Here is a 110,764-nt window from a genome sequence, read left to right as displayed (position 1 = left end):
TTTACCGAATCCTACAAGTTTCAAAATATGATCGCTAATAGATGCTACTTCCCCTGCATCAAAAATTACATCTACTACATCAATTGGACTAAACACACCAAATCCCTCTTGTAATTCCTTAGACTTGAGATTCGGTTCAACTACACATTCGTAAACAGCATAAGCGTCCGCTTTATTATCTCCTGCCTGTGCTTTTGCGACAATTTCAAACGCTAATTGTCGATCTGGAGCTTTAATAATAATTTCTGATTGAAGAGAATCGATATATAATCTAGCTGTCTTATTGCCCTTGTTTTTCAATTCATCTTTACGTTTTAAGATTTCAGCAATCGTTAGTACCTTACTATTATTAGACATATAATCACATATCTCCCTTTATTTATTGATATCTAGGTTCGCCAGCAAATCCAAAAGAAATGTCCTCTTTCACGATACCACCAGTTTCAAATTTTAGTACTGGGATGTCACCAGTAAACCATACATTGTCGATAGCTACGCGAATTGCTCCATTTGCAGCATCCTTATCATCCAATTTGGCAATGATTTGCGAACGTACATCAACACCTCTGCTAAAAGCGTTGACCAACTTCTGCCCGATACGATTATTAATCTTTTTGAGAGTCATTTTACCTGTACCAGCTAAACCTTCAAATTTACTCTCGTCATACACTTGACCAACAAAAGTCACATCTGAACGTTTGATGGAGACAACTGCCTCGAAACTCTCAATTTCTGCTAGTTCTTCACCATCCCACCACACACTACCATTTTTACCGTGGATTACTCTATTACCTGTGAGTGCCATCTATTTATATTCCCCTTCCATTAAACACTAATTTTAAATTGCAAATCTTCAACACTGTCGAGGAACTTGAGTGTGCCACCAAGAAACACATTAGACTCAAATGACTTTTCTTTAATCTGTGCATCCGTCAGCTCACTTGTATTTGTTCCTATAGACTCCCACGCTTGTCGCTGTTCTTCTACGTCAACTAATACGAAATTGTCTGCATTTGGATCAAGAACTGCACCCAACAAACCTTTCAAATAGGCATTTACTCCAGTAATGAATAGAACTTGATTATCGTAGGAGTTATTCATCATTCCTACATAGTTATCATTAAATGTTGTAACGATATCATTTTTGATTAAATCCATGCCTTCAACAATCTTGATTTTGCTGAATTGTTTTGACTTTGAAACAGTGAACGTTGTCAGGCTGTTCACGCCTCTTGCGATCTTAACTTTGCCGTTATCGTCTTGTAATAAAATTAACTTTCCTGCATCAATGGCTGCATCTGCTGCGGCTTTGTTCAAAGCAGGGACACTAATAACTTCAGGTAATACAAAGAATGTTGCGCTGCGTTCTAGAGAAAGTCCAGCAAGGATACCTGCAATACGTGCGGAATATTGACTAGCTGTGTATGTGCTGCTGCCTACGACAATATTATCTGTCGCAAAATTAATAATTCCTTCGTGGTCTGAAATGCTATTTGGCAATACTGCTTTAAATGTTTTACTGAAATCATCGCGTTCGGATTTTACCCATGTCGAAATACTTGCAACAGATCCTGTTGCAATACCTGGCACTGCAAGGTAGTCAAATTTCATTGTTGCCAATGTCGCTAATTCGACATTGTAGTCCGTAGCGGCGACAAGGCCACGAACAACAATCACCTTGTTAGGCGAGCCAAGAAAAGCATCAGTAATGTAACGAAGATTTGTTGCTGTGTAATCAGTACTATCAACATCTGTGATTGCACTATATTGTTTAACTGTGAAAGTTTTATCAGTGTCATCACGCAAAATAAGCGCAACAATACCCCTTGCTGATCTCTTTACCGCGGAGGTTGCAAGACTACTAAATGTAATATTAATTTCGGGAAGTCCCATGTTTTTAATTCATCCTCTCATTTATAACCTATCGAATGTTTTGTTTAATTGTTCAGTTACAATTTCAACAAAATTATCACTAATTTCCCGCTCTGATTTCTCGAAAACCTTTGCACCTTGAACAAATCCATGTTCAACACCATTTTTATCAACGATACGATGCCCATTTTCTATAAGAAACTTCTTCTTGTCGGTTGAATAAACCCTTACATTCCAACCGTTATCATCCCAAACTTTACCTCGTTTAATCGATTTATAATATTTCCCTGTATGTTTTTTAACCAATTGACGTGCTTTCTTACTGACAATATTCTTCGCTTTATTACCTACACGTTGCATCATTTGTTTGGACTGTTTAGGAAAATCTGTCTCTAATTGACTAAGCGTTCTATTCCACTCGTCTAATTGGCTAAAATCCAAATCAAAATCAGACATTCAAGTTCAACTCCTGCATCTTAGGTAAATCTTGTTCTCCATCAGGTAGAGGTTCCTCGTAGTACTCTATACTAATATCGAATTCAAGAACCTTATCAACTATTTGATGCTCAGTGTTTAGAATTGGAATGACACGATCACCAATTGCTAGGTCTTGGTCGAATAATTCCTCTAATTTCTGCTGGAATTCTAAAACTTCAAGGGAGTATTTGTGCCTGTCAGTTGGGAAAAAGTAAATGCGAATAGTCATAGAACGAATGCTATTGTACCGATATGATTCACGATGAACGTTGTCGAGAGTCACAAAGAAACTAGGACGCTGAAACCCTTCTTCAACATCGGCTTCTTGAACATCGACAGTCGGAAATTTGGAAATTAGCATGTCAGTGATTCTTTTTACAATTTGCTTGTAAGTTAACATTATCCAATTACCTCCTGTACGAAAATTTCAAGCTTCTCATTGTTAAAATAAGGATCGAGAATATAACTAATGTCGAAACGATGACCTTTAAACATAATGTGCATATCACTTTTTTTCTGCTGTTGTTGATATGCTTCCATAATTGTCTTAGAGTATCGACAAATTATTTTATGAGTTACATTGGTTAGCATTGTCTCCACTTGTTGTCTCTGCATATTACCTGTCTGGGGAATAATCTCAGCCCAAATAGTTGCTATCAATGAATCTGTATAAGATGTCTGATTCAGCTCATTTTTGCCCTTTACTTTGCCATAAATGTGTATTTTATTTCTCAATTTACCTGCTTCTATCATTTGCTCACCTACAATAAATTGACTGCGTACATATCTAGAATTGTTTTAACTACAACATTGACTTTATCGCGCTCAACTGTATATTGTCTCTGGCTATACATTTCATTACAAAGCACCAAATAAACGATAGCTAAATCTTCCTTTAACTCAACACTCTCTTGTGATAGCCCTGTGTATCCTTTAATGAATACTTTCGCACCAATCATAATTGCGAGTATTAGCGCATCATCATCGTCGTAATCAACACGAAGATAGTCCTTTACTTCTTGTAACGTTAGTTCGCTAACTCGTGCCATATTCACACTTCCTCATAGAAAATAGGATGAGGTATGCAATTCATACCCCACCCTAAATATGCCAAATTACTTGCCTTTATAAGCAACGATTTTTTGTGGTTCAACAATTACAGAATCAACCTCTGCAAATGCTGCTACACCGATTGCGTATTGTGCAGCAAACAACTCTTGTAGTACTTGTACTTGAACGTCATTAGTAACCTTCATGTAAAGGCCAGAGAAGTCACCGTAGAAGATTTCAAGTGCATTCACACCGATTTGTGGCATTGCATCTGAAAGCATTACTTCTTTACCAAGCAACACATAGCTACCGTTCTGAGAAAGGTTAGTGCCCATTAGGAATTGACCAGTAGTTGATTTCAAACCTTGGATGTAACCCAAAGTGTTCGGATGCATAAGCCATTTAGCATTACCCATCAATGCTTGTGGAATTTGCATTTGCAACTTAACAAGTTCAGCAGAATCGATTACCAAAGTAGTTGCTCCAGTTGTTACTTGACCAGCAGCGATTTGAGCAAGACCTTTCAGTTTACCAGCGCCACCCACGCCTTTGATCAACTCATTCTCAAGGAACAAAGCAATGGATTTTGCAATCGCGTTGATGATGTAAGAGGTAGCATCGATTTCCGAGCGATTGATTAAAGATTTACCGATTTTCGCAAGTGTACCGATGATATTGTTCGTAAGCGTTACTTGAGTGAACACTCCTCCAGAAACTGTAAGATCCGTGAACTCAGATGCATATGCAGTTGTGTGTTGGGTGTAATCGTAGATAGGGAATACTAGATCACCTTTCACACGGAAGATCTCAACTTCAGACAAGAGTGGAGAGATATTGATAACTTTATCAATTACACGACTAGCAATAGACTTCGGAATAACCGCACCGTTACTTGCAGCATCGAGAGCACGTTGATCACCTTTAATAAAGTCTAAGAAACGTTTTTCTTCGTTTGCAACTTCTAGTGCACGAACTTCTTCCTCTGTTTGTGTTGGTTTAACTACTTCTTTTTTGTCCAAAGCTCTAATCTCCTCATCCATTTTGATTGTGTTGTCAATTGCTGTAACCTCAGTCTTAATTGCTTCAAGACGTACTGTTTCATCCTGATTAAATGCGCGTGTTTCGGCTTTTGCTGTGTTAAGCAATGTTTCCATTTCTGTTACAAGTGTGTTGCGTTTCTCAATTAGTGCTTTCATCTTTATTTATCTCCTCTGAGCGTCTCTGCGCTAAATTATTTTGGGTAAACAAAAAAGGATACTGATTAGCATCCTCTTTGTTTTAGTTTCAAATATGCGATTTCTTGTTCATGAATCGAGTAGTCGATAGGTTCAAGTTCGCGTTGCTCTTCTTCTGACTTAGTAAAGTCTTCAATTGTAGCAACAAATTGTTCATTTCTACGTTCGTAAATCAACGTCTCTTCGTCTCTTTCCTCAATTGATGTGCCGATATAAGCTGGCATTTTGTCAAGAATTGAGACTTCTAACAAGTCCATTGCTTCGATATATCTGCGTTGAACACCATTAGTTTCTTCCCATCGGTCTGATTTAGCAATGAATCCAAAAGACCACCCTCGTAACTCACCATTTCTGGCCTTCGTAATAACTTCTGGATCAGAAATACTAACTTTTGCTCTCAATCCAATGTTATCTTCGTGTAATTGAAGGCTTCCTTCGCTTGTAGAGCCTAACTTCCTATCTTCCCTATGGTTAAATAACAAATCAACGTTTCTACCGTTAGAAAGTGCCTTCTCGAATGTTTTAGGAACTATTTGTTCGACGAATTTGCCGCGTGGACTAGGGAGCATTCTAGAATCCCGTTGAACAGCATTTACATAGCCTTCAAGTGTCACACCATTATCTCTGACTTCAATTTTCAATTTCCACACCTCCTCCCTTTGATGTTAAATCATCCATGTTGGAAGTTTTGTTTGTATTCGGTGTGTAAATTTCCTTCGTTTTCGGATTAAATAACACATCCTGCAATCCGAGCTTGATAAAATCAAGTCCATATGGAGCATAATTTAATTCATATCGGATCTCATCCCACTGCATGAATCCATTCTTGATGGCAATTTCATATGCCTTAAATAACTTCTCGATGTCACCTTTAAGCATTTCCCGCTTATCAAACTCGAAATAGTACTCATTTTTCTCTAAATCCAACAGTAAGTCTCTATTTAGTGCTGTCTCAAACGCTTTTAAAATAGGAAGAATACATATCTTGATAAAGTTTTTAAACTCATCGTCACCAATTTTCCCCTCTAATAGGCTTACTGGACAACTAAAGAGCTTACAGACTTCAGCAGAGTTTGTGCGCTTATTCTCATTCATTTGCATTTCAACTGATGTTGAAGTAGCCTCTTGGAAGTCTACACCATCATTCAAAACAACGATATTTTCTGTATTGTCGGCGTACAAATTTTTCCAAGCTGTTTTCAATGCTAATAATGCATCGTCACCTAATTTACTCTTTGCCTTAAGGAACCCCTTCTTATTACCACCTGTTTTCAGGAGTATCTTTTCGTACTTCAAGGTTAAGTACGCAACTGTTAACATGTCATTATTCTCTTCGACAATACCTACTCCTGTTGCGCCATCCTTCACTATTCCAAAAACACTTGTAGGTAAGCTCACTTGTAAACTTAGAGAGAGTTTTTATCAGCCACGTACATCAGAATCTGGTAAAAATAACTCCATTCGTCCAACAGTTTTCATTGCAGATGAAGTTGGAAATTTTGCCACTAAAGACAACATCAATGCTATGAGATCAGGTCAAAAGAACGTTACAAATGCAATTCAAATTAATACAACCACTGCATATGCACAAGATAAGTCTGTCATGTTTGAGGAACTGGACTATATTCGTAAAGTTTATAACGGTACATATAAGAATGATCGCATGTTTGCACTACTGTACTACGCTCCAAAGGAACATTTGTTTGATGAGATAGGCTTATATATGTCTAATCCACTTAGAATTGAGGACAACTACAACACGATTCGAGAGGAAAGACAGGAATCTATTGATAAGCCTAGCACCAAAGAAGAGTATCTGACCAAATCAATGAACCATTTTGTCCCTGCAAATAGCGGCGAAGCCTATATTAACATTGATGATTTGGTTAAATGTAAGGTTGATAAAATTAATTGGTCAGGCAGAAATGTGTATGTCGGTTTGGACTTAGCTCTTACTACAGATAACTGCTCATATAGTATGGTTGCTCTCGATGAGAAGACGGGTCATATCTTAGCTGATAGCTATGCATTTATACCTGAAGATCGAATTGAGGACAAAATCAGGACAGAGAAGGAGCCTTATTACGAACATATTAAGTCTGGTAAGTGCTTCAAATGTGGAGATTTAACTGTTTCATACTTGTTTATTGAGCAGATGATATTAAAAATCGAACAGGAACATGATGTTCGTGTTGCTGCTATTGGTTACGATAGATCAAATTGTTTATCGACAGCGCAGAAATTAGAAGCTGCTGGATATTCATTAGTTGAAGTTAAGCAACATTCAAGCCATCTACATCCTCCCACTAAACTATTAGAGGAATATATTCTTGCTAAAAGTTTTGAGTATGAAGAGAACAAATTACTCGAAGTCAACTTTCAGAATGCGAGAGTTACCGAAGATACAACACTTAGGAAATACGTCAACAAGAAAAAATCCAATGGAAAAGTGGACATGGTTGTTAGTCTAATCATAGCCATTTATTTATTACAACAAGAAGAGTTGCTTAATGCGAATTCCTTCTTTGTTCAAACAGTATAGAGAAGGGAGGTTAGGAATTGGGACTAGTCCAAAAATATAAAGATTGGCGAAATTATGAGAAAAGAGCGCAGACTCTAGAGGAATTACTACTTCAAGCTAATGTAGGTGTAGATTCAGTTACCACAGAAATGGCACTTAATATTCCAAGTGTAGCAGGCTGTGTAGAGATTATAAGCAATATTGTAGCTTTAATGCCTATCAATTTGTATAAAACAACTGCTGGTAAAGTCTCATTAGTGGATGATGATCCTAGGGTTGCATTACTTAATGATGATACCAAAGATACTCTTGATGCATTCCAATACAAGAAGGCTTTAGTGGTAGATTATTTACTAAATGGAGCAGGTTATTCGTACATATATAAGGATCGAAATGCAGTAAAGAGTCTACATTACGTAGATAATTCAAATGTTTCGATTACCAAGAACGCTGATCCTATTTTTAAGGATTACGATGTACTTGTAAATGGTACAAGGTATAGAGGATTCGAATTTCTTAAACTAATCCGAAAGACTGAAATGTTTATACATTGCTGGACTAGCTTCAAGTATCTGAGTCATTGCCTTCTTGATCTCACCTGCTAAATCTCGTGTCAGACAGATGGAATAGAACTCACTATACTTATCTTCAGTCAGCATAAATATGATCAGAGTAACAGCCGCTAACCACGATTTAGCATTCTTGCGTGGAATAAACAATGTTATATCACGATATCTGTACTTTGATGGATTAGCCTTGAATTTCCAACCAAATACACTCACAAAAAAGTAGGCTTGGAATCCATGTAACCCACTAATAACAGGTGTACCTATGACATTGTTAATACCCGTTGCAAAGTTAAGCAACGACAATATCCCTTCAACCTTCTCAATCATTTCTTCATCGAAAAAGTAAGGGTAATCACTATCATGCTGCTTATTCAATTCATCTAAAGTTAACCGGCACTGAACAATTACTTCAGGTGTGGTTAATTCCTTACCATTAACTACATCCTCACAGTACTGTAAAGCTTGTTCAAACAACGTCAACGCTTACCACCACCAAGTAGCTTCAACAAAGGATCAGCACTCTTCTGTTCATCATCTAACTTCAGATTTCCTAGTTTAGCGCGTGACTGTGGAGACAGTGACAACTCATTCGTACATCTAAATAAGTCCTTTGTGTATTTATCCTTCGTGGACATTACAGCCTTATCATACATTTTGTCAGGGTCTTTATTAATTGATTTTTCAATCTGCTGTAACCTGTCAATAGCGATGGCGCAACTAGTTAGAATGTAAATATCGAGATTGCCCAATATCCCACTAGCCTTTAATTCATTAACAATGTATTTAAATATTTTCTTTTGTGGGGCAGACAAATAAGAAGGTGGAATGATTTTGTCATCATTTCCACGTAACTTCTCTTCTTCTTCAATTCTTGCTTCAATTTCTTCTTTAGTCTGACTGCAATCAGTCAAAGCTTTAGCAGATTTACATGGACGTGCCATCATCTCCACCTCCTTACTTAATAGTAAAACTTCCATTTTACAGAATTATTTTAAATCGATGTGGCGTGTGCGGTGATAAAAAAACTCAAAAATCCCTCCCTCAAGATAGGGGGGGTTATTTCTGGATATTACTTACAATTTCTATCAATACTTCCATAGGTATATAACCACTATCAGCATATGAATGATGCAAGCTGCACAATGTAATCAGGTTGTCATTATCAAGTCGCTTACTCCATGCCTTAGACAGTGGATGGATATGATGTACACTTGTGTTATCATACGTGTATTGGTTAATTGTATTGTAGAGTTTAAGCATACACACCTGACATAGATGCATATCCCTATCCTTTATCTCACTACGCTTATTCCTCCACGCTGGACTGTCCCTGAACTTACGTATAGCCACACTGTTCTCATTACTCTTATCTACAGTGCGCTCTCTCCTCTTAGGCTTACTGGCACATACATGCTTTACATCGTGGATCTTCCCACAGTAACTACAACTCTTGAACATTACTCAAACTGTGCAACCAATGGAATACTTGAGTGCCTGATACTCCAAAGCCACTTATCAATTTGTTTTATATCTGGATGAGACTTCTTTAGTTCTAACTGTATCTGCTCAGCAACCAAGCCTACACGCTCAGCAATTTCTTTTGGAGTTGCACATCTTGGTCGATCAACACTAATATTTAGTTTGACCAACCTCTCATTTAATGGTGGTAGCATAAATATCTCTCCTTTAATTAAAAAAGACCACCCCAATGAGTGGCCTTAATATCAATATTACTTTATAGTACAATCGTACCACTTTCAGTGTTCGTGCTTAGTGCTAATACTTGATTATTAATAATATTTGCAAACTTAGTTCCTGCAAACATATTTAACGGAAGGATTTTAAATGAGATAACCATAACTTCATTTTCTTTATTCCGATAATTTACGATATAGTAGTACTCAGTCTTCCCTTTTTTCTTCTTAGTCCCAACTCCGCTCATACCACCAATAATGGCTCCAAGTCCCCCAGTCAATAAACCACCGATAACTGCTCGACCAACTACACTTTTGTTGCTTTCAATTACTTCTTGCTCCGTAACTGCCTTAGTCATTACAATTCGCTCTATTGGAAACTCAAATCGTTTGTCTCCAGCTTCAGCTAATATTTTATCATTGCAAGCAAACAAACTAATTGGCAAATGCTGTGAAAGTGGTAGACCTTCCATGTGATTTACATACATCTGCATCTCTGCACCCAACTCTTTACCTCGTAACTTAAGTTTCTTCCTAGCCTTCGCTTGAATAACAAGGATAGCGATACATCCAACAAATATTATTAAGCAAATCAAAAACATAGTCATCCTGAGTTCCCCGTTTCACAATAGTATAATAGTCCCAATTATACCATACATTACGTGACTCGAATATAATGAGTTTCAAGCAGCTTTTAAAAATTAAGGTTTCCAATTCGAAGCCGCACACGACCCCAAATTCCACCACATACCCTTACGATACTCAAATCGCTCCAACAGCTTAATCGTAATAATGTTAACTATCACATACCCTCTTCATAAGGCTGTGGAGCATCATCCCACGACTCATAGTATCCTTTTACCTTATAGAACGCATAAGCAAAAAACTTCTCCCATACTATCTCATGCCATGGATATTTCGCCAATACTTCATCTCCACTAATCTTCAATCCGTAACGATCAAAATAATACTTTGCCACGTACTCAGATGTATCTTTCTGAGTTATACTCATCAATTCACCACCTATAAGAACATTTGTTCTTAGTATATGATAATGGCATAATTTTTATCAATAAATATAAATTGACCTTCTCCAGTAAGTTCCGCCATTATTTTGAACTTTTTGTTACTATTTAGTCAAAATTCGATAAAATAGATTTCCAATTATTTCAATAAAGTTACATTTAAGATTTTTAATTGTATTATTTTGGAATTCGTTATACTATAACTCTCGTAAGCAAATATACCAAATTCTAGGAGGATAATAACGAATGAAGAAGTTTAAGAAAATCACACTAGTTCTAGCAGCGGTATCAGCACTTGCATTTTCAGCACAGAGCGCGTTTGCGCAAGAGAACATTAGAGAGACTGAGCCTAACAATTCCATTGCCAACCCGGATAAAAAAGAGCTTGCCTATCAGTTCACCATGTTAGGAAGACTTGATACAAATCAAGATACAGACTGGTTCAAATTCACTCCGCCTGCTAATACAATTAGTCCTTATTCTATTGCTACAATTACTCTAGCTTCTCCTCCCGGCTATGACTACACACTCTCTATAACAACAAAAACTGGTACATACATCCCAAAAACCTGGTTAATTCAGGATGGAAATGTTCAACAGTTCCAATTTCATACAGAAGCAAATACTGACTACTATTTGAATGTAAACAATTATGGCTATCCTGTTAACCCTAATATTGATTATCAGTTGTCTGTAAATTAATTCCCTCCGACACCGAGTAGAATCGGTGTCTTTTCCTTTTCTCATGACAGTGAACAATACATGAATAAAAATGGAAGCGAAGAAATGGAACCTACTAAAGAGAAGAAGGATTGCGAACTTGCTAAAACGATACTTACGCTCGCGACGGCAGTCATCGGTTTAGTCAACGTACTCATCTCTCTTTACATCACACATTCCACTTCTTGCTTCCACTAAATATTATACAATATTTTTTACAGTAAATTCCACGTCCATTTATTCTTTAGGAGCTAAGCTGAAAATCTTAACTAATATTTCCTTCACTTGTGGTGCTCTATATCCATGTTCGAGCACCGCTTTTTTATAATCTTCCCATAGCTCTGTAATAATTGGATCTAGTATATCTTCTCTTCCCAAAGAAATTGCCTCCTTAATGGTCGTTTACTTCATCTTTTGTAGACAATATCTTCGGAAAGTATACCTGTTATGTATGTATTAGTCCCTACATGTTAAAAGAGCCATCTTCAATAATAGCTCCAGTTACCTCAAGGGAGTCTCCTACATTCATATAAATATTCCAACCAATTTCTTTATTTCCGCCTGAATAAATCTTATCTTCAAAAATCTTACCATTGCGAAACACTGTAAGTGTCACTTGATACCCATTGTCCTGATCTAACACGATAAGCAGCGGAATGTTGAAATCGGCATTTGAAATGCACTCTAATTCATCATACGTAAGGTTGGGATTCTCCAAGTGAGCTTTTAAGCAACTGATTTTCATTGAAATGACATCTAGCGCATCTACATTCATCTTGCTTTGTTCCTCCATAATTTCAATTGTCCCATCCGCATGCACTTTATACAACATAAGTCCAAGTTTTATTACTCAATAAAACACGAATCGTATTTGTAGTCACACCATATTCAATTGCGGAAAATTTTATGTACTCCGATCGATTATCAGCACTCAAAGCTCCAAGTCTAATGTCTTTCACATTTTCCTCGGTTAGTTTATTTCGAATCTTTGCTCTATGTACTTTGGAGTCTAAAGGTTCAAGGTTATCTGGATGATTCTCTAGTCTATTCTTACTCTCATGGTGACAATCTTCGAAATCCCAGCTCTGAATTTTACAAGCCAAAACAATACGATGTTGTGATCTGTAAAAAGGCTTATTTGCATCATCCATCATAGCTGTTTGGTAATATCCAGTTTCTAAATTTTTTGTAGGTTTTAAATTACGTTTTGCGATACAAGACCAGATGTCTCCAGTCTCTTTGTGTACATAGTAGTTACTAAATGTTCTTACTACACCATTCTCACTCTTAAAATCAGGTACAGTCCAATACTCATTCAAATTTTCTGGTAACTCAACACTGTTCCAACGCATTCTTATTCAACCCCCATATACCCTTTTACATATTCGTTTCTTGGATATAAGAGGTCATGAATAATGTGCTCATCAATATTATCCTCACCAGAAAATCTATCAACCACTTCCTGCATAACATCAATGTCTTGCACATTCAGAATTTCTAGTAGAATAATAATAGTCTGATTCATAATTTCTAACGCAGAAGATCTTTCAATTTTAGAATCATCTTCAATATTGCCGTAGTTATTTAGAAATGCAATTTCAATTTCCCGTTCAATATCTTCAATCGTTACTTGTTTATTCATATATCTTACCTCATCTATTTTTGACAAGCGTCACACCTCGTCTTCTCTCCTCACTGTCAAACAACAGATGGTCATCTCACACCACCTAGATTCCCTGTCAAACTTATATTAGACTTGCTTTCAACCCGCTTTTTGTATATAGTGTAAATTGAGGATATCTATATCCAAATTGTTTAAAAAAATATTTGACCAAACCAGATATCTATGATAATATATCAATATAGGATATCAATGTTCGGATTTTACAAAAAGAGAAGCAACATTCCTACTTTTGAGACTACTAAATATTACTCCCTTAAAAGACTCTTAACGCAAACAAGCCAAGTCTAATAAACCTTGATATTAAAGGGTTTATTGAGCTTGGCTTTTTATAACTCAGCGTCATTTTGCTATAGATAATCTTGTCTTACTGTTCATATATTTCATCTGTCTTTTCGCATGGTTTTCCCTCTTTACCTTGTCTAGACACTCTAAACATTTGTCCTGTCTCTGCTTCGTTTTAACAAATTCAGTGGTACACGTCACACAGAAATGAAGATTTTTCTTCTCGATTGCTTGATTCCTTTTAATATTTTCCACGATGATATCCCCGAATGAACTCCACAATGTACATTTATAGTCCGAGTCTTTTTCCTTATACAAATAGTAAATCAGCATATCTACAACCTCATGAATTTCAAATGACTCACCATGAATCGGTTTCAGCAACTCCTCGCGGATCTCCATGTATTCAAATAAATAATCACCTGAAGAATCCTTGTCATTTGCTTGCATACTCATAGTCCACTTCTTCAAATCCAACTTTTTGTACTTTACAAGAACAGTAGGACTAATACTTTCAATTTCATTATTCCGCATCAACATACGATAATCAAATTCTCCAACTACATTAAAAAAGTGAATGCGTTTATTTGGAATATGCTTTGCCAGTCTATTCATAGTACTGGGATTCTCATTCGATTTTACTTCTTTTTTTAATTTATCCTTCGCATATCTAAATAGATGAGGTAACTTCCCTGTTGTAGCTGCTTTAATTTCGTCTTTAACATGCTGTGGAGGTGTGACTCTAAAAAGGGTCTTGGCGTAATCTATTTCAAAGTTGTTGATCATAGTAAGATACTTCAAAACATTTAAGTTTATATTCTCGTTATCCCAGACGCGAGCTACATCATTTGAAATTATCCCGATATTTGCTTTAAACGCATCTTGCAGGCCTTGAAATATGCTCTCATTAGTTATCTTCACAACTTCAGCCTTTTTCATTTTGTAGTGCAGTGGTACGACACCCTTCATATGTGTCTCAGCGCAACTGACGAGAGCCGGTTCATTAACACAAGCTAGTTGGTCGCCATCCCAATCCAGCATTAAAAGTTTAGGAAGCATTGACTTATGGCTCAGGTAGACGTTTCCACCCAATAACCATTTCTCCAACAATTCCGTTTTCCTATTTCTGACCAAACCATGTTCGCGGTAGAGTGATGGTGACCGGAGAATATCTAGTTTCTCATTCTCAGTAAAGTACTTGCAATACACTTCGTTCTCATCTAATAAGCCCTTAACCTTACTTTTCTTTACCCCACCAATAAGCCAGGAACAATATGCCCACCAATCAGGACACACAAACACATATCGACCTGATACCTCAATTTTACCTTCACGAGCATTATTCACCATCGATTTCTTTGTTTCTTTGACGATCTCTTGAGAGTAAGCGTCAGCTAATAATGAGGGCATCAACTCTAAAGCTTGTTGATAGTAATTTTTTCGTTCATTGGCACTAACCCCAAGCACCTTAAACATAGTATCTTTATCTCTGCCTAATAATTTGATGTCTTTAACTGTTCGTTCACATAGAATTTCAATTTGTTTCTTTTCAATTTTATCAAGGGACTGAAGCATCTGGTACCCAAGCTCAACTGTATCTTTAGCTTCACATTCAACTTGAACAATAGCAGCATGACATTTATTATCTTTAAATGCCTTCTTAAATTCATCCCAAGAATCATAATATCCACCCATTTTAAACATTGACTTACAAAGTATCATCTGTATATTTTCAGCGATAATATCGCGTTCTACACCATCTATATCTACGACTTTCGTTTTGTTATGATCAATTGCCCACTGTCTGAAATTGAAGGGAGAAACGTATCCCTTCGTGTAGGGCATCCTGAACTGGAACCCCTTCTCACTGACTTCGGGCAAACACATTCCTGCCCCATCAGTTGGAGTCATACTTATTGGTATAACCTTACGAGTAATATCAAATGTTTTATAATCGATATACTCAACGTCAGACATAATATCAAATTCAAAATCTGGACATACAATCACGCGGTCAATATCAAAGTTCCACCAACGAGTACTTGCGGTCATTTGTAATGATTTATAGGCCAGTAACTTATTAACATTGGCTGTAATATCATCTTCGTTTAATCCACACATCAATGTTTTTCCATATTTATTCCACAGTTTAGTTTGAACGAAAACCATCTTTTTGTCCCTGATTTGCCCAGCAGATGAGGAATAGTATTGATAAAACTTTCCTCTGAAAACAAATCCGTCTTTGATGATTTGTCTTGAAACTTCCGCGTAATATTGCTCAACAATAATAACTGTATCGGTAAATGTATTCTCTTTTATTTTAAATGTGCGAGTCAACTCAGAGTCAAAAACACTGATTACGACTTTCTTCTTAAATTTTCGTTCAGATGTTTCTTGTCCATTGGAATCTTTAACTGGATAAGTCACTGCATCTTCCCGTAATTGACGTACGTATGTATTCTTATTGAACTCTGGAAACAGGTGCTCCTTTTTATACTTTTTGATTCTACGATTGATTTCTTTCTTCTGCTTCTTCAGTTCAGCAGTAACCTTCTCTCTGACTCCATTTTCAATTTGCTTCTCTTCCTTCTCGATTTCGGCAGAGATAAATTTACGCTGAAGGTAAAGTTCCGATAATTTTTTACCAATTTCGTGTTCAGAATCAGTGTAAAAGGCCGAACTATCTACAGACAAAATTCTAATTTGCTTATTGAGACTTCCTTTAACGTTCATTTTCATGTATTAAATAGCCTCCGCATCATCTTCACGAGTGTCTTCTAAATACTGTTGTTCCCACTGCTCAAAGTCATAAGGAAGTTCGATATTATCCTTCATTGCTTCAACTGCTCTGTCCAATTTATAAATAAAAGTAGTCGCTACATTCTCGTCCTTCGCCAATCGATAATAGAAATAATCATCGTATTCCAACTCTTCAAAAGCACCACTATATGGATTACGTTTACCCCAATTTGAATCACGGAGATGTTCCTTCAGTTCTTTAACCGTCAAGTCATCACCCCAATGTGTGTTAGACTTGACGAGCTCTGTGTCCTTCCTAAACTTTTCTTTCTTAACTGCTTTACTCTCAACATGCTTAATGTAATTTCTCTTTAAATCCTCGGTTATGTATTTAGAACTAATGTATGTATTCTCATCCTGTCTCGGACTGCCTTCGTGTCTGTCTCCACTAAATCGATAAATGAGTTTACCGTCCATCTCGTTAACGATTTCCTGTATCACTGACACTGAATGATTCTTACTACTATTGAAGTAATTACACTTATCTGAAATGATGGAATAGCTTAATCTGTTACCACGTTGATATCTATTTGCATCGGCATAAATATAAAACTTTAACTTTGCTTTAGTTAAGTCTTCCTTTAATAACTCATCTAAGATAGAGCTATCTACGCCGCTATAGTCTTCTTTTAAATTGACGATTGCTCCAGTAATCAAATCGTCGTACTCTGTAAGTTCAGTAACATTTGATTGGATATATTGCTTCTGTTCCAGCGAAACAAGTATCTCCCTAATGTGAACTTTATTCCTCCGGTCTCGGCCACTCTGAAATTTGAACACTGAACTAATTAAATCAATGCTAGTAACAAATATTGAATCTGCGTTATGATACTTATGTAACCAAGCAAATACAATCGTCTCATCTGGTGACAACTTCCTCTCACCCTCAATAAATAAAGCAACGTTTGGAATCCTAATAATCATGTATAATGAATAACCTCTTTCTGAATTTTAAATTTAAATATTAGACAATAAATAATCCTGTTCAAGGCTGGTTTTGACCTTCGAGCGATAGCGACCAATTCTGTCACTTTACCCTTTGGCTATTAAAGTATTAATTTATTTAAATCTTTCTATAAAGATACTGTCTTGGTGCCACAGGCTAGAAAGCGTCCAAGATGTTGCTATAATGTTGGACGGAAACGTCCATGATTTTAAATAATGTAGCCCGAAAACGTCCATGATTATTTTCAGATAAATAATGTTGGACGAAAGCGTCCAAGATGTTACTTTTTGCTGATAGCTTCCATTAGTTGTTGCAATCTAGATGTGTTAACGAATTTAAATACAATCTTGTTTGGATCATCCAGCTTCCGAGTTGTTTGGATGTACATGACTCCATTAAACATGAGCCATCCTGCCATACGAGCAGAATGAACAGTTACAATATCCATTTGATGTTCCTTTCCTAATGAAATTTAACTTTTATAAGATTTTTCTTTACAGATGTTAAGTACGATGGTATTCTAATAAAAGAAAAGTTTTATAAACATTCAATTCCTCAGTCGCAATGAGGAACTAAGAATATAAAGTTGTCAAAGAACAGGAAACAAAGCCTCCTTTCAATTAAATAAATTGAGTATTCTAAAACAGACACAGCGAAATATGCTGAGTCATTTTGTGTTTCAAGGACTCCTCCCACTAACATCTTCACACGAGATTGAAAATCCGTCAACAACTATTTTTTCTTCCCCCAATATCATTGAATTCTTCTCTGTTTCTTTTAATAATAGATTTAACGGTATCTATAGAATTTCATAGTAAATAGATTGCATTAGAATCCCCAATCTAAATTTGGTCGTAATATAATGTTTGATTTAGGGCACGATATAGGCTATATTTACCTCTTACGATTAACTGAAAAGGTGGAGCGACAATGACTTTCAAAGCTGGTCAAGTAATAGTTACAGATAATGATTTTGAACAAGCAATCAAAGAAAAAGTAGAAGTCGTTGTTTATCAAGGAAAGATTCGAATGAGACCTGTTACAACTTTGGCCGAATACAATGAAGAAAGTTGTAAGCTTTCTGATGGTACTAGACTTTTTAGAAGTACAAATGTAGTTCGTACTCTGAATGAGGAAGAACTGAGTCAAAAAGCTTAGAAACTGGGAGAGTTTATTCTCTCCTTTTGAAATGCGGATTTATTTGTTATTTTGAAACTTCATGAATCTTCGTCGTTAATAAATGGTGTTCCATCGTAGGCTTCGTACAATTGGGCATCCCTCCTATCTCACTAACATAAAACGCCACTTACCAATTTGTAATCTCCCCAAGCGCTCAACTTGGTCAATGATTGACTTACATTGATCAATAAGGCCAATCTCCTCCAGAAACTTCTTAAATGCCTCTTTAGTGAAAACACCCTTGCTAATCACTGCAAACATTTACGCCCATCTCCTTTGCTGTGTTCTCTTGCCTTTGATACTAATGTCAATCGCATTATCAACTTGTTCTAGAATTTCGTCATCGACTTCCGTTAACTTCTGGAAGCAGCGCCATTTGTCTACGGTCTTGATAGACTCTAATCCAATGAAAGAGTCTTTCATAAGGCCATACTTCTTAGAATCAAGTTTGACGTGCGTAGGCATACGCTTCTTCGTCTGACTAGATGAAATAGTTGCAACAATTACCGTTTGGCTAAAACGATTACCTGTGTCATTTTGTAGGATCAGGCATGGATAATTTTTCCCACCTTGCTCCGATCCATATACTCCAGAATGAAGGTCCACCATCCAGATATCCCCGCGATAGAATAATTGTTGTTCCATTTTCATCACCTTTTAAATTAGAATTTATTTACCCCTACGCTTTCCTTTAAAGGAAAACGTTTCGCTGGAATTTCATCAGCTCATCAGGAGGCTTAAACTAGTTCGAGTCTTAGGTTGTCGTAGTGCCAAACATGGCTATGTATAAGTTCAATTTTACCGCTAAAAGTTTCCCAGAATCCTTTTACGTCTTCTTCGCCATATTCGTCTCTGACACATTCATAAGCTGCTATATGCTCATGTTCAATCTCACCAGTGTAGATATCAATTTGTGCAGTGTCTTGAAGCAACTTGAGTAAACCTACTTTAGTTTTCTCGAACATTTTTTATCGCTCCTTTATTATGCTCTTTCTGTAATTTCAATATACAATACTCAATATTCAATGTCAATAAAATATTTGATTCTGTATACTGAATTCTGTATAGTTATTATTAGGGAGAGGGGGTAGATGAGTGTTGTTAGAAGTAAAACCTCGTTTACTTGAATTACTAAAGGAACGTGATATAACTCAAAAATATTTAGCTGAAAAGGCAAGAGTTCCGCAACCTGCAATTTCTAGATTTGACAATCAAAAACAGCATTCAGATTTACACCTGTTCTCGATAGCAAAAGCATTAAATATAAATGTTGAAGAGTTATTTAAGGTTAGTGAAATACCAGACGACGAAGAAAAGACACCCGAGTGATCAGGTGTCTTCTTCGCGTATTAATCACTAAAACCTGTTTACATAATTGCATTTACACGCACCACAATCACATTCAATCCACTTACATACATTACATATAAGATGAGATTCTGTAGATAGTCTATTCGAACATCTGAAGCATTTTGCTGTTCTAGAATTATGTATGAGTGATTTTTGAACTACCAGTAATTGCTCTTTTCTTAGTCGAGCAGACTCCTTGATAATCCTATCTCTTTCTCTGAGCTCATCTTCTTTTAGTTCAAGTGCTTGCATTTTTTCATTATAATGATTCGCAATCGTTAATAGTTTTTCATAAGAAAGAGTATCACTGTAAATAAAGTGTAATGTAAAACCTCTTCGCCAACTTACAATACCCTGAGAATTATCTAGCCTGTATTTTTCAGACTTATCTAAATCGCCTATAAAGTTACCTAATCGATTATTTTGAACCACAGTCTGGGAGAAAGATAGTTCGTCACCAACTTTATTCAGAGATGTATTTAGAACAGCCTCCATTTTCCCCAAGCTGATACTATATTTGTTTTGACACTCTAAACAAATACCTTTCGAATGTTTGCAAACCTCACACGTATATGAAAAACTTTCATCAACTGGAGGCGAATTGTCATTTCCAATTCCGTATTTACTATAAATTTCTTTCAAAGCATCAGCTACTGATCGATCAATGATTTTCTTTATTCTTTCATTTACATCGTCCAAAGATATTTCCCACTCTCATGTAGCAATAAATAAGATAGTCCATTTCAAGTTTATCTTACATGTAGAGATCGTTAAAGAGCAAATAAAATTTTAACTAAGTTCAATGAAAAAGCACCCGAGTAATTTCGTAATTTCAGGTGCTTTTCTTATTATTTTGATATGGACTCTAATTTCTTTTCGTATACAGCTTTTGTCGCATGTATTGCGAATTTAAATACTTTTTCAATGCTTCTCATTCCATACTTATTTAATTCATCATAGAATATTCTTCGTAGAATATCTTGGTATTCATCTATAGCTCGATCTAATAACACTAAATCGTACTTACCAAGGATAAAGAAAAAATGAGTGTTCATTCTCACTATGAGAATTGAATCCAAGTATCTTAAGTCAATTTTGAGTGCATCGCACAATTTGTTAAACACCGTATCTATACTGGTCATTAACTTGATCATCCCTTGCTCTTATTTCTATTTAAGTATGGGAAAGAAGCCGTGAGTATAAACCTCTACGGCTCTTTTTATCTAATCTCTATATAGGATATACTCTGATTTTTTACTAAAATCTCATTTGTGCCCTCTTCAGGTTTTACAATATAATCATTCTTGTTCGTTATATTCAGTAAATCTCCTGTAAGCATTTCACCACTTAAAAGTTTGATTGAAATCTTATAATCATTTCGGAAAATATAACGGACGGTGGCTTCAGCAATATCTCTAGATGCGTAGTAGAATGAATATAGAAACAAGAGAGTTGGAAGCAACATTATTATTGCCAAAAAAATGGAGGAAACTTTAATTCCATCAGTACTTACTATGTCAGAGCCAGCCAAAAACGTTAATAAACCAAATCCCATAACTGCTGAAATTGCAATGATATAAATACTAACAAAATATAAATATTTAGTGTATTTTGTGTTATTGGATTTACTAATTGAGTAACTAATCAATATTGCAATTAAAAAGGGAACTAGTAAAATACATACTGTAAACAAATAACCATGATTCTTTATTATATAAAAGTAACCAATGATCAGTAATGCTCCGAAAATTAAAAATAAATTCTGCCCGATATATCGTCTAAGTCGTATTGCATTATGAACTTTTTCAATTAAACTGATATTCTGTTCAGTTAATGATGATACTGCCTTAGTAGAAGCAGTGATAAGTGATTTATCCAAAACACACTTTCCCTTCTGTTTATTAATTCTTTTCTCATCATACTAGTAATTGGAAGTTTGAACAATCATTTATTGTAAAAAAAGGCTCACACTGGAGCCTTCATATGAACCATTAATGGAGTCAATCTATTGTCTCCTATCTATATCGCTTTGTTTTCATTCCGTTGCAAACCTTTGTATGTGCTCTCAGATCTTGAATAAAGTTCCGCGGCTATGACAATGATATAATTCCACATAAAAAAGAACCACCAGCAGGTGATTCGCTTTAGTTGAGTCATTATTTCGTCATTTTTCTACCCCTTTTATAACTATACGCGCTGCAGGGCTGGTTGGAGGTGGAACGATACCGAAACCAGGCGAAGTCAGTTTAGCTCACCGTGGAATCCTGTTCCTGGACGAACTGCCGGAGTTTACACGAAATGCACTCGAAGTTCTTAGACAGCCACTTGAGGAGCGCTCTGTTACAATCGCTAGAGCACGAGCCGTTTATACATTTCCTTCGCAGTTTATTTTAGCTGCTGCCATGAATCCTTGCCCCTGCGGCTATTACGGAGCAGATAATGAAGCAAATGCCTGTATTTGCTCCCATGCAAAAATCGTTCAGTACCGTTCCAAAATATCCGGGCCTCTCCTTGATCGCATCGATCTCCATGTGGAGGTGCCTAAACCGAGTTATGCTCAGTTAAAGGAGCACACAATCAGTAATCCTTTATCATCCTCGGAAATGTTAGAGAAAGTTTTAATTGCCCATCAGCGACAGCAAAAGCGCTATGCTGGCACCAGCATTCAGCATAATAATGAATTAAGCGGTACTCGAATGAGACAAATTTGCCAGCTGACGGCTGAGGGAGAGCAGCTGCTGAGCGCATCCTTTGAGGCTCTTGGACTAAGCGCTAGAGCCCATGACCGCATTCTGCGATTAGCTTTAACGATTGCAGACTTAGAGGAAAGCGATCGTATTCTATCTCATCACTTGGCTGAGGCCATTCAATACCGGAATCTCGATAAGCAGCAAAAAGAGCAAGAAGGATGACACAAATAAGAGCCTTTTGAGCCCGTTCGTCTTCTCTACGAATCAGTCTCAAAAGGCTCCTTGAATATGTTCAATTTGAGTCGTTGCCTCATCCAAGGATATTTCAACGGCAATGACATCAAAGCGAACGGAGTTCTCATATTTTTGAAAACGATGCAAGTAAAATTGCGCCGTTTCTTTCACTTTCATTTGCTTACGGACATCAACGGATTCTTTGGCGGTTCCAAAGCGGCCGGTAGAACGTCTTGTTCTGACCTCAATAAATACGAGCGTACCTGCTTGTTCAGCAACGATATCCAGTTCTCCCGTACGACAGCGCCAGTTCCGCTCCAGAATCCGATAATCCTTGCTGATCAACAATGCCTCCGCCGCATCTTCGCCAAGCTTGCCAAGCTGCTTCCTGTTATCTTTCCCTGGTTCTTTCATTATCTGTCCCTCTGGGTTCGCATCCGGTTATCCGATCGATAGATAAAGCTTAGCACTTCCGCCACCAACTGATAGAGCTCAGGAGGAATTTCCTGATCCAGGTCCAGCTTGGATAATACTTCGACTAAGGAAGAATCTTCTTGAACAGGAATGCCGTTATCCTTTGCCTTTTGTAAAATAGCTTCAGCCACATGGCCTTTACCTTTGGCAATCAGGGTTGGAGCCTTCTGCGCTTCAGGGGAGTAGCGAAGCGCTACGGCCTTCTTGATCGGCGTAGGTTCAGGTGTTCCCGCTGGATTCTTTTGCTTGGTCATGCCCGAAAATCTACCCCCTTATACGTTTTGGGGAGGTAGAGCGAGCGAAGATCTGCCCGACCATCTGTAACACCCTTCACTTTCCCCTCATCCTCGTTGCTTACAGGCTGTGGATAGGGTGAACATTTCAACGAAATAAATTGGTATCCCGCTTTGTTCATCGCTGATGTTATTTCTTCCTTGGACTCCTCCATCATAGGAGCTAAGGCCGGATGATCATTATGAATCGTCAATGAGACGATCTTATTAACAACATGTACGTCCACTAACGTATTCCCCATGACTTTCATTTGTAGATCGAACAACAAGCGACAGTTGCTTGCGTCTACTTCACCGCGTTTCCCTTTGTGGGATTGAATATGAACGGCTGCTGATTGCCGACCAGTTCCATCCATAAAAGGAATAAACAAGGTCATATGGGCAAACATGGCGGTTTTGTCAGCAGTCAACATCAACTGTTGACCCGTGATTTGCCCGACTGCTTGCTGCGCTGCCTCTCTGAGCGGCGCCGGCGTATCGCTGGAAGCCGTGAGCTGCAATAGCAAGCTCTTCAGGGTCTCAGCAGCTGCAGGCTTGGCCGTATCGTCCTGCTGAGAAGCCATGGCGATCAGGTTAGGCAGCTGATCTTCCTTAGGGAGCCGGCCGCGCTGCATGACCTCTCCGCGCTCATCCAGCTTCGCTGCCAGATGAGCCTCATGCTCCACGCCGACGGCTTTGAGCATCCTGCTGATCCAGTTAAGCTCTGGATCAGCCTCGGCCTCCTGAGGCGCACTGCTGCGCGCCTCTAATGGCTCCGCCGCCTTCTGCTTCGCAGGCGGCTCCTGCACAGGCGAACCCGCCACCGGCGGTTCGCCTTCAGGCGCAGGCACAGCGCTTCGCGCCTGTGCCTCCGGCATGGCCGCCCTCGCGGTGCGGGCGGCCTGCGGTTCCGCCGTCGGCTGCGCCGGGGCGGCGGCCTGCGGTTCCGCCGTCGGCTGCGCCGGGGCGGCGGCCAGCTCCCCGCCCGCTGCATCGGGCGGGGCGGTTACGGCAGCGGCCACTGGCGCGCTGCCGACACGCGGCGGCGGCTCTGCGGAAGCCGCCGTGCCGCTGGCGCCAGCCTGCGCAGCAGCTGGCGGAGCGGGCGCCGCGGCCGGCGCCTCCGGCGGCCGCGCGGGCCACACAGCTGCGGCGGAAGCCCGCAGCTCTCTAAGCAGCGCGACGACCTGCTTCGCGGTGTCGGCTGCGGGATGCTCAGGCTGCTGCTCCAGCAATTTCGCAGCCTGCTGCTCAAGCTGCTCCAGCACCTTCCCTACTGGAGGGCCGGAAGTAACCTGTCTTAAGGCCCCTACTGTTTCTTGTGTAAGGGGCAAACCCTTTTTGTGGGCTAGTACAGCAGCTTGCGCCCATTCTTCCTTATTCACACCCTCAGGTATGTTACTCATCAAAATTTCAAAAGCTTTTACCGTTTCCTTGGATACAGGAACGCCTTCCTGCTGCATGAGTTGAACCATTTGCCGATTGCCGGCCGTATCCTTAACCGAAAAGGCTTTAAGGAGATCACCGAGGGAATCTTCTGTAATTTGTACATCCGACGCCGTCAACGGCTTCAACATAATTTGTCCGCCGCTTGATTCCGGTTGAACCTGCAGGTAAGTCACATCTCCTTGCTTAAGAGGAGTTTCCAGTTTGGCTCTGACTTGTACGCCGCTTATATTAAGTAATGCTTCTTGATCGCTAAGCAGTTGAAGAACGACACCTTTGACAACTTGTCCTACTTTTAGTTCAAGCACCTTGCTATCCGAAGCCGTTAAATCACCCACCAAGCTGCGAATCAATCCACTTATGTTCATCCCGTTCACCTCAAATCTTTCTATCTCTTATGTATATTATCGGCTGCTTCTCGCCATTTCTGAATAAGATGAAGTCAGATGAAGTCCAGTTCCAATTGTTCAGACTGCGGCTGCGTTTCTTTCTCTTCCAGCTGCGCCATCACTTTGCGTATAAATAATTTACGGTGGAGCGCCGTCGGACCATAGCGCAATAACATCTCTCTATGGTGCTTTGTGGCATAACCCTTATGTACCGCGAGTCCGTACTCGGGATATTGCTCATCCCAATCAGCGCACATCCGATCCCGCGTCACCTTGGCGATAATCGATGCTGCTGCAATAGATTGACTTAATGCATCTCCATGTATAATAGCTGTTTGTGGAATTTCCAAATCTACTTTCTCTGCATCCACAAGTAAATAATCCGGTACTTGGCTTAACTGCTCGACAGCCTGCTTCATGGCTAATCTAGCGGCTTGTTTAATATTTATCGCTTCAATTTGATCAACATCAACAATGCCAATCCCTACAGCTAGAGCTTCACTCATAATTTGTTCATAGAGGGTTTCCCGTTTCTTCTCAGACAGTTTCTTGGAATCATTCACCTCATCCAATACATACCCTTGCGGAAGAATGACAGCTGCCGCAACGACATCTCCGAATAAACATCCTCTTCCTACCTCATCAATCCCGGCAACAAGGCTGAATCCTTGCTCCCATACTTCCTTTTCGTGCTCCAGCAATGGCTTTCGCCCCTTTCCATCTCATCATTATAAGGGATTGCCGCTTCGCCAAGCTATACCCATTTTTTTCAACAAAAAAACCACCTCCGCCCGCCTTAACAACTCGGTCCGAAAGTGGCTTTCTACATTTCTCGTATTACTGAGGCTTTTCCAAGGAAATACGCCCCATTTTACCTGCTCGAAGATCACGGATGATAATTAAGGATGCTTTATCCAGATCCACTTTACCACCACTCACAATGGCTCCGCGCTTCCGACCGATTGCTTCCATTACCTTAACCACTTCGTGCACATTCTCCATATCCTCCGGAAGGTCGGTTACTCCGAATCGCTCTTGAAGAGCTGCACCATAATGTTCAACCATATAGCGAACAACAAAAAGTGCAATTTCATCCAAATGCAGCAATTCTTCTTTAATCGCACCGGTCGCTGCAAGACGCTGACCAACCAATTGATCCTCGAATTTCGGCCACAAAATACCTGGCGTATCCAACAAGTCCATTTCCGTTCCGACTTTGATCCACTGTTGACCTTTGGTAACACCCGGTTTATCACCGGTTGCTGCGATTTTTTTACCCGCCAACTGATTGATAAGCGTTGACTTCCCAACGTTCGGAATGCCGACGATGAGCGCCCTTACAGCACGAGGATTAATCCCTTTGCTAAGTTGACGTTCAATCTTATCTGCCCACAGCTGTTTCACGCGGGGTAATATTTCTTTGGTCGCTGTTCCAGTAGCTGCATCAATTGGCAAAGCAGGCAGTCCTTGTTCAGCAAAAAATTTCACCCATTGCGCTGTCACTTGGGGATCCGCCAAATCGGTTTTATTCAAAAGGACCAAACGGGGTTTGCCCTTCAAAATTTCATCAACCATCGGGTTCCGGCTGGAGAGCGGTACGCGGGCATCCAAGAGCTCAATGACGACATCAATCAGCTTTAGCTTATCTTCAATCTGCCTTCGAGCTTTGGTCATGTGACCGGGAAACCATTGAATGGTCATTCTATTTCACCTCAAAAATGTATAAAACTAATTTTGTTCAGCGGCCAGAAAATAACTTCCGCACGGCCAACGATCTTTTCGAATGGAACGAAGCCTACACTTTTAGCACGGCTATCTTTCGAGTTCGGACGATTATCTCCCATTGCAAACAGCTCCCCATCCGGCACTTTCGTTTCCGGGAAATCTGACAATGTGTTATAAGCATGTCCTTCTTTATTCGCTTGTTCGATGGCTTCCTTGATAAATGGCTGATCAATCTCTTGGCCGTTAATAAACACTTTATCGCCTGTTACTTTAACGGTTTCACCTGGGAGTGCAATTACACGCTTAATGTAATCTTTCCCTTCAGGCGCATGGAAAACGATCACTTCTCCCCGTTTCGGTGCGCGAATATCATAGACAATTTTATTGACAATGAGTCGCTCGCCGGTAGAAAAATTCGGACGCATGGAATCACCATCGACGATGAAAGGCGAGAACAGGAACCAGCGAATAATAATAACGAGCACGCCCGCGATTACTAATGCTTTAATCCATTCCCAAGTTTCGCTTTTTGCTGTTTTTACAGGTTTTGCTGATACAGCTTCCGCGGTCGTAACTGAGCTTACTCTAGGCTGATCTTGCTCATTCTGTTCCATCACTGATTGCCTCTTTTCCAGTTTTGGTTTTATGTATATAGTTTGCCCTGTAAAAATGAAAAGGAGACTTGCCTAAACAAGCCCCCCGTTTTCTTATCGAATTTCTTTGATTCTTGCTGCTTTACCACGAAGACCACGCAGATAATAAAGTTTCGCACGACGAACTTTACCACGGCGAGCCACTTCAATCTTCTCAATCTTCGGAGAATGGAATGGGAAAGTTCTTTCCACACCCACACCGTAAGAAATTTTACGAACTGTAAACGTTTCGCTGATTCCACCGCCGTGGCGTTTGATAACAACACCTTCGAACAGCTGAATACGCTCACGTGTACCCTCGATAACTTTTACGTGTACTTTAAGTGTGTCTCCTGGACGGAAATTAGGAATATCCGTACGGAGTTGCTCTTTCGTAATCTCTTGAATAAGATTCATAGTTGACTCCCTCCTTCCACACAGGTGTTCATTCCGCTTATCTACATAGTATGTCTTAGCTGTTATGCGTAGAGGACCACCAGACTCGAACTGTTGAAAAATTCACAACAGAATATATAATATCATAGACAGAAAAGAAATTCAATAGAGAAGTTTTTGGGGGCTACTTCATTTGTTTTTCTCTTGCCATTCCATGATCCAAACCTTTTCTTCTTTGGTCAGCTCTCTACCTTCCAGCAAATCAGGACGGCGCTCAAGAGTACGATGGATGGATTCCTTACGGCGCCAACGCTTCACGTTCTCATGATGTCCTGATAAAAGCATTTCAGGCACTTCCCACTCTCTAAATTTAGCCGGCCTTGTATAGTGCGGGTATTCCAGCAGGCCTGTCGAGAACGAATCGGTCACCGCTGACATCTCATTGCCAAGCACACCTGGCAAAAGCCTCACTACGCTGTCTATAACGACCATAGCAGGCAATTCTCCGCCAGTTAATACATAATCACCTATGGACAGCTCATCGGTCACCAGATACTGCCTAATGCGTTCATCGTAGCCCTCATAGTGACCGCAAATAAACACAAGATGCTCTTCGCTTGAGAGTTCTTCGGCAATTTTCTGCGAAAATGGCTTACCCTGCGGACACATGAGAATGACGCGCGGTTTAGCAGGCATTTCTCCCGCCTCTTGATGTTTAGGCAAAGCTTCAACTGCGGCAAAGATCGGTTCTGGCTTTAGGACCATTCCACCGCCGCCACCGTAGGGATAATCATCTACCGTATTGTGTTTGTTATTGGAATACTCACGAAAATTCACGGTATTTAGACTAACAATTCCCTTGTCACGCGCTTTCCCCAAAATGCTCGACGAAAATACCCCGTCAAACATTTCCGGAAACAAGGTCAATACATCGATTCTCATTCCATTAGTCCTTCCATCAAATGAATCCGGATTGTTTTGGCAGCAACATCCACATCCAGGATCACATCATCGATCACAGGAAGCAGCAGCTGTTTGCCTTTTGGCAAGTCCACAACCCAAACGTCATTTGCACCAGGCGTCAACACCTCGGAAATTAACCCTAACTCTTGGCCTTCTTCCGTTATGACCTTGCAGCCAATAATTTCGTGGTAATAGTATTCTCCCTCTTCCAAGGGCTGTTGATTCTTAGCTTCGATTTTTAGCAATGAACCTTTGAATTTCTCAACCTCATTAATATTGCTGAACTGCGTAAATTGGACGATAAACACATTTTTATGTAAGCGGGAGGTTTGAACCGTCACCGGCGTTTGCTTATTTTGAGGGTCAACAATAATTAAGGCATTTCCTTTGTCAAAGCGTTCTGGAAAATCCGTTTCCGGCACTATTTTCAATTCCCCACGAATCCCGTGGGTATTTGCGATTTTACCAACAGTTATGAGTTTCTCGGTCATTTGCGCTTGCCCAACCTCCACTATAATTTACCTTTCAAGACCATATAAGAAAAAGGTTAGGAACTGAATCCTAACCTGGTTTCTTATGAAACGATTTCAACGGCTACCCGCTTCGTTTCTTTCACTGCTGCTGACGTGACGACTGTGCGGAGCGATTTCGCAATCTTGCCCTGCTTCCCGATCACTTTACCGACATCGTCGGGGTGAACAGACAGCCTGTACTCAATTTTGTCATCCTTCTCCACGACAGCGACACGTACTTCTTCCGGATGATCTACAAGAGCCTTAGCAATAACGGTGATAAGATCCTTCATGAACCCACCCTCCGAAAGTTAACAGATTACTTCTGTAATTTCAGCTCGTGAAACTTAGTCATCAAACCTGCTTTGGAGAACAGGCTGCGAACTGTATCGGACGGTTGAGCGCCAGTTTGAAGCCATTTCAGCGCTTTTTCCTCATCAAGGTTTACAGCTGCTGGTTCTGCAATCGGGTTATAAGTTCCGATTTCTTCGATAAAACGACCATCACGCGGGGAACGGGAATCCGAAACCACCACACGGTAGAAAGGAGCTTTATGAGCGCCTACACGTTTAAGACGAATACGTACTGCCATGAAAAATCACCTCCTACTTAGAATAAAAAGCATTATTTAAAAGGGAAATTTAAATCCCTTGCCTAACTTCTTCATACCCTTGGCGCCCTTCGGCCCCATCATGCCTGAAAATTGCTTCATCATTTTGCGCATATCATCGAACTGCTTAATGAAACGGTTGACCTCTTGTACCGAGTTCCCGCTTCCTAGTGCAATCCGCTTGCGGCGGTTTGCATTTAGCAGCTCAGGCTTGCGTTTCTCTTCCTTGGTCATCGACTTCACAATCGCTTCAACACGCGCCATCTGCTTGTCGTCGACTTTCATATCTTTCATGCCTTTGATCTTGTTCGCGCCTGGCAGCATCTCCAGGATCTGATCAAGCGGCCCCATCTTCTTCACTTGCTCCATTTGATCAAGGAAATCCTCGAAGGTGAATTCGGCGTTGCGCATTTTGCGCTCCATTTCTTTCGCCTTGTCCATATCGATGCCAGCTTGCGCTTTCTCAATCAAAGTAAGCATATCGCCCATGCCAAGAATTCTTGACGCCATACGATCCGGGAAAAATGGTTCTAATGCATCCATCTTTTCGCCGCTTGCTACGAATTTAATCGGGCAACCTGTTACCGCCTTGACAGATAACGCGGCACCACCGCGGGTATCGCCATCCAACTTGGTAAGTACGACACCTGTAAGCTCCAGCTGCTGATGGAAACTCTCCGCGACATTGACAGCATCCTGCCCCGTCATCGCATCTACAACTAGCAAGATTTCATCAGGATCAACGACGGAACGAACATTTTTCAGCTCATCCATCAAGTTCTCATCAATATGCAGACGACCTGCAGTATCAATGATCACATAATCATTGCCATTATCTTTGGCGTGTTGCAGACCTGCTTTTGCAATTTCAACAGGATTTACTTGATCTCCTAATGAAAAAACAGGAACTTTTAACTGATCGCCGAGTACTTCCAACTGCTTGATTGCCGCAGGACGGTAAATGTCACACGCAACCAACAGTGGTCTATGGTTCTGCTTAAGGAGCATCTTAGCCAGTTTACCTGACGTCGTTGTTTTACCTGCCCCTTGCAAGCCTGCCATCATAATGACAGTTGGCGGTCGATTGGATCGAGCCAGCTTACTTTGTGTCCCACCCATCAATGCCGTGAGCTCTTTGTTAACAATATCGATAACGACCATGCCCGGTGTAAAGGACTTCAGCACTTCTTGTCCGATAGCTTGTTCCTTCACCTTAGCAATAAAGTCTTTCACCACTTTAAAGTTAACGTCCGCTTCAAGCAGAGCGAGTCTGACCTCGCGAAGCGCTTCGCCTACATCTTCTTCCGTCAGCTTACCTTTGCTTCTCAGCTTGCCGAATACGTTCTGTAATCGGTTGGCTAATCCTTCAAATGCCATGCGCTTCACCTCCTGCTTACACTTTTTAATCGATCCCTATTATTGTATCAAAAAGCTCCGCTGTTTTCCTCTTTAGCTCAGGTTCACAGCCATCCAGCATATGATCCAGCTCTGTGCGCAGCTTCATGCGTTGTTCATGCTTATGTAACAGATGCAGCTTAGCTTCATATTCCTGTAAAGTTAACTCTGCCCGTTTTATATGTTCATACACCGCTTGGCGGCTTATTTCGAAATTCTCGGCAATCTCTCCGAGCGAATAATCATCATGAAAATACAACTGAAGGAAAGTTCTCTGCTTGTCGGTTAATAGTGGTTCATAGAAATCAAATAACAGATTAATGCGATTGGTTTTCGCAAGCATTTGATCGACAGTCATGAACCCACCTCCGTAAAGGTTGCACCCTTGACACCAGCACAACAGAACCTATCATACTGAATTCCGAGATGAATGTCAAGCGTTTTACCTTGTCAGTTCGCAAACAAAAAAATCCCCCTCTAACCGACTGCCGGCAGAGGAGAATTTATTCCGACTATTCTTCTTTTTGCTCGCCGATCCATTTGCCAAATAAGGCATGTACGAACTGCTCGGAATCAAATGGCTGAAGATCATCCATTTTTTCACCGAGTCCGACAAACTTCACAGGCAGGGATAGTTCCTGACGGATCGCCACCACGATACCACCCTTGGCTGTTCCGTCAAGCTTGGAGAGTACTAGTCCGGTCAGACCGGTTTTGTCACCAAACAGCTTAGCCTGGCTCAGCGCATTTTGACCTGTTGTCGCATCAAGCACAAGAATGACCTCATGAGGAGCATCCGGTACTTCACGCTGGATGACGCGGTAAATTTTGTTCAGCTCTTCCATCAAGTTGACTTTATTTTGTAGGCGTCCTGCCGTGTCACAAAGCAAAATATCCACGCCGCGGGTTTTGGCTGCTTGCACAGCATCATACATAACCGCAGCAGGGTCAGCCCCGGATTGCTGCTTAATCACGTCAACGCCGACACGCTGCCCCCAAGTCTCCAGCTGCTCAATCGCCCCGGCACGGAATGTATCACCGGCAGCCATGAGCACTTTTTTACCTTGGGATTTAAACATGTGCGCCATTTTACCAATCGTTGTCGTCTTCCCAACGCCATTGACGCCTACGAACAAAATAACCGACAAACCATTAGGGTTTAGATTCAGGCCTGCATCCGCGTCACCTTTCAGCAGTTCGATCAGTTTTTCCGAAAGAATAGGCTGCAGCTCTGCGGGATCTTCAATTTTGCGCTTTTTCACTTCTGCACGGAGCTGATCAATGAGCTTAAGAACCGTGTTTACGCCTACGTCAGCTCCAATCAGAATTTCTTCCAGCTCTTCATAGAAATCTTCATCAATCTTTTTGCGGCGGCTAAATAAGTCATCGACACGCTCAACGAATACATCTCTCGTTTTGCTTAGTCCCTCTTTGAACTTATTCGTGACCGCTTCGGCCTTGCTCGAAATGCTCTCTTTTAACCGTTTAAAAAAACTCATAGTTCCTCCCAAGAATAAACAACTTCGCCGACCCAACGGGGCGAGCGCGTTTGTCAAAATTAAAAACTCATTAAGATGCTGACATTTCCGCTTCCTCATCTTCCAATCGAACAGAAACGAGCTTGGAAACGCCGCCCTCTTGCATGGTTACACCGTATAGCACGTCGGCCTCTTCCATCGTTCCTTTGCGGTGAGTGACGACGATAAATTGCGTCATTTCCGAGAACTCGCGCAAATATTCCGCAAAACGGGATACGTTCGCCTCATCCAAGGCAGCTTCTACTTCGTCCAGTACGCAGAAAGGAACCGGCTTGACCCGAATGATTGAGAACAACAGCGCAATTGCCGTAAGCGCACGTTCTCCCCCTGATAAGAGTTGTAGATTTTGCAGCTTTTTGCCTGGCGGCTGGGCGACGATCTCAATCCCCGTATCCAACATATTTTCTGGCTCTGACAAGATCAAATCTGCGCGTCCTCCACCGAACAATTTGGAGAAAACAACGCCAAAATGCGAACGAATAGCATCAAAAGTTGTCTTGAAGCGCTTGGACATCTCCTGATCCATCTCGCGAATAACCTGATAAAGCGTGGTTTTGGCTTCGATCAAATCATTTTTCTGCGCACTCAAAAACTCATAACGCTCGGAGATCCTCGCAAATTCCTCGATCGCACCGAGGTTGACTTCGCCTAAGGAGGCAATTTCGCGTTTAATCTCACGCACTTTGCTCTGCGTACCCTGGATATCTTCCGGAACCGGATAACGTTCTTTGGCCAGCTCGTAGCTAAGCTCGTATTCTTCGCCAAGCTTTTTCAACAAATTTTCCAGCTCAACATCCAGACGAGTTACTCTCACTTCGGTTTGATGCAAGCTTTCTTCAACCTGCTTTAACTGTACGCGCTGTGCACGTGTTTCATTCTCTTCCTGCTCAAGCTTTTGCAACCATTCGGTTCGCTCCGCGCGCTTAAAATCAATGCTCTCTGTGCACTGCTGCTTTTTCAGTTTGAGATCGTTAAGCAATTCTACTTGAAGGACCGTTTCCTGTTCAAGAGCGCTCATATCCTGCTCCAGCTGCTGCAGTAGCCCGCGGTTCATCTCCATCTCTCGATCGGACTCGCTGAGATCCTGCTGCAACCGCCGCTGCTGATCTTGAAGAGACTGCTTCTCTTGGGAAATGGAAGCCACCTTCACCTTGAGATCCGTCAACTGCCCCTGCAGCTCTTCTTTCTCGGATTCGCTGGCTTTCCGCGAACTTTCGGCATCACGAATTGCTTGCTGCAAGGAAGCTTCTTCTTCCTGCAGCTCGGCAAGCGCTGCTTCGGACTCTGTTTTTCTCCGTCCAAGATCAGCTTGCTCTTCCAGCAACGCCCCCCTGTCTTGGCTATCGAGGGAAAGCTGCTCCTCCACCGTGCGGTTCTCCGCTTCCAGCGGATTTAATTCCGCGCGGATTTGCTGCTCTTCAATACGCTTTTGCTCGCCTAGTTGGCGAAGCTGCTCCACAGCCATCATCTCATCCGTAATTTCACGCTTCATGACGCTGGTCTGACCACGCAAACCACTGAGCTGCTGCTCCGAATGTTTGATTTCATTATCCAACTCTTCGATTTGGCGCTGACGACCTAGCAGGTTTGTTGACTTTTTCTGCAAACTCCCTCCCGTCATCGATCCTCCGGGATTGACCACATCGCCTTCTAACGTCACAACCCGATAACGATATTGTGCTTTTGCGGCAATATGATTCGCATCTTCTAACGTTTGGGCAACAACCACATTGCCTAGAAGACTAGAGAAAATGTTTTGATAAGTAGAATCAAACGATACTAGATCTACTGCGATACCTACAAAACCTTTTGCCGATCTAAGAGAGTTGATCTCGTTGTCCGAAATCGAACGCCCGCGGATAACATTCATCGGCAAGAACGTCGCCCGTCCCATTTGACGGCGTTTCAAGAACGCAATCGCTTCACGCCCATCGGCTTCGGTTTCGACGACGATATTTTGTAAAGCCCCGCCTAAAGCGGTTTCAATCGCGATCTCCACATCTGCCGGCACTTTCACGAGTTCGGCGACAGCACCGCGAATCCCCCGCAAATCCTTGCGGCTTTTCGCTTTAAGCACCTCTTTGACACCTTGCATAAAGCCGTCGTAATCGTTGGCCATTTCTTTCATGGTGTCGCGGCGTGATGTCAGTGCATCCAACTTCTGTTCCCATTTGCGGACCATGCCCAACGCATCATCAAGCAAGCCCTGCTTATTTTTCAAACTTTGCGTCAGCTGGATATACTGCTGTCTGGCGTCTTCGATTTCCTTAACCGTTGTTTCCAGTTTTAACGTTAATTCTTGCTTGCGGACGGTGATTTTCTCGCGCTGCTCGGCCCACTTCTGCCGCTCATCGTCAAGCCTTTCCAGCCTGCGCCCGATACTTTCCGTCTGCTGCTCCGCATAACGAATTTCGTTCCGGGCTTGTGCCATCCGGTTCAAGGTCTCTAAGAGCTCACCCTTTAGTTGATCTTCCGGCGAAGAGCTAATTCCACCGTTAACCCCTAGCAGCCGTTGTTCTTCAGCCGTCAGCTTGGCTTGAAATTCAAAAAGCTGCGCGCCAATTTGAATGATTTTCTCACGTTGTTCGCTAATCTCAGCTTCCTTGTCTATTTTGCGCTGTTCCTGCAAGGCAATTGTGCTGCTAAGCTGCTGGTAATTGGCAACGTAATTTTTTTTACGCTCTTTGAGTACCTCGCCGTGCCCTTCGCATTTCTCGAATTCCTCACTCAGAACAAGCAAACTTTCTTGAAGCTTCTCCAGCTCCTCTTCCAGCCTGCGCGTTTCCCACCGATGCTTCTCCAAATGAGCATCATGCTGATTCACAATGGTTGAAAGCTCTGTCTGCTCCTTCACGAGCTTCTCGAGCTTTTGCGAAGCTTCATTCCATGAGATATAGATCTGATCAATCTGATGAACATACATGGCAATCTCACTGCTTTTGAGCGTTTCACGCAGCTCTTTGTAGCGAATCGCTTTCTCCGACTGCTCACGCAGCGGTTCAATTTGATCCTCTAACTCTGAAACCAAGTCATGGATCCTGAGCAGATTTTGCTCGGTGTCACTTAACTTCTTTTCCGCTTCCTTTTTACGCGATTTATATTTAACAATCCCCGAGGCTTCTTCAAAAATACCACGGCGATCCTCTGATTTCGTACTAAGAATTTCTTCAATACGTCCTTGTCCGATAATCGAATACGCTTCTTTCCCGATTCCCGTATCCATGAACAATTCCGTTATATCTTTCAGGCGGCAGGGCTGCTTATTGATTAAATATTCGCTTTCCCCACTCCTATGTACTCGGCGAGTAACCGTTACTTCATTGAAATCCAGCGGAAGCGATTGGGAAGTGTTATCCAGTGTCAGCGATACTTCGCCATAATTGACCGCCCGGCGCGCATCACTACCCGCAAAAATAACATCCTCCATTTTACCGCCACGCAAAGACTTCGCGCTTTGTTCCCCCAGTACCCACCGGATACCGTCGGAAATATTACTTTTTCCGCTCCCATTCGGACCTACAACCGCGGTGATACCGCGTACAAATTCCAGCTCCGTCCGGTCTGCGAAAGACTTAAACCCGGATAATTCAATCCGTTTTAAAAACATGGTCTCACCTCAGAAATTATTGTAACATATCCCTTCTAAAAATAAGAGAAAAAAACAAAAAAGGCAGCCGCAGCTGCCTCTTTATGCTATATGACTTACCGCTGAACGGTCACATTCAATTTCAACAAAGCTTGCGCAGCAGCTTGCTGCTCAGCTTCTTTCTTGGAACGTCCCGCTCCGGTTCCTAGAAGGTCGGCATCCATGTGTACTTCAGCTACAAACTCACGCTCATGCGCAGGTCCCCGTTCATTCACGATCCGGTATTCCAGAGAACCCATTCCATGATGCTGAGTATGCTCTTGCAGCTGAGTCTTGTAATCAATAACGAGCAACTTACCTTCACTGGAGATATTTGCAAATACATATTTCTTCAAAAAACCTTTGACAACATCTATGCCTTGATCCAAATATAAAGCACCAATGAAGGATTCAAAAACGTCGGCAAGAAGAGCCGGGCGGTTACGTCCGCCAGTCAACTCTTCGCCTTTACCGAGTAATACAAATGCGCCAAAATCCAAATCTTCAGCAAACGTAACGAGTGACGGCTCACAAACAATCGATGCTCGCAACTTCGTCAACTCGCCCTCCGAACGACCGGGATAAGAATCATATAAAAATTCCGAAACGGTTAATTCCAATACGGCATCTCCTAAAAATTCCAGACGCTCGTTATCTTTATGTCCGGCAATACGATGCTCATTCACATAAGAAGAATGGGTAAAAGCTTGCTTCAGCAGCTCTGACTTTCGAAATGTGATGCCAATCCGCTGCTGCAATTCCTTAACATTGCGGTTCATTGCTTCATTCACCACCCAGAGAGAATGCTATTTCGTTATCTTTCTTCACAGGCAGGCAAATTATGCTTGGAACCTTTTCATAATAATCGTTGCATTGTGACCGCCAAAACCAAATGAATTGGACATCGCAATATCAACTTTTGCTTGTCGTGCTTGGTTCGGTACATAATCTAAATCGCATTCCGGATCTTGGTTCACCAGATTAATCGTTGGTGCAATCAAGCTGTTAGCGATTGTCAGACCACAGATTACGGCTTCAACGCCTCCGGCAGCTCCAAGCAAGTGCCCTGTCATGGACTTCGTAGAACTAACCGCCACTTTGTACGCATGATCGCCAAGCGCTTTCTTGATCGCTGTTGTTTCCGACTTATCACCAACTGGTGTTGATGTTCCGTGAGCATTAATGTAAGAAATCTCATCTGGCGAAATGCCAGCATCCTTGATTGCTTTCACCATACAACGTGCTGCTCCGTCCGGATCCGGATCTGTCATGTGATAGGCGTCGCCGCTCATCCCATACCCGATGACTTCCGCATAGATGCGTGCCCCACGCTGTTCCGCATGTTCAAGTGACTCCAGAATCAGAACGCCTGATCCTTCGCCCATAACGAAACCGTCACGGTCCGTATCAAATGGACGGCTTGCCAAATGAGGCTCATCATTGCGAGTGGACATCGCGCGCAGCGCACAGAAACCAGCCACACCAATCGGCGTAATCGTCGCCTCTGCTCCGCCGCAGATCATTACGTCCGCGTCGCCGCGTTGAATCATTTTGAAGGAATCACCGATGGAATGCGTTCCTGTGGCACAAGCTGTCACCGCTGTGGAGTTCGGTCCTTTAGCTCCTGTAACCATCGAGATGTGGCCCGAAGCCATATTCGCGATCATCATTGGAATAAAGAACGGAGAAACACGTTTTGGACCTTTTTCCAAAAGGATTCTATGCTGCTCTTCCCACGTATTCAAACCGCCGATTCCAGAGCCAACGGAAACCCCGACGCGTTCTGGATCCGTATCCTCTTTCAGGTTCAAATTCGCGTCCTTCAGAGCGTTAAGAGCGCCTGCTACCGCGAACTGCACGAAACGGTCCATCCGGCGGGATTCTTTGCGATCCACATAATCCTCAATATTAAAATCTTTCACTTCTGCTGCAATGCGTGTTGGGTATTCGCTTACATCAAAATTCTCGATCAAGCTGACACCGGACTTACCGGCCGTCAAATTGCCCCAAAACGTATCCAACTCTTGACCAAGGGCAGTAACTACGCCCATACCTGTAATTACAACTCTTTTCATCTGTACCACCTTCTATGTAGTGAATCTTGATTTTTTAATTGACTAAGAATGGAGAGAAGTCCCGTCTTGATTAGAAACGGGACTCTGTAGACTATTACGTATGAGATTTTATGTAATTCGTAACTTCTCCTACTGTCGTAATCTTCTCAGCATCTTCATCTGAAATTTCTAAATCGAACTCATCTTCTAATTCCATCACTAATTCAACTACATCGAGAGAATCAGCACCAAGATCTTCTTTGAAAGATGCTTCGAGGGTGACTTCAGCTTCATCAACCCCTAGACGATCGACTACAATTCGTTTAACACGATCCAATACGTCGGACATCCGGTTCACCTCCTCTTTGGTATTATACGAGAATCTTTGACAGATTGCCAGTAGGCAATTTGGAGATTCTCTTTTTGGCGAATCTTACATGTACATGCCGCCATCCACGTGAAGTGTTTGGCCTGTCATGTAGGATGCATCGTCGGATGCCAGGAAACGAACAACCTTTGCGATTTCCTCGGGTTGACCAAGGCGCTCCAACGGAATTTGCTTCAACATTTGCTCGCGCATCTCGGCCGACAGCTTGTCGGTCATATCGGTTTCGATAAAACCTGGCGCCACCGCATTCACGGTAATGCCCCGAGTGGAAAGCTCCTTCGCCGTAGCCTTGGTTAAACCAATCACGCCGGCTTTGGCTGCTACATAGTTAGCCTGTCCCGGATTTCCGAGCACGCCGACTACAGAAGATATATTAATTATTCGACCGAATCTTTGCTTCATCATAGGACGAGTAACAGCTTTCACACAGTTAAATACACCCTTCAGATTCGTAGCAATGACTTGATCAAACTCTTCTTCCTTCATTCGCATGATTAGATTGTCTCTTGTGATACCTGCATTATTCACAAGAATATCAATCTTACCAAATTTTTCAATGGTTTGCTTAACTAATTCCTCGGACTCCTGATAGCTGCTCACGTCAGCACGGAGTTTGATGGCTTTGCGCCCCATTGCTTCGATTGCTGCTACTACTTCTTCAGCAGCGGCTTCACTTCCTGCATAATTTACAGCAACATCTGCGCCATGCTCGGCCAAATGCAAAGCAATCGCTCGGCCGATGCCTCGGGATGCCCCGGTTACCAGTGCTACTTTACCCGTTAGCATGTTATTGCACCTCCTGTAAATACTTCTCCAAAGCTTCGAGGCTGCCAATCGAAACGGTTTTGACCGTTTTATCGACCTTTTTGATCAGACCGGCAAGCACGGTTCCTGATCCCAGTTCAATAAACGTATCTACACCTTCACTGATCAAGTACGCGATTGTGTCCTCCCATAATACAGGGGAATATACCTGTTCGACAAGCAAACCGCGAATTTCTGCTGGAGCTGTAACAGGGCGTGCTGTAACGTTCGCCACAACAGGCACGGCTGCTTCGGTCATCTCGACGGATGCGAGCACGTCAGCGAGACGCTCCGAAGCCGGTTTCATCAGCGATGAGTGGAATGGTCCGCTCACTTCAAGCGGGATCGCCCGCTTCGCGCCTGCTTCTTTGCAGCGTTCGACAACCGCTTGTACACCTTCTTTGCTGCCCGATACGACGATCTGTCCCGGGCAGTTCACATTGGCGAGCTCCACGACGGAGCCGCCGCTTGTAATGGCCTTGCACAGCTCCGCAAGCGCTTCGCGCTCGGCTCCGAGCACGGCCGCCATCGCGCCCAGGCCGCCAGGGACGGCCTGCTCCATGAACTCGCCGCGGGCCCGCACCGTGCGAACCGCGTCTTCAAAAGCGAGCACGCCGGCTGCAACGAGCGCGCTGTATTCACCCAGACTATGTCCAGCGACATAGTCTGGGGTGATGCCCGCAGCCTTGAATGCTTCCAAACAAGCGATGCTTGTTGTCAATAAGGCAGGCTGCGTGTGGTACGTGATCTTCAGCTGGTCCTCCGGACCTTGGAAGATCAGATCAGACAAGGAAAAGCCCAGCGCTTCATTGGCGCGGTCATAATAAGCCTTGGCAGCCGGATGATTCGTGTATAAATCATGGCCCATCCCTACTGACTGCGAGCCTTGGCCAGGAAAAACAAACGCAATTTTACCCATACGAGAATAGGATCCCCTTTGGCAATAGATTTTAAATAAAATAGATGAATTTCATGTATAAAATGAACTAAAAAACTACCAAACCAACGCGGTTGCGCCCCAAGTCAGACCCCCGCCGAAACCAACCAGCACAAGGCGATCGCCTTCTGTTAGTCTGCCTTGCTCAGCAGCTTCTGCGAGTGCTACGGGAATGGAGGCTGCCGACATATTACCGTATTTATCGAGATTAATCATACATTTATCTGCGGTCATTTCCAGTCGGTTTAAGGAAGCTTGAATGATCCTCATGTTTGCTTGATGCGGAACTAGCAAATCAATATCCGATTTGTCCCAGCCTGCTTTGTTCAGAACTTCATCTGCTGCGTTCCCCATAATCCGCACCGCGAATTTGAACACTTCAGCGCCAGCCATGTAGATGTAATGCATACGTTGATCGATCGATGTTTGTGAAGCAGGATTGCGTGATCCCCCACCCTCAATTTTGAGCAGCGGCCCGCCTGTGCCATCGGCACCAAGCTCAAAGGACTTGAAGCCTCTTTCTTCTGGTACTTCGCCAATCACAACGGCCCCAGCACCATCACCGAACAGAATGCACGTGTTCCGGTCTGTATAATCTGTAATCTTGGATAAACAATCCGCACCAATGACAAGGGCATATTTATAAGTTCCTGTTGCAATGAAGTTAGATGCATTAGCCAGTCCATATACGAAACCTGAGCATGCCGCGGATAAATCAAATGCCGCCGCCTTTTTGGCTCCCAGCTTCTCTTGCAGGATGCAAGCCGTTGATGGGAATGCCATATCCGGCGTAATAGTGGAAACGACAATCAGATCAAGCTGGTCTGCCGTAATGCCTGCATTGGCCAGTGCGATCAATGACGCTTCGTAGCATAGATCGGACGTTGCTTGTCCTTCAGCGGCGATCCTTCTTTCACGGATGCCTGTTCTTGTGACGATCCACTCATCGTTCGTCTCAACCATCGTTTCCAATTCTTGATTCGTTAATATGCGTTCAGGTACATATTTCCCTGTACCAAGCACCCCAACTGGTATTAGGTTCATGTTGTAATATCTCTCTTCCCATGGCTTATTTCGGCAGATATCGTGCCAACCAAATCATTTTGCAAAGCTATTCTAGCTTGGCGAACCGCATTTTTAATGGCATTTGCATCGGAGGAACCATGGCTCTTCAGGACCAATCCATCTATCCCCAAGAATGGTGCCGCTCCATGCTCGTTATAGTCCAACTTCTTGCGGAAATTGGTAAGACCCGGTTTCAAAACCGCTGCTGCCAGCTTGGTAAATAGCGATTTCGTAAATTCCTGTTTCAGTGCCGAAAAAATGGCGGATGCCGCACCCTCCAGCGATTTCAGCATAATATTCCCGGCAAACCCGTCGCATACGATAACATCGCATTTGGCGCGGAGAACCTGAGAAGATTCGACATTTCCTACAAAATGAATAGGTCCTTGTTCCATTAAAGGATATGCCGTTTTGGTTAATTCATTCCCTTTGGCAGCCTCTGTTCCTACGTTCAAAAGGCCTACGCGCGGCTTAGATATGCCATGCACTTTGGAACGGTAAATGCTGCCCATAATTGCATACTGGAGTAATTGCTCCGGCGTAGCATCCATATTCGCACCCAAATCGAGGGCCAGCACGCCATGGCCATCCATTGTCGGGATCATCGGCGCCAGAGCCGGACGCTCAATACCCGGAATTCTTCCAACCACGAGCAAGCCCGTCGTCATCAATGCGCCTGTATTTCCAGCGGAAATCATCGCTTCCGCTTCTTTCTCCCGTACTAGTTTACCCGCTACAACCATGGAGGCGTCTTTTTTGCGTCGCACTGCTTTCACAGGCTCATCTTCCGCTTCAATGACTTCCTCCGTGTGACGGATAGTTATATTTGCCGGTCTCTCTGTGAGATAGGCTTCAATTACAGCGCTGTTGCCGACCAAAATGATATGTACGTCCTTCCACTCTTTGGCCGCTGCTAAAGCACCCTCCACTACAATTTTCGGGGCATTATCGCCGCCCATGGCATCAATCGCGATCCGCATGCAGCTTGTCCTCCCTCTCTAGATGTTGCTCCTTCTTCGAATGAAAGATCACGAAATTACCTCGGAACACAGCCTCATCGCCAACGTAGGAAGACACTTCAACTCTTGCTTTCCCTTTGGAAACGGAACGCACATAGGCTTTGGCGATACATTTCTCTCCTAGCTTTACAGAACGTATAAACCGGATGTCTGCTGAGGCTGTCAAGGCGATTGGATCGTCGATAACGGCAACGGCCAGGGAGTTTGCTTGTGAGAATATATGATGTCCTCTTGCAATTTTGGTTCTTGAGAAAACATGATCTTCTTTAATTTCAAAAATCGAAATACCGCTTTGGTCCAGCTGCAAATCGATCACTTCACCAATGACTTCATCAATAGACAGTGAACGCACTTGATCGTACGTTTTGACAGCCATGTGTTTCATGCGTTCCCGCAGCTCAGGAATACCTAGTTCCAATCGGTCTAACCGGACGGTTTGGATGCTAACCTGAAACGTTCGCATCAGTTCCTCGTCAGTCATAAAAGGATTCGCTTCAATTGCTTGAAGCAATTGCTGCTGCCTTTGTCGTTTAGGAAGGCGTTCGATGGCTAGCACCACCTTATCTCGTGAGATCTCATCTTATTACCAGATACTAAACTGTAGTATATTAAATTTAGAACCAAAAAGAAAGCAAAAAAAATAGCACCTCACACTAGGATGAAGTACTATGCTTATTCTTATGCTTTTACGATCTCTCTACCTTTGTAAGTTCCGCAAGACTTGCACACGCGGTGTGCCAGCTTCAGTTCTCCACATTGTTCACATTTCACCATGCCTGGAACTTCCAATTTAAAGTGAGTACGGCGCTTGTCGCGACGAGTTTTGGACGTTCTCCTTTGAGGTACTGCCATATTCAAAACACCTCCTTCATCGAATTTCGGGCGTTGCCTTATTCTTTGTTAAAAAAGTCCGCGAGACCTGCAAGCCTAGGATCGATTTTCTCCTGCTTACAGCCGCAATCCTGGAGATTGCGATTTTCTCCACACACAGGACAGAGACCTTTGCACGCTTCGTCACAAAGTGGTATGTACGGTAAACCAACCACTACATTTTCTACAACGTACGGCTCTAAATCGACTTTATCTCCAACGACCAAATGAATGTCCTCGTCAAGTTCCGGGTCTTCTTCCTCTGGCTTTTGCATGAAGACTTCCTCAAAAGGAAGTTCGATTGTTTGATTCGTGTGCGTTAAGCATCGTGAACAGCTTAACTCCAAGTCTAGCGTTAACGTTCCGTTAACTTTGGCTACTCCATCTTCATGCGATGCAAGAAGATCGACACGCACAGGACCATGGCGAAGGATATCTTGACGCCCTTCAAAAGGAGCCGTCAAATTCATCTCTTCCGTCATATGGACCGGGTGCCCTTTCAGAGAAAGCTCTCTAAAACGAATCTGCATGTTATATCACCCCAAACAAACAAAGATTATTATATCCAGTTTGATTGCCTTTTGTCAATTATAAATCTATTTACTTTCATCCCAAAGAGCTTACTTCGGAGGCAGCGCCGCTAGATATTTCAGGGCGTCATCCATCGTGCCGATCTCGACAATTTTCATCTTCGTCTTAATTTGATTCGCTCTTTGGACAGCATCGGAGTAATTCGTAATTTTGGTTCCGTCTTTGTACGTCACATCTTTGGGGGCAAAGAAGAAATCCGCCTTTTCCCGATCCGCGGCAATAATCTTATGTTGAATGCCTCCAATCGGACCCACGGTGCCATCAGTTTCAATGGTCCCTGTCCCTGCAATGCGATAGCCCTTTGTGATATCCTCAGGAACCAGTTGATTAAAAATCTCTAATGAGAACATCAAACCAGCCGAGGGCCCTCCGATCTCTCCAGCCTTAATCGACACCTGTTGATCTTCTTGGTCTGCTTTAACTGATTGCATATCAGCCGGAACGACGCCAATACCCGCACGAGGTTCACCCGTTTCCCCTTGTTGCAGAGGAAGTGCTCCTAGTGCCAATGTTGCCTGTTGTTCTACCTTATTCCTAGCGTAGGTAACGGTGATGGATTCCCCGGCTTTCTTCCCTTTTAATGAATCAAGTAAATCTTGAGCCACTTTCACATCTTTCTCTCCAGCCTTCAGCAGCACATCACCAGGTTTGAGCACCTTCTCTCCCGACAAGCCTGGCAACGTCTGCAGCACCATAACACCCTCATGATTGATGTGAAAAGGAACCTTCGCATGTGTGTAAGCGGCTTGAATAGCGCTCGCTTGCGAGGTCAACATGACATATTCTTGCCGCTGTGTGTACTCTTGCTCGGACTCCCCTTTGCGCAAAACACTCGTTTTGGGCTGAATTTCTTCATAAGGGTGAACAAGACCAATTAGATAATTAATCATATTGGCATCGGCTACACGCACTGTCGTGAGCATCAACGTTCCCTTTTCCAAATCAGAGCCTCTGGGTATTGTCACCATCGGTTTAATTTCTTCCGCTGTTCCCGGCATGAAAATAAAGAATGGCAGCCGTACAAAAAACAACAAATAAATAATGACAATTCCGACAAGCGCCGAAACTAAATAACGCCTCGTCGACGATCTTCTCGGATATTCATAGGAATCATTAGACCACGTGTGAATTCGATTCTCTTCTTCGTTTTCCATGCAGGTTCCCCTTCCTGATGCCTATTACATGTAATGATTATCTTCCAATGGACAAGAATGAAAGCTTGGTCTAAACCTCTGTCTTTTTGCGTACAAATGAAGCATGTTAAAGGATGAGGTGAAACCATGCAGCCTTCAAAAGTAAGCTACACTCCCAAGCTCACGACGCTCGTACTGGGCTCTTTGACTGCCCTCGTAGTTGTGTCTATCATACTTTTCCCTGACAAAGCGTTTCAATCTTCGCTCGAGGGGCTTACGATTTGGTGGAAACTCGTCTTTCCTGCCCTGCTGCCTTTTCTCATTATGATCGAGCTGTTGATTGGTTTTGGCGTCATTCAAGGGACAGGAGTTCTGCTAGACCCACTCATGAGAGTGATATTCCGTTTGCCCGGAGTGGGCGGTTGGGCGTTAGCTTCTGGCCTCATTGTAGGATTTCCTAGCGGAGCCAAAATTACTGCCACCCTCAGCGAAAAAAAACTCATCTCGCGAGATGAGACCGAACGTCTAACCGCTTTATCCCACCTGTGCAGCCCTTTATTCTTAATCATGGTTGTGGGTATCGGCTTTCTGCACAGTGCGAAACTTGGTCTTATCCTTGCCATCGTTCATTATACGACTGCTATTGTCACCGGCTTCTTGATGCGATTACCTAAAATATCTAAAGTGCCTGAGCAGCTTTCGAATGATCAAATGATTTCTGCGCCTAAATCAGCAGGCTCTATCTGGAAGATGGCCTTGTCAACGATGCGGCAAGCCTATCTGCACGACGGCCGAGCATTCGGCAAACTCCTTGGCGATGCAGTGATTTCCTCTGTTCAAACGTTAATGCTCATCGGCGGATATATGATGATCTTTTCCGTATTGATTAATGTCATTACCATTACTCGTCTTACAGAAGTCCTTGAGCCCTTGATTTCTTTCTTCTTGCGCTTTTTGAATGTCCACACCGATACATCATTACAATGGATTATGGGTTTGATGGAGATTCATCTCGGAGCCTATTCCTGGAGCCAAGCCCAAGGTGTCTCCTTACTTCCACAAATGGCGCTCATCAGCGCTTTTCTTGGCTGGGGCGGGTTGTCCGCACATGCGCAAGTTGCTGGCTTTCACCAAAAAACAGAAGCACGCTACCGCTTTTTCTTCCAGTCCCGTATCTTGCACGCCGTGCTTGCCTTTGTTGGTACCATCTTACTTTGGAAACCTGTACAGTTCCTTCTCATAGATACAGAACCAAGTTTTCTTTGGTTGGATCAAACATCAAACACGAACACACAATTCGCAACTCAGCTGAACGGCGGCTCGATATGGGCTTTATGGGGAGTTAACCTCTTTCAGTTCCTTCTTTTGATCATCACAATGCTTATCATTTCTTCTTTTATAAGCACTTTTCGAAAAAAAGCCCAATAGTTCGCTGCTGCTTTAAGCTTTTGGGAATTTATTTTGCAGCGCTATTTCTACTTCGGGAGGTACTAAATCAACAACCGGGCCATGAAAACGCGCTATTTCTTTGACGATGCTGGAGCTCAGGTAGGAGTACTTGGGCTTCGAGGTCATAAAGAAAGTTTCCACATCCGAGTTGAGCTTGTGATTCGTTGACGCCATTTGAAGCTCATATTCAAAATCAGAAACAGCTCGAAGACCGCGCACAATCAATCGCACATTGCGATGCTTCATATAATTCACCATTAAGTCTCTGAACCCATCCACCTCTACATTCGGAAGATCCTTCGTCACTGTTCGGATGAGCTCCATTCTTTCTTCCAATGTGAAAGTAGGGTTCTTGGACGTGTTATTCAGCACTGCAACAATGAGCTTATCAAAAACCTTCGCTGCTCTATGTATAATATCAAGGTGGCCGTATGTCACCGGGTCAAAACTTCCCGGATATACAGCTACAGTAATGCCGTGTTCTTGTTTCATCATGCTGTCATCTCCTCTCAAAAGCCTATTCATCCCCTACAGATTGCTTGTAAATCGTAACAGCGGTATCTCCATAGTCCGCTCTTCTTTGTTGCTTGAATCCGCCTATGATGTCGTCTAGAACATCCTTCGCGTCATGCTCCACCACAATTGTGGTACTCGCCTCAACGATCGCTTGTGTCTCCATTGCGTTGATCAGATCCACAATCACTTTCATTTTATATGGCGGGTCTAGAAAAACCAATTGAAACTGCTGCTCCCTTTTCGCTAACGCCTTCAGTGCCCTAGCGGCATCTGTCCGGTAAATCTCGGCTTGATCCTTCAGCCCGGCCACTTGCAGATTATGCTGGATCGTATCGATACTCTTCTTCTCAATATCAATGAAGACCGCTTTATCCATCCCGCGGCTCAGAGCCTCAATGCCTAACCCGCCCGTGCCTGCGAACAAATCGAGAACCTGCCCGCCATCAAAATAAGGACCGATCATACTGAAGATCGCTTCTTTCACTTTATCCGTTGTTGGTCGCGTGCTGATACCGGGTACCGCCTTTAGCGACCTGCCTTTGGCACTGCCTGAAATCACTCTCATCTTGCGCTTTTCCCCTTCTGACTGGCTCATTCTTTTGCTATCGTACCACAAGCCCTATTCTGACACAAAAATTTTATGCCTGCCATGTATAAATTTCCTGTAAAACGGTCATCCTTGAACTATCGACATCAGAGAATGTCGTAGACAACCGCGGAGAAGACTTACGTTTCCCCATAAGCTCTTCGTCCGGTTTCTCCTCTCCCATGAGACGGCCCGTAAAAGGGCCGTCGTATTAATTTATAAAACAGTTTTCTAAAACCCTTATATAATAAGGGTTTCTTTATGTATAACAGGGGTTTAAAATTATATAGTACAGTTATATATTTTTCTTCTTGGGGACGGTTTGGGGACGAAAATTTCCTAAACAAAATGAAACAAGACAGCTTTACACTTAATAGATCATAATAGATAAGACAATTTGACTGTACTAAAAAGATCCTGTGTTTAAACAGGATCTTTAATTTGTTTCTTCATTATAATATCGCTGCCCTTGGAGCAATCTTTTATTTACTATTTAGTTGATTATGGATCTATCATTCCATCTTCTGTCCATTCATTGCTTAATTCTGCTTTAAGAACATCTCTGTAAGCAATCCATTCCCAATCCTCTACTCTGCTAACAGTCTCGACTATGTCTAGTCGAAATTCACCATGCCTACTGCGTGCCACGATGCCGGTAACTGATCGAGTTTTAAACTCTTCATATAAAGTTAGTACAACTGGTTTTTTATACATCTGCGATAAGCTCAGCACGGCTGATATGTTTTGAATTTCTTGCTCGTCTCGTATAGGTCGTGATATGCGTTGAGCCTCTTTTCGATTTCTAATCGCTGACTCTTTATGTTGAGGAAGCATCATACGGCTAGACTCCCAAAGTCCGTTAAGCTCTAATTTCTTACTCATTTATAATGACCTCCAATTTTACCAGCTCGATCCGCGGCTAGACCAGCTTTCATTAAACTCGAAGCACGAATAATTGCCGTATTGCCAAAACGATCTTTAATTCCATCTAAAACGCTATCAAGCTTCCTTAGCTTCGTTAAGTCTTCAAATAGATCAAGTTGTGTAACTTCCTCGTCATCAAGTGATCCTAGCGTAACGCCAACTTTACGCACCGGGTGCCCATTCCAATTACGATGAAAGATCTCTCGAACTGACTTGAAAACTTTCAGAGTATTGTTTGTAGCAAAGGGCATCTTGCGCTGTTGACTAAAGCCTGTAGGTGCATCGTATGGTGAGCACATGCAGAATACATGAACAGTCCCGCTCGTATACCCCTTCGCTCGCGCATCACGGCAAACTTCTTCCGTTAATTCCAAGAGAACAATATCTACCTCTTCTGCTGTCGTATAATCTCGTGGCAAGGTCATTCCGTGACCAATAGATTTTGGAGCTACATTAAATGTGCCAGGTGTGACTGGACTATCATCAAGACCATTAGCTGTACGCCACATGACCTCCGCTTGAATATCCGATTGTTTACCAAAGCGTGCACGAAATTTCTGCTTAAGTAAATGCAATGGTGTTTGAGCAACATGACCTATCGTTGTCATGCCAAGAGCTACGAAATGCCGAGTCATACGCGACCCAACTCCATACATCTTATCCACACTTAAAGGCCATAGGACACGTTCTACATCCTCTTTACCAAGCGTAAAAATACCACTCGGGTTTTTCTTTGCAAAATTGTCCGTTGCTTGCTTAGCAAGTATTTTAGTTGGACCGATACCAACACGAATACGTACATTCATTGACGCCGCGACCTTTTTTTGAATCATGCTTGCCAGTTCTTCTGAGGTACAGCGAAAATGATTGAGCGATCCCGTCACATCTAGAAACTGCTCATCAATAGAAAACACTTCAACTAAATCGGTATACTCTTTGTAAATGTCAGTAATTGCAAGTGATACATCGATATAACGCTGCATATGCGGACGCATTACAATAACATCTGGGCATAGCTGCAGCGCCTCTCCAAGTCGCTGAGCCGTACTAATTCCAAAGCTTTTGGCTATTGGACATGCCGCCAAAATAATTCCCGATCTTCTGGCAGGATCACCGGCCACAACAACAGGAAGATTATCTAATCCAGGATGTGTAGCCTTTTCGACGCTTGCGTAAAAAGATTGGCAATCCGAGAGGTAAATTGTGCGTTCGCTTTTTTCCCTCATTACCATTACAATGACCTCCGCATTCTCATTAAAGTTGTCATGAGTTCAGCTTTAATCAAACTTCTGAGCATTGTGAAATGATGGACGTAACCACGAACTTTATATTCAACGTTAATGCCTAAAGCAGTCATTGATGTATTCAATACCTTAATATCACGCTTTTTCATTTTACTCTTAATGCTTTGTATTTCTGGATAAATAGCGTTCTCGACTTCTTTTAGGTAAAACAGAATATGACCATAAATAATTTTGTCTTTGTGAACCCTGAGCTCTTCAGAATCCCTCGACAACATATCGAGTAATATAGGAAGCAGTGTAAACTCTTTAATTAATTGAACATCCTCGTCAGTCTCAACATTTGTCATGACACTCATTTAATCACCTCAAAATAGGAACATGCGTTTGTGTTTTATATTATATACCGAACACGTATTCGCAATGCAAGTGATTTTTGGCAGTAAAAAAATCCCCGCTAGCCATTGAGCCAGTGGGAACTACTCATCAAAATTTGGTTGTAATCATGTCGTCTTAAAGAAGCCCAAGTAAAATATTGCAATTCTCGGGTTTTCAATAATTAATAATCTCTAAACCGGCTTTTATATTTTTCTGCAACTTTGGGACACGTTATTTCCTGACTGTCTAGTCACTATGGTTTAATTATAATTCTAGCTAACTTTTACTATTATATAGTAGTTATTTTGGAATGTAATAACATTAAATTGAATATTAATCAATATTATGTTAATGTTTACCATATAAAGAACATAAAAAGAATTCTCCAACAATTATTTTTAGCAAAATTTTAGTCAAGGAGATGATTAAATTGAAAAAGGTAACGAAGAAAGCCTTGGTAATTGCTATCATTGGGATTGCAGTTTGGATATTAAGTATGATTATTGGTGTATCAATTCAGTTTTCAAATATGTCTAAACATGACTTTTACTCCAGTCCCAGTCCTGTACCCTTTTTGATTTTTTTATTAATCGGTGGACTAGGATTTTTAACTGCAGTAATTTCCGGAATCATTTGGCTGTTGTCCTACTTACAAGATCGAAAGGAAATGTAAAAACGATTTAGCACGCTTATAAAGGATATAGCCAACACAATAAGAGGTCAATAAACGCATTTTACATTTGTGAAGTGCGTTTACTGACCTTTTTTATTTTCAGGTTCAAATGATTAATTCGATATTAGTTACAATTATAAATTTGGGAAATATAATCAAATGTAAGAAAAATTGGTTGTAAATTGGAATAATTTGGGTTATAGTTTAATAGATTTATAAAACACTATGAAAAGAGGAGAACTAATGAAATTGAAAAAAACGATTATTTCTGCAATTATTGGAGCATCTCTAGTAACAGCCATTCCATTCTCAGCTATGGCAACAGAAAGTAATGTCGTTGATCAAGGAATAAAAACACAGCAAAACAACGGGAAATTTCTAATGAATGAAATAACAGTTAATATTCCAAATGCTGATAAAGTAAGAGTCGAACGGATTGTTGGACAAGATGAAATTACTTTGAAGGTATACGATACACAAACTGGAAAATTATTGGAGACCTATGGAGAGAAGTTAGAACAGACTCATCCTAAGAACTCATTAAATAAGGGAGAGTTTGGAACGCAAGCGGTTACTATTATAACAGTTAATAAAGACCAAGATTTTGGGAATCAGTCATTACCTATTATTGTTAGAGAAACTATGCAATTAGAAGTATATTCTAGTGGAAGTTTTAAACAAATTAATAGTGTTGCATCAAAATCTATTGGACTTATTAGTTCGAATGGATTTACTTTAGAAGATAAAAATATTTCATCTGCTTCCACAAATGATACGGGTACGTTCCCAACAATCTCTGTAATGTCATCAGGAACTGGCACATTAACTAAAAGAGAAACTAACTCAAATCAATGGGGTGTGCTTATTGGTATTGGCTTTGTAATACAATTCAATAATACCAACCAAACTGATTGGTATGCTAGAAAACCGATTTCTATGTCTTTTAATTACTCAGTTTACTAGTAGATTTAATATTATTATTTATAATAGATTGATAAAATACTAAAACATTTAATCTAAACCATTGCCAAAAACGGCAATGGTTTAATTAAATGCAGATTGTTCACCGACTTGGAATAAAAACGCCCTGCGTCAATGGATGGCTTAGAAACCCGAAAAAGCGGAGTATATTAAGGTGTACTACCGAACAACTTTTTGATATCCTTTGTTTGATCAAAAAATTATTCTTGATAAGGTTTAAATGAGTCCTTTTCGGTGGAAAACCGTTAGTAGACTATAAAAGTCATGGCTACGCCCATCTGGTGTATCAATCAACCCTGTACAGACAGCTGCAGAAACAGCATCTTGTGCCCACTCAGGTACTGGCATACTTGCTTTCTTTTCTAGCACATTAATCTTCTCAATATGCGCCTCTGCAGTATTTAGTAATGTTTGAATTTGTCCTTTTAATTCGTTAAATTCTCTCAGCATATTATCCGCCTCCTTATCAAATTGTTGTAATTGATTATTCTCAATGATACCGATTAATTTTACAGCATACTGCAGATCCGTCGCATATCCTGCAGCTTGTAAGGCTTTCGCTGCCCCAACATAGTCCCGTACAGAACATCGATCAAAGAATCCTGCTTTTCGGTATCTCGGATTCTCAAGTAAAAACTTCGAATGATCCGTAATGCTGCCAATCCAGTCCTGATATAATCTAAAGTCTGCATCGATACTCATCCACTGACCATTGATAAATTCTTTTGTTTCCTGAGTCGTTCCACTGCCTTTAATTCCAAATAAGTTGTTACCAGGAGCCGACTGCCCCCATGCGCTTTCTAGAGCTGCCTGAGCAATTGTAATACTTGCAAGCACACCCGTACTAATCATGTCCTCTACCGCTGCGGGTGCAATCTTATTAATAAATTCTTGATTTTTCATTTGCTCATACCGTCCTTCTGACGATTCGCTCGTTCGATCTTCGCCTTAATTTCACTCCCCACAAAAGTTGTAACGCTCTTAGGAATCCACTGTTCCCAGCCAGCTCGATACGCATTGGCTGTCATGCTCTCCCAGGTATGATAGATAAGCATGATAGTGATTGAAAAGAATGCATACCCTGGCTGATTGATTCCAAAAACACTCAGTGATACCTTATCAAGTAATCCACCGATAATAGGAAACCAGAGCATCAAAATGGTCCGCGGTACCGCTCTAATTCCATACTCAGAGGTGTAGCTTTCATCTTTCTTAGCTGCAGCAGTTCCAGTTATCCAGTCAGCAATGATGACCGCGATTAATAATATAAAAGCCCATGCTTTTCCGTTTCCAAATGACTGCAAAATAAACGGTCCAATAATAGCTCCTACGGTAGCAGCTCCTGCATTTGCAGGCTTAAATAGTGATTCCAGGGTGAGTAGCGATTGTAAGAACTTGTTCATTACTAACCTCTCTTTTCTTCCCCGAAGGGCTTTTTATTTGGGCATAAATTAAAAGACGACTGGCACCTTTTTGGCCTGTCGTCTTTATGCTAATGCTAGTGCGTTTCTTAAATCGATCCAGTGTTGGCCCTTACGATTAATCGTCGTATCGATGATTGGATCTACGCCCCAAGTCGGAGCACTTCCCCCTAGTACGACATAGATGTCGTTGATCGCCTGTCTAAGCTCGATTAGATGGATTGCCCTAATACTTGTACCTGCTGCGCCGTTTGTCCAATCTTTGATAGTTGAATCAGTCCACACTATGACAGCCAGACCGCGAGCCTGCCGCACCGCGTTTACTTTGCTCCGGATGTCGTCAATCGTTCTTTTGCTGATAGTGGTGTCACCTGCTGCGATCGTCGTCGGATATGTCGGAGTCTCAATTGTAAAGTTTGTTGGCGTGCTCCATGGACCCCAATCCTTGCCATCATAAGCGCGAGCTCGCAGATATGATATACCTGTCGGCAGTGCGCTTGCCGGCGTAAACGTGACTAAGGTACTACTCGCAAACGGTGACGTAACGTTAAAAGATTGTGGCGTACCGGACATAGTGACATCTGTCGGCAATGCGAATGTCGGAATTGAAGATCGTTGGAATTCAAGATCTTTAAGAGTCGCATCATTCGCATCGATTACCTTCAATCGAATCTTAGGTCGAGCGTTGTACACCTTGCCGCCTGACACCACGTTCTCTATCGTCGTCACAGCATAACTATTCGTGGTGAAATTCGTATACGCAAGCGGGCTGACGTTGCCCACGTTATCCGTATATGTGACACCCCAACGATACTGAGTTGCAGGCGTGAGTCCTGTGATTGCATTCGATAAGCCTACAACAGACTTCGGATATCCTGGTTCTGTGACATATGAACTGCCGTTCCATTTCTGAAGGTAAAGTGTCGTTAAGAGTAAACCGGATGAGACAGGACCATCAGAAAATGCCGACCACGAAACACTATTAGAGGCGGCGTATGGTATGCCATTTGTTTGTGCTGGCGTGTCTGGAGCTCGCGTATCTGTGACGACATAATATTTTGTACTTGCAGGAGCCCAGTTACCCGCAGTATCAAGGTATGTAACCCAAATGTAATACGCTGTATTAGGTGTTAGATTCGGTATTACAAAAGATGTAGAACCCACGGCCGGCTGATGAGTTGCGACTCGATTACCTGCCGTATCATCAACCACCACGAAAAGCCCACTTGATGCAATCCCCGAACTTGGAGCAGAATCGCTAAAGAGTGAGAACGTTGTAGCTATTGTTGTACCCGTTATTGCTCCAATGCTAAGTGTAGGAGCATTAGGGGGAACTGTATCCACACCAAAATAAACATTATAGTAATTGGTGTCTCCCGGTGTACCAGTTCCCGGTCCACTGATTGCACCTTGTGAATCCTTGACCTGCATCCTGACATAATATGTCCCGTCAGCAGTAATCCATCCGGCAGGCATTTGCCAACTACGCACATTGCCAGATAACCAACCAGTGTCAGCTATAACGGCTGAGTACGCGCTGTTAACTAGCTGAACCAAGTACTGACTTTGGGTATCGCCGGCATCTGGGTCACTGAAGTTCCATTGAATTATTGGTGTCCGTGTGTTGATCCAAGAGTTAGCTACTGGATACGTAATTACAGGTGCGTTAGGTGGCGTATTGTTAGAGATGACCTCTGCGTAGACGTTATTTGCGGCATCCATTGTGATGATAGCTACCCGTCTAATGCCTGTTGCATCTTTTCGTGGGTAAGCGACCCATGTGGTTGCATTAGCTGGCTTTGTTGCTATTTTTATGGCAGGTCCAAGCGATACCGACGAAGTTGTATAGGTGATTTGCTTTTTATAAAAGGTTGTCCCTTGGGTTCCATCACCGTCCCAATAACCCAGCGCAGGTGTCAGTGTCTCGTCTAAGAATAGCCATTGCTGTGTATAGGCTATCCCTGTTGTCTTCGGTAGCGTCATGTTTGCTAACCAACTTGTGTTACCCGCCCTTAAAACGTTAAGTCCTTGTGATCCAGAGGATAGACCAACCCCCATTGCTACAACGTCACCGTTAGGTAACTCAACACCTATGTGTGATGCTGAATAACCGGAGTCATTATTGGCTGTAAGTGCATTGTTTTGCCCTTGATTGTTAGAATTGATGGTCATATACATTTGATAGGACGTATTGTCACTCGACATATATCCTGCAACCATATAATTTGCTGTGCGGAATAGTGTAGGCGTTTGTCTACTAGACGAACCGTTATTCCCATACCACGAACCAACAACCGCATTAGTTGATACATTGATTCTGTACATTGCATTGTAATAAGAGTTCGTCCAGTTATCGACGGTCGAGTATAGGAAACCGTCTGTCCCCATACGTAGGTTCGTACATTGGTGGCGGCTACCATATGTCCACGGATTGCTTATCACGGTGTACGTACTAAGTTGTGTAGACGATGTAACTGTAGTCTTATCAGGAATCTTTAGTAAAGCCGTCGCGTATGTGTAAGGCGACTCCGCACCCATCGAGCCACATGCAATATAGAGCGCGTTCCCTACATTCTCAAATTGTACGTAGCCGCTAGCGGATATACCGTTAAACAGCGGCATTATTCCAAATTGCGTCCATGTGCTACCACCGTCTTTTGATACATGGATTTTTACGCGGTCGCTTGCTGCACCTTGGTCATACGTTGCTACATACACCCAACCGTCTGTGTCTACGAATTTACCTGTATATTGAATATATCCAGTACCAGAAAATGCTCTGACTAGCGTTCTTGCCATTTAATTCACTCCCTTCTCAAAAAACGCCCCAATTAAGGAGTGTATCTTGTAGCTTGATCAAATTTCGCAATTAATAGCTGCAATGTTACTGCGTGCATTGCTTGCGTTGGATCTGCCGGGAGAGTTACACCCTCGCCGGTGAATACCGGGTTATTTTTTGGAGCTCTCGCATTCACTGCAGCATCGAGAAGATCCATATTATCATCAATGTACGATTTTGTATTGAAGAACGTTGTCGATGGAGAACTCCGATCGATCTTAATCAAACCTAGATTCGGTGTTGTAGGATTTGCCATCTACTCACTCACCCCCATGAGAAATTATCGAGCGTTGTCGTGTCGATTTCATCTATCGTCATTGCCTCGACTTCAGTGATACTGAGATAACGGAATTTATAAAATACTGAAAGATGTGCCGGGATGATCGCCTCGACTGCTGCTTGAACATCTGCGATATTCGGAGGCGCACCGATCGCACCGGAGAAGCTGATCGTTATTTGATAGAGTGCCGGCTGTGCCGTGACTTCGATCACACCGTTTTCGTAGCTGCTGACGACCTTCTGCAGGAGAGCCATCGTCGTTGTCCCATTACCTCGGATCTTTGACTTGATCACTGCTCGTCGAATGGGATAGCTTTTCGAGATGTCGGTTTTGATTCCAAGCGCTTCTTCCCATAAGGACAAACCCCAAGTGGAATTGTCAATCTTTGCTTGATCGAAGACTGCGATAGAACAATCTTTCACCTCATCGAATTCGACACCTTCACTTTGCATCAGCGCACGAGCCTCGTGAATGCCTGCATACATTTCAGGCAATACACCCATCATTTGAACCCCTGAAGGGCTCCTGATTTGAATCTCACTCATCACAGATTCACCGTCCCGAGGACTGCCACCTGACCACTTAAGATCGTAATGTTACCTGTCGACCCATTTAGTTGTAACGCCGTATAGTCATCGACTCCTGCCACATCTAGCAACATTGCGCCAAGCTTTGCATATAGCACATTCGAATTGTCTATAAAGGCAATGCTTGCAAGATATGACGAGATGACTGAAGCGAAATCCTCCTCGATCTGATCGATCGTTCGAGATCCATCACGTACAATTGTGCCTGTGATGTTCACCGATACACTCGTCGCAGCAACAACGTTCACGTCAGCACCTACTGGCGCCACACCTTCACCGGTACCATCTGCCGGGGAAATATAGTCTTGCACAATAGAAACTAGTGTAGGGCTCGCAGGAAGCTTTTCAGCATCGATAATGATCACCTTGACCGTTCCTGGCCCATTCCATAGCGGGATAACCTGCGCCCCGCCTACTCCGTCCACCTCAAGCGCCCATTTCCGATAATCAGCTTTGTTTCCGCTCGTTGCAGGCAGTCGCACACCGAGAAAGAATCTAGTACGATAATCGTCGTCGCTTTCTCTGTCAGCTCCCGGAATCAGAACGTCTGCGAGGGTAGCCACAACTAAACCGTCCACGTAATCGATAGGAATCATAGTCCCAAAGTATTGATTGCCGATACTTCCAGGCTGCTCACATTCTAGTTCGAACTGCCCTGAAGTAATCCTCAATATAGCTCTGTACGTAACGCCTGATATCGAGAAGCGACTACCGATAGGCACATTAATTGATACGCCAGACTGACCTGTGAAAACAGCCTTACGGACTGCATACGTAGCCTGATTACGTTCCTGACCGAAAGGCTCTGTCAATAAGTCGAGGTTATTGTCCGATGCTGTTTGTGGGAAAACTTCTTTCAGCTGTCTATCGAGATTCACATAGATCTCAGATAACTCTAAAGCAGCAGGAGCTAAAGCATCATAGATAATGCTCCCCGGCCGTTTGTCGATGTCATCTGGCACAGCCGAAAGCATTCGCTGCAAGATAGCGCCGTATGTTTGTGCTTCATACAACTCCGCTCACCCCTTTTTCTGTTTGATAACTTCCGTATTGTGAGGCAACTGTGAATTCCGCAAGAGCTGAATCTCCTGTGATCGTTACTTTCATATCCTGAACATCTGTGATGCGGTCGTCTTGCATAAGAGCCTCAGTGATCCTACGCCCTAACTCAGAACGAATTAACGCGCTATTCCCGCCTATTAATGAACCATACTCGCTGCCGTAATCCGGTCCATAAATTAAGTATTCGAATCGTTCGGTGCCAAGGATCTTGTATACGGCCTGCTTGACTGCTTCTAGTCCGTCAGTCGTCCCAACGATCCGACCATTTTCTAAATCGATCCTGTACGTTCTGCTTGGCTGCTGTGACTGCTGCAATGCAGCATTAGTCATGCCCCCTGTTGGGATCATCTCATCACACCACCCTATCGAAGATTAGATATTGATTGCCGCCCTGCAGTCGGAATAAGATCACAACGTCGTCAACTTCGAGCCCCTTTCTGATGACGAGCTCTTCAGTTAATGCCGGTCCGGTTGTCCCTCCGCTGAAGCTGTGCGTATGGTTTACCGGGATTTTATACTCCGTTAGACTCTCAGGGATAATTAAAAAGTCCTCATCGAGTGAGAACCGCTGATCAATGGTTACCTCGAGAGGACTTGTATTTGACACGACTCCGAATATGATCTCGACCGGAGAACCGGCTCGCACAGCTCCGACGCCTGCTGATTTTATGACATTTGCTAATAAGCCGATGTTTTTCATCCGTACACCTTCAAATTTAGTGACATCGTATGTTCTTCGCCTTCGAATTTGTGTTCGCACTCATCGACGAGATAGGACTCGTTGATATCTGCTTCTTGGATGTTTACCGAAAGTTTACAACCAGCACGCACGCGGATATCTCCAAGAGCTGAGATAGAGAAGTTTCTCGTCTCGCGGTTCTTTAGCAGTGACAGTGTCGTCAGGACTTCATTAATCTGCGCCTTATTCAGCCCATCATCGAGTTTTTGATAGTACTGCAGCCGGCCCCACTTTTCAATGTTGTTACTGTCCTGAGCGATATACACATCACGACCCGTGACCTTGCCTTTTTTGTTCTTAATATCCTGTACAAGCTTGATCCTGTTATAGGTATCCGAGTCGATGGATCTCGATGTTGAGTAATCATATACGAGACTTTGATCACCGAGTGACAGATCAATCGCTAGATCCTCAATCTTCTTAATTGTGAGCTCACCGAAGTCATCGAAAAACACATATGATTTACCAGTTGAACGTGTCGTGTCCGCAAGTGCATTCACGATGATGTCGAATAGCTTCTCACCGTCAGCAACGATCTTTGGAATCGCATATGATGTATCCGCGATATCATCCGAAATTTTCAGACCCGAATCATTCGCAATCTTCTTCAGGACGTTTGTAGCTGAAGTATTCTTGAATACATACGTATCGGATCCCATCAGGTACCGCGTCTGATCATATGCCGTAATTCTAACCGCCTCATCTCGGCCACCATCAATCTTGAATACATAACCGTAAAACACAGGAATGTCGTCCAGTGTAACCCTCACAATATCCCCGTTATTGATTTGGAAATTCGTGCTTTCGTATATTCCGCCGCTAAGGAATGTGAAATCTATACTCGACGCCTTTCCAATCCTAACGGTTCTATAATTGATGGATGACACCGGCAAATCCCACACATTACCGTTTCTATTGTCGACTAGTGCCTGCAGCATAAAATCACCTCACAAGGCCGGCAATTTTAAGACGCTGCCTACTGTAAGCTTCGCCGCTGCTGCATCGCTAAGGCCGTTTAGTTTTTGAATATCTTTATACCGGGAACTATCCGGGAGCCCTGAACCATCCGTGTAAAATATCATTGCAATTCTGGACGGTGTATCACCCTGCCGAACCGTATATGTCGACGGTCTGATCCGCTCGTCCGGTCTGCGCGCTGACATCGGAATGATAAGTTGAGCACCGGTTTTATCCGTCTTTACCTCTGCCTTTCGAGCTGCATAAAAATTGTACTCCCTGAAGCTGATGTCGAACTCGAGATCACCCGAATCTCCTGCTGATTCCTTCCATTTGAATTTTTCAATGGATACAGGAATGTTGAGCTCCTGCCCTATGAATCCCTGAGCAGCGAGAGCCGATTCATAATGACCGGCGTAGATGAACCTTACAGGTCGTTTAGTTGCCATCCAATTTTCAATGGCTCGAACATAGTACATCGGTTCATAGAGGACGTTGGTTGCAAGGAACGGATAGAACTGAGCCGGGAAGATCCCGCTGAATGAGATCTCCCGCAGTTTCGGACCTTTGATGACGTTAACCTCGCCGCCTCGGGATTCTGAACGACCGTCATTAGCTCCTACGATGTCATAGGTTTTGCCATTGCTGCCGCCGCTCATCTCGAGACTCTCAGGATTTACAGGGAACTGAAAGCCCTCTTGACTGTTGTTAAAACTTAGATTAATACTATAGGCCATCGTCGATCACCCCATCCATCGAAGAGTTCATATGCGTCTCAAGAGCTACAGCTAACATACCCGCCATGTCCTCGACGCTGCCCTGTTGGTGATAATGGTTATCCCCTGTGACCTGAACTGTTGGCGTCAGCGTGACAAAGTTTTGAATTGACTTCATCTCAGCTAATTCACGCATTGCTTTCAGATCCTCATTTGAGATATCGACCGTATCGCCGATCTTGCCGACTTCACCGACTTTCTTAATCTCGCCTGTTCCGTCAAATCCGAAAGCCCCCTTGAGATCCGGAAGCTTAAGCCCGTTGAATAATGATTCCCCTGCATTAAACGCGCCCATCGTAGCATTCGCAAGGTCCATCGGCTTCATTTTCATCCCAGATAGATCTTTAACCGCCTTATTCGTCGTCGGCGCATTCATGGATTTAAAGACAGAATCTAGCGCATCACTCACGCTGTGTACATTCTCCTCGTCGAATAGCTTAGCTGGTTTGATATCCGTATTAAAAATCTTATTTGATAGTTCAGCAAGTGCATTGAGGCCCTTAATCCCTGCATTAATCGCCATCGTGAAGAACTTCATAAAGCCGCCACTAAAACTTTCGATGCCTCTTAGCATATTTACCATTACACCGCCGAACGTCTGGGCTAGATCATAAAATAACTTTTGTCCGGCATATACCGGATCAACCCAAACATTAACAAAGAATTCAACGAAGTCCACGATGATATTCCACATTAAAGCTATAGTGTTCCACACCACGCCGCCGAGAAACGTGAATAGACCGGCAACGAACCCTATGATCTGGCCGAACGTCACGCCCCAAGACATAATAAGAGCAATTAGCCCACCGATAGCCGCTGCGATGAGCAAGATCGGCCAGGTAGCCTCAATCCATGCAATCAATGCCTGTACACCCATGATCGAGAATGCCACACCTAAAGCTACTAGCGCGCCTATGACGATGTTAGAGTTATCCATCATGAACTTCATAACCGCACTGATGACCGTCAACATCACATTAGCAATATTCGCAGCAACGCTGATTGAATTCGCCAGACCATCAAATAACTGTTTCCCTCTGTCGCTGTTTAACATCTGATTCATTCGCTCAATTACAGGACCAAAGTTCTCGAAGATGTTATTTTTAATCAGCGTCATTGAATCACCGAACGTCATCGGCATTGTTGCAAATTTCTTGTTGATGTCGTCCGCTGCCGCAAATAGTGAGTTTTTGATGATGTCCGCTGTTATGACGCCATCTGCTGACATGGTTTTCAGATCGCCTTTAGACTTCCCACTAAACTTAGCGATCGCATCTGCCAACATTGGAGCATTCTCCATGATCGACCTGAACTCATCGCCTTGTAGCTTGCCTGATGCCATAGCCTGTGTAAGTTGATACATCCCGGCTTGTGATTCTTGCGTCGAAGCTCCAGATACCTTGAAAGACTTTTGCATCAGCTCTGAGAACTTCAGGACATCGGCATTCCCAGTGAATGCATCGCCGGCTAACAATCCCAACTTAGCAACCGCATTTGCCATCGTAACATAGTCACCACGCGATCGATTAGCTGCATCAAATACCGCCGCCTGAAGCGCTGTAGGATCTTGTCCATCGTTGATGATCCTAAGCCTTGCCTGTGCATTGACATAGTTGTCCGAAGCCTCTACAGCCTTCTGGGCCGCTGCAAATGCGAGGTAGGCAATTAACATCTTATCGATGTCGCTGTTCATCCCCTGTGTATGCCTGCGAGACTGCGCCAATCGTTCATTATTTCTATTCGTGGCGTTTACTAGATTTCGTTGACTTTCTAGTGCGCGTTGTGAATTCACCGCCACTTGTTCTGTAGCAGCCACAGCAGATGTAAGCGATTCAGAGCCGTATGTTGCGTTTAGAACTGATTGTAATCGCCTCGCAGCCCTTGCAGTCGAATTCATTGCTCTTGTTGCGTTCATCATCGTTGAACTGAAGTTATCAAATAACCTGAGTGTCGCCTCAACTGTTGCCATAATTTAATCCCCATCCAGAGTTACTTCAATTTTTTCTGTTCTTTCGACTCATGCTTCGCAGCAAGACCGATAGATGCAAAAATAAAGGCCCTTTCAGTCGACGGCCTTGAGAGAATTTCATGCGGCAACTTCTTGAGCCTGTGTAAAGCGTAGTGAAGAAGGTTGGCGGTTGGATCAGGATGAACGTACTCACCCTCTTCGTTCCAACCGCCATCTATTAGTTTTTTGCTTCTTCCACCAGTTCATTCATATCTCGGTCGAAGCCATTAATTTCCTGCACTTTGATAATCAACTGAGCATATTCACCTGACAGTAGCATCTTCTTCACAAGTGCTTCAGCACCAAGAACCCCGTAGGATTGTTGCAGCTCCGCTGCTTTTAAGTTAGGGAATACCACGCTCGCAACAACGAGTTTTGCAATGTACTCGGTCTGGTTAATTTCGGACTGAGTCTGACCTTTCACCCTAGTCACCTTCGTTGCCGACTTCCGGATTACATCGTTCTCTTCCTCCGTAATGGATTGAATCACCCACGGCACTGGCTTTCCTTCTGTGTCTTTGAAGCGTGGGGAAACAATGAAATCCTCTTGAGTCTTTACGTCGACGTTACTTGCAAAAAATACGCTGATATCTGACATGTGAATGTCCTCCGTTTATATGTTTATTATTGACCTAGTGTAGGTGAAACAAATTGATTCGGCATATCCCAATCGTCGAATGTGAATGAAACTTCCTCTTCGAGCGTCTCAGCGTCGACATCAAGTAAAGCGATCGTCAGCTCGTCGATGTTAACACCTTTGACGGTTGTCGTCTGAGATCCAATAGAAGATGTAAGATCTTCATTCGTGATTTGAATATCGAAATATGTATCGACACCGTTTTTCGTATACTCCAACATGAGCTCGCGAAATTTCGAGGTGACGTAATAAATTGTCATCGTCCCGGTGCCCGCGTAGCCGTTCGCCTTATTCTGTGTAGCGTTCTTGCCAAGGGTGCGAATCTCTTTCTTATTCTTCTTGACCTTCGCCTCGAATTTCTTCACGTAGAACATTTCTTCGACATTCCCGTTAATCGTCGCATAAGCTCGACCGGACTGTCCGGAAATTGTATCCTTCGCCAACAAAAAAGACATCTATGTCCCCTCCCTATCGAACCAAAACACGATTATAGATTTTTTCAATACTGTCGACCGGCTGCACGCCGTACTCTGCATATACCGCATCAGCATCGTCACCTTGTACGATCGTGATGTCCGTCTGAGAATTAAAGTTCTGAATCGCATTTAGCGCCTGCAGAGACTCAAAATAATTCACATATTCATTCTTCAGAAGGTTGCGCCCGTCTGCGTTATTGTCGACCTTACCGATGTAATAATTATCATTGATCGTTTTAAGATCGTTGTTAACCGCATCCAGAACGCGCATGACACGATTCTTCGAGAAGCGTTTATCCTTCGTCGGTGAAAAATTCGTGAACGTGTTGATATCCTGCTCGACGATCGCTTTCCCTTGATTCGGAGTGAATACGAACTCACCACTCAGGAGAGCTGTCTCGATCTGCGAATTCGTGTAGCGAGGGCTGACATCGACTGCACCTTCATAAGCCTGACGAGTTAGGGATATATTAACCTGAGCTGAAGCTGTGGCGCCGGCTACCCATGCAACCGCCTGAGCTGCCGTTATTGTTGCGCCTGTCGCAAGCACTACGCCGTTTTTAACACTGATTACGCCTTCGTAATCTGCATCGGGGTAGTTCTCCAATACTACCTGAATCTTCGTCCCCTCATCGTCACGTAGGCGTTTTACAAATGACACGTAAAGAGCCTTCAGCGTGGGATCTGTGGAAATCAATGCAAGCGTGCTGAAGTCCTCAACTTCGACAGCTGTTAGAAAGTCTGTATGATCTCCATTGATTACGACGCTATCTGCGCCGCCAGCTAGAGCTATACCCGCATTAGTTGTCAGCGCTCCTGTACCTGACCAATCGATCCATGCATTCGCTACAAGCCCAGAGATCGCAGATACGGTTTGTTTGTCTGCCTGTGCAGCATCAACAAGAGTTACGACGTCGAACTTCGAAACATCATCAATGTTAACCGTCACAGCTACCGTGATGTCATTACCTCGTAAGCCTCCATATTTAGCCGTTGCTGTCAGATTGCCAAGTGTTGCGGTCGCTTTAGTACCTGTATTTAAACGGTATAGTAAAAGTTTTTTAGCACGCTTCAGCGCCTCGTTAATAAACAGCAGCTTGGAGTCTGTGATGTCATAACCAAGCAGCGTTTTCAGGTTGTCGCCTGTGTTAATCTCGATCACAGTCTTTGAAGGCCCCCAACTTAGAGCGAGTGCGATCGCCACGATACCCCGAGCACCCAATGCGCCTACTGTACCACTTGTCAGAAAGTCAAAATAACTTCCTGGCCGAACTTTATTTTGAGCTGTAAAAGTACCTCCTGCCATTTACTGCACTTCCTTTCTAACAAAGTCATCGGCGATCTCTCGCACCTTATCTTTGGTATATGTTTTGTTGTCGTCCAGTAATGCGCGAAAGATATCTTTCTCTAATCCCGTGTAAGATTTTGATACGAGAAATTGCTTTTTTGTGAATTCAGGCTCGACGCTTTTCTCTTTAGTCGCCACTTAGATTCCCCTTATGTTCAATCTTCTGCATCTTATCGACCGGCTCTTTTTCAAGAATTACCTTGATATTAAAGTTTACGAAAAAGTGCAGGACATCTTCGATGATCTCGTACCTCAATCCGTTTGACCTCACTAGTCCATTTTCCGTTGTGACATATCGCAGAGGCTCGAATAGGCTTTCTGCAATCGCTCTGCAATCTGCTTTCGGCACGATGCTCTCCCTATTGGGAAAGTAATGCACGTTGAAAAGCATATTGCGACTTGATCGCCGATTATATCCCGGAGCCTGCGCTGTATCTAGCTGCATAACAAAAAAAGCAGGCTGGGAAAAGCCCTGCTTTATCTGCTCTGTATAGATCGGGACTGTGGAATCAATCTCACTCAAGCGAGCAACAATACCATTCAAGATTTGATCTTCCATCAACTTACCACCTTAAATGCTCCTTTATAAACCGCTTCAGCTTTCTTTCAAGAATAGCCGGCAATTCCCTCTCCAATTCCTCAATGGAAGTAGTTAGCATAAATCGTCCTTCGACCCATCCTCTATGATCTTTCGTCCTATGACCATACTCAACGTACATAGCATATTCAACAGGATTAATTATCTCTATTTGAATTTGAGAGCCTACCCGTTGAATGGGTCCAATTGACCAACCTCTTCGTAATTCACCTGTGAGAACTGGAGTGCGAGCTACAGTTTTTGCAAATAAGCGACTCACCAACTCTTTTAAGCACTCTTCCTGAAAAGCAGGGGCATGCTCTTGAAGTCGGTCTAATCCTTGCTTAAAATTCTGCAGCCCCGAAAAATCAAAATCTCCAAGTCTGGTCATGCTCGGCCCACTTGTTTTAATAAGAGCTCTTGATGTGTGGCGTATCGGAATGGTTCGCCTACTTGCTCGAATTTCTGGTCCATTCCATTTTGTAGCACCCTGATCTCGCAGCCTGCTGTTATTGTTACATCAGGAGAAATGAACAATTTCGCATCGAACCCTATCGTATTATCCGTTTCAGTTTTACTAGAGTTAGCAAGAGTAGTTTGGGATAGCCCGCAAGGTTCGTTTCCGAAAAGATTGATCCTCTGCTGTCCGGTTACTTGTGTAGTTGGATGTTTAACCGTTTGGAAAGCCGTAACAGTGCATGAACCCTCATACGTGCTCTCAGTTGCCGCACGCTCTACAGCAACGTTCCCGAATGCCATTGTTACCACCTCAGTTTCCTAAATGCTGCTAACTGGCTTTCATACGCTTGGACGAATGAAGCACCGGGCCCAGCCTTAATGTTAGGCTTAACAGAACCGAAGGTGGTTGTAACGTCCCCGCGTTTAACGCTCTGCACGGCAGATGCAGCATCATAAAAATCAGCTGTATATTTTGTCCTATACTGATCCTCAGCAATTTGGAGAACTACAATTTCCAGCTCGCTCGGAATCACTGAGATATTACACCAAGTGAGGACCGCTTGTATCACAGTTTCGATCGTAAAGGATAGCCGCTGCTCCTTACTAATATCCTCAACTGGAATCCCAAGCAGCTCTTTAAGTTTGAGCACGTAATCATTGATCGTCATCGTCATCGTCATCCTCAATCGCAGCTGAACCAGCAATTACACCATCTTTTATGAGAGCTGCTCTATCCTCGGTCGGGATATCTAGTTTTTCTCCAGAAGAATAGTAAGTACCTCGATATTTAACGTTCTGTATGAACTTCACTTTAACGGTTTTTGGTTTTTCTTCTTGGGCTTTCGTCGTCATCTAGAAAACACTCCCACTTAATTAATTTACTTTGGCAATAAAAATTTGATCAATTCGTTCGAATGAAGGCAATGTAATCGCAGATACGATGGTTTCAACGTTTACCGGATGCGGCTCTTTAATAGTAGTAATAGCAACACCGGTATTAACAATGGATACGTCAGCGGAAGTACTGCCCGACATTAAATCGGATTCCTCCGGTGTGGTACCGAAGTACGTATTCCCAAGAGCTCCCTCAGGAATAAGAGTGAAATAATCATCCGGATAGAACAAGTTGCTGCTGCCATCCTGTAGACCAAACTTCTTGTTGTAAACTGCTATCGATACACCCAGTTTATTTTGAAGATACTGCTTCATGAGAGCATCCGTCATAATAATGTTCTGGCCACCAAGTGGATTCATATCCAACCGAATAGCCGTATTTTTAAGAATGTAATTCCATGTCTTACGCGTACAGATTCCGTTTAGGGGACGTACTCCTGTTTCATCTTCAACCGTATCCTGCCATGTTTTGATATCCCCTACGATATCTGCAGCCGGGTCACTCCATTTATCCGTGCTCGTTAATGTAACTTTGTGATTAGCCGGCATCTTGTAGTCGTAATCATAGTTCAATCGATTAGCCACAATACTAATCTTACCGGTTGAGAGAAGCTGCATAATCATCCTCTCTGGATTTACTAAAGCGCCCCCGACCAGATTAGTTACATCGTCATAGATATTGTTAATTAGTGGCATCAGGTAGCTTTCATTATCACTAGCTGCTAAACGATTCAGTTCTTGACGATCTTTTTCACCAATACGCATGGCTTCACGGAAGAAAGGCATTTCGGTTTCAATTTTCTTGAATCCAATACGATCGCGGAGAGTTGCCTTAGCATCAAAAGCAGAAGGCAGCAAAGCAACCGGTAATCCCTTTGAACCCTTAATCCATTTGAGATCTAGCCCTAGTTGTTTCTTCGCTGGAAACAAGGTAGCTCCCAGATAAGGAATGGCATTTGAAGTATTCGTCTCGTAATAAGTTGCAATATTCTTAGCATTAACTAAATCAAAGATAGTTGGCATTTATTATTTCCCCCTTATTTCAAAAACGTAATTTGCTTGAGTGCAGTAATTTCCTCTGGCGTTGGCGCTGTAGGAATTTTGGCTAGATCAATAAATCCATGGATGAGCATCGCGCCTGCAACAGGTCCATAAGTTACATCAACGTCAGTAAATAACACACCTTCAGCGTTGGAAACACCTGTCGTGGTTACTGCCTTTTTCGCTTTCTTCGTCTGATCTGTTAAAATGCCATTACCGATAATCGTGCCAGCCGGGACAATCTTCATGCCGTCAGCATTAGCCACAATCCCCGTATCGTCTACCATCACTGCAAGATTTACGTAATGGTCCGGAAATTTCAAGATTTCCTTCTTATTATTTGTAAAGACCGTTTCTGTGTACTTCATATCTACATAACCTCCATAAAATTATTGAAAATATGAATCACGAGCCTTATCTAAGGCTTCACCTTGTTTAGCTACCTGTTCAGCCAATCTCTTCCCAATATTGCTCTGATCATCTCCACCACCACCCCCTTTTTCTCTTCCATCTGCAGGAGCCATGCCCTTAAACTGTTGCTGACCCGACTTCTCAGGAACAAACAAAAAAGCCTTGCTCGTTTGCAGGGCTTTTACTTGTTCTTCGAGTCCAGCTTTCACATTGCCGGTATCATCGAGTTCAACTTTATTTTTGTCCAGTAAACCTATTACCATCTCAGGATCATGAACCTTTCCAGACAAGGCCATCTTAACAGCCGTGGTTAAACGAATATCTTTTAAATCAGCTTCATATTTATCTGATGCTGTTTTATTATCAGTTTGCAACTGCTTAATCTGATCTTGAAGAACATTGTTATCTCCGGCCGATTTACTGAGCGCCTCAAGCTGCTTATCTCGCTCTTTTAGAGTGTCTTCCGCTGTTTTCTTGGCATCATTTACTTCTTTAAACCTATGTTCAGGCACCCAGCCTCTATAGTTTGTTTCTACACCTTCAACAATTGCAGTAATTTGGGCATCAGAAAGCCCCTGAGCTTTTAGCAATTCTTTTAGCCAACCCATCTTTGATCATCCTCACTTATAGTTCCGGTTGTGTCCGGTTTAATGAATTACCAGTTTAAAGCCTAGTGGCATGGCAGCAGAAAAAGAACTCCTGAAGATACAGGAATCCTAAATAAAAAAGATATTATATTTAATAGAAAAGCAATTAAATGCTAATCATTATATAATGGAACAATATTATTAACACAAAACGTATATGCAGCTCTACACATTTCAAGATTTGCATTCCTAACCGTCTTATTCTTTTTTCCTGCTAATCCATTGGTAACTCTTAAAGAATATACTCCATTAAATAAGCCCTCTTGATAAGCTGTGAGTACCCCTTTTTTCCCTTTGATATGATAATCATGGTCATCTCTATAGAATGAGAAACAAAATTTATCACCTTCAGACATCCACATGTCTGCTCTATCTCCTGCTAATGTTTTAGTCCATTCTCCTACCTTTTCAGGTCTCACTTTCTTCTCAGGCGGTGCTTCTTCCTTGCGTTCATCCTTCTCATCATCATCTCTTTTCCTTTTCTCCCCCCTATCTTCCCCAGAAAGCCCCGGCATTGTAGGAACTCCAGAAGTAGATCGTTGAACGGTGGTCGTTGCTAAACTTGATTTCATCATTTGAGCAACAGCTCTATTACCTATAGTCTGCTGAAGGGCAGCAATGTTAGAATAAGCTAAAGGTGTGTTTAAATTTGATGATGAGGGATCTGTATTCTTAGTTTCTTCTCTCTTCTGAAGTTTACTATACATTTGGTGTCACACCTTTATTTAGTATTAGTAAGTAAACTATATCATGAATATTGGAAATTATTGATATTTTAATTTGATAAATTAAACATCTTTATTATGAAACAATATACTATTTGCCCGTTTCAAATAAATAAGCACTCACGCAAAGGGTGAGTGCTGTTAATTCTTATTATCTTTTTTATCAGGTTCAACCGGTGCTAATATCTTCTCGAAATACTTCTCAAGGAAATCAGGAGCTGTTGGGTCAAGATCATCCAGGTAGCTTTCATCAAAACCGCCGATCTGTTTTTGCGTCTCCGAATTCTTCTCCATAAACCCACCCCAATTCTTGTATGATTGCTTGCATAATGAGAAAGTCAAAATATTCTCTTTGTGCTGTTGATGACATCATAGCATACTCCTTGTTACTTTGTAAGCCGGCTGTTACCTGAGCACCTTGTTTCATCATGACATCTTGGAACACCATAGCGGATACCAGAATCCCTTGAGTGGACACAAATGAAACTCCGCCATCATGTCCGACAGCTATTATATTCAATAGTGAAGGATACAGAGAGAAGTTCCTTATATCTTTCACATTTATTCTCGTTCCGCGGGGATGGTTATGAGTCAATGTAACCGAGCTGGCCGGTGAACTGAGCAGCATCTCATGGATCTCCTGAGAAAATACTACTTTATTAATCTCCCCGGCCGCACGCCCGATCTCTGCACCGACTTTGTCCATGATTACCATGATTTCTTTACCTTCTTTGAATCCTTGCCGTACAATGCTTCTATTTACATCGGCAATTTCATCTAATACTGCTTCAGGTGTGGCAGGTAAATCAACATGGTATGAAGCCTTTGGACTATACCTTCGATTGAATCCTTCACCTGCAGGCTCTTCCATCTCTCCAGTTACATGCTTTTTCTCCCACTCCGGATAAGTCATGTCACCAGGGACATTATAAGTCTTGCCATCACCATCCCTAGCTGCCCGTTCTTTCACGTTTTCTTCATAATATGGAACATCAACCGTCCTGCAGCGCGCATGAAACGGTGCACAGTTAAGCCCTGCCTTGGCTTCCGACACTGGAAAAATGCTACCGTCCATCGTCCTACAAATATCTGATGTTCGCTTGTCCAAGGTTGCCACATTTCTATATTTCTCAACATCTAGCTCTACATAAGAAGCCCGGCGTGAAGCTCCAGAGAAATATGCTGACTCAGTAAGAATTAAAGTTTCAGCTCGTGTGCGAGATACTCCCATTCGTTCAGATAATCGCGATATCATCAAATCTGATGAATCGCCTCGAATCAGTCCCTGCGTCAAAGTTGTTTGAAGCTCATGGATTAGCTTGCTACGATCACCCCAAATTCGTTGACTAAAGTTACTACCATCCGGAGCCCAAGGTGTAGCAAGCAGGCTTTCAATCTGCCTAGAATTTAGCTTAGCAAAGCTTGCCCCAATCCCGACTCCCTTCTGTAATTCGAAAATGTTCTGATAATAACTATCCTTGTATATCTCACCCAATAAGCTCCTAGCCCCAGTTTGGCGTTTTGCGGTAAGCAGTTCGACTTGTTGTCTCATTTGTATCTGCAATGCTTCTAACCGACTCATACGGACGCGAATACTTGCATTTTCTAGTTCTTTCATCCAGCGTTGATCTATGGCATTTTCACGGCCAGCTTTGATGTAATCCTCTAAAGACCATTTGAGCTCTTTTAATTCCCCAGCTTTAAGCATTTGACGAGCAGTTGCCAGATCTACGTCATTGTTTTTAGCAAAACGTTGATAAAAAGCATTAATATCCTTTTGAATAGAGGCCATTGCCTTTCCGTATTCGCGTTTCATGCTCTGGATATAAGCTTCACCTTTTGCAAGCTGCGCTTCGTTCAGCTGCTCCATTCGCTGAGCCCAATACTCTGCAGACCTCATGATGATTCACCAGATATTTTAGCTTCATAGGCAAGATCATCCATTGTTTTCTTCCGATCGGCTTCCAGTCTCTTCATTTCATCCTGAGGATTGGTCACCCACGGATGATTAGCGACAATTGTCTCCTCTGAAATCACACCCACGCTGTTCTTCGCATTAGTGATAGTGTCCATCTCATTGATGAGGATATCTCGGTTCAAAATGAAATCAACAGATTCCTCGGAGAAGTCACCTTGACCACTATTTGCTAGATGCGTATCAATGAACCATCGAAGCTGCTCCAAGCTTGCCTGAAATTCTGTTTCTATATCATTGGCATCCAGGTCCAAGTCTTGATATAAAAACTTTAATGCAATGCCACTCGGGCTGTTCCCAAACTTATCGGACTGCGTATCCACGCCGCGTCCGAATTCATAAATATCTTTTCGATTCATATCTTGATGAGTTTTGTAAGCTTCCGTATTGATGTCTAAGGAAAGCGTGTCAACTGCTCCATCATCCATAACTTTTACCGCCCTAAACACTGAGAGATTGCGTCGGAACTCTCCGAGATCCTGTCCATCATAGTTTTTAATGACATAAACGCTATTCGGTAAATCATCAAGATTATTCGAATTATCGCTTTTCTTCCGATCATAATCATCCACCAAAGCTTGAATGAATTTAACCAGGGGGAGCTCGTCCTCATGATATTTGAAGCATACGAATGGAACTCGGGCCCAATTCAATGGAATCTCTTCGTCTCCTTCAACTAATGTGAAGTGGGTCCCGTTATCGACCGAATCAAAGTCTGGTGTCATACCAACACCATCAAGAACGTATCGCTTAACACCAGTTGTATCCCAGAACTCGATTTTCTTGATTACTTTCTTCGTTTTACCCTCATACACCTCAACCTCGTAAACGCGAATAAGTGCATCCAGCTCGGTGTGAGCAGCATCTCTCCAAAGAGGAATGCATTCCTCAGCGGGGATTCTTTTAAGCGACAGCACGCCTGCAGGACTGTAATAGATATGGACCCAGGCTTTCCCCTTATTAATTGATTCTCGGCCAACCGATTGTAATAAGCGCAAAAAAGACTTATTAAAGAATTCCTTCAACAAGTCTTCATAAGCTATATTTTCTGTTTGAATGCTCAGTGGCTTACTAAGCAAATATCCTACCTTCTGATCAACCAACTTTCGAATAAAACCATGCGGTAGTTTGTTGTTTGCTAGATTGACTGCTTCAATTAAGGCGCCGCCCTCGCCGATCGTCATCCGCTTATATTTTAAGACATCATTATCTAATCCGTAGTATTGCTGGCCGATTAACATCAGCTTGCGCAGCGGATCCTTCTGCCAGTCGCTAATTTCTTGATGTATGATTTCTTCGATAGTCATGGCAGAAGCAGCGCCGGCACGGAGAATGGCGGCAATATTCTGCATTTCCGGAGTCACAATATATTCACCTCCAAACATTATTAATCAAATGAAACTCCTGATCCCTTGCGAATCTGCTCCATGGCATAACGCAGCGCATCCATTGCATGGTTAAAATCATCAATTGGCCTATTTAAGAAGCGCCCTGTTTTATCCTGATCCCATACGTAACTGGACAATTCCATGCTGACATTGGGACAACGAAATTTATGCACGATGATCTCATACTGCTGAAGATACTGAATACCGTTGATTACACTGTCTGGTCCTTTCTCCGCAGCACGAATCCGATTAATCCCATAACCCCTAATCTCATCGATGGACTTAGGCTCCGAAGAATCCGCAATAATCTTTTCCTTCGAGTAGCTTTTCTTCTTGATGATTTCAGCAATTTTATCATTGGTCAGAGCCCCCTCGTAGTGTTCATCAAAGATGTAGATCTTCTTCAAGTCCTTATTGACCAGGGCAGCCACAAAGGCACTCGGGTCATTCGTGTAACCAAAATCCAAACCGAATATGGCTTTGTAGCCGGGCAGCTTGGCGATATCTCGCCATTCAAACTCTTCTTCACACCAGTTCTCGAAGATGGCGCCTTCCGCAATCCCCCAGTTGCCCTCACCTTCAACGCGGTAGCGCTTCGGCTTATGTTTCCTCATCCATTCGAATAACTCTCGGTCATCGTCTCCTAGGAACTCATTGCATTGAAACGTTGTTGTTAGAGCTAATGTGTTAGGATTTGGCACATCAAAAAAACGCTGCTTTAACCAATGGCGCTCATTCCAAGGGTTAAAAGTCAGCGTTAATTGTTTGAAATATCCTTCTGGTAGTTCTCCACGGATAGACATGTCGATCTTATCAAAGTCATCCTCGTTTAATATCTGATAGGCTTCTTCAAACCAAGCCCAGCACAAATATCCCGTATCCACAGTAATTGAAGTGATGGACATCGGGTCATCTAGGCCGCGGAATAAGATCTTCTGGCCGGTCGGCTTATATGTAGCCTCGAGTGGGCTTTTCTTAAACTGCCATAGGTGAGCTACGCCTAATCGACGTGTGGCCCATTTAAGCTGAGCAAACGTAGAATCTTTATGTGTATTGAACGTTTTCCGAATAACGAGTGTATTTGCAAGTGGCAGCTTCATCATGTGATAAATGTGCCATAGCGCTGCAGTAACACTTTTCTTTGAACCACGGCCACCTTTAATAACTCGGTACCGACCACGAAACCGCCAGAAGTCTACATAACCCTTGCCAATGGTCTGCTGCAAGCTAACTTCACTCATGCAGGTCATCCTTAAATACGACTGGATCCACAATAGTATTGTTGTTGAGAGTATTCACTTCGGCTTGCAGCTTCTGAATTCTAAGATCACGCTCAGTATCTACAAATCGGTTCTTTAATTCAATTGCCTTTAACTTCTTATCCTGGACCCTAGTCAATGCTTCCTCCAGTCGAAGAAGGTCATCGATTACCCTGATATCTGATTCCTCAATTTTCGTCGTAACCAGCTTATCTATTGGAACAACCACACTTTTGGTTTGACCTGTCTTTTCATCGTGAATGGTCTGAACATCCTTAACAGTGATTCTCTCTTGAAGGACCTTCCGCTGCTTCTCAGATAACGCGTTACGAAAATTCTGGATCCGCTGCAGCATGCGTCGTTCCCTAATTGAAAGAAGTGTGATTGCCTCGTCCGCTTGTCTAATCGGGTCAGTCTCCACCTGGCGAGCCAGCTCTTGTTCATCTTCTTCAAGCGTATCCATCCAAATGGATTCGAACTCTCCGGTAGTGACTGCTTTCTTATTGCCAAGTGGCCCACCATGACCTCCACGGTTGCCAAGAGCATTTTTACTTCCTTTAGGAGCACCGCCTTTATTACCAACGGCATTCTTATTACCTAAAGGAGCACCAATTCGTTTAGTAACGTTACCTTTCTTTTCATTAGTAACGTTACCTTTTAATGAAGCATCCCATTTGTCTTGGCTCTTCCATTTCCGAATCTGAGTTTCTCCAAGGCCGAGCTCTGCGGCAAGGTCTTTAAGTTTCAGTTTACCATTACTCTCGAGCCATATTTGTTTAGCTTTATCCCTGTCAGGACTGCGTTCTCTTGGCATTACATATCACCCACCTCCGGAACAAAAAAAGAGTCAATTCGACTCTTAGATTAATCAATGTCAATTGTGTCAATGTACACTAAAGTTCATCTTTCTGCAGCTCTAGATCAATCTCAATCAACTTCTTTAGATCCTCAACCGACTTGATTTCGATTCGACCATCCTGGAAGTCCTTCACCCAGCGAGCAATGCCGGCCTGAATGATTTTGCGATACTTTGACTTGGATTCAAGGATACCTTCTATTAATGCTAACTCATGCTTGAGTAACAACTCTTCATTCTCTTTGTTCGTATCTTCATCTTTCAATTGCGAACACTCCCATCATCCGTTAAAATGAAAAAGAGATCATGCGTTCGTATGACCGTGGCCACGGCAAACATGATCTCACCGGGAGTGTTCCGGTATCAGAGGAGGACGTTAGCGCGTCCTTCTTTTTTTAGGTCTATTATCATTCAGATTCAGTATTTACCGATTGGTAAAATAACTTCTACCACTGTCCCTTTCCCAACTTCACTTTCGATTCGCATAGTCCCCTTATGATTTTGAATGATCCTCATAGAAACCATTAATCCCAACCCTGTTCCTGTTTCTTTTGTAGTAAAAAAAGGATTTCCAATCTTGGTCATTTCTTCTTGTGGAATTCCATACCCTGCGTCGGTAATTCGAATGTTTAGTTTATTGTTAATTTGCCTTGCTTGTATGAGCACATCTCCGCCTTCAGGCATTGACTCAATGGCGTTCTTTAAAATATTTATAAATACTTGCTTGATACTGCTTTGACACTGAATGAACGGTAAATGGGCATCGAAGTCTTTCTTTATTTGAACGTTATATAGGTTTGCTTGTCCTTCAAATAACCTTGTAACGTGATTTAATATTTGTACCATGTCACTTAGCTCATATGCCTCAGTTGAAGGTTTAGCTAGCACTAAAAGCTCACTGACAATTCCATTGATTCGATCTATTTCAGATATCATGGTATCATTACGTAATTTCTTTGTACCATCAATGTCCTCTTTCATATACATTTGAATAAATCCTCGTAAGCTAGTCAATGGATTTCTAATTTCGTGAGCGATCCCAGCTGCAAGTTCTCCAACTAGGGAAAGTTTCTCCGATCTGCGGATTAATTCTTCGGAATGTATTCGTTCTGTTATATCACGTCCGATGCTGATAACATGTTGAATATCTCCTACAGTATTTCTTATCTTTTTAGAGTGTGCTTCATACCAAATATAATGTCCGTCTTTATGGCGAAGTCGAAAAACTGATATTATGCTATCAGTTTGATCGGAATTGCCCTTCCTTAACCAGCCATCATTCAAATCCTCTGGATGCCATAGTTCATAGACATATTTCCCGATAAGTTCATCTAGCTCATATCCGATTTGGTTACGGATAGCTGGTGAGACATATGAGATAGTCCCTTCTGGAGTTAAACGCAAAATAGCGTCCTGTGAATGTTCAGAAATAAGCTTGTGTAGTTCTTCAATCTTCTTGAACTCTTCTTCATTCTTTTTTTGTTCTGTTATATCTACAATCTGAGAAATAGATATGTCAGAACCATTGAGTCCCTGTTGGTTCCTTACCATAGTAACATTTAGAAGCCCCCAAATAGTGGCCCCAGATTTATGTATGTACCTCTTTTCTAATTGATAACCATCAATTTCACCTTGTATCACTTGACGCCACAATTTCTGATCTGCTTCTAAATCTTCAGGATGTGTGACAGATGGAACACCGAGATTTATTAATTCATTTTCGCTATATCCTAACATTTTGCAAAATGATGGGTTAACCTTAAAAAGGTTTCCATCTAAAGATATAAAAGCTACTCCAATTGGAGATTTTTCAAATGCACGTAATAGAAGACTATGGTCATTGAAGTGAGAAAACATCTGATCCTCCGTTTAACAGTTACATAAATAACCCGACAAAGGCATTATAACAGCAAATATCAGTTAATAGTATCATTGATTTTACAAATTACTTATTACAGTTTTCTGCATCTAAGGTCCTCTGCACGTCTATCTCGTCACCAATATCTAGTCCTTCTTTTTAAATAAAAAAACTCAATCCAAATGGAATGAGTTGCTTCTCGAATGTTCATCTATGGTATGGACAGAAAAGGTAATTTGATTATTACACCAGCCAGCATAATATAAATATGAATTCACATAGTGGAAGCCCGATTTAAAGATTAACTCTTGATCTGAATAGTTTCTAATATGAATTTGTTCACATTGAACACAGAAATAGCAATTCATAGTCATAAATCGCCCTCCTTGTCTATTTTATTATAGACAGAAGTATATGCGAACAAAAGGGTACTAAGAACACTAAATCAAATTTTTATGATTTTGTTATTTAACCTAAAATGAAACTCATTTAATAGTATATCGAGCTCCTGTGACTTGCATACGATTACATCACTATTCATTGAGATACCCTCCAAATACATATGAACCAATTGTTGTCTAAGTGTCTCAATTTCTTCTGTCAAACTAGCAAGGTCCAAATCAATTTGCCCCTTCTTGTTGATTTTGGGACTATTTTACTATTACTTCCTTACTATGACAACCTTTATTTTTCCAAAAAATATTTATAAGAAAAGGGGAGCAGTTTGCAGCAGACTTTTGTCCGGTGACTGAGAAGGACGTTAGTGCGTCCTTCTTCTTTTGCTATGATTAAGAATATAAAAAAGACCGCCAAATTAAATAGGCATTCGCACTGTCTTAATCTCCCCTCCTTGCATTAAATATCTAATCATAACGAAGGAGTTGATTCAAAATGGCAATAAGTCCTCCCCAAACATTGAAGGGGAATTACAAAAAAGTGCCTCTCACGAGATTCCGCTATGTGAAACCTACTCAAACACTCACTCGTTTTACAGTAATATGGGCTAATAACAATGGTGTACCTTTTAATACGACAGGATTTTTTGCAGTACTCCGGCGTACGAATGGAACTTTCGTTCAAGCGGTCAATTTCGATCGTTTTGGCACAGCCGTTTTCTTCGCCGTTCGCACACCGACCAACAGGCCTTTTATCCTCCGCACATTCAGAAACGACGGAACACTATTCCGTGTCCGGTCCGTACCCTCCGGTGTCTCTTCGTTTGTAGTAATCGGATAAGTGAATGTCGGGGGCTCCCCGGCATTTTTTAATGTATTTATTAATTATTCCATATGTTGTTTATAAATTCATAGCCTGTCGATGGAAGCCTACGGTATATCTTAAAACGCACATTCAGCCAGTTGTCACCAACTTCTCCCACTAATCTGTCATGTTCATTGCATGCAGATACATACACACCTACCCATTTGGTTAAATTAAGTAAAACAAATCAAAGGCGGGAACTGAATTGGGAACTGATCAATCCAATAAATTTGAACAAATACATAAGTTACATGAACGACTTTCAAATGCAACAGTAGATTATTGGGTTGCCTACTCTAATTTAAATACTTGGCAGTTCTGGCTTCTTCTTTTCTTAATAATACTGCCGTTAGTTGCCCTGTACTTTCTGATAGATAGAAAAAAGGCATTGCTTATTGGGTTCTTTGGATTCAACATTCATGTATGGTTTCATTATTCAGATGCCATTACTGCAACTAATGGATTTGTTGATTATCCATATAAAGTGATTCCCTTCTTATCTTCAAGTACAGCCTTGGATACTGCATTAATTCCTGTTACATCTATGCTTCTTTATCAATGGATTGTAAACAATAAAAAGAATTTTTACTTATATGCTACAGCTTATTCTTTTATTGCATCTTTTCTATTCAAACCTGCATTGGTGACTTTTGGGCTTATGAAACTTTATAATGGAATGAACTTCTTTTACATCTTTCTGAATTACCTTCTAATTTTTGTTATATCAAATTGGATAACTAAATTTTTTATGTATCTTCAAAGGAAAGACAAATACCCATTTGAAAATCTAAAAATAACCCGACTCTTTAGCGTAAGAAAAAAAGCAAAATAGTTAGAGTTTGGCTAATAACTTCCCCCACGAAGCTTCTATACTTGGGTCATATGCTTAAATTTTGAGCTGTGGCCTTTTTACAGTTCCACCATCTCTATCGCTAATCTGTTCATGTTCAGCTATTTAAATGAAAATCATGCAGCCTCCGCTCGAACTAAAAGCACCGGCTCAATCCCCGTCCACTCATAGAATCTCTTCTTAATAACATCACAGAATACCGGATCTAACTCCAGAGTCCTGCACGTCCTGTCCATCTGATCACAAGTCATAAGCGTAGAACCGCTGCCGCCAAAAAAGTCTAAAACGATGTCACCTCGTTGACTGCTATTCCCGATCGGTATCTGTAGAAGTTCAAGCGGCTTTTGTGTTGGATGAACATACTTTGTTACATCACCACGGGACACTTCCCAAATGGACTCAGGCTCCGGCAGCTCCTGGGGTAAGCCGGCTTTCCAAATAGTCGTCTGCTTCCGGTCCCCGTACCAAGCCGGCGACTTACCTTTCAAATGTGCATAAAACACAGGCTCATGCTTATAACGATATTGAGACCAGCCAAATGAAGCAGCATTCTTTGACCAAATACACTGTGACCTAACAACAATGCCAGCCGCGTTCATAGCGTCCTCAAACTCCCGCTGATATGATGAAGGATGAAATACATAGATGGCCGCTTTTGGGTCCATAACCGAAGCGTAACAAGAAAAAACAGAATTCAAAAAGCCCGCAAACTCCTCTGCGGGCATATCGTCATTCATTATTGTTCCTCGACCATTTGCGGCCAACCTGGCCGAATCGCTCTCCACTGCCACGTTATAAGGAGGATCAGTAACAACCAGTGCCGCCTTGGCGCCCTCCATGAGTTTCTGAACATCTTCAAGCTTGGTTGCATCACCACACACCAATATATGCCTGCCGAGCTGCCACACATCGCCGTACCTGGTCTCTGGTTCCTTGATCTCATCCAGGACACGCTGCACATCGAACTCATCCTCCTGGACCGGGGTAATGAGCTCGGTGTCCGAATTTAATCCAGGAAGCAGTTGATTTAGCTCATCCATTTGAAAACCGGTTTGTAAGGACAACTCCTCAATCGAATAATGAGCAGATAGCTCCTCCAAGAGCGATGCGAGCAGCTCCTCATTAGTTCGGCCACGTAAATGACTGAGACTGATGGTTAAGAGCTTAGATTCCTCATCACTTGACTCCACAACAACGCAAGTAAGCTCTGTGAGCCCTGCCTCATTAGCTGCCTTCCAACGCTTCTCCCCCTTAACGATTGTCATATCACTACGGACTAGGATCGGCTGCAGCACACCGTGTTTCCGAATGCTCTCAACTAAAGATCTGTATATATGTTCGTCCATCTCATTTGGGTTCCAGCCGTTCGGGTTTATATTATCAAGTGTAATGGTTTTGATTCTCAAATCAGTTCCTCCTTAAGTAATGTCGGATTTAGAATACCCTGCGCTCATTAACCTCAATTATTGGTGGCAAGTGTACGACAAAAAGAGCCGCATTTCAGCGGCTCTAGTTAAAATAAGTTCAACCATCATTATCTATTCACCTTATATTTTATTATATCGGGGTGAATTCTCTCTAGTTCTGAGAAAAATGAGTTGTTGTTTCCAGAAAGAAATAAATATTCATGGTTGGAATATTTACCCCTCATTCTATCTACCCATTTTTTTTGATTTGGCTTGCTGAAAAGAATTGTCACTGATTTAAAAGGCGTTGTAGATTCCTTAATATTCATAATTCTAGCAATATCTTGTAATACATCATTAATTGATCCTCTTATTTCAAATCTATTAATATCTTCTTTATGCTCAAGTAATACCGGCAATGTCAAATCATTTGGCTCTAAATAACCTCCACCAAATTGAGATTTTATTGAGAGCCCAAATAAAACTATGTCATCTTTTTCAATAGTTATATCCAACTCTTGGTTACACCCATTTATCCCTTTGTATCTTGGACACCAAAAAATATTAATTCCAGTTTTATTCGACTCACCAAAGTAATATTGGAGAAGTCTTACAATAATTTGTTCTGTTTTATTATAAGTTTTCTTAAACGAACAAATTTCATCACAAGTAATTTCTTGTTTCAACCAATTCCAATAGTTAAGTTCGGATAAGTTATTTATATCTTTGCCACCATAAGTTCTCATAGAATCCATCCTTTAGTTTATAGAAGATAACCCTACAAACTTTTTAATAGATCTTTATGTATTAGCCCAGAAGAAATCTTTATGCCCAGCTGCTTGCTTTCTATCCTCAATTTGTTGTCTAATAGCACCTTCAGTTCGGTTTAAAACATTAGCGATCGTAGGGGCAATCAGCGTCATTTCTTGTGGTGTAGCAATCTTCTCAGTAATCCAGTCAAGTAGCTTCTTTTCATCTTGCGTGTAAAGTTTTGCCATTTAAAATCGCTCCCTATTTTTTTATTTAACATCTTGTTGTCGATAGAACTCAAAGAAGAGGAGAAAACACAGTTCATTCCTCTAGTTTATTAAAGTTCTTCCATAACTCCTGACCAATTGCTGTAGAACTTACTAAAGTTATAGTTAAGACCTTCGCGATCATCGATCCACGTATCATTTATGAAATTCAAGTAAAAATGTATTTTGCCAGCTCGATCAACCTTTTTTTGATTTACCCACTCTTGAAATCCACTTTTCGTGATTACAAATGCATGAAATGTTCCGTCATGGTCTTCAATTACAAAGAAAGTTACTGGATAATCAGTTTGATTTTCATCTAGCACTATCCAACCAGATGGTATCCCCTCTCGGTGTGACTTTGAGGTCCTAATTAATGTATTTATAGTGTTAATGCCATCAGAGATAGTGAATTTTGTTCCAGACGCGCGATTACCATTTGTAAAAGTTAGTTCGGGGTAATTCTCACTAATATTCTTTTTCAGGTATTCTCTAGCTGTAGTTAAGGAGATCTTCTCATTGTCAGTTTGTGGATCGATATTACTTAGTCTTAATTTTAAGTCCTCTACTTCAATTTTAAGTTTTTCTACTTCAGAACTAAGCTTACCTATCAATGTAAGTACCTTTAAGTCCATTTCATCTGACATATATTACCTCCTCCTTAATTAGAATTATACAGGAAACATTTTCAAAGTCAATTATATTTTTTATTGTTCTTAAAATATTTTTAGTAATTCAAATTCCCCAAGCTTATTGAAAAGTAAAAACCTATCCCACGAGGAATAGGCTGTTTTGCAAATCAACCGATATTTTCTTCTGTGCCCGCGTCACATAAACCTCCACACTACCTTTACTAACCCCAAGCATCCCAGCAATCTCACTAAATGAAAAACACTCTCCATGCGCCAACACATAACATTCTCGCTCCCTATCGCTAAGCCTAGACAATGCATCCTCAATCTGAAACCTCTGCCAGTCAGAAAGATTAGCCGGGCTGCCCGCCGAACTCTGTGTGGTGTACGCCTGCATCCGGACCGGATCCATTAGTTTCTCTCGCTGATACGCAGCCCGCCGCTCAATCCCCCGTTTATTTCCGGGCCGGCGCCCACTTTCAAGCCACTCAATCGTCCACTCACAATCAGCAACCATCTCATTAATAATCCGCCGATCAGCCTGCAGTTTTGAAAGTTCATCTTGTTTACTAAGAATACTTTCTTCTTGCTGCTCAATCTCTTTAATCTTACTTGTCTTCTCAGCAGCTACCTTTCTCAACATAGCCGCCGTTTGTTTGTATCCTTTAGATAAATCATTGCATCCCATTTCCTCACACCTCCGCAGTGTGTTAATATAGGTAATAGGAACATATGTTTGATCCTCCGTGATTCTTGCAAGGAGTCGGGGGATCTTTTTATTGTTTTCTTTGGAGTTACTTAATAGATTGGATTGTTCCCATTATAATTCTGGTAAAACTTGTATTAATTTTATTATTTAGAAGCATACACTGAATTATGACAAAACAATTCACTTTGAAATAGGTTGGTGTCACTATGAAGTACCGCTTATGCGAACTACCTGAGTTGTTGGAAATACCCAGAACTACAATTAGAAACTGGTTAACTATCTTCCATGAATTCATACCCACTGTTCACCAAGGAAAGTCTGTTTTTTACGATCAACATGCTGTGTCTGTCTTAAAAAGGATTCGTTTTCTTCGAGAGCATTTATACTCGCATTCAACTATCAAAGAAATCTTAATGGAAGAAGGATATGAAACTGTAGTTATAACTTCCGTTATTTGAATTTTTCTTTCAACTCCCCCCTTTCTTCACTCACGCAATATTCATTGGTTTTTGCTTCAAATGAACGATCATACTCTATATAACAACAATGCGGAACTTCTTCGATAAAGTCTTGCATCTATTTGCTTGTATACTCACATCAACACTCCTTTAAGTTCCTTAATATCCAGTCGATTTTCCCCATTAGCTCTCATGTTTTTCAACGAATAATTCATCTGATTTAGTTACAATATAAGACTTATAATCGTAATGAACTGAGAGGTAAAAAAAATCATGAGATGTATCTACTGTGACAATGTGAAGCAAATAAAAGGGAAAAAAAGTAAATTCTTTATTTGTAGTGCTATTACCAAAAACCGATAACAGTTTTATCTTTGAGCGATATTTTAGACTCTAAATGTTGATCACAATTCTTAAGTAATGGAATATACTGTAATCGTCAACTCTCATCCTTTTCACCACTTCATCGGTCTGTACGATGGAGTGGTTTTTTATGTCTTTCAGTTGTGATTCTTGCAAGGAGGCGTGGGATCGTGCTTTTAAATCGTGTAATATGCCCAATTAGATAAAGTCAAGCATCCAACTTTCACAATTCTACATAGGTTGATGTATCAAAATTTGGAGGAGATTGCTCAATGAGTTACAATCAAAATCTAAATCAACATCACCAGCAACACCACATGCAACACCATCAACAACATCCACATCAGATATTTCACCATCACCACTTCCATCATGTGATTACTCATCCAGGTCAACATCCCCATTATCAAACCCCAATGCCGTATCATGGAATGCACCAAGGTCAATGGCATGGTCAACAGGGAGGATGGCAAGGAATGCCTTATCCAGGTCAACATCAAGGCGGAAATTGGCAAGGTGGACGCGACGATAATCAATAAAATAGCTTAGTATGTTTGATGTGTATTAAATTGACTAATCCTCTGCGATACCAAAATATTACACGCAGAGGATTTTCCTTATTCGTTTACTCTCATCATAATTTCATTTTTCAGCTGCTTATACGTCTCAATCAACTCCGGATCACCGCGTTCAAATAATACTTCTTCATTCGGAGCTCCGTATACATGACAAAGAGTTTTTACTGCTTCCTCCGCTTGCTCCAATGTTGGTTTTGTATTTTCAATAAGTGCAAAGTGTCGATTGAGCGAAGCAAATGCAGCCATGCTGTCTATCGGTTTGATTAACTGTTCATCTTCTACCGAATCACTATCGATCTCAGCATCCGGAACACCTGCCGGCCGTTCTTCCTCTATACGTAGTGCAACACCATACTCATTTCGCTTAACCCATAAAAGCTCTTTTTTCCATTTCATATCTTATCCCTCCCTTTTTATGCGGCCCCGTTCTCTCCATCTAAAACAGATTTAATACGTTTCTTATACTCGCTCCAATCGGCAGACAACTTACTTGAACTTATCTTTAATGATTGTGCAATCTCCATCCATGTCTCACCATTACGCTTGCGAGTAAGAAGCTCTTTAAAGTCATACGGCAAATCTTCAAACACTGGGCCATCTCCACCTAAAATAAAGTTCTCCAGCTCGTCTTTGCCGATTTGACTACTCTTCTCTCCATTACCCGAAACAGCCTCTTTTTTATCTTCTTGAACCACAGGTTCAGTAAACTCGACAACTTCACCTTTAGAACCTTCTGCAGCCGTTGACTCACGCTTCTCTGCTGAAGTCTCACTTTGCCCTCGCCTCCAGTCATCCCACTTCGTAGCAAGCGGTGCTACTCTCTTACGGTACTCATCGAGCATTACCGACAGCTCACCCAACGTTATATTTAAATCAGCAGCAATCTTGGCATATCCTGTACCATCATAAAAACGTTTAAGAATCGATGTGAAGTCTAATGTTAAATCCTCATGCAGCGGAGCAAGACCGCTGCGGATAAACTCATCAATTAGTTTACGATCAGCTTCTTCGGTTTCTTCTTTCGTTGGTATTTTCTCGGCTGGAATTCCAAGATCCATTTCAGCCTGTTCGCCCTCTGATTTCACTTCTGATACAACTCCACTTACATCAACTTGATATTCACGGACCGGCTTGTTCGTCCTGGCATTGAGTGTAACGTTGTACTCCACAACTAAACTATCTAAGGAAAACCGTACGTTCTTCTCGATCATCTTACGTAGATGGAAATAATCTTCTCTATTCTCCAGATCCTCAGTAACTTCAATTTGAATGAGAAGCTTTCCACCCTTCTTCATATTTGCATTTACGAGAACACCTTCAGCTTCAATATAGGCCATGAACTATCTCCCTCTCACTTTCTTAATGACATCTCTTTGAAAAGCTTTCAGCTTTACTGTTTCTTTAATGGCCCTAGCGATTTGTGCCAGGATAAACGCATCTCGGACATTGTCGCTGCCGTTTCTAAATCCCCAGAGCTCATAGATCGGAATAATAAGATCTTCTTTAGAGCAGTTCCCCTTGCACCCGGCGAAGTTCTTAAGCTGCCCAGTAGCAACCTCGATGTATGTAATGCCTCTCTTGAATAACTCCATCCGAACTCCCCAGCCAATTCCACCGAGCATAGCCATTCGATTGGCCTGCGCATATGCAAAATCTTCTATGCAGACAACATCTTCTGGGCCTACCAAGTGAACAATACGATCGATGAGTTTGACCATTCGTTCCGGGTCTTTTCCTGTAACTTCAACTTCCTGAGCGTCCCAGACATCACCGTACTCATCTAGTGCGACTAACCCTGTCTTGGTGGAAGTGTCAATGCCTACATATCGTGCCATTGTTTAGCCAGCCTTCCTGCAGATGAGTCCATTGCGAACTTTCTTGAGAATAGCGATGTACTTTTCATCCATCACATAAACCTCTCCGATAATGTTCTTCCCTTGAAGAACCAAGTACCGGTATTTATTCTCGAACAGCGGATCCCGCGTGTTTTATCGCTCCTCTCGCACTTATGCCCAGCGTCGTTTGTTATTGCCTGATACTGGCTGCACTTTCGGTTTATCAAGTACACTTTGATGTGATCTATCCAGGTTAACGAATTTGTTAAAATTCTTCTGAAAAGCAAGCTCAACCGTTCCAACCGGGCCATTTCGTTGTTTAGCTATAATGATTTCGATGATATTTTTCTTCTCTGACTCCTTGTCGTAGTAATCATCCCGGTACAAGAAAGCCACGATATCTGCATCCTGCTCGATGGATCCGGACTCCCTAAGATCGGACATCATTGGTCGCTTATCCTGCCGCTGCTCTACACCACGGCTGAGTTGCGATAATGCAATGATCGGAACATCCAACTCCCGAGCTATTTGCTTGAGCGTGCGCGATATCTTGGAGATTTCCTGCTGTCGGTTCTCGCTACGACCAGATCCGCTGATCAGCTGAAGGTAATCTATGATTATGAGTCCAAGTGATCCCGTTTCTTTCTTAAGCTGTCGACAACGGGTTCGAATCTCATTTACCGTGATCGAAGCACTGTCGTCGATGTAGACATTAGACCTCGACAGCTCGCCGATCGCCATGGTCAGCTTTTCCCAATCGTCGCCCTCCATCATTCCGCTACGCATTCGACTGGCTTCTATCCTGCCTTCCGAAGAGAGCATTCGCTGAACCAATTGCGTAGCGCCCATCTCCAGACTGAAGACTGCAATTGTTTCACCGCTTGTCGTGCCAGCGCTCTGCGCAACGTTCAAGGCTAAAGCCGTCTTACCGACTGACGGACGAGCTCCGACAATGATCAAATCCTGCCGTTGGAATCCTGAGGTCTGTTTATCCAGGTCAACAAACCCAGATGAAATGCCTGTTATACCCCCGGGATTCGGGTTCGCATTGTTCTTTTCAACTTGCTCAAACACCTGCATGCTGACTTGATCGATCCGTTTGAATCCGCCTTTCTTGCTGGCAGATCGTTCTGCAACCTCTTCAGCCACAGCCTGCGCCTGAGCCGCCATTTCCTCGGCCGACAGATCATTGTTTTGGAAAATCTTCTGCATCCCCGCTCGAGTCTTTCGCTCCAGTGCGGTATCAAGTACGATCTTGGCGTAATAGTCCACGTTGGCCACCGTAGGAACTGCACTAGTCAGTTCCGATAAGTACCCAACGCCGCCAACATGTTCGAGTTGCTGACGCCGCTGTAAGTGCTTGGTGACGGTTAGGAGATCAACAGGTGTATCTGTCTCTGCAGCGTCATAAAGCTCAATCATGGACTCGTATATGACCCGGTGCTTGGGCTCTATGAAGTCCTCTGGCAACAGCCGCTCAGAAACGACCGACATCGATTCATTCTCGGTGAAAATGGCCCCAAGGACAGCCTGCTCAGCGCTCAAGTCATCGTTCATTTCGTGCTGCATATGCTCGGATCGCCTCCAACCTCTGCTCGTATGGCAAACTCATCATGGCCTTGATGTGATCAGGAGGCCCAACGGAAGTCTTCAACCACTCATCACGTTTTGCCAAGAACTCTTGAGCTGATCGCTTCATCGATTCGTGATACAGCTCCTCTTCTGTCTGCAAGGGTTGCTTGAGCTTACCGATACTTGGCGGCCACTGCTCGGCGCTGTCCGAATGCCGGCGCAAGTTCTCTGCTGCCACTTCGAAAGGGGTGCTTTCCAGATCCTCCAGCCATTCATCCACCATGGTCTGCAGTGACTGCAAATCATTCGGGATTTGGAACCCGGGGTACTTCCCCTTAATTTTCTTGAGCAACTGCGTGACTTCCGCTCTGTTCACGCTCCAGTTCCTCCCTTGCGATTTGATCTAGCATGGTAAAAGCTTGTTCTTGCTTGGTTTTATGAGCCTTGCCCGGGGCGACTTCACCTGACGACACAGGGATAGTTTGGGCATTCTCATTTCTCCAGGCATCCCAGATCCCGTTTTCGTAATACAGAAAACTGGTTGGAAGCTTGAAGCTATTCCCTTCACGTTTGCGCTTGTCCTCAAGGAGGAGCTCCATAGTTCGGATGGTAAAAGGGTTAGGCATACCTCCGGCGACCATCTTACCCATGGCTTCGCGCTCTTTCGGTTTAACGTGAATGTCAAACTTGTGGTTAAGCTGGCAATAAGCATCCAGCAATTGCATTAATGGGTTTTTCTTTTCAGGTTCAAATTCTGGATAAGTAATAGTAGTAGTAATAGTATTAAGATCTTTAAAGTCTTTTAGATCTATCATTTTTGATAGATCACTCTCATCTGATCTATCATTTTTGATAGATCTCTCGCCATGATCTATCATTTTTGATGTATCACTTTCGCTGTGATCTATCATTTTTGATGTATCACTTTCGAGTGATCTATCATTTTTGATGTATCTCTTTTTATCCATTTCTTTCTTATTTTTGGCAACTTTTATGATCTCGCCGCGGGCTGTTCTGACTGAATTTATGTATCCTCGACTCTTCAAATTAGCCATATTTCTTTGAACTGTGACCTGGCTGGAACCAATTTCTTGCGCGATCCTCTCATGATTCACCGGTGCGCCGCCGTGTACAAGCCCCCAGCGAGCTCCGTCACCATCTTTTTCTTCATCGGTTATGGCATCAATGCACCAGAGGAATTCCCAGATTGCCGGGCCAATGCGATCACGATGTTCAAAGAGCCCGCTGGAGACAGGAATTATGTGATTGTCAGGCATTCATGTGTCATCCCCTCCCGCGGGCTCCTCTGTTAGTTACTGCTATCAGTTGACGTAACCCTATGCAGGAATAACTTTCAAGTCCTTGTTATCCCGATGAAGGATATGTAATTCATTAGATAGGTTCTTCATAACCAACCAATCCTTTGGATCTAACTTGGCTGCAATCATAGCTACTTGCTGCTGCCTTGTTGGCTTTTTTCCATTCTTCAAAGTGTTTGCCTCCGATCGTCTCTCAAATAAATATCTGGGTACTTTGCCCGTACAACGGTGAACCCAGGATAGGCAACTGCAAAATACGCAATAACCTCTTTTTTAAATGCATCAGGTTCCTTATCTAGCAGTTCCCAAATTCGTTCACTAACTCCCGACCTCATGAGTGGTGGCCCACCCCCAAGCTTGTTCATGCTACTTTGACATCAATGCCGGCATCTGTATTTTCAAAGAAAATCTGTTGTTCAAATACAGCCTGCGCTTCTTCGATATGCGTAATGACAAGGACCTTCTTGAATCGATCTGCTACCGCTTTAATGGATTCAAGAACCAGCCCGCGGTGCTCAGCATCTTGAGAACCTAATCCCTCATCAATCGTTAGCCATTCCACTTTACTGCCAGCACGCTGCGCTAGGAGTTCAGCCAGAGCAAACCGGATGGCATAGTCGATACGAAGCTGCTCACCACCTGAGAACGTTTCGTAAGGCCGCTCAGACGTCCAATCGCCAATCATGATATCTAATGTCTCCTGGACTCCATCCCGGCTTTTCAACTCACGCTGCGTTTCAAAACGAATATAGTGCTTACCTTTAGACATCTTGCCAAGAATTTCATTTGCTATATGCTCGAGCTGGGGAACAGCATTTTCAATGATTAATGCAGGAATCCCATCGCGACCAAAAGCACGAATTAAAGTCTGATATCTTCTCCACTTTTTAGCCTTTGGCTCTAGCTCTTCCGCCAGCTGCAGGCGAGACTGTTCATCCTTTTCCAGTGAAGTCAGTTCGGTCTTCAGTCCACCTATTTGTTCGGCAAGAGTATGTTGTCGATCCCTTAGCTGCTGCAGCTCACGTTGAATGATAGGCAGCTCCGATACAGCAGAATCCAACCCCCGTGTTTCCAATAGAAGCAGAGATCGTTCCTCCTCAATTGTCGTTTTGCTTTCTGCTTTTCTTTCTAATTCGATATCAATAGCTGCTATGCGAGCAGCAGAGCTTTGTTTAGCTTCACGTGCTGCTCCTATTTGGTCTTTTAAATTTGCCCAAGGTTGGAGATTGTCCAATCGTCTACAAAGTGCTGGTAGTAGTGCTAGTGCTTCACGTAAAGTGTCTAATTCACTTTGAGTATTTATTTGTTTTAGCGTTAGCTCTTCTATTTGGCTATTTAACCGGGAACTTTGTTCCTGCAGGCTTATAAGAAGCTCTTCTTTCGCTTGCATCTGGCCCGCCTCTTCTGCCATTGGTCTGAGTTCTTCAATCCGTACTTTTAATGCCCGGTGTGCAGCAAAATCATAGCCAATCTCTTGTTGTTTCTCCGTCAGGCTGGTTATTTGTTTATTTAATGTAGTTAATTTTGATAAGTCGATGTTGTTCAATTCTTCATGCTTTCTAATCAACACTTGTTTTGCATCTTGAGCATCCGATAGAAACAAGCAGGCCGCCTTCGTGTCGTCAATACAATTCGAATCGGTGAGCATTAAAGTCTTGGACTCAAGCATGCGAACTTCTGATTCGAGCAAGCTCTTTGTCGTGTTAATCCTTGACTGCTCCGCGCTATAATCAGCTCGAACATCCAAGATTTCCTTTTCAATGGAATCCCACTCTTCGGCGAGCTTCTCCATTTGCTTCTGTTGTAAAGTAGCAGCCGTATATTCATCTGCCTTCGCCAAAAACAACTCACGGCTCTGCAGCAACTGCTGCACGTTTCTGATCCTGTGATCAAGTGGTGCAATCTCATTCTTAATATTCGTGATAGACTTTTCCATGTTCCCTAGTTCAATCGATAATCTTTCCTGCTCTGGCCACCTTGCCTCAAGCGCCGTGATCTGCTCTTTGACTTGATAAAACTCATCCGTACTTGCAAGAATCTCAGATTCTTTAGATAGGATTTTCTCAGCACGCCCTAGTTTTGCGACAAGACCTTCTTTTTCAATGTCGAACGGCGCGATTTCCTTGGAAATTAAAATCAATTGTTTATTAAACTCCGCTGCCTTTTCAGCTTTAGTCTGAAGCTCACGAATCTTCTCTTCCTGTTGTCTCAAATCGTTTTCTTTAGCGACTATGAATGCTTTTATTGCTCCGGTCTCCTGATTCAAACTTTCCAACAATTCAGCTTTGGATGGCTTCAGTTTTAGTCGTTCATCGAGCTCGGCTAGTTTGTCTTTGGCCTTCTCTATCTCCAAATGCAGCCCTGCTGCCTTTTGCCTAGCAGCCTCCTGCAAACGATCATAAATATTAAGCCCCAGTATCTGTTGCAGGATCTCTTTACGTTTACCAGCAGATTTACCTGTAAACTCATTGGCCTTACCTTGCATAATCATGCTGGACGCTGTGAACGTTTCATCATCTAGATTCAAGAGATTGCGGATAACAGCCTCCGTATCTTTGATTTTCTCTGCAGACTTACTTTCCCACTTTGCACCGATTTGCTGTTGAAACTCTAAGGTACTCTTACCATTCCCCTTAAGTGAACGGGTTCGGATGGCACGGTAATTACTTCCTTGATGTTCAAAAGTAAATGTCACAGCCATTTCTTGAGTACCCCGCCTTACAAGGTCGTCCATGCTCACACCCTCAATCACATCACCAAACAAGGCAAATCTTGGTGCCATAGTGAATCCCGAGCTCTTCCCAGCACCATTTCTTCCACAGATCGCAGCGATCGTCACATCAGTAAGATCAATGTTGGCATATGGGATTGCACGAAAATTTATTAATTCAAGCGTAAGTGGATTCATACAATCGCCTCCAGTAACTCAGTAGTTAGTGCCTGCAGCACACTTATCTCCTCAGCATCAATTGATTGATTCTGTCCCCACTTAGACAACGCCACTTGGGGGCCGAGGCTTTCCGTAACCTCAACATCACGAACCCGGTCTGAACGTTCAACATCTGCTTTAATCTCGTGGACATAGAATGCTCCTGCGTCATATAGAGATTTTTCCAAAGTCCTACGATCGAACCGTTTCTGAAGGTCCTCGCTGCAGGTGTATTGAATCCGGATCACGGTATCCTTAACAGTTGAAAACTCATCTACCTGTCCGTCCAGCCAAGCTTCAATGTCCATATCGCACCAGTCAATGGTTTTAAATCGACGTGAAGGAGTTTCAATAAATGTTGATGCAAAAGTTCGTGTTCCAGTTAATTGATGAATCCAAAAACCCGGCTTTGTTTTCTCATCACCGAAGTTATGCCGCTCAGGGGCACCGCTGTAAAAGACATTCCTGCCAGCCTGCTGCGGTCGATGGATATGACCGAGGGCAACCAGATCGAACAACTGAGCAGCTTCGTCGGTTAAGATAGGTTCATTCATCAACAGCACGTCTTCGAAGCCTGTGTCAGCCAGGTCAAACGTTAAATGAGACATCAAGAGCTTAGTTCCTGAACTATAGGAAACCAGTCTAGAACATTCCTCATATATCCAGTCCGTCATCTTTTGATGAAACTCATTTGGAGGTAAATCTTTAAACTCCTCTTTTGTGGCAAACTGGCTGCGATTCATACCCGGCAAGCAACTTATCGATAATTCGTTACCCGGGGACCCAAGAACGAGCCCGCCAGGAGAAGTGAAGATTGTAGTGTTAGGGATGTGCATTTCCTTAATAATCTCGTAAGCAGATACGGCATCGTGAGAAGGAGTTCCACTAATGACGACCACCTTACACCCTGCATTACTTAATCGCCTTAACCATTGAGTAAATGCAGCAATCTCGACGGTTGCGCGATCTATGAACACGCGGGCATCCTTGAATGCATCACCAGCAAAAAGTACAACCTCGCAGCCTTCTTCAATAATCCGATCGGCTACCCAATCCATGACTCTGGTTATATCTTGAAAACGAGCATAAGGATCCGGACCCGGATAACCGAGTCCCCAGTGACTATCTGCAACATGGGCTATTTTCAATGCTTCTCACCTCACAAGTCCTCTGGAATATTAAAGTTCATTTCTTTTGGGTCGGTCTGACTCCCAGCAATATAGAACTCAAGATGATCTCCGACTGTTTTCCAGTCCGCATCCGATTGAATATCAGTAACAACTTTCTTAATCTCACGGTTTAGTGCAAGCGTGGCTTCCTTCGCTAGAGAGTTCCAATCTAATGAAGCCTTTTTCATTAGGTCAAACACTCGATTTTTCTGAACAACATTTCCAGCTTGACCGGAGCTACCTCCCCCTGGACCTCGGGTGCCCGTTTGCCGGCTGCCACTCTGTGAATTTTGCTGCTGCGCCTTGGCTTGCTGTTGACCTTCACCATCTGCTTCTGGATCTTCGCCAGCCAGATACGCTTCTAGCTCCTGCTCAGTTTGTGTGAAGATGCCGCTGGATCTTGTAGCAGCAAGGGTGGCATCAACTAATGCTCGTTTCTTAGCCATCTTAAGGACGGTGTTCCAGATGGAGTGCATATCGTCATTTTCGATTCGATAAGATTGATACTTGCTGTATTTCCCGGAACGCTCTTTACTAACTAGATCTTCCTTATCTACTCCTTTAGGAAGATCTTTATCTGACACCCAGCGCCAGCGGTAACGGCTTTCAAACGTATTAGCATGACCTACACCCTCTCCAATGATGGCGCCTGATCCACGGTGGATTAACCGAATGGTGATATCTACTCCGTAATAACCGGTATCAAAGTTTTTATCTTCAACCTTGCTAGCAATCGTCGGTGCAAAGTTATAGAACTCACATAGTCCCTCTGCGCCTGGCTTCAATAATGTAGGCTTGTCCGTTCCAGGAATGATTCCATAATCAACGCCTTCTTGCATAACCTCACGGAAAAACTCTTTAGTCAGATTAAGCTTCTGTTTCATATCGGCCAACTTCTTCCGTAAATCTGTTGCACTACCGAATTCATAATCTATGATTGCGCCTCCGCCAGCTTGTCCGCCAGGTGTTTGAGGCTGAATGACGGTGACTTCGTTCAAATTACGCCGCCCCCTTAAGCAGATCCACAATGGACTGCAGTGCCTTTAGCTCTGTTTTGAGCTTATCCAGTTGATATCGTGACTCCATAACCAAATGCTCAGTACGTGCTACCTCGTTGCGTTCAATTGCAGAAAATCTTCTGAGCTGCGCACTACGAATCTCTGCATTTTTACCGTCGATGATCATTCCCTCTTCTTCGAAAACTCCGAGGTAAAGACCATCCTCCCTGTGTGTTAATTCAGAGCGAGCAGAATTTAGATTGTTTTGCGCTCCGATCAATGCAATCTCCGCAGCAGCGATCAGCTCCGGCAACACCAGTAAACGTTCAATGATCGATTGTTTATTCATTTGAAAGACCTCCAATAATTTTTAGATAGATTGAATCTGACTAATGCAGCTAACACAAATTAACTTGCCACCTGGACCTTGCTTCACGTTCTCCATATTGGTACACAGAACACAACCTGGCGCATATTTCTTTAGAATAATGCTGTCCCCGTTCGTGAAGATCTCAATAGGATCTTTAATCTCAACCCCCAGATTCCTCCGCAGCTCAATAGGAATTACCACACGACCAAGTTCATCAACTCTTCTTACGATTCCCGTTGCTTTCAACATTCTTTGTTTCTCCTCTCAAATTGTTTGATAGATTTATAGATTTAAGTCAAAAAAATGAGTCCTTGAATTGACGCCCCTCAGTAGGTATACTGAAAGCAATGTTATTTTCAAATGCTGTAACCTTGGAGTAGTCACCCTGGCCGGTGCCTGCTTCTTTTTTCGCTTCATAAAGCTCCTTCTCAAGTGCTTCAATTTCTCCGCGTACCCAATCTTCCGCAGCCGGCTTAACTTCCTTATTGAAATAGCCCGGATTAGTTTGCATTGCTTCTAGATATGAATACAACTTGCTAAGATGTGTATACGTACCTACATCCTTACTCACAAGAATTAATGACAATTTATCCCTCCTCTCTCAGCGGTCACCTTTCTTGATTTCCAATTCATGCTTTTGAATCATTCGCTTACGATCTAAGCCGAACTCATCCTCAAGCACTCCTTGCATGACGTTTGCAGTCTCGATAACGTCTCTGATTTCTTGCCAAACTCTTTCAGCACTTTCTTTTCGTTTTTCAGACGAAATATGTTTTGACATTGATAACCTCTCCAATGCTGTCCCAGCTTCGGCAAGTTGCTTAAGCAATAAGTCTTTAAGTGCCGCAGGGTGTAAATCCAGATTCGGAACATCCACTAAGATGTTGGAGATGTATCCACCCGTTCGCTCATTCGCTATCTCAAGAGCTATTTTCCAAGATAGACCAGATACAACCGTATCAAAGCCGCTTGGTAATGGGCGTTCTCCATTTTCAATGCGAGCTAGCGTTGTACGATCAATTGGAATTTGATTAGCAAGTTCTTCTTGAGTTAAATTCTTTTCTCTTCGGAATGCTTGAATTGCTTTTCCAATTGCGATTGTTATCACCACCTTTCCGATTAATGTGGCAAATCAGCACATAACTGATATAGATTTGTGACACAGAAGCAACTTAAGATGAAATTAACGGATGATCGTTGTGTCATCTCCCCTCCGCAGCCGCTGATACCTTCCCTCGTCAGCGGATTTTTATTGAGCAATGCGATGGTTCTCGCTTTCTTGCTGCTTCATCCAGCTTTCGATTGTCTCCATCCGGAATAGGATGCGAGCACCGACTTTGAAGTGTGGAATTTCTTTTTTTCGTACCATTGTGTAAATAGAATCACGGTGCACACCGAGGTACGCTGCTATTTCGTCTACTGTCAAGGTCTTTCGTTCCACTTGTTGGTCCATTTGATCACCTCCTCACAATCAGAATGCTTACTTCCATTAAGCAATAGAAGGTGGTTGTTCCGAATTAGTTAACTTTGTTTTCAAAAAAATCTCGTCTGGTGTCTTACCTAGAACAGTTGATATCTTAACTGCAAGTTCATAAGATAATCTGCGTTTCCCATTTTCTAATTGCCAATAATATGGCTTACTTACCGAAATTTCTGTAGCCATATCCTGCAAAGTTAAAGCTTTTTCTTCTCTTAATTTCCTTAAAGTATTGCTCTTCAATATCAACACTCCTTTCGTACGAAATCAAAGTTAACTAATGGTTAACTCAATAATAATTAACTATTAGTTAACTGTCAAGAGATTATTTCCTATTTAGTTAACAAAGTTTACGTTAACCATTAGCTAACTTATAATTGAACTAGTTAACAATAAAAGGAGTAATGGTGATGGAGTTTTCCGATCGCTTAAAATACCTAAGAAATCAAAGAAATATGACACAAGAACAACTTGGTCAAAAAATTAATGTGACCAAAGTATCAATCTCTGGATATGAGAATAATAACCGTACTCCAGATATGGAGACGTTACAAAAAATCGCTGATTTCTTTGAAGTAAGTGTAGATTATCTCCTAGGGAGATCAGACATAACTGCAAATGACGGAGTCGGCCGCGCCTTCTACGGCGGAGCTGATCAGTACACTGAGGATGAACTGGAGATAGCCCGTGCCGCGGCGCAGGCTGCTGTTGAGGCTTATAGAAAGGGTTTGAATAAGAAGAAATAAACGACACCGCTTCTCAGCGTGTGTCGTTTTGTCTTGCATTTTTTTTTGATTTAGGGGAGAAATAAATGAAAATTAGATTAGAACTGTTTTCTTTTCGTTTCGCTGAACAAATCTTAAATAGTAAACTTTCAATAAAACAAGAAATAGAAAAGGTAATTGTCGATCCAACAATAGTACTCTCTTCGCTATCAAGACCAGTTTTCAACAAAGAACTAGATGAACGATTCTCGAATTTAGGCTGGGAGAGACAGCCACCAGTTTTTGAGGAAGACGGGGATCCATCAGCAAAAATGGATTTTTTAAAAGAACGTATAGGGATTGAAGTGGAATTCGGTCATTCCTCGTTTATAGGCATTGACTTGCTCAAATTCCAAATCGCTTCTTACTCAGGTCTAAATCGCATAGACTGCGGTGTTTATGTCGTCACAACCAAGAACTTTCAAAAACAAATGACAAAGCAATTTAATCAAAATTGGGAAGGCTCCCTTAATTTCGAGAAAGTTGTTCGTTATCTTCCCCACTTTAAAAGTGCAATCCAGGTTCCAGTGTATGTTATAGGAATTGATTTGGGATAATTATTTTAAACCTAAATACTAACTATTTCGCGGCACATGCTGTCGTTGAGGACTATAGGAATGGTTTGAATAAGAAGAAATATAAAGACGACACTCAATGTGTCGTCTTTTTTCCTTATTTTAGGGTATAGAAATGCCATTGTATGTATAGAATTTTGTAAAGAAGACTATTGCTTAATAGCGGAGTGATAATATGGAGAATTCAAAAATTAATGATTTCATTGATAAAATACAATTAATATTGGATAAAGTAGATAGAGATCCAATGATGGAGTACTTGGTTAAAATTGAGAACGAAGGCGGAGGTCATATTACAGTTACTCAAGTACTTGATTTTTTAAAACACCAAGGTTATTACATTCCAAATCGCATACACAAATAAGTCTTGTTTTTTAATTATCTTTCATCTCAAAATGCTCATATAAATACTCCAGTAATTCTGATACTAACTCATCTTTTTCTGATTTTTCATTTTCACTTCGATATTCTCGTAAGATATTTAGCAAATATTCGATTGACCAAACTACTTTGTGCTTCCTCAAATACAATTTTAATTCCTTATACATAAAAACAGATGTTTCTAGTGACTCTTCAGGAAATATTTGTCCTCCACTGTCCCGATAGAAATGTTCATCATACTTAGTATCAGTTGGGTTAATGAAACCCTTGTTATTTACTAGATTAATATCAGGGTTTTCTGTTGGCCATTTGCCACTTTTACTGCTATTACATGTAGGGCAAGACAGAATTAAATTATTATAGTCATTTAATAAATGAGTATGACTCTGAAACTTCTCAATTATTCGTTGTGGCACGAAATGATCGATATGAAAATCTTTTTTAACAATACCATGATATGAATCACAATATCCACATCTACCATTGAAATCTTCCATTAATATCTTTTTATAACTACCATATTTTAAGCTTGGATTATAAGTTATTTCTCTTTTTGTAGGGACCAATTCCCTGAATTTTTTTTTCCCAGTCAACACCCTAATTCTCACTTTCTTTTTCTGATAATAATCGTTCGGCTAACTTTATTATTTTGTCTAGTCGTTCATCTTTTATCTTCTGGTTTAGAGGCATTGCATTTCTACCCAACACACTTTTTTCCAAAATGTGGTCGAGCATCAATTCCCTATTTTTTTCTTCATTTGTTTTATCAACTTTACTTCTCAATAATATTAATTCTTCTTCGTATGCTTTCAAGCGATTTTTGTAATGGGATATTTGATCATTGATCTTATTGTTTACAAAATTCACATACGCTCCCGTTTCATCAGCAATGTAAAGATCTTTTTTGTAGATTTTATTAACATCAGCATATTCATCTTTTTCAGCATCTAATTCAAAAGAAGTAAGAATAAAAACAGGAAAAAAGTGAACTTCTTCTTCCATAGCTAAAGCTATATCTGTTCCATCGTAAAAAACCGGGGGAGTACTCCCGTTTAATTTATAGTCTAGAACTAAAGCATCAAATTTTTCTGTATAAATTGAATCTATCAATTCTTCTACCGTCAATTGTTCGAATTTTAATGAAATCACTTTAAGACTTTCCCCGTTTTCGAATTTTCTTTCCATTCGACTAGTAATCATTCTTTTCATCATTTCATCATCTTCAATTAAGGCAACCTTATACATTTAGCTAATTCTCCTTATTGCTTTATATTGGAAACTTCATTTTTAATTTAAATCCCATCTTTGAATCAACTAATTCTACTTCTCCTTTATATTCTTCTACAGTAGATTTTAGAATCCACATTCCAAGTCCTGTTCCGTTCTCTCTTGTTGTATAAAATGGTTCAAAAATATCATTCTTATTCACAATATTCTTAGATAATCCAGGTCCAGTATCCGCGTAGATAATCTCAAATTCGTCAGCTTGGTTATTAGTATAACTGATTGATATTTCAATTTTCCTTTCTCCTTGATGCTCTTTGGTTAAAAAAGCAAACAGAGAATTAATAATTAAGTTATTAAAAATACTTTCAATATCAATTACAAAAGCTTTCCACTCAAACTCTTCATTTAGATTTTTATTTAAAGTGACGGTAATTTTTTTCTCATCTAACGACGGTTTCCAATTACTCAACAGTAATTTTAATGTTTCGTAAATATTGACTGACTTCCTTTTCCTCTTATCTTTTGAAACAATATTTAAAGATACATCCAACCATCCTTTTAGAGCTCTATCTTTTTCAATCATTAAATCTATAAAAGTTCCTATTTCATTGTAGTCCCTTTGATCAATTAACTCTTTTAAATAAAGGGTTCTTGTTACGAGTGGAGAACTGAGGTGTTTAATTTCATGAGACAAAGAAGTTAGGGCTATACCAGTACCTGCTAAGGCTTTTATTAGCTTAAGCTCAGTTTCTTTTTCTTCAACTACTTCATCATAAGTTATTAATGACTTAGCTAATATAAGATTATCTTTTTCTAATCTCTCAACTTTTTCCTCAAGCTTTTCTTCAAAAAGATCTTGTTTTGGTTGACTTTTGGTATCATTGTCGAAGGACTTTACGGTCTCATGAGCTAGTTTTATACCTTCTTGCTTTATAATTTCTTTTTGATCTTTTATGTCATTGAGATTTTTAATCCCTCTCATAATTTTTTGACGATCTCTTTCGAAAATATTTATTATTTTCACGATAAATTCTTGAAAAATTTCGAAACTTTCATTATCTTGCAACCCTTCTCGGTTTGATAAATCTTTAAGCTCTATATGGGATCTTGAAATAAAGATGCTACCAGAAACCTGATTTGGTCTAACATGCCAATTCCCTTTCTGGTTACCAACACCCGCTGGGCTTCGTTGAACTCTCTCATTTAATTTTAACCAATCAAATGATGCTGAATTTATTTCTCCATACGGCCTCACTCTAAAGTGATCTCGATACATCCTAATACCACCGTTACTATCTAACCATGCTTTTCTTTTAAATGCATTCATGTTTTTGTAACCATATTTACTATCTTCATCAAAATCACGTTTCAAAAAATAGAAATTAAAAGATAAATTTTTCAGATGTCCCAATTTCATAAAATCATGTTGAGGCAGAAGTTCTTGCACAGTATATTTCCTAGTAAAGATACTATTAAATATTGTTTCTTTATCGTATGGAAAAACTTGATACTCTATATTGTTGAACAAATCTAAATCTATCTTCGACAAATCAAGTTCATCTCTAGTAATTGTTACTGTTACTTCCTGGTCTTCACCTACTATTGCTTCTAATTTGTAATCAAAGTCTGCAATTATACTCGACTGTACTGATCCAAATAAATTCGAACATTTATTAGCAAAGAAATAAATATCGAAAATCCTTTCTTCTTTAGGGGGAATTAAGGAATCTAAACTTGAAAAAGCTTTATTCAACGATTTATCATTCCAACCATCTCTTAATCCAATAATTTTTATTAAAGTACCTTTATTAAATGATCCTTGATTAAGCTCATTGATCTTCTGTTCTTCATATAAAGATAAATCTATTCTACCAAATAGTTCCTCTTTTACTTTTTCTGAAAATTCTTCAGCACTGATTTCTTCTATATCAGCGAAAACATCGCCGATAACAGTATCCTGTTTTTCGAAATCACCCCAGTCTACTGCCCATTTTAAGCCACTTTTCTTATTTTCCTCTAATGTCCACATTACAGCTGAGTGACCTAGTCTGTCTAAAGCAAAGCGACCAATTCCCTTTGCTCCTGTCCTAATTCTTCCGCGTGCACTAATATAATTTAATGCCTTATGATCGGTGCCGATTGTCATCCAAGCTTTTTTTATTGTGTCTGCACTCATTCCACTACCATCATCAAAAATATATATACTATTTGTCGAAAGAAAAAAATTTAATAGAGCTTCATTTTTTCGATTTGTTTCAATTAATTTATAATTTCCAAATAGATCTTCTTCCTCATAATATAGATATATATCTTCCTTATATTTTTGCAGACTATCCAATTCATCTTTTGAAATAATTATAGGAATTTCGCGGTAATTATTTTCAAAAACAATAATTGATTTATTCGCATCAGCATCATAACCATTTTTTACAAGTTCAATAATTGCTCCTTCTGCGTTACTAACATTTTCCCTTCCAATTAGTCTAGCTGCCCTAGCAGATACGTTAAAAGGTATCTTCGACATTAAATAGACCTCCTAATATTTGTATATGTGTTTATTATATCACTACATAGAAAAGATTCACCGTAATTCTCAAAATTAAAAAAACACTAATCTAAATTAGTGTTTTTTTATACATGATAATCAACAATCCTATCTATTTCTTCCTGATAGTATATTGTATCCTCAAAAAAACTTCCTAGTATTTCAAGTTCATTCAATGATGGGTATTTTAACTCTTTAAGATCGGTTACATTAACCTGAGTATGTCCACTAATTTGCCTAAAATAACTATCTACTAACGAGGAATTTAGATACACGACAAGACCTTTTGCAATATTTATGGGGAGTCCTTTTCCATCAATGTGATAATAGTTTAAATGATTTTCAAAACCAAACCCATCTTTATGTAATTCAGCTGTACAAAGAGCTGCCACAATTCTTTTGCGTTCTTCTTTGGTTGTAAATCTCTTTATAATCACATAATTTCCAGTTGGAACCCTAAGTCTCTTTGTCTTTTCTGAAATAACAAGAGCATTGGGTTTCAAAGGTGGAATAATTGGCCAATTTATTTTACTATTGATTAAATGACAAGGGTAAATTAGTGGAATACTCCCCTCTTCTGGTAAGTCTTGAATGAATTCATCTACTCTGAAATCAACAACTTTTCCAGTAGATACTGAAATGCCTATTTCCTCTAATGAATGAGTTAACATACTCATTTTTTCGCTACTTAATAAATCGTTGTTATCTTTAACGATTCTAAAAAAAACATTTGGATCATCAGGCTTAATGAAGTCATAATAATTAATAGTATTAGATGTTATATTTATATCTGAGGGATCATTGCTTGAAGAAATAACTACTTTCTCAGAGCTCGATGGTTTTCCTTTTTTACAATGAAAAATAATATTTTCTTGTAACACCGCGTCATCACTAAAAGCTTCTGATCTGGAATTAAAGACATGAATTTCTTTAAACACTATTTTGGAAATGATATCATGACGGAATGAAAGGAAGTATGGACCATTACAAAAACTTCGCGGTGTAATAGCAACTATCTCGCCTTGATCTTCTAATAGACGAATTGCAAGTGAAAAAAAAGCAGTGTATAAATTTGATGTATTAATTCTAATGCTTCTAAGATCCTCATAGTTCGCTGATTTGATTTTTATTTTTTTATATGGAGGATTCATAATCACTAAATTATAAAGAACTGTATTACTCTCCACGAGATGTACTGCTGATTTTATAAAATCCTCTTCAAGAATTCGATATGTAAATCTTATACCTCTTTGAAGACAATGTTCATTACAAATCTCCATGCTTTCATTTAAAAAGGGTAGAAGTGAACTATCTAACTCAAATAGATCAACATTTAATTCCTCTGGGACAACTTCTAAGCTGCATATTTTCTCAACTAATGCTGAAGTAAGTGAGCCAATTCCCGCACCTGGATCAAGTAAATTTATTACATTTAAATCCTGACTAATAAAATTCGCCATCATTCTTGCAAGTAAAGTATCAGTAAAAAATTGTCCATGTTCGTTTTTATATTTTTTGTCCTTTAATTTTCTTACCTTTACTCTTATATTATTAATTTTGTCTAATAGAAGATTAGCTTGGGTAATATTATCTTCATTTCTTGTTGCCATACTATACTCCCCATTCTAAACTTAATTACCGTTTATCATTATCATAAGATACTCTAATTTACTATTATATTATAAAATGACTTTTTAAAAAACTTATTTTATTACAATGAGCAATGAATTTCTTCATCTGCAGTGATCTAAACTTCTCCTGATGCTTTTTAAATTATACAACCTTTTCAATCATTAAAATGCTATAATATGGTAAACAGAAAGTTTTGGAGGGAATATATGTTTAAATCTGGATTTAATCTTACCACTGATGCTCATTTGGATGCTGCAATACACAATAAAGCATATGTTGTTGTTTTTCAAAGAAATGCAAAAGGAATACTTGAACAAATATCTGAAGGTGGTGTCATTGAATCTCATTGTGAGATATCGGTGAAAATGGCTGGAGGATATTTTTTGAAGGAGAATTGTGAGTTTAGGAGTTTATAATAATAAAATTGGAGTGCAAAATGACTTATTAAGAAATTCAGTCCCCATTAATTATTATCGCGGTGACTACAGCTTTCATCAGTTATCAATTTAATAACCTTTTCACTCAAATAAATAACCAACAGCGTAGATAGTGACTGTTGGTTTTTATTATTGTATTCAAGTTGTTACAGGTGCTCTCATTGAATTATTATACTGTTTTCTTAATTCCTTAATTAGATCGCCATAAGTATCTATAAATTCAGTCGCTAGTTGCTCTACTAACGCACGGTATGGTTTACTTGGATTAACAAAATATTCATTAACATAATCAAACGCTATTAGAAGATTCTCTACACTCTCTTCTATTCTTTCTTTAGAACTGGGATCTTGTGAATACATCTCAAAAAAGTTGATAGCCTTCAAATAACCTTTAATTTGTTTAATTTTGTTCCGAACATCCAAGGCAACTTCTCCTCTTGCTTTTGTCAGTTCTCTTCTATGTAACCCGTAGTACTTAATTGAAATTTCACCTTTTTGTGTAATATATATTACTTCACCAGCATCGCTATAATTAAGATGTAAGTTTGGATTCTCATCACAGGGATTTATTAATAATGGTTCTTCCACATTTGTATCATCATAAGATCTCATCCTCATACTTTCATCAGCCAATGGAAAATGATTTTTCTTATGACTTCTGTTACATCTAGGGCAAGATAACAACAAATTGTCCCAATTCATTCCTAACCAATAATAGCCTGGGTAAGAAAGTTGATGCCCTATTTTTATAGCAGTTTTAGGCCGGAAATGTTCTACATCTTCATGAGTGATGACCGTAATCACACTTTCACAAAAAGCACATTTATCATGAAACATTTCTTGTAATACTTTTTTTACCGCACTCTCTTTATATACTTTAAACTCAAAATCCCTATCGAATGATTTAAAATGCTTAACTGCATTTTCAAGCTCCCTCGCTCCAAGTGATGACTTATCATCGAGGTTTATTACATCAGGAACATCTCTTCTATGAACATAAATCATTTTGGAGACACATCACTTTTCGAAAGATTTTATTGTTTTTTCTAATATATTTTTAAAGTAATCTTTTGATTGCCCTTCATCTAATTCTTTATTTTTAGCCAAATAGTAATCTATGGCTTCATAAAAAAGTTGATCTCTTGTGGTACTCCCCATTCTCCCCAGACTTCCAAGTTCATTCTTCAATTTATTTATTTTTACTATTTCTTGCTCTGAAGGATTCGGGTTAGATAATAATAAATAATATTCATCGAATATATTATTTATTTCAGGCATCATAGTATCATATAAACCAAAAAACTTAGAGGTCAACAACTCTTCAACATCTAAAGTCCCCTGAGATGGCAAGTCTTGAATAACAATTCTTTGCTTCATCTCATCCTCAATGATCACTGCAACTTCACCTTTTATTAGACCACGCAAGGTTAAGGGATTATGTGTTGTAGATATAAACTGAATCTTCGGAAAGGCTCTCTTTAGTCTACTAACAATTTCTATATTCCACCTTGGATGCAGATGTGAATCTAATTCATCAATCAAGACTACTCCTTCAGCATCAAAGTTTCTCCAGCGATTTTTCATCACCATCATTATATCAGTTGCCAAGGCTATAATAGTTTGGTACCCGTCACTAAGATCCTCTAACTGTGATGTGGAATTATGGAATTTAAACCTAACTTTATTATCAACACGTTTTACTTCTACTTCCTCTAAAAACAGCGACTCAATAGCTTGGCTTACCACCTTAAAATCTTTTTCGTCTAAGTAACTAAAATAATCATCTGCATCTACAAGTGGAACAAACGGATTGAATAAATTTTCAATTCTTGACCAAGAAATATTAAAAGAATGTTCCATATCTTTACGTGGTAACAACCGCGTAGCCCCATATCCTAACAACAATACTTTTGGTTCTACATGATTCTTCCCTGAAAAATTATCCCTACCTCTGCTAAAAGCTAATATTATCGGTTCTTTCTCTCCTGTAAGATAAATTGCAATCTCACCAGTTTCTGCGCCTTCTCTCAAAAACTTACCAGATTTTGAACCAAATAATTGTTGTCGTTTGTCTTCTCCCATTAGTGCTAAAGCAATTGCTTGAAGTACAGAACTTTTTCCTACTCCATTTTCACCTAAGAGCATAAGCCAAGGTGCATTGCTACTCTTACTCAATCTAAGATCAAATTTAACATTTTTTATACTTTTAAAATTTCTAATCTCAATTGCCTCTATGAAACGTTGTTTCATATAATAGCTAGATTTGTCAACATCTTTCGAAACTATATATTGATCAATCTTAGATGTTTTATATACTTTCTGTAAATCTAACCAATCTTCCTTAATTTTAAAATCAGTTTTATTAATTAATGAATTTGAGAATTTCTCTATCTGAGTTGAATAGTTCAAAGCTTTTAAATCAATTATTTCCACACGGTTTCTATGTGCATTTCTAACAGTAAAGTATTCTTCAAACTCTCTATCCCACGGAAGATAATTTTCATCAATCCAAAGTGAGATAAAAAACCTACTCATTCCTGAAAACTCTTTATAAGAATATACCTCATAGAGTATTTCTTTTTTCAAAACCTCATTATCTATTTTATTCAATTGGTTCAAAAATTTAGATTGTAAAAACTTAAATTTTTCTTCTCTTTTTTCTACCAAATAACTACGATTCAAGTTTAATACATCAATCGTATATTTACCTTTCTTTGTTTTAGCAACCATTTCCCCATTTTCTCTATAAATAAAGTGTTTTACTGGACGATCTTTACTAGGGTCTATTAATAATCTGCGCTCATTCTGCAACTCTTTACCTAATGCGCCTACTTCACAAAGCTGCCCCTCCACAGGGAATCTGTTGCTTTTTGAACGACTACACTCAACACAAACCAGCAGAAAATTATCCCAACTATTCTCCAGCCAACTGTAATGGTTAGGGTGAAACTCTCCAGTTACAACATTCAATGCACCTTTGTATGGTCTAAAATGGTCAATTTCTAAAGGGATATTATTAATTGATGTTTCACAATAGACACATTTATGCTCACAGATAGTAAGTAGCTCTTCTTTGACGTCTCTATAGACCTGATCATTACTAAGTAAAAACTTCCCGCTATAGGCAGTTGAACGAAATTTAGATGAGGCTTTATTTTTGTTAATTCGTATCATATTTTGTCCTCACAGTCATAACGCAAAAAATAAAGTTACTCTTTAAAATATTTTTATTCATTATATCATACTAAAATCGACCTCTAAAGTAATATTTTGTATCTTTAGACCTAGTACAGATGGTATAATATGTTCAGATCATTAAAAATGAATGCTAAACGCAAGAATTCTTCTTCTAAACTACCTCATTCAAAAAAACATAGTCCCTTCCATCTTGTAAACGGAAGGGACTATGTTTCTTTAATCGTTATTCTAACACTTGAATAAACTATCCCAGTTCAGTTTGTCTGTTATTTAAATTCACAAGTTGATCCTTTATTCTATTTATTGTCCCAGCATGCGCTCCGACACTAATTATCCATTCCAAAAATTGCTCTGGAGTATTGTTTTTATTTCCATACTTCTTATGAAACCTTCTGTGACAGTTATGACATAAAGTAATTCCATTTTCCAAACTATATCTGGTCTTCTCGTTAGAATGCCATGAAAGTAAATGATGTGCATGAAGCTCTTCTTGGCTTCTGCAAGCTTGACACTGATTATTATCCCTCTTTCTAATAAGTAGAGAAAAGTCCATCAGCTTTCTATTACTTTTTGATCTCTCATCTGGATCAAATTCTGTTATTTCGTACTCGTTATTAAAAAAACGCCGTTCCGCATCTTCTGGTTTATGACGTATTACATCAGAATTACTAATGTTATTGGATTTTTCCCGGTGGTTATTATTTCTTATTGATAAACCTACACTTAAATTACACAAGGTACAAATTGGTTTTGTTGGGAAATGGAATAATTGATCAACAGTAAAATGCACAACATGGCCATGTGTACAGGTAGCAACGAAAGGAGTATTGTCTGTGTCTGGAAACGTAACTACAGTGAACCTACCATTACTGAGTAGATAGTGCTTAATTGTCGATTTCGAGTAAGATAACCTTGTTTGATTTCTCTTTATCAAAAGAGTTGTCTCTCCTTTTGTTAGAAAGCAGTCCTCGCTTCAATCCAGATAATACCATATTCCACTTGCGTAATCTATATAATCTTTTGCTATGGATGATTCTACCTTTTTCTGTTATTTTCGACAAAAATACGAACGTATATTCCTATTTATGGCGAAATATGATACCATCTACCTATAGGAGGTATCATATGAACTTATCACTTTATAAACCAACTGAACTCGAAAAATGGTTAGAAAAAGAGTACCGCAGCATCGGTATTGAGTACGCGTCAGATATGGACCTTGACCTAATTGCATCCATATTCGATGTAGAAATCCGAACTTATTCTGGACCTTCGTTCGCTGAATGGAAAGAAGATGAGTACTCCTTCATCTTTCTAAATGGATACCTGGACCAAAAGCAAAGACGCGAAGTGTTTTTTCACGAACTCTGCCATCCACTGCAGCATGTCGGCCGACAAGAGATCATGCCTAAATCATTTATTGAACTGCAGGAAATTCAAGCAAAACATTTTCAACACTATGCTGCAATGCCTTCGTACTTACTAGAGGAATTTAAGAATGTTTCTCCTTCCCTGCTCGTAAAAGTGCTTGCGGAAGAATTCTGTCTATCCGAAAGGTTTGTTCAGAATCGATTAACTCAAATTCAAATGAGAGTTCAAAATGCACAATATGAAGAAGAATTGCTTCGTCGCCGTAGCATGAAAATTACAATTGATGATGACCATGTTAGGCGTGTAATGGCAGAGCTTGGTCCAAAACAACTTGAAGGAGCATAAAAGTGGCAAGGTTATCCGTTTATTATTCAGAGCATCCTGAGGATTTTCATCCAGTACCAGATAAATTAAATATCTCTTTCGCTCGAGGGAGAATAGAGTGGCACAAGAACCAACTCTTCATTCCATTAGAAGCTCCTTTTCGCCCTAAGACAGCCGATGATTACTCAGAAGACATAATGAGCGTCTCTATTCTTTTAGAAGACCTTATGACGCATCCTGAGCGTCCTAACCAATTTGGGATTAACATACATAGTGTTGTTCGGCGTTTAGAAAAATTGAAACATCAAGAGGGTTTGCATTTTGAGTACAGTGACATTGAACAATTCATCATTCAAATGGGGGATATTGAAGAAATCATGCAAATGGATGTAAAGCCTTTTTATGAATGGAGGTAGGACATGCCTAGTATCGAGAAGCGCGGGAAAAATGCATTTCGATTAATTATTGAAGCCGGCTATGATTCTGCAGGTAATCGAATAAAAAAATCTAAGACAGTAAGAGTTTCTACTTTAAAGGAAGCCAAAGCTGAGCTAGCTAAGTTCCAAATTGAATTTGAAGTTGGCGAATATATATCCCCTGAGAAACAAACCTTCGAATCCTTCGTCCAAGAATGGAAAACCAAGTTTGTCGAAAAGAACTTGGAAGCTAAAACTGTTGTTAACTATCTTTATCACGTTAACAAGCGGATTCTTCCTTACTTCGGAAAGTTACATATGAACAAAATAAAAACGATGCACATCATCGATTACTTAGAAAAGCTACATACGGAGAATCGCATTAAAGGCGAAGGCACGCTCTCCTCTTCCACGATCGTTTATAATTACCGTGTTATCCGTAGCATATTTTCAAAAGCAGTTGATTGGAAGGTTATTAAAGATAACCCGATCAAAGGGGTAACTAAGCCAAAAGAAAAATCAAAAGAGATGGACGTTTATAACAATGAGGAAGTTCGATGGTTAATCCAGGCACTAGCTGATGAAAAGCCTTTATTCCGGGTTTTGATTCTCCTGGCGCTTACAACAGGTCTACGCTGCGGCGAGCTCTTGGGACTTGAATGGAAGCATGTAGACCTAGAGAACGGGATTATTGATGTTAAGCAATCTATTCCAATGTTCAGAGATGGGCAACCAATCATTAAGGAGCCAAAAACTAAAAATTCAATACGTAAAGTTTCGGTACCCAGCTTTGTATTACAAGAACTTAAAAGCTTTTATGATCAAAGTAAAATTGATCGAGATGCTCTTGAAGAACAATGGGCAGCCGGCGCTTATTTCTTTGTTTTCAGTAGCTGGAATGGCAAACCATTTTACACAAAGACTCCTGGAGACATGTGGCGCCGATTTATTAGAAAGTATCCGCAAATGAAATACATACGATTCCATGACCTTCGCCATACATCTGCTACCCTCCTCATTAACCAAGGTGTTCACGCCAAGATCATTTCCAACCGGTTAGGTCATTCCAATATTTCTACAACGATGAACGTTTATGGACATGCTATTCAATCTGCAGATCAAGCCGCGGCGAGCAAGTTCGATTCTTTCTTTACCGTCCCTAGCGAGCCCCCAATTGAATTATAAAAGGAAATAATTATTAGATGTAGAAATTACAATAAAAGAAAAAAATGATTATGGAGGTTATACTAGTGATAGAAGTTACAGCACTTGTTTTGACTAGGGAGCATAGAGGATTTGGATATGTCGTTTTAATTGATGGAAAAGAGATATTGGTCTCTGAAGATACCCTCATTTCTATGTCTAAAGAAACAGCATTAAACGGAGCTTACATACGTGAAGAAAACTATAACGGGGAAGAACACATTTTTGTCGATCTTGATGAAGAAGTTACTGAAAATCTGCTATATGATGACGAAGCATTACAAAAATATGGATCAATTAAATAACAGATTTCAATCGACTAGTACAGTTCATGAAACAAATAAGTTGGGGACGAATTGGGGACGAAATTCTTCAAGCCGTCCCCAAGTTCATCAAACTGATTACTACTCCAAATTTGAAAACCCTTATGTATCAAGGCTTTTTCGGACTATAACAGGTCCCATCAAAAGCTCTTGCTCTCTTCTCCCATGAGACGGCCCGTAAAAGGGCCGTCGTATTAATTTAAAAAACAGTTTCCTAAAGAGGGTGTCCCATAAGCCATGAAAATGGCAAGGGGCACCCTCCTTTTAAATTCTGTAAAACAAAAAGAAACCGTT

Annotated in this window: 140 protein-coding genes and 1 pseudogene (1 of these 141 cut by a window edge); 22 read left to right on the top strand and 119 right to left on the bottom strand. The window is 41.3% G+C overall.

From position 1 onward, the window contains the following. The 10 genes from AC3WTJ_RS22930 to AC3WTJ_RS22885 all read right to left on the bottom strand — a co-directional run. A protein-coding gene (locus AC3WTJ_RS22930; RefSeq protein ID WP_492523805.1) for a phage tail assembly chaperone crosses the window boundary here: on the bottom strand, nt 1-357 show its 5' portion. The gene continues 36 nt to the left of window position 1, outside the view; the window shows 357 of its 393 coding nt (coding positions 1-357); it begins with the start codon at nt 355-357; its stop codon lies beyond the left edge, outside the window. Nucleotides 358-379: 22 nt separating this feature from the next. Then, on the bottom strand, nt 380-805 hold the full coding sequence (locus AC3WTJ_RS22925) for a phage tail tube protein (protein ID WP_492523804.1): 426 nt from the start codon (nt 803-805) through the stop codon (nt 380-382). A gap of 20 nt (nt 806-825) precedes the next feature. Then, entirely contained in the window at nt 826-1,893 is a 1,068-nt protein-coding gene (locus tag AC3WTJ_RS22920) for a phage tail sheath subtilisin-like domain-containing protein (protein WP_492523803.1), read from the bottom strand. A gap of 21 nt (nt 1,894-1,914) precedes the next feature. Next, nucleotides 1,915-2,328 (bottom strand): hypothetical protein, encoded by a 414-nt coding sequence (locus AC3WTJ_RS22915; RefSeq protein WP_492523802.1) that lies wholly within the window; start codon nt 2,326-2,328, stop codon nt 1,915-1,917. Continuing rightward, nucleotides 2,321-2,749, bottom strand: a complete 429-nt coding sequence (locus tag AC3WTJ_RS22910) for a phage tail terminator family protein (protein WP_492523801.1) — start codon at nt 2,747-2,749, stop codon at nt 2,321-2,323. The genes AC3WTJ_RS22915 and AC3WTJ_RS22910 overlap by 8 nt, the downstream gene beginning before the upstream one ends. After that, nucleotides 2,749-3,102: a phage head closure protein gene (locus tag AC3WTJ_RS22905; protein WP_492523800.1), complete on the bottom strand. Its 354-nt coding sequence runs from the start codon at nt 3,100-3,102 to the stop codon at nt 2,749-2,751. The genes AC3WTJ_RS22910 and AC3WTJ_RS22905 overlap by 1 nt, the downstream gene beginning before the upstream one ends. Nucleotides 3,103-3,110: 8 nt before the next feature. Further along, entirely contained in the window at nt 3,111-3,398 is a 288-nt protein-coding gene (locus AC3WTJ_RS22900; RefSeq protein WP_492523799.1) for a head-tail connector protein, read from the bottom strand. A 66-nt stretch (nt 3,399-3,464) separates the two neighbouring features. Continuing rightward, nucleotides 3,465-4,595 (bottom strand): phage major capsid protein, encoded by a 1,131-nt coding sequence (locus AC3WTJ_RS22895; RefSeq protein ID WP_492523798.1) that lies wholly within the window; start codon nt 4,593-4,595, stop codon nt 3,465-3,467. A 65-nt stretch (nt 4,596-4,660) separates the two neighbouring features. Next, on the bottom strand, nt 4,661-5,275 hold the full coding sequence (locus tag AC3WTJ_RS22890) for an HK97 family phage prohead protease (RefSeq protein WP_492523797.1): 615 nt from the start codon (nt 5,273-5,275) through the stop codon (nt 4,661-4,663). Next, a complete protein-coding gene (locus AC3WTJ_RS22885; protein ID WP_492523796.1) occupies nt 5,265-5,954 on the bottom strand; it encodes a phage portal protein in 690 nt (229 codons plus the stop codon). The genes AC3WTJ_RS22890 and AC3WTJ_RS22885 overlap by 11 nt, the downstream gene beginning before the upstream one ends. On the opposite strand from AC3WTJ_RS22885, the gene AC3WTJ_RS22880 reads away from it, so the two are divergent. Continuing rightward, a complete protein-coding gene (locus AC3WTJ_RS22880) occupies nt 5,953-7,176 on the top strand; it encodes a terminase TerL endonuclease subunit (protein WP_492523795.1) in 1,224 nt (407 codons plus the stop codon). The genes AC3WTJ_RS22885 and AC3WTJ_RS22880 overlap by 2 nt on opposite strands. A 128-nt stretch (nt 7,177-7,304) precedes the next feature. Then, nucleotides 7,305-7,760 carry a phage portal protein gene (locus AC3WTJ_RS22875; RefSeq protein ID WP_492524032.1) on the top strand — a complete coding sequence of 152 codons (456 nt, stop codon included), beginning with the start codon at nt 7,305-7,307 and terminating at the stop codon, nt 7,758-7,760. Here the strand turns inward: AC3WTJ_RS22875 and AC3WTJ_RS22870 are convergent. From AC3WTJ_RS22870 to AC3WTJ_RS22845, 6 genes are all read right to left on the bottom strand, one after another. Continuing rightward, entirely contained in the window at nt 7,677-8,204 is a 528-nt protein-coding gene (locus tag AC3WTJ_RS22870; protein WP_492523794.1) for a terminase large subunit domain-containing protein, read from the bottom strand. The genes AC3WTJ_RS22875 and AC3WTJ_RS22870 overlap by 84 nt on opposite strands. Continuing rightward, entirely contained in the window at nt 8,201-8,668 is a 468-nt protein-coding gene (locus AC3WTJ_RS22865; protein ID WP_492523793.1) for a phage terminase small subunit P27 family, read from the bottom strand. Before AC3WTJ_RS22865 ends, AC3WTJ_RS22870 begins: the two co-directional genes overlap by 4 nt. A 112-nt stretch (nt 8,669-8,780) precedes the next feature. Then, complete coding sequence (locus AC3WTJ_RS22860; protein WP_492524031.1) at nt 8,781-8,984, bottom strand: HNH endonuclease; 204 nt, start codon at nt 8,982-8,984, stop codon at nt 8,781-8,783. Nucleotides 8,985-9,181: 197 nt separating this feature from the next. Then, nucleotides 9,182-9,397 carry a hypothetical protein gene (locus AC3WTJ_RS22855; protein ID WP_492523792.1) on the bottom strand — a complete coding sequence of 72 codons (216 nt, stop codon included), beginning with the start codon at nt 9,395-9,397 and terminating at the stop codon, nt 9,182-9,184. A gap of 62 nt (nt 9,398-9,459) precedes the next feature. Then, a complete protein-coding gene (locus AC3WTJ_RS22850; protein WP_492523791.1) occupies nt 9,460-10,026 on the bottom strand; it encodes a hypothetical protein in 567 nt (188 codons plus the stop codon). A gap of 194 nt (nt 10,027-10,220) precedes the next feature. Beyond that, nucleotides 10,221-10,430 (bottom strand): hypothetical protein, encoded by a 210-nt coding sequence (locus AC3WTJ_RS22845; protein ID WP_492523790.1) that lies wholly within the window; start codon nt 10,428-10,430, stop codon nt 10,221-10,223. Nucleotides 10,431-10,689: 259 nt separating this feature from the next. On the opposite strand from AC3WTJ_RS22845, the gene AC3WTJ_RS22840 reads away from it, so the two are divergent. Next, complete coding sequence (locus tag AC3WTJ_RS22840; protein ID WP_492523789.1) at nt 10,690-11,145, top strand: hypothetical protein; 456 nt, start codon at nt 10,690-10,692, stop codon at nt 11,143-11,145. A 255-nt stretch (nt 11,146-11,400) separates the two neighbouring features. On the opposite strand, the gene AC3WTJ_RS22835 is transcribed toward AC3WTJ_RS22840, so the two are convergent. The 7 genes from AC3WTJ_RS22835 to AC3WTJ_RS22805 form a co-directional block, all read right to left on the bottom strand. Beyond that, the gene (locus AC3WTJ_RS22835; RefSeq protein ID WP_492523788.1) at nt 11,401-11,541 is read right to left on the bottom strand and encodes a hypothetical protein; all 141 of its coding nucleotides are present in this window, start codon (nt 11,539-11,541) and stop codon (nt 11,401-11,403) included. 85 nt (nt 11,542-11,626) lie between these two features. After that, nucleotides 11,627-11,938, bottom strand: coding sequence for a hypothetical protein (locus AC3WTJ_RS22830; RefSeq protein WP_492523787.1), 312 nt, complete (start codon nt 11,936-11,938; stop codon nt 11,627-11,629). Nucleotides 11,939-11,984: 46 nt separating this feature from the next. After that, nucleotides 11,985-12,515, bottom strand: a complete 531-nt coding sequence (locus AC3WTJ_RS22825) for a hypothetical protein (protein WP_492523786.1) — start codon at nt 12,513-12,515, stop codon at nt 11,985-11,987. Between the two features lie 2 nt (nt 12,516-12,517). After that, entirely contained in the window at nt 12,518-12,805 is a 288-nt protein-coding gene (locus AC3WTJ_RS22820; RefSeq protein WP_492523785.1) for a hypothetical protein, read from the bottom strand. Between the two features lie 381 nt (nt 12,806-13,186). After that, nucleotides 13,187-15,868: a hypothetical protein gene (locus AC3WTJ_RS22815; RefSeq protein ID WP_492523784.1), complete on the bottom strand. Its 2,682-nt coding sequence runs from the start codon at nt 15,866-15,868 to the stop codon at nt 13,187-13,189. Nucleotides 15,869-15,871: 3 nt separating this feature from the next. Continuing rightward, the gene (locus AC3WTJ_RS22810) at nt 15,872-16,852 is read right to left on the bottom strand and encodes a hypothetical protein (RefSeq protein WP_492523783.1); all 981 of its coding nucleotides are present in this window, start codon (nt 16,850-16,852) and stop codon (nt 15,872-15,874) included. A 302-nt stretch (nt 16,853-17,154) separates the two neighbouring features. Next, nucleotides 17,155-17,322, bottom strand: a complete 168-nt coding sequence (locus AC3WTJ_RS22805) for a DUF5659 domain-containing protein (protein WP_492523782.1) — start codon at nt 17,320-17,322, stop codon at nt 17,155-17,157. A gap of 482 nt (nt 17,323-17,804) precedes the next feature. Here AC3WTJ_RS22805 and AC3WTJ_RS22800 point away from each other — a divergent pair, with 482 nt between their 5' ends. After that, nucleotides 17,805-18,032 (top strand): hypothetical protein, encoded by a 228-nt coding sequence (locus AC3WTJ_RS22800; RefSeq protein ID WP_492523781.1) that lies wholly within the window; start codon nt 17,805-17,807, stop codon nt 18,030-18,032. 123 nt (nt 18,033-18,155) lie between these two features. Here the strand turns inward: AC3WTJ_RS22800 and AC3WTJ_RS22795 are convergent, their stop codons facing one another. The 3 genes from AC3WTJ_RS22795 to AC3WTJ_RS22785 all read right to left on the bottom strand — a co-directional run bounded on the left by AC3WTJ_RS22795 (nt 18,156) and on the right by AC3WTJ_RS22785 (nt 19,018). Then, nucleotides 18,156-18,314: a hypothetical protein gene (locus AC3WTJ_RS22795; protein ID WP_492523780.1), complete on the bottom strand. Its 159-nt coding sequence runs from the start codon at nt 18,312-18,314 to the stop codon at nt 18,156-18,158. Next, nucleotides 18,315-18,698 carry a type II toxin-antitoxin system PemK/MazF family toxin gene (locus AC3WTJ_RS22790; protein WP_492523779.1) on the bottom strand — a complete coding sequence of 128 codons (384 nt, stop codon included), beginning with the start codon at nt 18,696-18,698 and terminating at the stop codon, nt 18,315-18,317. Between the two features lie 92 nt (nt 18,699-18,790). Further along, nucleotides 18,791-19,018: a hypothetical protein gene (locus AC3WTJ_RS22785; protein ID WP_492523778.1), complete on the bottom strand. Its 228-nt coding sequence runs from the start codon at nt 19,016-19,018 to the stop codon at nt 18,791-18,793. Nucleotides 19,019-19,148: 130 nt separating this feature from the next. Between AC3WTJ_RS22785 and AC3WTJ_RS22780 the strand changes: the two genes are divergently transcribed. Then, nucleotides 19,149-19,382: a helix-turn-helix domain-containing protein gene (locus tag AC3WTJ_RS22780; protein ID WP_492523777.1), complete on the top strand. Its 234-nt coding sequence runs from the start codon at nt 19,149-19,151 to the stop codon at nt 19,380-19,382. 27 nt (nt 19,383-19,409) lie between these two features. Here the strand turns inward: AC3WTJ_RS22780 and AC3WTJ_RS22775 are convergent, their stop codons facing one another. Then, entirely contained in the window at nt 19,410-20,102 is a 693-nt protein-coding gene (locus AC3WTJ_RS22775; RefSeq protein WP_492523776.1) for a hypothetical protein, read from the bottom strand. A 520-nt stretch (nt 20,103-20,622) separates the two neighbouring features. Continuing rightward, on the bottom strand, nt 20,623-21,282 hold the full coding sequence (locus tag AC3WTJ_RS22770; RefSeq protein WP_492523775.1) for a hypothetical protein: 660 nt from the start codon (nt 21,280-21,282) through the stop codon (nt 20,623-20,625). Between the two features lie 295 nt (nt 21,283-21,577). Between AC3WTJ_RS22770 and AC3WTJ_RS22765 the strand changes: the two are divergent. Together AC3WTJ_RS22765 and AC3WTJ_RS22760 are read left to right on the top strand one after the other, a co-directional pair. Further along, a pseudogene (locus AC3WTJ_RS22765) lies at nt 21,578-21,949 on the top strand (ATP-binding protein); the annotation flags it as partial. Between the two features lie 57 nt (nt 21,950-22,006). After that, complete coding sequence (locus AC3WTJ_RS22760) at nt 22,007-22,315, top strand: magnesium chelatase subunit ChlI family protein (RefSeq protein WP_492523774.1); 309 nt, start codon at nt 22,007-22,009, stop codon at nt 22,313-22,315. 48 nt (nt 22,316-22,363) lie between these two features. Here AC3WTJ_RS22760 and AC3WTJ_RS22755 read toward each other — a convergent pair whose 3' ends face one another. The 26 genes from AC3WTJ_RS22755 to AC3WTJ_RS22630 all read right to left on the bottom strand — a co-directional run bounded on the left by AC3WTJ_RS22755 (nt 22,364) and on the right by AC3WTJ_RS22630 (nt 45,186). Continuing rightward, nucleotides 22,364-22,741: a YraN family protein gene (locus AC3WTJ_RS22755; RefSeq protein ID WP_492523773.1), complete on the bottom strand. Its 378-nt coding sequence runs from the start codon at nt 22,739-22,741 to the stop codon at nt 22,364-22,366. After that, the gene (locus AC3WTJ_RS22750; protein ID WP_157321275.1) at nt 22,741-23,055 is read right to left on the bottom strand and encodes an EscU/YscU/HrcU family type III secretion system export apparatus switch protein; all 315 of its coding nucleotides are present in this window, start codon (nt 23,053-23,055) and stop codon (nt 22,741-22,743) included. The genes AC3WTJ_RS22755 and AC3WTJ_RS22750 overlap by 1 nt, the downstream gene beginning before the upstream one ends. Next, a complete protein-coding gene (locus AC3WTJ_RS22745) occupies nt 23,052-24,887 on the bottom strand; it encodes a TP0910 N-terminal domain-containing protein (protein WP_492523772.1) in 1,836 nt (611 codons plus the stop codon). The genes AC3WTJ_RS22750 and AC3WTJ_RS22745 overlap by 4 nt, the downstream gene beginning before the upstream one ends. Before the next feature lie 74 nt (nt 24,888-24,961). Further along, nucleotides 24,962-25,609 carry a ribonuclease HII gene (gene rnhB / locus AC3WTJ_RS22740; protein WP_492523771.1) on the bottom strand — a complete coding sequence of 216 codons (648 nt, stop codon included), beginning with the start codon at nt 25,607-25,609 and terminating at the stop codon, nt 24,962-24,964. Between the two features lie 136 nt (nt 25,610-25,745). Then, the gene (gene ylqF, locus AC3WTJ_RS22735; RefSeq protein ID WP_492523770.1) at nt 25,746-26,609 is read right to left on the bottom strand and encodes a ribosome biogenesis GTPase YlqF; all 864 of its coding nucleotides are present in this window, start codon (nt 26,607-26,609) and stop codon (nt 25,746-25,748) included. An 11-nt stretch (nt 26,610-26,620) separates the two neighbouring features. Beyond that, the gene (lepB, locus tag AC3WTJ_RS22730; RefSeq protein ID WP_407867768.1) at nt 26,621-27,247 is read right to left on the bottom strand and encodes a signal peptidase I; all 627 of its coding nucleotides are present in this window, start codon (nt 27,245-27,247) and stop codon (nt 26,621-26,623) included. A gap of 93 nt (nt 27,248-27,340) precedes the next feature. After that, entirely contained in the window at nt 27,341-27,682 is a 342-nt protein-coding gene (gene rplS, locus AC3WTJ_RS22725) for a 50S ribosomal protein L19 (RefSeq protein ID WP_127458434.1), read from the bottom strand. Nucleotides 27,683-27,850: 168 nt separating this feature from the next. Further along, nucleotides 27,851-28,603 carry a tRNA (guanosine(37)-N1)-methyltransferase TrmD gene (gene trmD, locus AC3WTJ_RS22720; protein ID WP_492523769.1) on the bottom strand — a complete coding sequence of 251 codons (753 nt, stop codon included), beginning with the start codon at nt 28,601-28,603 and terminating at the stop codon, nt 27,851-27,853. Next, complete coding sequence (gene rimM / locus AC3WTJ_RS22715) at nt 28,600-29,115, bottom strand: ribosome maturation factor RimM (RefSeq protein ID WP_157321284.1); 516 nt, start codon at nt 29,113-29,115, stop codon at nt 28,600-28,602. The genes trmD and rimM overlap by 4 nt, the downstream gene beginning before the upstream one ends. Nucleotides 29,116-29,198: 83 nt before the next feature. Then, a complete protein-coding gene (locus AC3WTJ_RS22710) occupies nt 29,199-29,429 on the bottom strand; it encodes a KH domain-containing protein (protein ID WP_047672782.1) in 231 nt (76 codons plus the stop codon). A gap of 26 nt (nt 29,430-29,455) precedes the next feature. Then, complete coding sequence (rpsP, locus tag AC3WTJ_RS22705) at nt 29,456-29,728, bottom strand: 30S ribosomal protein S16 (protein ID WP_127458431.1); 273 nt, start codon at nt 29,726-29,728, stop codon at nt 29,456-29,458. A gap of 36 nt (nt 29,729-29,764) precedes the next feature. Then, nucleotides 29,765-31,123 (bottom strand): signal recognition particle protein, encoded by a 1,359-nt coding sequence (gene ffh, locus AC3WTJ_RS22700; RefSeq protein ID WP_492523768.1) that lies wholly within the window; start codon nt 31,121-31,123, stop codon nt 29,765-29,767. Between the two features lie 25 nt (nt 31,124-31,148). Next, nucleotides 31,149-31,499, bottom strand: a complete 351-nt coding sequence (locus AC3WTJ_RS22695; RefSeq protein WP_492523767.1) for a putative DNA-binding protein — start codon at nt 31,497-31,499, stop codon at nt 31,149-31,151. A gap of 154 nt (nt 31,500-31,653) precedes the next feature. Further along, nucleotides 31,654-32,640, bottom strand: a complete 987-nt coding sequence (gene ftsY, locus AC3WTJ_RS22690; RefSeq protein WP_127458428.1) for a signal recognition particle-docking protein FtsY — start codon at nt 32,638-32,640, stop codon at nt 31,654-31,656. Between the two features lie 70 nt (nt 32,641-32,710). Continuing rightward, nucleotides 32,711-36,286 (bottom strand): chromosome segregation protein SMC, encoded by a 3,576-nt coding sequence (smc, locus tag AC3WTJ_RS22685; protein ID WP_492523766.1) that lies wholly within the window; start codon nt 36,284-36,286, stop codon nt 32,711-32,713. Between the two features lie 95 nt (nt 36,287-36,381). Continuing rightward, nucleotides 36,382-37,083: a ribonuclease III gene (gene rnc / locus AC3WTJ_RS22680; protein ID WP_127458426.1), complete on the bottom strand. Its 702-nt coding sequence runs from the start codon at nt 37,081-37,083 to the stop codon at nt 36,382-36,384. 60 nt (nt 37,084-37,143) lie between these two features. Beyond that, entirely contained in the window at nt 37,144-38,379 is a 1,236-nt protein-coding gene (gene fabF, locus AC3WTJ_RS22675; RefSeq protein ID WP_407867771.1) for a beta-ketoacyl-ACP synthase II, read from the bottom strand. Between the two features lie 94 nt (nt 38,380-38,473). After that, complete coding sequence (acpP, locus tag AC3WTJ_RS22670; RefSeq protein ID WP_028558238.1) at nt 38,474-38,707, bottom strand: acyl carrier protein; 234 nt, start codon at nt 38,705-38,707, stop codon at nt 38,474-38,476. Between the two features lie 84 nt (nt 38,708-38,791). Further along, nucleotides 38,792-39,532 (bottom strand): 3-oxoacyl-[acyl-carrier-protein] reductase, encoded by a 741-nt coding sequence (gene fabG / locus AC3WTJ_RS22665; RefSeq protein ID WP_315951141.1) that lies wholly within the window; start codon nt 39,530-39,532, stop codon nt 38,792-38,794. Between the two features lies 1 nt (nt 39,533). After that, nucleotides 39,534-40,469: an ACP S-malonyltransferase gene (fabD, locus tag AC3WTJ_RS22660; protein ID WP_492523765.1), complete on the bottom strand. Its 936-nt coding sequence runs from the start codon at nt 40,467-40,469 to the stop codon at nt 39,534-39,536. Between the two features lie 75 nt (nt 40,470-40,544). After that, nucleotides 40,545-41,531 carry a beta-ketoacyl-ACP synthase III gene (locus tag AC3WTJ_RS22655; RefSeq protein WP_407867773.1) on the bottom strand — a complete coding sequence of 329 codons (987 nt, stop codon included), beginning with the start codon at nt 41,529-41,531 and terminating at the stop codon, nt 40,545-40,547. Further along, entirely contained in the window at nt 41,528-42,532 is a 1,005-nt protein-coding gene (plsX, locus tag AC3WTJ_RS22650) for a phosphate acyltransferase PlsX (protein ID WP_492523764.1), read from the bottom strand. Before plsX ends, AC3WTJ_RS22655 begins: the two co-directional genes overlap by 4 nt. Further along, complete coding sequence (gene fapR / locus AC3WTJ_RS22645) at nt 42,516-43,130, bottom strand: transcription factor FapR (RefSeq protein WP_164819829.1); 615 nt, start codon at nt 43,128-43,130, stop codon at nt 42,516-42,518. The genes plsX and fapR overlap by 17 nt, the downstream gene beginning before the upstream one ends. A gap of 119 nt (nt 43,131-43,249) precedes the next feature. Beyond that, entirely contained in the window at nt 43,250-43,423 is a 174-nt protein-coding gene (gene rpmF / locus AC3WTJ_RS22640; protein ID WP_029195321.1) for a 50S ribosomal protein L32, read from the bottom strand. Nucleotides 43,424-43,461: 38 nt separating this feature from the next. Beyond that, on the bottom strand, nt 43,462-43,971 hold the full coding sequence (locus AC3WTJ_RS22635) for a YceD family protein (protein WP_127458419.1): 510 nt from the start codon (nt 43,969-43,971) through the stop codon (nt 43,462-43,464). Nucleotides 43,972-44,061: 90 nt separating this feature from the next. Then, a complete protein-coding gene (locus tag AC3WTJ_RS22630) occupies nt 44,062-45,186 on the bottom strand; it encodes a SepM family pheromone-processing serine protease (protein WP_492523763.1) in 1,125 nt (374 codons plus the stop codon). Between the two features lie 126 nt (nt 45,187-45,312). Between AC3WTJ_RS22630 and AC3WTJ_RS22625 the strand changes: the two genes are divergently transcribed. Continuing rightward, on the top strand, nt 45,313-46,593 hold the full coding sequence (locus tag AC3WTJ_RS22625; protein WP_492523762.1) for a nucleoside recognition domain-containing protein: 1,281 nt from the start codon (nt 45,313-45,315) through the stop codon (nt 46,591-46,593). Nucleotides 46,594-46,605: 12 nt separating this feature from the next. Here the strand turns inward: AC3WTJ_RS22625 and coaD are convergent, their stop codons facing one another. The 5 genes from coaD to AC3WTJ_RS22600 form a co-directional block, all read right to left on the bottom strand. Continuing rightward, complete coding sequence (gene coaD, locus AC3WTJ_RS22620) at nt 46,606-47,109, bottom strand: pantetheine-phosphate adenylyltransferase (protein ID WP_492523761.1); 504 nt, start codon at nt 47,107-47,109, stop codon at nt 46,606-46,608. A gap of 22 nt (nt 47,110-47,131) precedes the next feature. Further along, nucleotides 47,132-47,695: a 16S rRNA (guanine(966)-N(2))-methyltransferase RsmD gene (rsmD, locus tag AC3WTJ_RS22615; protein WP_492523760.1), complete on the bottom strand. Its 564-nt coding sequence runs from the start codon at nt 47,693-47,695 to the stop codon at nt 47,132-47,134. A 522-nt stretch (nt 47,696-48,217) separates the two neighbouring features. After that, nucleotides 48,218-48,598 (bottom strand): YolD-like family protein, encoded by a 381-nt coding sequence (locus AC3WTJ_RS22610; RefSeq protein ID WP_492523759.1) that lies wholly within the window; start codon nt 48,596-48,598, stop codon nt 48,218-48,220. After that, on the bottom strand, nt 48,595-49,866 hold the full coding sequence (locus AC3WTJ_RS22605; RefSeq protein WP_492524030.1) for a DNA polymerase IV: 1,272 nt from the start codon (nt 49,864-49,866) through the stop codon (nt 48,595-48,597). Before AC3WTJ_RS22605 ends, AC3WTJ_RS22610 begins: the two co-directional genes overlap by 4 nt. Before the next feature lie 5 nt (nt 49,867-49,871). Continuing rightward, on the bottom strand, nt 49,872-50,240 hold the full coding sequence (locus AC3WTJ_RS22600) for a YhjD family protein (protein ID WP_492523758.1): 369 nt from the start codon (nt 50,238-50,240) through the stop codon (nt 49,872-49,874). Between the two features lie 449 nt (nt 50,241-50,689). Here AC3WTJ_RS22600 and AC3WTJ_RS22595 point away from each other — a divergent pair, with 449 nt between their 5' ends. Next, entirely contained in the window at nt 50,690-50,932 is a 243-nt protein-coding gene (locus AC3WTJ_RS22595) for a hypothetical protein (RefSeq protein WP_492523757.1), read from the top strand. Between the two features lie 243 nt (nt 50,933-51,175). Next, nucleotides 51,176-51,895 (top strand): hypothetical protein, encoded by a 720-nt coding sequence (locus tag AC3WTJ_RS22590; RefSeq protein ID WP_492523756.1) that lies wholly within the window; start codon nt 51,176-51,178, stop codon nt 51,893-51,895. Nucleotides 51,896-52,129: 234 nt separating this feature from the next. Here AC3WTJ_RS22590 and AC3WTJ_RS22585 read toward each other — a convergent pair whose 3' ends face one another. The 32 genes from AC3WTJ_RS22585 to AC3WTJ_RS22430 form a co-directional block, all read right to left on the bottom strand. Continuing rightward, nucleotides 52,130-52,816, bottom strand: a complete 687-nt coding sequence (locus AC3WTJ_RS22585; protein ID WP_492523755.1) for a glycoside hydrolase family 73 protein — start codon at nt 52,814-52,816, stop codon at nt 52,130-52,132. Further along, nucleotides 52,813-53,316 (bottom strand): phage holin family protein, encoded by a 504-nt coding sequence (locus tag AC3WTJ_RS22580; protein WP_492523754.1) that lies wholly within the window; start codon nt 53,314-53,316, stop codon nt 52,813-52,815. The genes AC3WTJ_RS22585 and AC3WTJ_RS22580 overlap by 4 nt, the downstream gene beginning before the upstream one ends. An 84-nt stretch (nt 53,317-53,400) precedes the next feature. Further along, the gene (locus tag AC3WTJ_RS22575) at nt 53,401-56,133 is read right to left on the bottom strand and encodes a hypothetical protein (RefSeq protein WP_492523753.1); all 2,733 of its coding nucleotides are present in this window, start codon (nt 56,131-56,133) and stop codon (nt 53,401-53,403) included. 32 nt (nt 56,134-56,165) lie between these two features. Beyond that, nucleotides 56,166-56,429, bottom strand: a complete 264-nt coding sequence (locus AC3WTJ_RS22570) for a hypothetical protein (protein ID WP_492523752.1) — start codon at nt 56,427-56,429, stop codon at nt 56,166-56,168. A gap of 8 nt (nt 56,430-56,437) precedes the next feature. Then, nucleotides 56,438-56,998, bottom strand: a complete 561-nt coding sequence (locus tag AC3WTJ_RS22565) for a putative phage tail protein (RefSeq protein WP_492523751.1) — start codon at nt 56,996-56,998, stop codon at nt 56,438-56,440. Continuing rightward, nucleotides 56,998-58,053 (bottom strand): baseplate J/gp47 family protein, encoded by a 1,056-nt coding sequence (locus AC3WTJ_RS22560; RefSeq protein WP_492523750.1) that lies wholly within the window; start codon nt 58,051-58,053, stop codon nt 56,998-57,000. Before AC3WTJ_RS22560 ends, AC3WTJ_RS22565 begins: the two co-directional genes overlap by 1 nt. After that, entirely contained in the window at nt 58,046-58,450 is a 405-nt protein-coding gene (locus AC3WTJ_RS22555; RefSeq protein WP_492523749.1) for a DUF2634 domain-containing protein, read from the bottom strand. Before AC3WTJ_RS22555 ends, AC3WTJ_RS22560 begins: the two co-directional genes overlap by 8 nt. Before the next feature lie 4 nt (nt 58,451-58,454). Further along, nucleotides 58,455-58,802, bottom strand: a complete 348-nt coding sequence (locus AC3WTJ_RS22550; RefSeq protein WP_492523748.1) for a DUF2577 domain-containing protein — start codon at nt 58,800-58,802, stop codon at nt 58,455-58,457. Continuing rightward, a complete protein-coding gene (locus AC3WTJ_RS22545) occupies nt 58,799-59,779 on the bottom strand; it encodes an XkdQ/YqbQ family protein (RefSeq protein ID WP_492523747.1) in 981 nt (326 codons plus the stop codon). Before AC3WTJ_RS22545 ends, AC3WTJ_RS22550 begins: the two co-directional genes overlap by 4 nt. 9 nt (nt 59,780-59,788) lie before the next feature. Continuing rightward, the gene (locus tag AC3WTJ_RS22540) at nt 59,789-60,535 is read right to left on the bottom strand and encodes a LysM peptidoglycan-binding domain-containing protein (protein WP_492523746.1); all 747 of its coding nucleotides are present in this window, start codon (nt 60,533-60,535) and stop codon (nt 59,789-59,791) included. Continuing rightward, nucleotides 60,525-62,543: a tape measure protein gene (locus AC3WTJ_RS22535; protein WP_492523745.1), complete on the bottom strand. Its 2,019-nt coding sequence runs from the start codon at nt 62,541-62,543 to the stop codon at nt 60,525-60,527. The genes AC3WTJ_RS22540 and AC3WTJ_RS22535 overlap by 11 nt, the downstream gene beginning before the upstream one ends. Nucleotides 62,544-62,760: 217 nt before the next feature. Continuing rightward, the gene (locus AC3WTJ_RS22530) at nt 62,761-63,180 is read right to left on the bottom strand and encodes a phage tail assembly chaperone (protein WP_492523744.1); all 420 of its coding nucleotides are present in this window, start codon (nt 63,178-63,180) and stop codon (nt 62,761-62,763) included. A 26-nt stretch (nt 63,181-63,206) separates the two neighbouring features. Continuing rightward, nucleotides 63,207-63,674 carry a phage tail tube protein gene (locus AC3WTJ_RS22525; protein ID WP_492523743.1) on the bottom strand — a complete coding sequence of 156 codons (468 nt, stop codon included), beginning with the start codon at nt 63,672-63,674 and terminating at the stop codon, nt 63,207-63,209. A gap of 13 nt (nt 63,675-63,687) precedes the next feature. Further along, a complete protein-coding gene (locus AC3WTJ_RS22520; protein WP_492523742.1) occupies nt 63,688-65,001 on the bottom strand; it encodes a phage tail sheath family protein in 1,314 nt (437 codons plus the stop codon). Beyond that, complete coding sequence (locus tag AC3WTJ_RS22515; protein WP_492523741.1) at nt 65,002-65,181, bottom strand: hypothetical protein; 180 nt, start codon at nt 65,179-65,181, stop codon at nt 65,002-65,004. Continuing rightward, the gene (locus AC3WTJ_RS22510) at nt 65,171-65,602 is read right to left on the bottom strand and encodes a phage tail terminator family protein (RefSeq protein WP_492523740.1); all 432 of its coding nucleotides are present in this window, start codon (nt 65,600-65,602) and stop codon (nt 65,171-65,173) included. The genes AC3WTJ_RS22515 and AC3WTJ_RS22510 overlap by 11 nt, the downstream gene beginning before the upstream one ends. Before the next feature lie 4 nt (nt 65,603-65,606). Beyond that, on the bottom strand, nt 65,607-66,011 hold the full coding sequence (locus tag AC3WTJ_RS22505; protein WP_492523739.1) for an HK97 gp10 family phage protein: 405 nt from the start codon (nt 66,009-66,011) through the stop codon (nt 65,607-65,609). After that, a complete protein-coding gene (locus AC3WTJ_RS22500; protein ID WP_492523738.1) occupies nt 66,008-66,379 on the bottom strand; it encodes a hypothetical protein in 372 nt (123 codons plus the stop codon). The genes AC3WTJ_RS22505 and AC3WTJ_RS22500 overlap by 4 nt, the downstream gene beginning before the upstream one ends. A 2-nt stretch (nt 66,380-66,381) precedes the next feature. Continuing rightward, nucleotides 66,382-66,747 carry a head-tail connector protein gene (locus AC3WTJ_RS22495; protein WP_492523737.1) on the bottom strand — a complete coding sequence of 122 codons (366 nt, stop codon included), beginning with the start codon at nt 66,745-66,747 and terminating at the stop codon, nt 66,382-66,384. Beyond that, nucleotides 66,734-66,931: a DUF7210 family protein gene (locus AC3WTJ_RS22490; protein ID WP_492523736.1), complete on the bottom strand. Its 198-nt coding sequence runs from the start codon at nt 66,929-66,931 to the stop codon at nt 66,734-66,736. Before AC3WTJ_RS22490 ends, AC3WTJ_RS22495 begins: the two co-directional genes overlap by 14 nt. Before the next feature lie 21 nt (nt 66,932-66,952). Then, nucleotides 66,953-67,996 carry a major capsid protein gene (locus tag AC3WTJ_RS22485; RefSeq protein WP_492523735.1) on the bottom strand — a complete coding sequence of 348 codons (1,044 nt, stop codon included), beginning with the start codon at nt 67,994-67,996 and terminating at the stop codon, nt 66,953-66,955. A 14-nt stretch (nt 67,997-68,010) separates the two neighbouring features. Then, nucleotides 68,011-68,382: a hypothetical protein gene (locus AC3WTJ_RS22480; protein WP_492523734.1), complete on the bottom strand. Its 372-nt coding sequence runs from the start codon at nt 68,380-68,382 to the stop codon at nt 68,011-68,013. 21 nt (nt 68,383-68,403) lie between these two features. Beyond that, on the bottom strand, nt 68,404-69,033 hold the full coding sequence (locus tag AC3WTJ_RS22475; RefSeq protein WP_492523733.1) for a phage scaffolding protein: 630 nt from the start codon (nt 69,031-69,033) through the stop codon (nt 68,404-68,406). Nucleotides 69,034-69,185: 152 nt separating this feature from the next. Further along, the gene (locus tag AC3WTJ_RS22470) at nt 69,186-69,779 is read right to left on the bottom strand and encodes a hypothetical protein (protein WP_492523732.1); all 594 of its coding nucleotides are present in this window, start codon (nt 69,777-69,779) and stop codon (nt 69,186-69,188) included. 159 nt (nt 69,780-69,938) lie between these two features. Then, a complete protein-coding gene (locus AC3WTJ_RS22465) occupies nt 69,939-70,091 on the bottom strand; it encodes a hypothetical protein (RefSeq protein ID WP_492523731.1) in 153 nt (50 codons plus the stop codon). Further along, entirely contained in the window at nt 70,048-71,697 is a 1,650-nt protein-coding gene (locus AC3WTJ_RS22460) for a minor capsid protein (protein ID WP_492523730.1), read from the bottom strand. Before AC3WTJ_RS22460 ends, AC3WTJ_RS22465 begins: the two co-directional genes overlap by 44 nt. Beyond that, entirely contained in the window at nt 71,694-73,136 is a 1,443-nt protein-coding gene (locus AC3WTJ_RS22455; RefSeq protein ID WP_492523729.1) for a phage portal protein, read from the bottom strand. Before AC3WTJ_RS22455 ends, AC3WTJ_RS22460 begins: the two co-directional genes overlap by 4 nt. Nucleotides 73,137-73,159: 23 nt before the next feature. Continuing rightward, on the bottom strand, nt 73,160-74,401 hold the full coding sequence (locus AC3WTJ_RS22450) for a PBSX family phage terminase large subunit (protein WP_492523728.1): 1,242 nt from the start codon (nt 74,399-74,401) through the stop codon (nt 73,160-73,162). Next, nucleotides 74,394-75,233, bottom strand: coding sequence for a phage terminase small subunit-related protein (locus AC3WTJ_RS22445; RefSeq protein WP_492523727.1), 840 nt, complete (start codon nt 75,231-75,233; stop codon nt 74,394-74,396). The genes AC3WTJ_RS22450 and AC3WTJ_RS22445 overlap by 8 nt, the downstream gene beginning before the upstream one ends. Before the next feature lie 79 nt (nt 75,234-75,312). Next, nucleotides 75,313-75,540: a hypothetical protein gene (locus AC3WTJ_RS22440; RefSeq protein ID WP_492523726.1), complete on the bottom strand. Its 228-nt coding sequence runs from the start codon at nt 75,538-75,540 to the stop codon at nt 75,313-75,315. A gap of 152 nt (nt 75,541-75,692) precedes the next feature. Continuing rightward, nucleotides 75,693-77,132 carry a PAS domain-containing sensor histidine kinase gene (locus AC3WTJ_RS22435; RefSeq protein WP_492523725.1) on the bottom strand — a complete coding sequence of 480 codons (1,440 nt, stop codon included), beginning with the start codon at nt 77,130-77,132 and terminating at the stop codon, nt 75,693-75,695. Nucleotides 77,133-77,578: 446 nt separating this feature from the next. Next, a complete protein-coding gene (locus AC3WTJ_RS22430) occupies nt 77,579-77,737 on the bottom strand; it encodes a Spo0E family sporulation regulatory protein-aspartic acid phosphatase (protein WP_492524029.1) in 159 nt (52 codons plus the stop codon). Between the two features lie 287 nt (nt 77,738-78,024). On the opposite strand from AC3WTJ_RS22430, the gene AC3WTJ_RS22425 reads away from it, so the two are divergent. After that, the gene (locus AC3WTJ_RS22425; RefSeq protein ID WP_492523724.1) at nt 78,025-78,369 is read left to right on the top strand and encodes a hypothetical protein; all 345 of its coding nucleotides are present in this window, start codon (nt 78,025-78,027) and stop codon (nt 78,367-78,369) included. 229 nt (nt 78,370-78,598) lie between these two features. Continuing rightward, entirely contained in the window at nt 78,599-79,225 is a 627-nt protein-coding gene (locus AC3WTJ_RS22420) for a CBO0543 family protein (protein ID WP_492523723.1), read from the top strand. 134 nt (nt 79,226-79,359) lie between these two features. Here AC3WTJ_RS22420 and AC3WTJ_RS22415 read toward each other — a convergent pair whose 3' ends face one another. The 5 genes from AC3WTJ_RS22415 to AC3WTJ_RS22395 form a co-directional block, all read right to left on the bottom strand. Beyond that, nucleotides 79,360-80,649, bottom strand: a complete 1,290-nt coding sequence (locus AC3WTJ_RS22415) for a DNA modification methylase (RefSeq protein ID WP_492523722.1) — start codon at nt 80,647-80,649, stop codon at nt 79,360-79,362. 128 nt (nt 80,650-80,777) lie between these two features. Continuing rightward, nucleotides 80,778-81,395 (bottom strand): hypothetical protein, encoded by a 618-nt coding sequence (locus AC3WTJ_RS22410; RefSeq protein ID WP_492523721.1) that lies wholly within the window; start codon nt 81,393-81,395, stop codon nt 80,778-80,780. Nucleotides 81,396-81,449: 54 nt separating this feature from the next. Next, the gene (locus tag AC3WTJ_RS22405) at nt 81,450-81,647 is read right to left on the bottom strand and encodes a hypothetical protein (RefSeq protein WP_492523720.1); all 198 of its coding nucleotides are present in this window, start codon (nt 81,645-81,647) and stop codon (nt 81,450-81,452) included. Between the two features lie 89 nt (nt 81,648-81,736). Beyond that, entirely contained in the window at nt 81,737-82,312 is a 576-nt protein-coding gene (locus AC3WTJ_RS22400) for a hypothetical protein (protein WP_492523719.1), read from the bottom strand. A gap of 121 nt (nt 82,313-82,433) precedes the next feature. Beyond that, a complete protein-coding gene (locus AC3WTJ_RS22395; protein ID WP_492523718.1) occupies nt 82,434-82,985 on the bottom strand; it encodes a sigma-70 family RNA polymerase sigma factor in 552 nt (183 codons plus the stop codon). 227 nt (nt 82,986-83,212) lie between these two features. Here AC3WTJ_RS22395 and AC3WTJ_RS22390 point away from each other — a divergent pair, with 227 nt between their 5' ends. After that, a complete protein-coding gene (locus AC3WTJ_RS22390) occupies nt 83,213-83,464 on the top strand; it encodes a MerR family transcriptional regulator (RefSeq protein ID WP_492523717.1) in 252 nt (83 codons plus the stop codon). 635 nt (nt 83,465-84,099) lie between these two features. Then, on the top strand, nt 84,100-84,366 hold the full coding sequence (locus AC3WTJ_RS22385) for a hypothetical protein (protein WP_492523716.1): 267 nt from the start codon (nt 84,100-84,102) through the stop codon (nt 84,364-84,366). A gap of 78 nt (nt 84,367-84,444) precedes the next feature. Here the strand turns inward: AC3WTJ_RS22385 and AC3WTJ_RS22380 are convergent, their stop codons facing one another. From AC3WTJ_RS22380 to AC3WTJ_RS22305, 16 genes are all read right to left on the bottom strand, one after another. Next, complete coding sequence (locus AC3WTJ_RS22380) at nt 84,445-84,801, bottom strand: hypothetical protein (protein WP_492523715.1); 357 nt, start codon at nt 84,799-84,801, stop codon at nt 84,445-84,447. A gap of 17 nt (nt 84,802-84,818) precedes the next feature. Then, nucleotides 84,819-85,742: a ubiquitin family protein gene (locus AC3WTJ_RS22375; RefSeq protein ID WP_492523714.1), complete on the bottom strand. Its 924-nt coding sequence runs from the start codon at nt 85,740-85,742 to the stop codon at nt 84,819-84,821. 3 nt (nt 85,743-85,745) lie between these two features. Beyond that, entirely contained in the window at nt 85,746-86,240 is a 495-nt protein-coding gene (locus AC3WTJ_RS22370) for a hypothetical protein (RefSeq protein WP_492523713.1), read from the bottom strand. Nucleotides 86,241-86,411: 171 nt separating this feature from the next. Then, the gene (gene dnaB, locus AC3WTJ_RS22365; RefSeq protein WP_492523712.1) at nt 86,412-87,809 is read right to left on the bottom strand and encodes a replicative DNA helicase; all 1,398 of its coding nucleotides are present in this window, start codon (nt 87,807-87,809) and stop codon (nt 86,412-86,414) included. After that, nucleotides 87,787-88,188 (bottom strand): replicative helicase loader/inhibitor, encoded by a 402-nt coding sequence (locus AC3WTJ_RS22360; protein ID WP_492523711.1) that lies wholly within the window; start codon nt 88,186-88,188, stop codon nt 87,787-87,789. The genes dnaB and AC3WTJ_RS22360 overlap by 23 nt, the downstream gene beginning before the upstream one ends. Continuing rightward, entirely contained in the window at nt 88,148-89,089 is a 942-nt protein-coding gene (locus AC3WTJ_RS22355) for a helix-turn-helix domain-containing protein (RefSeq protein WP_492523710.1), read from the bottom strand. The genes AC3WTJ_RS22360 and AC3WTJ_RS22355 overlap by 41 nt, the downstream gene beginning before the upstream one ends. Nucleotides 89,090-89,149: 60 nt before the next feature. Continuing rightward, nucleotides 89,150-89,302: a DUF6906 family protein gene (locus AC3WTJ_RS22350; protein ID WP_492523709.1), complete on the bottom strand. Its 153-nt coding sequence runs from the start codon at nt 89,300-89,302 to the stop codon at nt 89,150-89,152. Nucleotides 89,303-89,492: 190 nt separating this feature from the next. Next, a complete protein-coding gene (locus AC3WTJ_RS22345) occupies nt 89,493-92,039 on the bottom strand; it encodes a sbcc family protein (protein ID WP_492523708.1) in 2,547 nt (848 codons plus the stop codon). Then, nucleotides 92,036-93,208, bottom strand: a complete 1,173-nt coding sequence (locus tag AC3WTJ_RS22340; protein ID WP_492523707.1) for a metallophosphoesterase family protein — start codon at nt 93,206-93,208, stop codon at nt 92,036-92,038. Before AC3WTJ_RS22340 ends, AC3WTJ_RS22345 begins: the two co-directional genes overlap by 4 nt. An 11-nt stretch (nt 93,209-93,219) precedes the next feature. Beyond that, nucleotides 93,220-94,227 carry a hypothetical protein gene (locus tag AC3WTJ_RS22335; protein ID WP_492523706.1) on the bottom strand — a complete coding sequence of 336 codons (1,008 nt, stop codon included), beginning with the start codon at nt 94,225-94,227 and terminating at the stop codon, nt 93,220-93,222. A 1-nt stretch (nt 94,228) separates the two neighbouring features. Next, nucleotides 94,229-94,576 carry a hypothetical protein gene (locus tag AC3WTJ_RS22330; RefSeq protein WP_492523705.1) on the bottom strand — a complete coding sequence of 116 codons (348 nt, stop codon included), beginning with the start codon at nt 94,574-94,576 and terminating at the stop codon, nt 94,229-94,231. 21 nt (nt 94,577-94,597) lie between these two features. Beyond that, entirely contained in the window at nt 94,598-94,846 is a 249-nt protein-coding gene (locus tag AC3WTJ_RS22325; RefSeq protein ID WP_492523704.1) for an AbrB/MazE/SpoVT family DNA-binding domain-containing protein, read from the bottom strand. Between the two features lie 46 nt (nt 94,847-94,892). Continuing rightward, the gene (locus AC3WTJ_RS22320) at nt 94,893-95,183 is read right to left on the bottom strand and encodes a hypothetical protein (RefSeq protein WP_492523703.1); all 291 of its coding nucleotides are present in this window, start codon (nt 95,181-95,183) and stop codon (nt 94,893-94,895) included. A 15-nt stretch (nt 95,184-95,198) separates the two neighbouring features. Beyond that, the gene (locus AC3WTJ_RS22315) at nt 95,199-95,705 is read right to left on the bottom strand and encodes a helix-turn-helix domain-containing protein (RefSeq protein WP_492523702.1); all 507 of its coding nucleotides are present in this window, start codon (nt 95,703-95,705) and stop codon (nt 95,199-95,201) included. A gap of 141 nt (nt 95,706-95,846) precedes the next feature. After that, nucleotides 95,847-96,038, bottom strand: a complete 192-nt coding sequence (locus AC3WTJ_RS22310) for a helix-turn-helix domain-containing protein (protein ID WP_492524028.1) — start codon at nt 96,036-96,038, stop codon at nt 95,847-95,849. A gap of 48 nt (nt 96,039-96,086) precedes the next feature. Next, nucleotides 96,087-96,326: a helix-turn-helix transcriptional regulator gene (locus AC3WTJ_RS22305; RefSeq protein WP_492523701.1), complete on the bottom strand. Its 240-nt coding sequence runs from the start codon at nt 96,324-96,326 to the stop codon at nt 96,087-96,089. 158 nt (nt 96,327-96,484) lie between these two features. Here AC3WTJ_RS22305 and AC3WTJ_RS22300 point away from each other — a divergent pair, with 158 nt between their 5' ends. The 3 genes from AC3WTJ_RS22300 (at nt 96,485) to AC3WTJ_RS22290 (ending at nt 97,777) form a co-directional block, all read left to right on the top strand. Next, on the top strand, nt 96,485-96,820 hold the full coding sequence (locus AC3WTJ_RS22300) for a helix-turn-helix domain-containing protein (RefSeq protein ID WP_492523700.1): 336 nt from the start codon (nt 96,485-96,487) through the stop codon (nt 96,818-96,820). A gap of 65 nt (nt 96,821-96,885) precedes the next feature. Then, on the top strand, nt 96,886-97,395 hold the full coding sequence (locus tag AC3WTJ_RS22295; RefSeq protein ID WP_492523699.1) for a BglII/BstYI family type II restriction endonuclease: 510 nt from the start codon (nt 96,886-96,888) through the stop codon (nt 97,393-97,395). A gap of 193 nt (nt 97,396-97,588) precedes the next feature. After that, the gene (locus tag AC3WTJ_RS22290) at nt 97,589-97,777 is read left to right on the top strand and encodes a hypothetical protein (RefSeq protein WP_492523698.1); all 189 of its coding nucleotides are present in this window, start codon (nt 97,589-97,591) and stop codon (nt 97,775-97,777) included. 10 nt (nt 97,778-97,787) lie between these two features. On the opposite strand, the gene AC3WTJ_RS22285 is transcribed toward AC3WTJ_RS22290, so the two are convergent. The 4 genes from AC3WTJ_RS22285 to AC3WTJ_RS22270 all read right to left on the bottom strand — a co-directional run bounded on the left by AC3WTJ_RS22285 (nt 97,788) and on the right by AC3WTJ_RS22270 (nt 103,176). Next, nucleotides 97,788-98,390, bottom strand: a complete 603-nt coding sequence (locus AC3WTJ_RS22285) for an HNH endonuclease (RefSeq protein WP_492523697.1) — start codon at nt 98,388-98,390, stop codon at nt 97,788-97,790. 1 nt (nt 98,391) lies between these two features. Next, complete coding sequence (locus tag AC3WTJ_RS22280) at nt 98,392-99,039, bottom strand: response regulator (RefSeq protein ID WP_492523696.1); 648 nt, start codon at nt 99,037-99,039, stop codon at nt 98,392-98,394. A 22-nt stretch (nt 99,040-99,061) separates the two neighbouring features. After that, nucleotides 99,062-101,545 carry an ATP-binding protein gene (locus AC3WTJ_RS22275; protein ID WP_492523695.1) on the bottom strand — a complete coding sequence of 828 codons (2,484 nt, stop codon included), beginning with the start codon at nt 101,543-101,545 and terminating at the stop codon, nt 99,062-99,064. A gap of 107 nt (nt 101,546-101,652) precedes the next feature. Continuing rightward, entirely contained in the window at nt 101,653-103,176 is a 1,524-nt protein-coding gene (locus AC3WTJ_RS22270) for an Eco57I restriction-modification methylase domain-containing protein (protein ID WP_492523694.1), read from the bottom strand. Nucleotides 103,177-103,404: 228 nt separating this feature from the next. On the opposite strand from AC3WTJ_RS22270, the gene AC3WTJ_RS22265 reads away from it, so the two are divergent. Next, nucleotides 103,405-103,614, top strand: a complete 210-nt coding sequence (locus AC3WTJ_RS22265; protein WP_492523693.1) for a hypothetical protein — start codon at nt 103,405-103,407, stop codon at nt 103,612-103,614. Between the two features lie 159 nt (nt 103,615-103,773). On the opposite strand, the gene AC3WTJ_RS22260 is transcribed toward AC3WTJ_RS22265, so the two are convergent. The 3 genes from AC3WTJ_RS22260 to AC3WTJ_RS22250 all read right to left on the bottom strand — a co-directional run bounded on the left by AC3WTJ_RS22260 (nt 103,774) and on the right by AC3WTJ_RS22250 (nt 107,767). Beyond that, nucleotides 103,774-104,640: an HNH endonuclease family protein gene (locus tag AC3WTJ_RS22260; RefSeq protein ID WP_492523692.1), complete on the bottom strand. Its 867-nt coding sequence runs from the start codon at nt 104,638-104,640 to the stop codon at nt 103,774-103,776. Nucleotides 104,641-104,652: 12 nt separating this feature from the next. Further along, nucleotides 104,653-106,809 (bottom strand): AAA family ATPase, encoded by a 2,157-nt coding sequence (locus AC3WTJ_RS22255; RefSeq protein WP_492523691.1) that lies wholly within the window; start codon nt 106,807-106,809, stop codon nt 104,653-104,655. A gap of 268 nt (nt 106,810-107,077) precedes the next feature. Continuing rightward, nucleotides 107,078-107,767: an HNH endonuclease gene (locus AC3WTJ_RS22250; RefSeq protein ID WP_492523690.1), complete on the bottom strand. Its 690-nt coding sequence runs from the start codon at nt 107,765-107,767 to the stop codon at nt 107,078-107,080. 191 nt (nt 107,768-107,958) lie between these two features. Between AC3WTJ_RS22250 and AC3WTJ_RS22245 the strand changes: the two genes are divergently transcribed. The 4 genes from AC3WTJ_RS22245 to AC3WTJ_RS22230 all read left to right on the top strand — a co-directional run bounded on the left by AC3WTJ_RS22245 (nt 107,959) and on the right by AC3WTJ_RS22230 (nt 110,452). Beyond that, nucleotides 107,959-108,549: an ImmA/IrrE family metallo-endopeptidase gene (locus AC3WTJ_RS22245; protein ID WP_492523689.1), complete on the top strand. Its 591-nt coding sequence runs from the start codon at nt 107,959-107,961 to the stop codon at nt 108,547-108,549. 2 nt (nt 108,550-108,551) lie between these two features. Beyond that, nucleotides 108,552-108,944, top strand: coding sequence for a hypothetical protein (locus tag AC3WTJ_RS22240; protein ID WP_492523688.1), 393 nt, complete (start codon nt 108,552-108,554; stop codon nt 108,942-108,944). 3 nt (nt 108,945-108,947) lie between these two features. Next, nucleotides 108,948-110,129 (top strand): tyrosine-type recombinase/integrase, encoded by a 1,182-nt coding sequence (locus AC3WTJ_RS22235; RefSeq protein ID WP_492523687.1) that lies wholly within the window; start codon nt 108,948-108,950, stop codon nt 110,127-110,129. 65 nt (nt 110,130-110,194) lie between these two features. After that, nucleotides 110,195-110,452 carry a hypothetical protein gene (locus AC3WTJ_RS22230; RefSeq protein ID WP_492523686.1) on the top strand — a complete coding sequence of 86 codons (258 nt, stop codon included), beginning with the start codon at nt 110,195-110,197 and terminating at the stop codon, nt 110,450-110,452. Nucleotides 110,453-110,764 lie beyond the last annotated feature (312 nt).

This window comes from Paenibacillus sp. FW101-FHT12H11 (genome assembly GCF_058790355.1).
The sequence above is the reverse complement of the archived record's forward strand: the minus strand, read 5'-3'. Positions and strand labels throughout refer to the sequence as shown.

Excerpts from the sequence above, each read along its gene's own strand:
- AC3WTJ_RS22925 (WP_492523804.1), bottom strand. The coding sequence starts at position 805 with ATGGCACTCACAGGTAATAGAGTAATCCACGGTAAAAATGGTAGTGTG.
- AC3WTJ_RS22920 (WP_492523803.1), bottom strand. The coding sequence starts at position 1,893 with ATGGGACTTCCCGAAATTAATATTACATTTAGTAGTCTTGCAACCTCC.
- AC3WTJ_RS22915 (WP_492523802.1), bottom strand. The coding sequence starts at position 2,328 with ATGTCTGATTTTGATTTGGATTTTAGCCAATTAGACGAGTGGAATAGA.
- AC3WTJ_RS22910 (WP_492523801.1), bottom strand. The coding sequence starts at position 2,749 with ATGTTAACTTACAAGCAAATTGTAAAAAGAATCACTGACATGCTAATT.
- AC3WTJ_RS22905 (WP_492523800.1), bottom strand. The coding sequence starts at position 3,102 with ATGATAGAAGCAGGTAAATTGAGAAATAAAATACACATTTATGGCAAA.
- AC3WTJ_RS22900 (WP_492523799.1), bottom strand. The coding sequence starts at position 3,398 with ATGGCACGAGTTAGCGAACTAACGTTACAAGAAGTAAAGGACTATCTT.
- AC3WTJ_RS22895 (WP_492523798.1), bottom strand. The coding sequence starts at position 4,595 with ATGAAAGCACTAATTGAGAAACGCAACACACTTGTAACAGAAATGGAA.
- AC3WTJ_RS22880 (WP_492523795.1), top strand. The coding sequence starts at position 5,953 with ATGTCATTATTCTCTTCGACAATACCTACTCCTGTTGCGCCATCCTTC.
- AC3WTJ_RS22885 (WP_492523796.1), bottom strand. The coding sequence starts at position 5,954 with ATGTTAACAGTTGCGTACTTAACCTTGAAGTACGAAAAGATACTCCTG.
- AC3WTJ_RS22875 (WP_492524032.1), top strand. The coding sequence starts at position 7,305 with ATGGCACTTAATATTCCAAGTGTAGCAGGCTGTGTAGAGATTATAAGC.
- AC3WTJ_RS22865 (WP_492523793.1), bottom strand. The coding sequence starts at position 8,668 with ATGATGGCACGTCCATGTAAATCTGCTAAAGCTTTGACTGATTGCAGT.
- AC3WTJ_RS22860 (WP_492524031.1), bottom strand. The coding sequence starts at position 8,984 with ATGCTTAAACTCTACAATACAATTAACCAATACACGTATGATAACACA.
- AC3WTJ_RS22855 (WP_492523792.1), bottom strand. The coding sequence starts at position 9,397 with ATGCTACCACCATTAAATGAGAGGTTGGTCAAACTAAATATTAGTGTT.
- AC3WTJ_RS22850 (WP_492523791.1), bottom strand. The coding sequence starts at position 10,026 with ATGACTATGTTTTTGATTTGCTTAATAATATTTGTTGGATGTATCGCT.
- AC3WTJ_RS22845 (WP_492523790.1), bottom strand. The coding sequence starts at position 10,430 with ATGAGTATAACTCAGAAAGATACATCTGAGTACGTGGCAAAGTATTAT.
- AC3WTJ_RS22840 (WP_492523789.1), top strand. The coding sequence starts at position 10,690 with ATGAAGAAGTTTAAGAAAATCACACTAGTTCTAGCAGCGGTATCAGCA.
- AC3WTJ_RS22830 (WP_492523787.1), bottom strand. The coding sequence starts at position 11,938 with ATGAATGTAGATGCGCTAGATGTCATTTCAATGAAAATCAGTTGCTTA.
- AC3WTJ_RS22825 (WP_492523786.1), bottom strand. The coding sequence starts at position 12,515 with ATGCGTTGGAACAGTGTTGAGTTACCAGAAAATTTGAATGAGTATTGG.
- AC3WTJ_RS22820 (WP_492523785.1), bottom strand. The coding sequence starts at position 12,805 with ATGAATAAACAAGTAACGATTGAAGATATTGAACGGGAAATTGAAATT.
- AC3WTJ_RS22815 (WP_492523784.1), bottom strand. The coding sequence starts at position 15,868 with ATGAAAATGAACGTTAAAGGAAGTCTCAATAAGCAAATTAGAATTTTG.
- AC3WTJ_RS22810 (WP_492523783.1), bottom strand. The coding sequence starts at position 16,852 with ATGATTATTAGGATTCCAAACGTTGCTTTATTTATTGAGGGTGAGAGG.
- AC3WTJ_RS22805 (WP_492523782.1), bottom strand. The coding sequence starts at position 17,322 with ATGGATATTGTAACTGTTCATTCTGCTCGTATGGCAGGATGGCTCATG.
- AC3WTJ_RS22800 (WP_492523781.1), top strand. The coding sequence starts at position 17,805 with ATGACTTTCAAAGCTGGTCAAGTAATAGTTACAGATAATGATTTTGAA.
- AC3WTJ_RS22795 (WP_492523780.1), bottom strand. The coding sequence starts at position 18,314 with ATGTTTGCAGTGATTAGCAAGGGTGTTTTCACTAAAGAGGCATTTAAG.
- AC3WTJ_RS22790 (WP_492523779.1), bottom strand. The coding sequence starts at position 18,698 with ATGGAACAACAATTATTCTATCGCGGGGATATCTGGATGGTGGACCTT.
- AC3WTJ_RS22785 (WP_492523778.1), bottom strand. The coding sequence starts at position 19,018 with ATGTTCGAGAAAACTAAAGTAGGTTTACTCAAGTTGCTTCAAGACACT.
- AC3WTJ_RS22760 (WP_492523774.1), top strand. The coding sequence starts at position 22,007 with ATGTTAGAGAAAGTTTTAATTGCCCATCAGCGACAGCAAAAGCGCTAT.
- AC3WTJ_RS22755 (WP_492523773.1), bottom strand. The coding sequence starts at position 22,741 with ATGAAAGAACCAGGGAAAGATAACAGGAAGCAGCTTGGCAAGCTTGGC.
- AC3WTJ_RS22750 (WP_157321275.1), bottom strand. The coding sequence starts at position 23,055 with ATGACCAAGCAAAAGAATCCAGCGGGAACACCTGAACCTACGCCGATC.
- AC3WTJ_RS22745 (WP_492523772.1), bottom strand. The coding sequence starts at position 24,887 with ATGAACATAAGTGGATTGATTCGCAGCTTGGTGGGTGATTTAACGGCT.
- ylqF (WP_492523770.1), bottom strand. The coding sequence starts at position 26,609 with ATGACCATTCAATGGTTTCCCGGTCACATGACCAAAGCTCGAAGGCAG.
- lepB (WP_407867768.1), bottom strand. The coding sequence starts at position 27,247 with ATGGAACAGAATGAGCAAGATCAGCCTAGAGTAAGCTCAGTTACGACC.
- rplS (WP_127458434.1), bottom strand. The coding sequence starts at position 27,682 with ATGAATCTTATTCAAGAGATTACGAAAGAGCAACTCCGTACGGATATT.
- trmD (WP_492523769.1), bottom strand. The coding sequence starts at position 28,603 with ATGAGAATCGATGTATTGACCTTGTTTCCGGAAATGTTTGACGGGGTA.
- rimM (WP_157321284.1), bottom strand. The coding sequence starts at position 29,115 with ATGACCGAGAAACTCATAACTGTTGGTAAAATCGCAAATACCCACGGG.
- AC3WTJ_RS22710 (WP_047672782.1), bottom strand. The coding sequence starts at position 29,429 with ATGAAGGATCTTATCACCGTTATTGCTAAGGCTCTTGTAGATCATCCG.
- rpsP (WP_127458431.1), bottom strand. The coding sequence starts at position 29,728 with ATGGCAGTACGTATTCGTCTTAAACGTGTAGGCGCTCATAAAGCTCCT.
- ffh (WP_492523768.1), bottom strand. The coding sequence starts at position 31,123 with ATGGCATTTGAAGGATTAGCCAACCGATTACAGAACGTATTCGGCAAG.
- AC3WTJ_RS22695 (WP_492523767.1), bottom strand. The coding sequence starts at position 31,499 with ATGACTGTCGATCAAATGCTTGCGAAAACCAATCGCATTAATCTGTTA.
- ftsY (WP_127458428.1), bottom strand. The coding sequence starts at position 32,640 with ATGAGTTTTTTTAAACGGTTAAAAGAGAGCATTTCGAGCAAGGCCGAA.
- smc (WP_492523766.1), bottom strand. The coding sequence starts at position 36,286 with ATGTTTTTAAAACGGATTGAATTATCCGGGTTTAAGTCTTTCGCAGAC.
- rnc (WP_127458426.1), bottom strand. The coding sequence starts at position 37,083 with ATGAACCGCAATGTTAAGGAATTGCAGCAGCGGATTGGCATCACATTT.
- fabF (WP_407867771.1), bottom strand. The coding sequence starts at position 38,379 with ATGAAAAGAGTTGTAATTACAGGTATGGGCGTAGTTACTGCCCTTGGT.
- acpP (WP_028558238.1), bottom strand. The coding sequence starts at position 38,707 with ATGTCCGACGTATTGGATCGTGTTAAACGAATTGTAGTCGATCGTCTA.
- fabG (WP_315951141.1), bottom strand. The coding sequence starts at position 39,532 with ATGCTAACGGGTAAAGTAGCACTGGTAACCGGGGCATCCCGAGGCATC.
- fabD (WP_492523765.1), bottom strand. The coding sequence starts at position 40,469 with ATGGGTAAAATTGCGTTTGTTTTTCCTGGCCAAGGCTCGCAGTCAGTA.
- AC3WTJ_RS22655 (WP_407867773.1), bottom strand. The coding sequence starts at position 41,531 with ATGAACCTAATACCAGTTGGGGTGCTTGGTACAGGGAAATATGTACCT.
- plsX (WP_492523764.1), bottom strand. The coding sequence starts at position 42,532 with ATGCGGATCGCGATTGATGCCATGGGCGGCGATAATGCCCCGAAAATT.
- rpmF (WP_029195321.1), bottom strand. The coding sequence starts at position 43,423 with ATGGCAGTACCTCAAAGGAGAACGTCCAAAACTCGTCGCGACAAGCGC.
- AC3WTJ_RS22635 (WP_127458419.1), bottom strand. The coding sequence starts at position 43,971 with ATGCAGATTCGTTTTAGAGAGCTTTCTCTGAAAGGGCACCCGGTCCAT.
- AC3WTJ_RS22630 (WP_492523763.1), bottom strand. The coding sequence starts at position 45,186 with ATGGAAAACGAAGAAGAGAATCGAATTCACACGTGGTCTAATGATTCC.
- AC3WTJ_RS22625 (WP_492523762.1), top strand. The coding sequence starts at position 45,313 with ATGCAGCCTTCAAAAGTAAGCTACACTCCCAAGCTCACGACGCTCGTA.
- coaD (WP_492523761.1), bottom strand. The coding sequence starts at position 47,109 with ATGATGAAACAAGAACACGGCATTACTGTAGCTGTATATCCGGGAAGT.
- rsmD (WP_492523760.1), bottom strand. The coding sequence starts at position 47,695 with ATGAGAGTGATTTCAGGCAGTGCCAAAGGCAGGTCGCTAAAGGCGGTA.
- AC3WTJ_RS22610 (WP_492523759.1), bottom strand. The coding sequence starts at position 48,598 with ATGAGTAAGAAATTAGAGCTTAACGGACTTTGGGAGTCTAGCCGTATG.
- AC3WTJ_RS22605 (WP_492524030.1), bottom strand. The coding sequence starts at position 49,866 with ATGAGGGAAAAAAGCGAACGCACAATTTACCTCTCGGATTGCCAATCT.
- AC3WTJ_RS22600 (WP_492523758.1), bottom strand. The coding sequence starts at position 50,240 with ATGAGTGTCATGACAAATGTTGAGACTGACGAGGATGTTCAATTAATT.
- AC3WTJ_RS22590 (WP_492523756.1), top strand. The coding sequence starts at position 51,176 with ATGAAATTGAAAAAAACGATTATTTCTGCAATTATTGGAGCATCTCTA.
- AC3WTJ_RS22585 (WP_492523755.1), bottom strand. The coding sequence starts at position 52,816 with ATGAAAAATCAAGAATTTATTAATAAGATTGCACCCGCAGCGGTAGAG.
- AC3WTJ_RS22580 (WP_492523754.1), bottom strand. The coding sequence starts at position 53,316 with ATGAACAAGTTCTTACAATCGCTACTCACCCTGGAATCACTATTTAAG.
- AC3WTJ_RS22575 (WP_492523753.1), bottom strand. The coding sequence starts at position 56,133 with ATGGCAAGAACGCTAGTCAGAGCATTTTCTGGTACTGGATATATTCAA.
- AC3WTJ_RS22570 (WP_492523752.1), bottom strand. The coding sequence starts at position 56,429 with ATGGCAAATCCTACAACACCGAATCTAGGTTTGATTAAGATCGATCGG.
- AC3WTJ_RS22565 (WP_492523751.1), bottom strand. The coding sequence starts at position 56,998 with ATGAGTGAGATTCAAATCAGGAGCCCTTCAGGGGTTCAAATGATGGGT.
- AC3WTJ_RS22555 (WP_492523749.1), bottom strand. The coding sequence starts at position 58,450 with ATGATCCCAACAGGGGGCATGACTAATGCTGCATTGCAGCAGTCACAG.
- AC3WTJ_RS22550 (WP_492523748.1), bottom strand. The coding sequence starts at position 58,802 with ATGAAAAACATCGGCTTATTAGCAAATGTCATAAAATCAGCAGGCGTC.
- AC3WTJ_RS22545 (WP_492523747.1), bottom strand. The coding sequence starts at position 59,779 with ATGCTGCAGGCACTAGTCGACAATAGAAACGGTAATGTGTGGGATTTG.
- AC3WTJ_RS22540 (WP_492523746.1), bottom strand. The coding sequence starts at position 60,535 with ATGGCCTATAGTATTAATCTAAGTTTTAACAACAGTCAAGAGGGCTTT.
- AC3WTJ_RS22535 (WP_492523745.1), bottom strand. The coding sequence starts at position 62,543 with ATGGCAACAGTTGAGGCGACACTCAGGTTATTTGATAACTTCAGTTCA.
- AC3WTJ_RS22530 (WP_492523744.1), bottom strand. The coding sequence starts at position 63,180 with ATGTCAGATATCAGCGTATTTTTTGCAAGTAACGTCGACGTAAAGACT.
- AC3WTJ_RS22525 (WP_492523743.1), bottom strand. The coding sequence starts at position 63,674 with ATGTCTTTTTTGTTGGCGAAGGATACAATTTCCGGACAGTCCGGTCGA.
- AC3WTJ_RS22520 (WP_492523742.1), bottom strand. The coding sequence starts at position 65,001 with ATGGCAGGAGGTACTTTTACAGCTCAAAATAAAGTTCGGCCAGGAAGT.
- AC3WTJ_RS22510 (WP_492523740.1), bottom strand. The coding sequence starts at position 65,602 with ATGGAAGATCAAATCTTGAATGGTATTGTTGCTCGCTTGAGTGAGATT.
- AC3WTJ_RS22505 (WP_492523739.1), bottom strand. The coding sequence starts at position 66,011 with ATGACCAGACTTGGAGATTTTGATTTTTCGGGGCTGCAGAATTTTAAG.
- AC3WTJ_RS22500 (WP_492523738.1), bottom strand. The coding sequence starts at position 66,379 with ATGGCATTCGGGAACGTTGCTGTAGAGCGTGCGGCAACTGAGAGCACG.
- AC3WTJ_RS22495 (WP_492523737.1), bottom strand. The coding sequence starts at position 66,747 with ATGACGATCAATGATTACGTGCTCAAACTTAAAGAGCTGCTTGGGATT.
- AC3WTJ_RS22490 (WP_492523736.1), bottom strand. The coding sequence starts at position 66,931 with ATGACGACGAAAGCCCAAGAAGAAAAACCAAAAACCGTTAAAGTGAAG.
- AC3WTJ_RS22485 (WP_492523735.1), bottom strand. The coding sequence starts at position 67,996 with ATGCCAACTATCTTTGATTTAGTTAATGCTAAGAATATTGCAACTTAT.
- AC3WTJ_RS22480 (WP_492523734.1), bottom strand. The coding sequence starts at position 68,382 with ATGAAGTACACAGAAACGGTCTTTACAAATAATAAGAAGGAAATCTTG.
- AC3WTJ_RS22475 (WP_492523733.1), bottom strand. The coding sequence starts at position 69,033 with ATGGGTTGGCTAAAAGAATTGCTAAAAGCTCAGGGGCTTTCTGATGCC.
- AC3WTJ_RS22470 (WP_492523732.1), bottom strand. The coding sequence starts at position 69,779 with ATGTATAGTAAACTTCAGAAGAGAGAAGAAACTAAGAATACAGATCCC.
- AC3WTJ_RS22465 (WP_492523731.1), bottom strand. The coding sequence starts at position 70,091 with ATGGAGAAGAATTCGGAGACGCAAAAACAGATCGGCGGTTTTGATGAA.
- AC3WTJ_RS22460 (WP_492523730.1), bottom strand. The coding sequence starts at position 71,697 with ATGAGGTCTGCAGAGTATTGGGCTCAGCGAATGGAGCAGCTGAACGAA.
- AC3WTJ_RS22450 (WP_492523728.1), bottom strand. The coding sequence starts at position 74,401 with ATGAGTGAAGTTAGCTTGCAGCAGACCATTGGCAAGGGTTATGTAGAC.
- AC3WTJ_RS22445 (WP_492523727.1), bottom strand. The coding sequence starts at position 75,233 with ATGCCAAGAGAACGCAGTCCTGACAGGGATAAAGCTAAACAAATATGG.
- AC3WTJ_RS22435 (WP_492523725.1), bottom strand. The coding sequence starts at position 77,132 with ATGTTTTCTCACTTCAATGACCATAGTCTTCTATTACGTGCATTTGAA.
- AC3WTJ_RS22425 (WP_492523724.1), top strand. The coding sequence starts at position 78,025 with ATGGCAATAAGTCCTCCCCAAACATTGAAGGGGAATTACAAAAAAGTG.
- AC3WTJ_RS22410 (WP_492523721.1), bottom strand. The coding sequence starts at position 81,395 with ATGAGAACTTATGGTGGCAAAGATATAAATAACTTATCCGAACTTAAC.
- AC3WTJ_RS22405 (WP_492523720.1), bottom strand. The coding sequence starts at position 81,647 with ATGGCAAAACTTTACACGCAAGATGAAAAGAAGCTACTTGACTGGATT.
- AC3WTJ_RS22400 (WP_492523719.1), bottom strand. The coding sequence starts at position 82,312 with ATGTCAGATGAAATGGACTTAAAGGTACTTACATTGATAGGTAAGCTT.
- AC3WTJ_RS22395 (WP_492523718.1), bottom strand. The coding sequence starts at position 82,985 with ATGGGATGCAATGATTTATCTAAAGGATACAAACAAACGGCGGCTATG.
- AC3WTJ_RS22390 (WP_492523717.1), top strand. The coding sequence starts at position 83,213 with ATGAAGTACCGCTTATGCGAACTACCTGAGTTGTTGGAAATACCCAGA.
- AC3WTJ_RS22385 (WP_492523716.1), top strand. The coding sequence starts at position 84,100 with ATGAGTTACAATCAAAATCTAAATCAACATCACCAGCAACACCACATG.
- AC3WTJ_RS22380 (WP_492523715.1), bottom strand. The coding sequence starts at position 84,801 with ATGAAATGGAAAAAAGAGCTTTTATGGGTTAAGCGAAATGAGTATGGT.
- AC3WTJ_RS22375 (WP_492523714.1), bottom strand. The coding sequence starts at position 85,742 with ATGGCCTATATTGAAGCTGAAGGTGTTCTCGTAAATGCAAATATGAAG.
- AC3WTJ_RS22370 (WP_492523713.1), bottom strand. The coding sequence starts at position 86,240 with ATGGCACGATATGTAGGCATTGACACTTCCACCAAGACAGGGTTAGTC.
- dnaB (WP_492523712.1), bottom strand. The coding sequence starts at position 87,809 with ATGCAGCACGAAATGAACGATGACTTGAGCGCTGAGCAGGCTGTCCTT.
- AC3WTJ_RS22355 (WP_492523710.1), bottom strand. The coding sequence starts at position 89,089 with ATGCCTGACAATCACATAATTCCTGTCTCCAGCGGGCTCTTTGAACAT.
- AC3WTJ_RS22345 (WP_492523708.1), bottom strand. The coding sequence starts at position 92,039 with ATGAATCCACTTACGCTTGAATTAATAAATTTTCGTGCAATCCCATAT.
- AC3WTJ_RS22330 (WP_492523705.1), bottom strand. The coding sequence starts at position 94,576 with ATGAATAAACAATCGATCATTGAACGTTTACTGGTGTTGCCGGAGCTG.
- AC3WTJ_RS22325 (WP_492523704.1), bottom strand. The coding sequence starts at position 94,846 with ATGTTGAAAGCAACGGGAATCGTAAGAAGAGTTGATGAACTTGGTCGT.
- AC3WTJ_RS22300 (WP_492523700.1), top strand. The coding sequence starts at position 96,485 with ATGGAGTTTTCCGATCGCTTAAAATACCTAAGAAATCAAAGAAATATG.
- AC3WTJ_RS22295 (WP_492523699.1), top strand. The coding sequence starts at position 96,886 with ATGAAAATTAGATTAGAACTGTTTTCTTTTCGTTTCGCTGAACAAATC.
- AC3WTJ_RS22290 (WP_492523698.1), top strand. The coding sequence starts at position 97,589 with ATGGAGAATTCAAAAATTAATGATTTCATTGATAAAATACAATTAATA.
- AC3WTJ_RS22280 (WP_492523696.1), bottom strand. The coding sequence starts at position 99,039 with ATGTATAAGGTTGCCTTAATTGAAGATGATGAAATGATGAAAAGAATG.
- AC3WTJ_RS22275 (WP_492523695.1), bottom strand. The coding sequence starts at position 101,545 with ATGTCGAAGATACCTTTTAACGTATCTGCTAGGGCAGCTAGACTAATT.
- AC3WTJ_RS22270 (WP_492523694.1), bottom strand. The coding sequence starts at position 103,176 with ATGGCAACAAGAAATGAAGATAATATTACCCAAGCTAATCTTCTATTA.
- AC3WTJ_RS22265 (WP_492523693.1), top strand. The coding sequence starts at position 103,405 with ATGTTTAAATCTGGATTTAATCTTACCACTGATGCTCATTTGGATGCT.
- AC3WTJ_RS22260 (WP_492523692.1), bottom strand. The coding sequence starts at position 104,640 with ATGATTTATGTTCATAGAAGAGATGTTCCTGATGTAATAAACCTCGAT.
- AC3WTJ_RS22255 (WP_492523691.1), bottom strand. The coding sequence starts at position 106,809 with ATGATACGAATTAACAAAAATAAAGCCTCATCTAAATTTCGTTCAACT.
- AC3WTJ_RS22245 (WP_492523689.1), top strand. The coding sequence starts at position 107,959 with ATGAACTTATCACTTTATAAACCAACTGAACTCGAAAAATGGTTAGAA.
- AC3WTJ_RS22235 (WP_492523687.1), top strand. The coding sequence starts at position 108,948 with ATGCCTAGTATCGAGAAGCGCGGGAAAAATGCATTTCGATTAATTATT.